The sequence below is a fragment of the Gordonia sp. GONU genome, assembly GCF_024733855.1.
Lineage (GTDB): Bacteria > Actinomycetota > Actinomycetes > Mycobacteriales > Mycobacteriaceae > Gordonia > Gordonia amicalis.
The window spans coordinates 1-109,253 of the sequence record NZ_JANRHB010000008.1 but is presented as its reverse complement, the minus strand read 5'-3'; the positions used below and the strand labels follow the sequence as shown (position 1 = coordinate 109,253).

General features: G+C 66.4%; 134 protein-coding genes, 1 tRNA gene, 1 other RNA gene and 1 pseudogene (1 of these 137 running past the window's edge). 37 read left to right on the top strand and 100 right to left on the bottom strand.

From position 1 onward, the window contains the following. The 3 genes in view from NWF34_RS10350 to NWF34_RS10340 are tightly spaced (at most 60 nt apart) and all read right to left on the bottom strand, a layout consistent with a single transcriptional unit that may run on beyond the window. A protein-coding gene (locus tag NWF34_RS10350; protein WP_258324962.1) for a GTP-binding protein crosses the window boundary here: on the bottom strand, positions 1 to 411 show its 5' portion. 654 nt of this gene lie to the left of the window's left edge; the window shows 411 of its 1,065 coding nt (coding positions 1-411); its start codon is at positions 409 to 411; its stop codon lies beyond the left edge, outside the window. Then, complete coding sequence (locus NWF34_RS10345; protein ID WP_258324961.1) at positions 399 to 1,244, bottom strand: rhodanese-related sulfurtransferase; 846 nt, start codon at positions 1,242 to 1,244, stop codon at positions 399 to 401. The genes NWF34_RS10350 and NWF34_RS10345 overlap by 13 nt, the downstream gene beginning before the upstream one ends. A gap of 60 nt (positions 1,245 to 1,304) precedes the next feature. Continuing rightward, entirely contained in the window at positions 1,305 to 1,490 is a 186-nt protein-coding gene (locus NWF34_RS10340; RefSeq protein ID WP_258324960.1) for a hypothetical protein, read from the bottom strand. An 845-nt stretch (positions 1,491 to 2,335) separates the two neighbouring features. Here NWF34_RS10340 and NWF34_RS10335 point away from each other — a divergent pair. Both NWF34_RS10335 and NWF34_RS10330 read left to right on the top strand, forming a co-directional pair. Further along, a complete protein-coding gene (locus NWF34_RS10335; protein ID WP_006435906.1) occupies positions 2,336 to 2,680 on the top strand; it encodes an Lsr2 family protein in 345 nt (114 codons plus the stop codon). Between the two features lie 93 nt (positions 2,681 to 2,773). After that, the gene (locus NWF34_RS10330; RefSeq protein ID WP_258324959.1) at positions 2,774 to 3,820 is read left to right on the top strand and encodes a PHP domain-containing protein; all 1,047 of its coding nucleotides are present in this window, start codon (positions 2,774 to 2,776) and stop codon (positions 3,818 to 3,820) included. Here NWF34_RS10330 and NWF34_RS10325 read toward each other — a convergent pair. Continuing rightward, positions 3,774 to 5,015, bottom strand: a complete 1,242-nt coding sequence (locus NWF34_RS10325; RefSeq protein ID WP_258324958.1) for a cation:proton antiporter — start codon at positions 5,013 to 5,015, stop codon at positions 3,774 to 3,776. The genes NWF34_RS10330 and NWF34_RS10325 overlap by 47 nt on opposite strands. A 43-nt stretch (positions 5,016 to 5,058) precedes the next feature. Continuing rightward, on the bottom strand, positions 5,059 to 6,294 hold the full coding sequence (locus NWF34_RS10320; protein WP_258324957.1) for a serine hydrolase: 1,236 nt from the start codon (positions 6,292 to 6,294) through the stop codon (positions 5,059 to 5,061). A 149-nt stretch (positions 6,295 to 6,443) separates the two neighbouring features. Between NWF34_RS10320 and ygiD the strand changes: the two genes are divergently transcribed. Continuing rightward, a complete protein-coding gene (ygiD, locus tag NWF34_RS10315; RefSeq protein ID WP_258324956.1) occupies positions 6,444 to 7,304 on the top strand; it encodes a 4,5-DOPA dioxygenase extradiol in 861 nt (286 codons plus the stop codon). An 11-nt stretch (positions 7,305 to 7,315) separates the two neighbouring features. Here ygiD and NWF34_RS10310 read toward each other — a convergent pair whose 3' ends face one another. Further along, complete coding sequence (locus tag NWF34_RS10310) at positions 7,316 to 7,801, bottom strand: SRPBCC domain-containing protein (protein WP_258324955.1); 486 nt, start codon at positions 7,799 to 7,801, stop codon at positions 7,316 to 7,318. 3 nt (positions 7,802 to 7,804) lie between these two features. Beyond that, positions 7,805 to 8,179, bottom strand: a complete 375-nt coding sequence (locus tag NWF34_RS10305; RefSeq protein ID WP_258324954.1) for a helix-turn-helix transcriptional regulator — start codon at positions 8,177 to 8,179, stop codon at positions 7,805 to 7,807. A 67-nt stretch (positions 8,180 to 8,246) separates the two neighbouring features. Here NWF34_RS10305 and NWF34_RS10300 point away from each other — a divergent pair, with 67 nt between their 5' ends. Further along, entirely contained in the window at positions 8,247 to 8,933 is a 687-nt protein-coding gene (locus NWF34_RS10300) for a hypothetical protein (protein ID WP_258324953.1), read from the top strand. Positions 8,934 to 8,943: 10 nt separating this feature from the next. Here NWF34_RS10300 and abc-f read toward each other — a convergent pair whose 3' ends face one another. The 3 genes from abc-f to NWF34_RS10285 form a co-directional block, all read right to left on the bottom strand. Continuing rightward, the gene (abc-f, locus tag NWF34_RS10295; RefSeq protein ID WP_258324952.1) at positions 8,944 to 10,608 is read right to left on the bottom strand and encodes a ribosomal protection-like ABC-F family protein; all 1,665 of its coding nucleotides are present in this window, start codon (positions 10,606 to 10,608) and stop codon (positions 8,944 to 8,946) included. Positions 10,609 to 10,649: 41 nt separating this feature from the next. After that, positions 10,650 to 11,438 carry an aquaporin Z gene (gene aqpZ / locus NWF34_RS10290; RefSeq protein WP_258324951.1) on the bottom strand — a complete coding sequence of 263 codons (789 nt, stop codon included), beginning with the start codon at positions 11,436 to 11,438 and terminating at the stop codon, positions 10,650 to 10,652. Between the two features lie 256 nt (positions 11,439 to 11,694). Continuing rightward, positions 11,695 to 11,832 carry a hypothetical protein gene (locus tag NWF34_RS10285; protein ID WP_258324950.1) on the bottom strand — a complete coding sequence of 46 codons (138 nt, stop codon included), beginning with the start codon at positions 11,830 to 11,832 and terminating at the stop codon, positions 11,695 to 11,697. Positions 11,833 to 11,923: 91 nt separating this feature from the next. Between NWF34_RS10285 and NWF34_RS10280 the strand changes: the two genes are divergently transcribed. From NWF34_RS10280 to NWF34_RS10260, 5 genes are all read left to right on the top strand, one after another. Further along, on the top strand, positions 11,924 to 12,916 hold the full coding sequence (locus tag NWF34_RS10280) for a hypothetical protein (protein WP_258324949.1): 993 nt from the start codon (positions 11,924 to 11,926) through the stop codon (positions 12,914 to 12,916). 109 nt (positions 12,917 to 13,025) lie between these two features. Then, positions 13,026 to 13,499: a flavin reductase family protein gene (locus tag NWF34_RS10275; protein WP_210738077.1), complete on the top strand. Its 474-nt coding sequence runs from the start codon at positions 13,026 to 13,028 to the stop codon at positions 13,497 to 13,499. Beyond that, entirely contained in the window at positions 13,496 to 14,236 is a 741-nt protein-coding gene (locus NWF34_RS10270; RefSeq protein WP_258324948.1) for a pyrimidine reductase family protein, read from the top strand. The genes NWF34_RS10275 and NWF34_RS10270 overlap by 4 nt, the downstream gene beginning before the upstream one ends. A gap of 40 nt (positions 14,237 to 14,276) precedes the next feature. After that, positions 14,277 to 14,510, top strand: coding sequence for a hypothetical protein (locus tag NWF34_RS10265; RefSeq protein ID WP_258324947.1), 234 nt, complete (start codon positions 14,277 to 14,279; stop codon positions 14,508 to 14,510). A 177-nt stretch (positions 14,511 to 14,687) separates the two neighbouring features. Beyond that, complete coding sequence (locus NWF34_RS10260) at positions 14,688 to 15,599, top strand: formylglycine-generating enzyme family protein (protein ID WP_258325008.1); 912 nt, start codon at positions 14,688 to 14,690, stop codon at positions 15,597 to 15,599. Positions 15,600 to 15,609: 10 nt separating this feature from the next. Here the strand turns inward: NWF34_RS10260 and NWF34_RS10255 are convergent, their stop codons facing one another. Together NWF34_RS10255 and NWF34_RS10250 are read right to left on the bottom strand one after the other, a co-directional pair. Then, positions 15,610 to 17,964 (bottom strand): arylsulfatase, encoded by a 2,355-nt coding sequence (locus NWF34_RS10255; RefSeq protein ID WP_258324946.1) that lies wholly within the window; start codon positions 17,962 to 17,964, stop codon positions 15,610 to 15,612. A gap of 275 nt (positions 17,965 to 18,239) precedes the next feature. Next, entirely contained in the window at positions 18,240 to 20,102 is a 1,863-nt protein-coding gene (locus tag NWF34_RS10250; protein ID WP_375295644.1) for a multicopper oxidase family protein, read from the bottom strand. A gap of 163 nt (positions 20,103 to 20,265) precedes the next feature. On the opposite strand from NWF34_RS10250, the gene NWF34_RS10245 reads away from it, so the two are divergent. Next, entirely contained in the window at positions 20,266 to 20,880 is a 615-nt protein-coding gene (locus NWF34_RS10245) for a TetR/AcrR family transcriptional regulator (protein ID WP_258324945.1), read from the top strand. A 120-nt stretch (positions 20,881 to 21,000) separates the two neighbouring features. On the opposite strand, the gene NWF34_RS10240 is transcribed toward NWF34_RS10245, so the two are convergent. Continuing rightward, positions 21,001 to 21,414, bottom strand: a complete 414-nt coding sequence (locus tag NWF34_RS10240) for an NUDIX domain-containing protein (protein WP_258324944.1) — start codon at positions 21,412 to 21,414, stop codon at positions 21,001 to 21,003. Between the two features lie 126 nt (positions 21,415 to 21,540). On the opposite strand from NWF34_RS10240, the gene NWF34_RS10235 reads away from it, so the two are divergent. Together NWF34_RS10235 and NWF34_RS10230 are read left to right on the top strand one after the other, a co-directional pair. Beyond that, complete coding sequence (locus NWF34_RS10235; protein ID WP_375295643.1) at positions 21,541 to 21,684, top strand: N-acetylmuramoyl-L-alanine amidase; 144 nt, start codon at positions 21,541 to 21,543, stop codon at positions 21,682 to 21,684. A gap of 83 nt (positions 21,685 to 21,767) precedes the next feature. Further along, positions 21,768 to 22,556 carry a DUF6159 family protein gene (locus NWF34_RS10230; RefSeq protein WP_258324943.1) on the top strand — a complete coding sequence of 263 codons (789 nt, stop codon included), beginning with the start codon at positions 21,768 to 21,770 and terminating at the stop codon, positions 22,554 to 22,556. 231 nt (positions 22,557 to 22,787) lie between these two features. On the opposite strand, the gene NWF34_RS10225 is transcribed toward NWF34_RS10230, so the two are convergent. Further along, the gene (locus NWF34_RS10225; protein WP_258324942.1) at positions 22,788 to 23,408 is read right to left on the bottom strand and encodes a tyrosine-type recombinase/integrase; all 621 of its coding nucleotides are present in this window, start codon (positions 23,406 to 23,408) and stop codon (positions 22,788 to 22,790) included. A gap of 40 nt (positions 23,409 to 23,448) precedes the next feature. Next, positions 23,449 to 23,712 (bottom strand): annotated as a pseudogene (locus NWF34_RS25435) (site-specific integrase); the annotation flags it as partial. 301 nt (positions 23,713 to 24,013) lie between these two features. Here NWF34_RS25435 and NWF34_RS10220 point away from each other — a divergent pair. The 4 genes from NWF34_RS10220 to NWF34_RS10205 all read left to right on the top strand — a co-directional run bounded on the left by NWF34_RS10220 (position 24,014) and on the right by NWF34_RS10205 (position 25,177). Beyond that, positions 24,014 to 24,187, top strand: coding sequence for a hypothetical protein (locus NWF34_RS10220; RefSeq protein WP_258324941.1), 174 nt, complete (start codon positions 24,014 to 24,016; stop codon positions 24,185 to 24,187). A 96-nt stretch (positions 24,188 to 24,283) separates the two neighbouring features. Further along, on the top strand, positions 24,284 to 24,520 hold the full coding sequence (locus NWF34_RS10215) for a hypothetical protein (protein WP_258324940.1): 237 nt from the start codon (positions 24,284 to 24,286) through the stop codon (positions 24,518 to 24,520). Further along, the gene (locus NWF34_RS10210) at positions 24,517 to 24,771 is read left to right on the top strand and encodes a helix-turn-helix transcriptional regulator (protein WP_258324939.1); all 255 of its coding nucleotides are present in this window, start codon (positions 24,517 to 24,519) and stop codon (positions 24,769 to 24,771) included. Before NWF34_RS10215 ends, NWF34_RS10210 begins: the two co-directional genes overlap by 4 nt. Positions 24,772 to 24,949: 178 nt before the next feature. Further along, positions 24,950 to 25,177, top strand: a complete 228-nt coding sequence (locus tag NWF34_RS10205) for a hypothetical protein (protein ID WP_258324938.1) — start codon at positions 24,950 to 24,952, stop codon at positions 25,175 to 25,177. A 285-nt stretch (positions 25,178 to 25,462) separates the two neighbouring features. Here the strand turns inward: NWF34_RS10205 and NWF34_RS10200 are convergent, their stop codons facing one another. The 12 genes from NWF34_RS10200 to NWF34_RS10145 are packed head-to-tail and all read right to left on the bottom strand — an operon-like array spanning position 25,463 to position 42,243. Beyond that, on the bottom strand, positions 25,463 to 27,739 hold the full coding sequence (locus NWF34_RS10200; protein ID WP_258324937.1) for a fibronectin type III domain-containing protein: 2,277 nt from the start codon (positions 27,737 to 27,739) through the stop codon (positions 25,463 to 25,465). 54 nt (positions 27,740 to 27,793) lie between these two features. Continuing rightward, on the bottom strand, positions 27,794 to 28,282 hold the full coding sequence (locus NWF34_RS10195; RefSeq protein WP_258324936.1) for a hypothetical protein: 489 nt from the start codon (positions 28,280 to 28,282) through the stop codon (positions 27,794 to 27,796). Continuing rightward, a complete protein-coding gene (locus NWF34_RS10190; protein ID WP_258324935.1) occupies positions 28,282 to 29,817 on the bottom strand; it encodes a hypothetical protein in 1,536 nt (511 codons plus the stop codon). The genes NWF34_RS10195 and NWF34_RS10190 overlap by 1 nt, the downstream gene beginning before the upstream one ends. Next, positions 29,817 to 30,608 (bottom strand): cutinase family protein, encoded by a 792-nt coding sequence (locus tag NWF34_RS10185; RefSeq protein ID WP_258324934.1) that lies wholly within the window; start codon positions 30,606 to 30,608, stop codon positions 29,817 to 29,819. Before NWF34_RS10185 ends, NWF34_RS10190 begins: the two co-directional genes overlap by 1 nt. Beyond that, the gene (locus NWF34_RS10180) at positions 30,605 to 30,985 is read right to left on the bottom strand and encodes a hypothetical protein (RefSeq protein WP_258324933.1); all 381 of its coding nucleotides are present in this window, start codon (positions 30,983 to 30,985) and stop codon (positions 30,605 to 30,607) included. Before NWF34_RS10180 ends, NWF34_RS10185 begins: the two co-directional genes overlap by 4 nt. Next, positions 30,982 to 31,449: a hypothetical protein gene (locus tag NWF34_RS10175; protein WP_258324932.1), complete on the bottom strand. Its 468-nt coding sequence runs from the start codon at positions 31,447 to 31,449 to the stop codon at positions 30,982 to 30,984. Before NWF34_RS10175 ends, NWF34_RS10180 begins: the two co-directional genes overlap by 4 nt. Then, complete coding sequence (locus tag NWF34_RS10170) at positions 31,446 to 31,847, bottom strand: hypothetical protein (RefSeq protein ID WP_258324931.1); 402 nt, start codon at positions 31,845 to 31,847, stop codon at positions 31,446 to 31,448. The genes NWF34_RS10175 and NWF34_RS10170 overlap by 4 nt, the downstream gene beginning before the upstream one ends. Before the next feature lies 1 nt (position 31,848). After that, positions 31,849 to 32,760, bottom strand: a complete 912-nt coding sequence (locus tag NWF34_RS10165; protein WP_258324930.1) for a hypothetical protein — start codon at positions 32,758 to 32,760, stop codon at positions 31,849 to 31,851. Continuing rightward, a complete protein-coding gene (locus NWF34_RS10160; protein WP_258324929.1) occupies positions 32,760 to 33,473 on the bottom strand; it encodes a M15 family metallopeptidase in 714 nt (237 codons plus the stop codon). The genes NWF34_RS10165 and NWF34_RS10160 overlap by 1 nt, the downstream gene beginning before the upstream one ends. 14 nt (positions 33,474 to 33,487) lie before the next feature. Continuing rightward, positions 33,488 to 35,068 carry a hypothetical protein gene (locus NWF34_RS10155; RefSeq protein ID WP_258324928.1) on the bottom strand — a complete coding sequence of 527 codons (1,581 nt, stop codon included), beginning with the start codon at positions 35,066 to 35,068 and terminating at the stop codon, positions 33,488 to 33,490. Next, positions 35,065 to 35,901, bottom strand: a complete 837-nt coding sequence (locus NWF34_RS10150; RefSeq protein ID WP_258324927.1) for a hypothetical protein — start codon at positions 35,899 to 35,901, stop codon at positions 35,065 to 35,067. Before NWF34_RS10150 ends, NWF34_RS10155 begins: the two co-directional genes overlap by 4 nt. Then, positions 35,902 to 42,243, bottom strand: coding sequence for a transglycosylase SLT domain-containing protein (locus NWF34_RS10145; RefSeq protein WP_258324926.1), 6,342 nt, complete (start codon positions 42,241 to 42,243; stop codon positions 35,902 to 35,904). It abuts the gene before it with no gap. A 359-nt stretch (positions 42,244 to 42,602) separates the two neighbouring features. Between NWF34_RS10145 and NWF34_RS10140 the strand changes: the two genes are divergently transcribed. Beyond that, positions 42,603 to 43,040, top strand: coding sequence for a hypothetical protein (locus NWF34_RS10140; RefSeq protein WP_258324925.1), 438 nt, complete (start codon positions 42,603 to 42,605; stop codon positions 43,038 to 43,040). A gap of 234 nt (positions 43,041 to 43,274) precedes the next feature. On the opposite strand, the gene NWF34_RS10135 is transcribed toward NWF34_RS10140, so the two are convergent. Further along, complete coding sequence (locus NWF34_RS10135; RefSeq protein WP_258324924.1) at positions 43,275 to 43,928, bottom strand: hypothetical protein; 654 nt, start codon at positions 43,926 to 43,928, stop codon at positions 43,275 to 43,277. 396 nt (positions 43,929 to 44,324) lie between these two features. On the opposite strand from NWF34_RS10135, the gene NWF34_RS10130 reads away from it, so the two are divergent. Continuing rightward, positions 44,325 to 44,516 carry a hypothetical protein gene (locus tag NWF34_RS10130; protein WP_258324923.1) on the top strand — a complete coding sequence of 64 codons (192 nt, stop codon included), beginning with the start codon at positions 44,325 to 44,327 and terminating at the stop codon, positions 44,514 to 44,516. A gap of 72 nt (positions 44,517 to 44,588) precedes the next feature. Here the strand turns inward: NWF34_RS10130 and NWF34_RS10125 are convergent, their stop codons facing one another. The 48 genes from NWF34_RS10125 to NWF34_RS09890 form a co-directional block, all read right to left on the bottom strand. Then, the gene (locus NWF34_RS10125; RefSeq protein ID WP_258324922.1) at positions 44,589 to 44,762 is read right to left on the bottom strand and encodes a hypothetical protein; all 174 of its coding nucleotides are present in this window, start codon (positions 44,760 to 44,762) and stop codon (positions 44,589 to 44,591) included. Between the two features lie 58 nt (positions 44,763 to 44,820). After that, positions 44,821 to 45,333, bottom strand: a complete 513-nt coding sequence (locus NWF34_RS10120) for a phage tail tube protein (RefSeq protein WP_258324921.1) — start codon at positions 45,331 to 45,333, stop codon at positions 44,821 to 44,823. A gap of 1 nt (position 45,334) precedes the next feature. Beyond that, entirely contained in the window at positions 45,335 to 45,775 is a 441-nt protein-coding gene (locus NWF34_RS10115; protein WP_258324920.1) for a minor capsid protein, read from the bottom strand. Next, complete coding sequence (locus NWF34_RS10110; RefSeq protein WP_258324919.1) at positions 45,772 to 46,095, bottom strand: hypothetical protein; 324 nt, start codon at positions 46,093 to 46,095, stop codon at positions 45,772 to 45,774. Before NWF34_RS10110 ends, NWF34_RS10115 begins: the two co-directional genes overlap by 4 nt. A 17-nt stretch (positions 46,096 to 46,112) precedes the next feature. Then, positions 46,113 to 46,433, bottom strand: coding sequence for a hypothetical protein (locus NWF34_RS10105; protein ID WP_258324918.1), 321 nt, complete (start codon positions 46,431 to 46,433; stop codon positions 46,113 to 46,115). A gap of 67 nt (positions 46,434 to 46,500) precedes the next feature. Beyond that, a complete protein-coding gene (locus NWF34_RS10100; RefSeq protein ID WP_258324917.1) occupies positions 46,501 to 46,872 on the bottom strand; it encodes a hypothetical protein in 372 nt (123 codons plus the stop codon). A gap of 3 nt (positions 46,873 to 46,875) precedes the next feature. Further along, a complete protein-coding gene (locus NWF34_RS10095) occupies positions 46,876 to 47,316 on the bottom strand; it encodes a hypothetical protein (RefSeq protein WP_258324916.1) in 441 nt (146 codons plus the stop codon). Then, positions 47,316 to 48,248, bottom strand: coding sequence for a hypothetical protein (locus NWF34_RS10090; RefSeq protein ID WP_258324915.1), 933 nt, complete (start codon positions 48,246 to 48,248; stop codon positions 47,316 to 47,318). Before NWF34_RS10090 ends, NWF34_RS10095 begins: the two co-directional genes overlap by 1 nt. Positions 48,249 to 48,251: 3 nt before the next feature. Continuing rightward, positions 48,252 to 48,662 carry a hypothetical protein gene (locus tag NWF34_RS10085; protein WP_258324914.1) on the bottom strand — a complete coding sequence of 137 codons (411 nt, stop codon included), beginning with the start codon at positions 48,660 to 48,662 and terminating at the stop codon, positions 48,252 to 48,254. Positions 48,663 to 48,664: 2 nt separating this feature from the next. Continuing rightward, entirely contained in the window at positions 48,665 to 49,933 is a 1,269-nt protein-coding gene (locus NWF34_RS10080) for a head maturation protease, ClpP-related (protein WP_258324913.1), read from the bottom strand. Then, on the bottom strand, positions 49,930 to 52,233 hold the full coding sequence (locus NWF34_RS10075) for a hypothetical protein (protein WP_258324912.1): 2,304 nt from the start codon (positions 52,231 to 52,233) through the stop codon (positions 49,930 to 49,932). Before NWF34_RS10075 ends, NWF34_RS10080 begins: the two co-directional genes overlap by 4 nt. A 13-nt stretch (positions 52,234 to 52,246) precedes the next feature. Then, on the bottom strand, positions 52,247 to 53,821 hold the full coding sequence (locus NWF34_RS10070; protein ID WP_258324911.1) for a terminase large subunit: 1,575 nt from the start codon (positions 53,819 to 53,821) through the stop codon (positions 52,247 to 52,249). Next, positions 53,793 to 54,089 carry a hypothetical protein gene (locus tag NWF34_RS10065; RefSeq protein WP_258324910.1) on the bottom strand — a complete coding sequence of 99 codons (297 nt, stop codon included), beginning with the start codon at positions 54,087 to 54,089 and terminating at the stop codon, positions 53,793 to 53,795. The genes NWF34_RS10070 and NWF34_RS10065 overlap by 29 nt, the downstream gene beginning before the upstream one ends. A gap of 139 nt (positions 54,090 to 54,228) precedes the next feature. Continuing rightward, positions 54,229 to 54,585, bottom strand: coding sequence for a hypothetical protein (locus NWF34_RS10060; RefSeq protein ID WP_258324909.1), 357 nt, complete (start codon positions 54,583 to 54,585; stop codon positions 54,229 to 54,231). Next, positions 54,585 to 55,010 (bottom strand): hypothetical protein, encoded by a 426-nt coding sequence (locus NWF34_RS10055; RefSeq protein WP_258324908.1) that lies wholly within the window; start codon positions 55,008 to 55,010, stop codon positions 54,585 to 54,587. Before NWF34_RS10055 ends, NWF34_RS10060 begins: the two co-directional genes overlap by 1 nt. A gap of 1 nt (position 55,011) precedes the next feature. After that, on the bottom strand, positions 55,012 to 55,320 hold the full coding sequence (locus tag NWF34_RS10050; protein ID WP_258324907.1) for a hypothetical protein: 309 nt from the start codon (positions 55,318 to 55,320) through the stop codon (positions 55,012 to 55,014). After that, a complete protein-coding gene (locus NWF34_RS10045; protein ID WP_258324906.1) occupies positions 55,320 to 55,715 on the bottom strand; it encodes a hypothetical protein in 396 nt (131 codons plus the stop codon). Before NWF34_RS10045 ends, NWF34_RS10050 begins: the two co-directional genes overlap by 1 nt. After that, on the bottom strand, positions 55,702 to 56,028 hold the full coding sequence (locus NWF34_RS10040; RefSeq protein ID WP_258324905.1) for a hypothetical protein: 327 nt from the start codon (positions 56,026 to 56,028) through the stop codon (positions 55,702 to 55,704). Before NWF34_RS10040 ends, NWF34_RS10045 begins: the two co-directional genes overlap by 14 nt. A 231-nt stretch (positions 56,029 to 56,259) precedes the next feature. After that, entirely contained in the window at positions 56,260 to 56,997 is a 738-nt protein-coding gene (locus NWF34_RS10035; RefSeq protein ID WP_258324904.1) for a hypothetical protein, read from the bottom strand. Further along, a complete protein-coding gene (locus NWF34_RS10030) occupies positions 56,994 to 57,311 on the bottom strand; it encodes a hypothetical protein (RefSeq protein ID WP_258324903.1) in 318 nt (105 codons plus the stop codon). The genes NWF34_RS10035 and NWF34_RS10030 overlap by 4 nt, the downstream gene beginning before the upstream one ends. Then, positions 57,308 to 57,598: a hypothetical protein gene (locus tag NWF34_RS10025; RefSeq protein WP_258324902.1), complete on the bottom strand. Its 291-nt coding sequence runs from the start codon at positions 57,596 to 57,598 to the stop codon at positions 57,308 to 57,310. The genes NWF34_RS10030 and NWF34_RS10025 overlap by 4 nt, the downstream gene beginning before the upstream one ends. Further along, entirely contained in the window at positions 57,595 to 57,747 is a 153-nt protein-coding gene (locus NWF34_RS10020; protein WP_258324901.1) for a hypothetical protein, read from the bottom strand. Before NWF34_RS10020 ends, NWF34_RS10025 begins: the two co-directional genes overlap by 4 nt. Beyond that, positions 57,741 to 58,256: a hypothetical protein gene (locus NWF34_RS10015; RefSeq protein ID WP_258324900.1), complete on the bottom strand. Its 516-nt coding sequence runs from the start codon at positions 58,254 to 58,256 to the stop codon at positions 57,741 to 57,743. The genes NWF34_RS10020 and NWF34_RS10015 overlap by 7 nt, the downstream gene beginning before the upstream one ends. Next, complete coding sequence (locus NWF34_RS10010) at positions 58,253 to 58,657, bottom strand: hypothetical protein (RefSeq protein WP_258324899.1); 405 nt, start codon at positions 58,655 to 58,657, stop codon at positions 58,253 to 58,255. The genes NWF34_RS10015 and NWF34_RS10010 overlap by 4 nt, the downstream gene beginning before the upstream one ends. After that, positions 58,654 to 59,148 carry a hypothetical protein gene (locus NWF34_RS10005; protein ID WP_258324898.1) on the bottom strand — a complete coding sequence of 165 codons (495 nt, stop codon included), beginning with the start codon at positions 59,146 to 59,148 and terminating at the stop codon, positions 58,654 to 58,656. The genes NWF34_RS10010 and NWF34_RS10005 overlap by 4 nt, the downstream gene beginning before the upstream one ends. Continuing rightward, entirely contained in the window at positions 59,145 to 60,026 is an 882-nt protein-coding gene (locus tag NWF34_RS10000; protein WP_258324897.1) for a hypothetical protein, read from the bottom strand. The genes NWF34_RS10005 and NWF34_RS10000 overlap by 4 nt, the downstream gene beginning before the upstream one ends. A gap of 115 nt (positions 60,027 to 60,141) precedes the next feature. Beyond that, positions 60,142 to 60,564: a hypothetical protein gene (locus NWF34_RS09995; RefSeq protein ID WP_258324896.1), complete on the bottom strand. Its 423-nt coding sequence runs from the start codon at positions 60,562 to 60,564 to the stop codon at positions 60,142 to 60,144. 311 nt (positions 60,565 to 60,875) lie between these two features. Then, positions 60,876 to 61,070, bottom strand: a complete 195-nt coding sequence (locus tag NWF34_RS09990) for a hypothetical protein (protein ID WP_258324895.1) — start codon at positions 61,068 to 61,070, stop codon at positions 60,876 to 60,878. Continuing rightward, complete coding sequence (locus tag NWF34_RS09985) at positions 61,070 to 61,831, bottom strand: hypothetical protein (protein WP_258324894.1); 762 nt, start codon at positions 61,829 to 61,831, stop codon at positions 61,070 to 61,072. Before NWF34_RS09985 ends, NWF34_RS09990 begins: the two co-directional genes overlap by 1 nt. 291 nt (positions 61,832 to 62,122) lie before the next feature. Beyond that, positions 62,123 to 62,377: a hypothetical protein gene (locus NWF34_RS09980; RefSeq protein WP_258324893.1), complete on the bottom strand. Its 255-nt coding sequence runs from the start codon at positions 62,375 to 62,377 to the stop codon at positions 62,123 to 62,125. After that, positions 62,374 to 62,715, bottom strand: a complete 342-nt coding sequence (locus tag NWF34_RS09975; RefSeq protein WP_258324892.1) for a hypothetical protein — start codon at positions 62,713 to 62,715, stop codon at positions 62,374 to 62,376. The genes NWF34_RS09980 and NWF34_RS09975 overlap by 4 nt, the downstream gene beginning before the upstream one ends. Beyond that, positions 62,712 to 63,062, bottom strand: coding sequence for a hypothetical protein (locus NWF34_RS09970; RefSeq protein ID WP_258324891.1), 351 nt, complete (start codon positions 63,060 to 63,062; stop codon positions 62,712 to 62,714). The genes NWF34_RS09975 and NWF34_RS09970 overlap by 4 nt, the downstream gene beginning before the upstream one ends. Next, a complete protein-coding gene (locus NWF34_RS09965; RefSeq protein WP_258324890.1) occupies positions 63,059 to 63,271 on the bottom strand; it encodes a hypothetical protein in 213 nt (70 codons plus the stop codon). Before NWF34_RS09965 ends, NWF34_RS09970 begins: the two co-directional genes overlap by 4 nt. A 465-nt stretch (positions 63,272 to 63,736) precedes the next feature. Continuing rightward, on the bottom strand, positions 63,737 to 64,054 hold the full coding sequence (locus tag NWF34_RS09960) for a YegP family protein (protein WP_258324889.1): 318 nt from the start codon (positions 64,052 to 64,054) through the stop codon (positions 63,737 to 63,739). After that, positions 64,051 to 64,371 (bottom strand): hypothetical protein, encoded by a 321-nt coding sequence (locus NWF34_RS09955; RefSeq protein WP_258324888.1) that lies wholly within the window; start codon positions 64,369 to 64,371, stop codon positions 64,051 to 64,053. Before NWF34_RS09955 ends, NWF34_RS09960 begins: the two co-directional genes overlap by 4 nt. Next, the gene (locus NWF34_RS09950) at positions 64,364 to 65,518 is read right to left on the bottom strand and encodes a hypothetical protein (RefSeq protein WP_258324887.1); all 1,155 of its coding nucleotides are present in this window, start codon (positions 65,516 to 65,518) and stop codon (positions 64,364 to 64,366) included. Before NWF34_RS09950 ends, NWF34_RS09955 begins: the two co-directional genes overlap by 8 nt. Beyond that, positions 65,515 to 66,357, bottom strand: a complete 843-nt coding sequence (locus NWF34_RS09945; RefSeq protein WP_258324886.1) for a PD-(D/E)XK nuclease-like domain-containing protein — start codon at positions 66,355 to 66,357, stop codon at positions 65,515 to 65,517. Before NWF34_RS09945 ends, NWF34_RS09950 begins: the two co-directional genes overlap by 4 nt. Continuing rightward, entirely contained in the window at positions 66,354 to 66,941 is a 588-nt protein-coding gene (locus NWF34_RS09940) for a hypothetical protein (protein ID WP_258324885.1), read from the bottom strand. Before NWF34_RS09940 ends, NWF34_RS09945 begins: the two co-directional genes overlap by 4 nt. After that, positions 66,938 to 67,153, bottom strand: coding sequence for a DNA repair protein RadA (locus tag NWF34_RS09935; RefSeq protein WP_258324884.1), 216 nt, complete (start codon positions 67,151 to 67,153; stop codon positions 66,938 to 66,940). The genes NWF34_RS09940 and NWF34_RS09935 overlap by 4 nt, the downstream gene beginning before the upstream one ends. Next, positions 67,150 to 67,416 (bottom strand): hypothetical protein, encoded by a 267-nt coding sequence (locus NWF34_RS09930; RefSeq protein WP_258324883.1) that lies wholly within the window; start codon positions 67,414 to 67,416, stop codon positions 67,150 to 67,152. Before NWF34_RS09930 ends, NWF34_RS09935 begins: the two co-directional genes overlap by 4 nt. After that, positions 67,413 to 67,877, bottom strand: a complete 465-nt coding sequence (locus NWF34_RS09925; protein ID WP_258324882.1) for a hypothetical protein — start codon at positions 67,875 to 67,877, stop codon at positions 67,413 to 67,415. Before NWF34_RS09925 ends, NWF34_RS09930 begins: the two co-directional genes overlap by 4 nt. Positions 67,878 to 67,962: 85 nt before the next feature. Next, positions 67,963 to 68,568, bottom strand: coding sequence for a hypothetical protein (locus NWF34_RS09920; protein ID WP_258324881.1), 606 nt, complete (start codon positions 68,566 to 68,568; stop codon positions 67,963 to 67,965). Further along, positions 68,565 to 68,783 (bottom strand): hypothetical protein, encoded by a 219-nt coding sequence (locus NWF34_RS09915; protein ID WP_258324879.1) that lies wholly within the window; start codon positions 68,781 to 68,783, stop codon positions 68,565 to 68,567. The genes NWF34_RS09920 and NWF34_RS09915 overlap by 4 nt, the downstream gene beginning before the upstream one ends. Beyond that, a complete protein-coding gene (locus NWF34_RS09910; RefSeq protein ID WP_258324878.1) occupies positions 68,780 to 69,058 on the bottom strand; it encodes a hypothetical protein in 279 nt (92 codons plus the stop codon). Before NWF34_RS09910 ends, NWF34_RS09915 begins: the two co-directional genes overlap by 4 nt. Further along, entirely contained in the window at positions 69,055 to 69,513 is a 459-nt protein-coding gene (locus tag NWF34_RS09905; RefSeq protein ID WP_258324877.1) for a hypothetical protein, read from the bottom strand. The genes NWF34_RS09910 and NWF34_RS09905 overlap by 4 nt, the downstream gene beginning before the upstream one ends. A gap of 119 nt (positions 69,514 to 69,632) precedes the next feature. Beyond that, a complete protein-coding gene (locus tag NWF34_RS09900) occupies positions 69,633 to 70,415 on the bottom strand; it encodes a phage antirepressor KilAC domain-containing protein (RefSeq protein ID WP_258324876.1) in 783 nt (260 codons plus the stop codon). A 60-nt stretch (positions 70,416 to 70,475) separates the two neighbouring features. After that, the gene (locus NWF34_RS09895; RefSeq protein ID WP_258324875.1) at positions 70,476 to 70,796 is read right to left on the bottom strand and encodes a hypothetical protein; all 321 of its coding nucleotides are present in this window, start codon (positions 70,794 to 70,796) and stop codon (positions 70,476 to 70,478) included. 259 nt (positions 70,797 to 71,055) lie between these two features. Then, positions 71,056 to 71,310, bottom strand: coding sequence for a hypothetical protein (locus tag NWF34_RS09890; protein ID WP_258324874.1), 255 nt, complete (start codon positions 71,308 to 71,310; stop codon positions 71,056 to 71,058). 225 nt (positions 71,311 to 71,535) lie between these two features. Between NWF34_RS09890 and NWF34_RS09885 the strand changes: the two genes are divergently transcribed. The 4 genes from NWF34_RS09885 (at position 71,536) to NWF34_RS09870 (ending at position 73,963) form a co-directional block, all read left to right on the top strand. After that, positions 71,536 to 72,453 (top strand): hypothetical protein, encoded by a 918-nt coding sequence (locus NWF34_RS09885; RefSeq protein WP_258324873.1) that lies wholly within the window; start codon positions 71,536 to 71,538, stop codon positions 72,451 to 72,453. A gap of 366 nt (positions 72,454 to 72,819) precedes the next feature. Continuing rightward, complete coding sequence (locus NWF34_RS09880) at positions 72,820 to 73,251, top strand: hypothetical protein (RefSeq protein ID WP_258324872.1); 432 nt, start codon at positions 72,820 to 72,822, stop codon at positions 73,249 to 73,251. 68 nt (positions 73,252 to 73,319) lie between these two features. Continuing rightward, a complete protein-coding gene (locus NWF34_RS09875) occupies positions 73,320 to 73,736 on the top strand; it encodes a hypothetical protein (protein ID WP_258324871.1) in 417 nt (138 codons plus the stop codon). Beyond that, positions 73,733 to 73,963 carry a DUF3263 domain-containing protein gene (locus NWF34_RS09870; RefSeq protein WP_258324870.1) on the top strand — a complete coding sequence of 77 codons (231 nt, stop codon included), beginning with the start codon at positions 73,733 to 73,735 and terminating at the stop codon, positions 73,961 to 73,963. Before NWF34_RS09875 ends, NWF34_RS09870 begins: the two co-directional genes overlap by 4 nt. On the opposite strand, the gene NWF34_RS09865 is transcribed toward NWF34_RS09870, so the two are convergent. The 4 genes from NWF34_RS09865 to NWF34_RS09850 form a co-directional block, all read right to left on the bottom strand. Next, positions 73,941 to 75,068, bottom strand: coding sequence for a site-specific integrase (locus NWF34_RS09865; protein WP_258324869.1), 1,128 nt, complete (start codon positions 75,066 to 75,068; stop codon positions 73,941 to 73,943). The two genes, NWF34_RS09870 and NWF34_RS09865, sit on opposite strands and share 23 nt — an antisense overlap. A gap of 195 nt (positions 75,069 to 75,263) precedes the next feature. Then, on the bottom strand, positions 75,264 to 75,641 hold the full coding sequence (locus tag NWF34_RS09860) for a hypothetical protein (protein WP_258324868.1): 378 nt from the start codon (positions 75,639 to 75,641) through the stop codon (positions 75,264 to 75,266). Between the two features lie 110 nt (positions 75,642 to 75,751). After that, positions 75,752 to 75,824: transfer RNA gene (locus tag NWF34_RS09855), tRNA-Ala, on the bottom strand. 111 nt (positions 75,825 to 75,935) lie between these two features. Beyond that, positions 75,936 to 76,682 carry a DsbA family protein gene (locus tag NWF34_RS09850; RefSeq protein WP_258324867.1) on the bottom strand — a complete coding sequence of 249 codons (747 nt, stop codon included), beginning with the start codon at positions 76,680 to 76,682 and terminating at the stop codon, positions 75,936 to 75,938. Between the two features lie 93 nt (positions 76,683 to 76,775). On the opposite strand from NWF34_RS09850, the gene NWF34_RS09845 reads away from it, so the two are divergent. Then, a complete protein-coding gene (locus NWF34_RS09845) occupies positions 76,776 to 77,501 on the top strand; it encodes a VIT1/CCC1 transporter family protein (protein WP_258324866.1) in 726 nt (241 codons plus the stop codon). Here the strand turns inward: NWF34_RS09845 and pgm are convergent, their stop codons facing one another. Then, entirely contained in the window at positions 77,502 to 79,145 is a 1,644-nt protein-coding gene (gene pgm, locus NWF34_RS09840) for a phosphoglucomutase (alpha-D-glucose-1,6-bisphosphate-dependent) (RefSeq protein ID WP_258324865.1), read from the bottom strand. Positions 79,146 to 79,289: 144 nt separating this feature from the next. Between pgm and NWF34_RS09835 the strand changes: the two genes are divergently transcribed. Next, positions 79,290 to 79,940 carry an alpha/beta fold hydrolase gene (locus NWF34_RS09835; protein ID WP_258324864.1) on the top strand — a complete coding sequence of 217 codons (651 nt, stop codon included), beginning with the start codon at positions 79,290 to 79,292 and terminating at the stop codon, positions 79,938 to 79,940. Positions 79,941 to 80,029: 89 nt separating this feature from the next. Here NWF34_RS09835 and NWF34_RS09830 read toward each other — a convergent pair whose 3' ends face one another. Beyond that, positions 80,030 to 81,814, bottom strand: a complete 1,785-nt coding sequence (locus NWF34_RS09830; RefSeq protein ID WP_258324863.1) for a long-chain-acyl-CoA synthetase — start codon at positions 81,812 to 81,814, stop codon at positions 80,030 to 80,032. A 144-nt stretch (positions 81,815 to 81,958) separates the two neighbouring features. On the opposite strand from NWF34_RS09830, the gene NWF34_RS09825 reads away from it, so the two are divergent. The 5 genes from NWF34_RS09825 (at position 81,959) to NWF34_RS09805 (ending at position 86,271) form a co-directional block, all read left to right on the top strand. Further along, complete coding sequence (locus NWF34_RS09825; protein ID WP_258324862.1) at positions 81,959 to 83,200, top strand: CaiB/BaiF CoA-transferase family protein; 1,242 nt, start codon at positions 81,959 to 81,961, stop codon at positions 83,198 to 83,200. Positions 83,201 to 83,379: 179 nt separating this feature from the next. Further along, positions 83,380 to 84,306, top strand: a complete 927-nt coding sequence (locus NWF34_RS09820) for a metal ABC transporter substrate-binding protein (RefSeq protein ID WP_258324861.1) — start codon at positions 83,380 to 83,382, stop codon at positions 84,304 to 84,306. Further along, entirely contained in the window at positions 84,303 to 85,058 is a 756-nt protein-coding gene (locus NWF34_RS09815; protein WP_258324860.1) for a metal ABC transporter ATP-binding protein, read from the top strand. Before NWF34_RS09820 ends, NWF34_RS09815 begins: the two co-directional genes overlap by 4 nt. Next, positions 85,055 to 85,930: a metal ABC transporter permease gene (locus NWF34_RS09810; protein ID WP_258324859.1), complete on the top strand. Its 876-nt coding sequence runs from the start codon at positions 85,055 to 85,057 to the stop codon at positions 85,928 to 85,930. Before NWF34_RS09815 ends, NWF34_RS09810 begins: the two co-directional genes overlap by 4 nt. Before the next feature lie 185 nt (positions 85,931 to 86,115). Next, positions 86,116 to 86,271, top strand: a complete 156-nt coding sequence (locus NWF34_RS09805; RefSeq protein ID WP_096274988.1) for a DUF6131 family protein — start codon at positions 86,116 to 86,118, stop codon at positions 86,269 to 86,271. Positions 86,272 to 86,476: 205 nt separating this feature from the next. Here NWF34_RS09805 and ssrA read toward each other — a convergent pair. Continuing rightward, positions 86,477 to 86,852: a transfer-messenger RNA gene (gene ssrA / locus NWF34_RS09800) on the bottom strand. Between the two features lie 113 nt (positions 86,853 to 86,965). Further along, a complete protein-coding gene (locus tag NWF34_RS09795) occupies positions 86,966 to 87,517 on the bottom strand; it encodes a TetR/AcrR family transcriptional regulator (RefSeq protein ID WP_258324858.1) in 552 nt (183 codons plus the stop codon). A gap of 138 nt (positions 87,518 to 87,655) precedes the next feature. Between NWF34_RS09795 and NWF34_RS09790 the strand changes: the two genes are divergently transcribed. Beyond that, positions 87,656 to 88,021: a hypothetical protein gene (locus NWF34_RS09790; RefSeq protein ID WP_258324857.1), complete on the top strand. Its 366-nt coding sequence runs from the start codon at positions 87,656 to 87,658 to the stop codon at positions 88,019 to 88,021. 23 nt (positions 88,022 to 88,044) lie between these two features. On the opposite strand, the gene smpB is transcribed toward NWF34_RS09790, so the two are convergent. The 7 genes from smpB to NWF34_RS09755 all read right to left on the bottom strand — a co-directional run bounded on the left by smpB (position 88,045) and on the right by NWF34_RS09755 (position 93,321). Further along, positions 88,045 to 88,518: an SsrA-binding protein SmpB gene (smpB, locus tag NWF34_RS09785; RefSeq protein ID WP_258324856.1), complete on the bottom strand. Its 474-nt coding sequence runs from the start codon at positions 88,516 to 88,518 to the stop codon at positions 88,045 to 88,047. 68 nt (positions 88,519 to 88,586) lie between these two features. After that, complete coding sequence (gene ftsX / locus NWF34_RS09780; protein WP_258324855.1) at positions 88,587 to 89,495, bottom strand: permease-like cell division protein FtsX; 909 nt, start codon at positions 89,493 to 89,495, stop codon at positions 88,587 to 88,589. A gap of 55 nt (positions 89,496 to 89,550) precedes the next feature. Continuing rightward, a complete protein-coding gene (gene ftsE / locus NWF34_RS09775; RefSeq protein WP_006435870.1) occupies positions 89,551 to 90,237 on the bottom strand; it encodes a cell division ATP-binding protein FtsE in 687 nt (228 codons plus the stop codon). 101 nt (positions 90,238 to 90,338) lie between these two features. Beyond that, positions 90,339 to 90,791, bottom strand: coding sequence for a hypothetical protein (locus NWF34_RS09770; protein ID WP_258324854.1), 453 nt, complete (start codon positions 90,789 to 90,791; stop codon positions 90,339 to 90,341). Beyond that, positions 90,791 to 91,753: a mechanosensitive ion channel family protein gene (locus NWF34_RS09765; RefSeq protein WP_258324853.1), complete on the bottom strand. Its 963-nt coding sequence runs from the start codon at positions 91,751 to 91,753 to the stop codon at positions 90,791 to 90,793. Before NWF34_RS09765 ends, NWF34_RS09770 begins: the two co-directional genes overlap by 1 nt. Further along, a complete protein-coding gene (gene prfB / locus NWF34_RS09760) occupies positions 91,750 to 92,865 on the bottom strand; it encodes a peptide chain release factor 2 (protein WP_006435867.1) in 1,116 nt (371 codons plus the stop codon). Before prfB ends, NWF34_RS09765 begins: the two co-directional genes overlap by 4 nt. A 54-nt stretch (positions 92,866 to 92,919) precedes the next feature. Beyond that, the gene (locus tag NWF34_RS09755) at positions 92,920 to 93,321 is read right to left on the bottom strand and encodes a hypothetical protein (protein ID WP_024498200.1); all 402 of its coding nucleotides are present in this window, start codon (positions 93,319 to 93,321) and stop codon (positions 92,920 to 92,922) included. Between the two features lie 19 nt (positions 93,322 to 93,340). Between NWF34_RS09755 and hisN the strand changes: the two genes are divergently transcribed. Further along, positions 93,341 to 94,162, top strand: a complete 822-nt coding sequence (gene hisN / locus NWF34_RS09750; RefSeq protein ID WP_258324852.1) for a histidinol-phosphatase — start codon at positions 93,341 to 93,343, stop codon at positions 94,160 to 94,162. A gap of 10 nt (positions 94,163 to 94,172) precedes the next feature. Here the strand turns inward: hisN and NWF34_RS09745 are convergent, their stop codons facing one another. Both NWF34_RS09745 and NWF34_RS09740 read right to left on the bottom strand, forming a co-directional pair. Further along, entirely contained in the window at positions 94,173 to 94,832 is a 660-nt protein-coding gene (locus NWF34_RS09745) for an MBL fold metallo-hydrolase (protein ID WP_258324851.1), read from the bottom strand. Between the two features lie 18 nt (positions 94,833 to 94,850). After that, positions 94,851 to 95,309 (bottom strand): DUF2752 domain-containing protein, encoded by a 459-nt coding sequence (locus NWF34_RS09740; RefSeq protein WP_258324850.1) that lies wholly within the window; start codon positions 95,307 to 95,309, stop codon positions 94,851 to 94,853. 159 nt (positions 95,310 to 95,468) lie between these two features. Here NWF34_RS09740 and NWF34_RS09735 point away from each other — a divergent pair, with 159 nt between their 5' ends. Both NWF34_RS09735 and NWF34_RS09730 read left to right on the top strand, forming a co-directional pair. Further along, positions 95,469 to 96,836: an acyl-CoA dehydrogenase family protein gene (locus tag NWF34_RS09735; protein ID WP_040004673.1), complete on the top strand. Its 1,368-nt coding sequence runs from the start codon at positions 95,469 to 95,471 to the stop codon at positions 96,834 to 96,836. A gap of 26 nt (positions 96,837 to 96,862) precedes the next feature. Then, positions 96,863 to 98,086, top strand: a complete 1,224-nt coding sequence (locus tag NWF34_RS09730) for an acyl-CoA dehydrogenase family protein (protein ID WP_024498195.1) — start codon at positions 96,863 to 96,865, stop codon at positions 98,084 to 98,086. Positions 98,087 to 98,153: 67 nt separating this feature from the next. Here NWF34_RS09730 and NWF34_RS09725 read toward each other — a convergent pair whose 3' ends face one another. The 5 genes from NWF34_RS09725 to NWF34_RS09705 all read right to left on the bottom strand — a co-directional run bounded on the left by NWF34_RS09725 (position 98,154) and on the right by NWF34_RS09705 (position 101,975). Beyond that, entirely contained in the window at positions 98,154 to 98,522 is a 369-nt protein-coding gene (locus NWF34_RS09725) for a CrcB family protein (protein WP_258324849.1), read from the bottom strand. After that, the gene (gene crcB / locus NWF34_RS09720; protein WP_258324848.1) at positions 98,519 to 98,983 is read right to left on the bottom strand and encodes a fluoride efflux transporter CrcB; all 465 of its coding nucleotides are present in this window, start codon (positions 98,981 to 98,983) and stop codon (positions 98,519 to 98,521) included. The genes NWF34_RS09725 and crcB overlap by 4 nt, the downstream gene beginning before the upstream one ends. 15 nt (positions 98,984 to 98,998) lie before the next feature. Then, entirely contained in the window at positions 98,999 to 99,481 is a 483-nt protein-coding gene (locus NWF34_RS09715) for a DUF6790 family protein (RefSeq protein WP_024498193.1), read from the bottom strand. Positions 99,482 to 99,494: 13 nt separating this feature from the next. Continuing rightward, positions 99,495 to 101,375 carry a propionyl-CoA synthetase gene (locus tag NWF34_RS09710; protein WP_258324847.1) on the bottom strand — a complete coding sequence of 627 codons (1,881 nt, stop codon included), beginning with the start codon at positions 101,373 to 101,375 and terminating at the stop codon, positions 99,495 to 99,497. Between the two features lie 156 nt (positions 101,376 to 101,531). Then, positions 101,532 to 101,975, bottom strand: a complete 444-nt coding sequence (locus NWF34_RS09705; RefSeq protein ID WP_051349584.1) for a MarR family winged helix-turn-helix transcriptional regulator — start codon at positions 101,973 to 101,975, stop codon at positions 101,532 to 101,534. 76 nt (positions 101,976 to 102,051) lie between these two features. Between NWF34_RS09705 and NWF34_RS09700 the strand changes: the two genes are divergently transcribed. Continuing rightward, positions 102,052 to 103,011, top strand: a complete 960-nt coding sequence (locus tag NWF34_RS09700; RefSeq protein ID WP_258324846.1) for an alpha/beta fold hydrolase — start codon at positions 102,052 to 102,054, stop codon at positions 103,009 to 103,011. Between the two features lie 45 nt (positions 103,012 to 103,056). Here the strand turns inward: NWF34_RS09700 and NWF34_RS09695 are convergent, their stop codons facing one another. Next, a complete protein-coding gene (locus NWF34_RS09695; protein ID WP_258324845.1) occupies positions 103,057 to 103,662 on the bottom strand; it encodes a universal stress protein in 606 nt (201 codons plus the stop codon). Positions 103,663 to 103,827: 165 nt separating this feature from the next. Between NWF34_RS09695 and NWF34_RS09690 the strand changes: the two genes are divergently transcribed. Further along, positions 103,828 to 104,997 (top strand): sensor histidine kinase, encoded by a 1,170-nt coding sequence (locus NWF34_RS09690; RefSeq protein WP_258324844.1) that lies wholly within the window; start codon positions 103,828 to 103,830, stop codon positions 104,995 to 104,997. Continuing rightward, on the top strand, positions 104,994 to 105,695 hold the full coding sequence (locus tag NWF34_RS09685; protein WP_024498187.1) for a response regulator transcription factor: 702 nt from the start codon (positions 104,994 to 104,996) through the stop codon (positions 105,693 to 105,695). The genes NWF34_RS09690 and NWF34_RS09685 overlap by 4 nt, the downstream gene beginning before the upstream one ends. A 108-nt stretch (positions 105,696 to 105,803) precedes the next feature. Here the strand turns inward: NWF34_RS09685 and NWF34_RS09680 are convergent, their stop codons facing one another. Next, the gene (locus tag NWF34_RS09680; RefSeq protein WP_258324843.1) at positions 105,804 to 107,039 is read right to left on the bottom strand and encodes a helix-turn-helix domain-containing protein; all 1,236 of its coding nucleotides are present in this window, start codon (positions 107,037 to 107,039) and stop codon (positions 105,804 to 105,806) included. A gap of 162 nt (positions 107,040 to 107,201) precedes the next feature. Between NWF34_RS09680 and NWF34_RS09675 the strand changes: the two genes are divergently transcribed. Further along, positions 107,202 to 109,040 carry an NAD(P)/FAD-dependent oxidoreductase gene (locus NWF34_RS09675; RefSeq protein WP_258324842.1) on the top strand — a complete coding sequence of 613 codons (1,839 nt, stop codon included), beginning with the start codon at positions 107,202 to 107,204 and terminating at the stop codon, positions 109,038 to 109,040. The last annotated feature ends 213 nt before the right edge of the window (positions 109,041 to 109,253 follow it).

Below are 109,253 nucleotides of genomic sequence, written 5' to 3'. Positions count from 1 at the left end.
GACCACGTAGACCAGACCGCCGTAACGAAGCCGCGGATCCGCCACCGCGGTGACCATCCGGATGAGGGATCTCGGTTCGGCTATCCCGCTGGCCTCGATCACGATCGCGTCGATCTTCGCGCTCGGGCGGACCAGGGAGGTCAGCGCGTCGGCGAGACCGTCGGCGTCGACCGTGCAGCACATACATCCGTTGCTCAGGCTCACCGCACCGTCGGCCTGAGCGGACACCAGCAGTGCATCGATGTTGACCGATCCGAAGTCGTTGACCAGGACGCCCAGTCTCGTACCGGTGGCTCCCGCGGTGCGCAGCAGATGGTTGAGCAGGGTCGTCTTGCCGGACCCGAGGAAACCGGCGACCACGATCACCGGCACCGGCGGCCGGGCCGTCCGGGACGTACTCAGGCCAGACATGCCGGGCAGATCACGGCGAGGTCCCGACCCTCGCGGTCGGGATGATTCGCGACGTTGTTCGTCGAGCCCCCGCATTCGACGCACTGTCCGAGCACCTCGGCGCGATCGGAGAACTCCGTGCTCATGCGGTTGTCGAAGACGTAGAGAGATCCTTTCCAGAGCCCTCCGTCGCGGTACCGCTCGCCGTATCGCACGATGCCGCCGTCGAGCTGATAGACCTCGTTGAATCCACGGTTGCGCATGACCGTGCTGAGCACCTCACACCGGACGCCCCCGGTGCAGTAGGTGACCACCGGACGGTCTTTGAGGTGGTCGTAGGCACCGCTCTCGATCAGTGGGATGAAGTCGCGCGTGGTCTGCGCCTTGGTGACCACCGCCCCGTCGAACCGCCCGACCTGCGCCTCGATCTCGTTGCGGCCGTCGAAGAAGACGACCTCGTCACCGCGTTCGTCGACGAGTCGGTGGACCTCTTCGGGTGTCAGCCGGGCACCGCCTCCGACCACCCCGTTCTCGTCGACGACGATCTCGTCGGGAACCCCGAAGGTCACGATCTCCGGGCGCACCTTCACACTCAGGCGGGGAAAATCGTCGCCGGCGCCGTCCGACCATTTGATGTCGGCATCGGCGAACCCAGGGTAGGAACGGGTCGCCCTGACGTAGCGTTTGACGGCGGCGATGTCGCCACCGACGGTGCTGTTGATTCCGTGTCGTGACACGATGATCCTGCCCCGCAGCCCGAGCGACTCGCACACCGACAGCTGCCACAGCCGAATGGCTTCCGGATCGGGCAGCGGGACGAAGACGTAGAACAGAACGATCTTGGGGGTCGACACAATGCAAGGGTACGGAAATCGACCACGGCGGCCCGTACCCGTCCCACGTCCGCGGCCGCCTCACTTCGGCCGTGTGATCTGCGCGTCATTCGCAACCGTGACGATCGCGGCAATCGTGACGATCACGGGTTGCTCGTTGCCCACCGACACCACGCCGTCACGAATTGTCATTCCACCGACCGACGAACTGTCCACCCTCACCGAGGTCGAGTCGTCGTCGACGACGTCCACCACTGGTGAGGACACGGCACAAAATCTTCCCGATTGGACAATCGGCCGAGTGGTCGCATTGGCCCCACGAGTCGACAATTCGCGCTTTCATCAGGGTTCGGTGACCGCGGATTCGCCGTTACAGGACTCGTCCGGCTTCCATTTCTCCACACCCGATCGATCAGTCAATTGCTCGACCGGCACCAACGGACGGTCGTCGCTGGCCTGCCGTATCAACGACGGGGTCGACTCCGGACCTTCGAGGCGGCGCGAGGCTCCGTCCACGGCGTCGGCATCCTGCGACTGGGCGCCCGATTACGCAATCCTCAGTTCGGACGGTCCGCAACATGGTGCGTGCGCCAATCGCTATCCGGTTCTCTATCGCTCTTCAATAGTCGACTTCGGGCACACAATTTCCATTTCGCGATTCTCTTGCCTCATCGAGACGATTGGCATGTTCTGTCTCGAATCGCGTTCGAAATCCGGATTCTCGGTGACCGACGGTGGTTACCGAACCATCTACGCAGCCGATCGCGCACCCGAAGATCTGGTGGCACTCTCCCCTGAAGAAACGGGCGAATCCGCACGGAGTGCGACGACCATCACGCCCACAACTCGGACATCACGGACGACAACTCGGACCGAGACACCCCGAACGCGATCATCGAACAGCAGTATTGCGCCTACTCCCTAAGAATCTGGCGTCCTGGCTTCCCTGAGGCATTTCGATACTTTATGGTCTAAGCGGGGGTTCTCAGCGGCTACTCATAGTTTGGGTCTAAGCTGTGTACCGATGAATAGATCAAACGGGGTGGATAAGGTTTAATAGACCTCCCACGACCGTCTTGGTCGCATGACACAAATCGAGGGGAAAGCGTTTCATGGCGAAGAAGGAAATCGTTCAGGTCATCGACGATCTCGACGGCAAGGTTTTGGATCAGTACGAAACTGTTCGGTGGTCACTCGACGGTAAGAATTACGAGTTCGACACTTCATCGAAGCACGCGCAGCAATTCCGTGATTCGCTCGCGAAGTACCTCGACATCTCGCGTCAGACCGGCCGGGTCACCAAGCGCGCAACGGCCACCACCGCCGCTGCCGGCGGCGGACGCAACAAGGAGACCACCAAGGCGATCCGCGAGTGGGCCATCCGCGAGGGCTACGAGCTCAGCGACCGCGGCCGCATCCCGCAGAGCATCATCGAGGCCTTCGAGGCCGCACACTGACCGGTCACGCGTGAGGAATTCCTCGGCGACCCGATCCACCGCCCGGCTGCATCTTCTGCGCCGGGCGGTACTCGTCTCCGACCCGGTGCACGTGTGAAGCCGCTCGAACCGCTGACCCCTCCGGTCGACCCGGTAGAGGCGCTGACCCGCATCTCCTGGCTTCTCGAACAGCGACGAGAGAGTACGTACCGGGTGGAGGCGTTCCGACGAGCCGCCCAGGCCGCGGCACGACTCTCCGCCGACGACCTGCGTGACCGGGCATCGGGCCGATCCCTCACCACGGTGAAGGGCATCGGGAAGACCACCGCGGACGTCATCGGACAGGCCGTCGACGGCCGGGTCCCGGACTATCTCGCCCGGCTCCAGGACGAGGAACCGCCGTTCCCGCCGGAGGGCGCCGACGATCTGGTCACCGCCGTCGTCGGGGACCTCCACGCGCACACCGAGTGGAGCGACGGCGGCGCCCCCATCGCCGAGATGGCCTCTGCGGCACGGGCCCTGGGCCACGATTGGCTGGCAATCACCGACCACTCGCCGCGCCTGACGGTCGCCAACGGGTTGAGTGCCGAACGACTGGCCTCGCAGATCGAAGCAATCGACGAGTGGAACAGCGTGCACGGCAATGGTTTTCGACTTCTCCGGGGAATCGAGATCGACATCCTCGACGACGGCGCGCTCGATCAGTCGGACGAGATGATCGAGCGCCTCGACACCGTGACCGCCTCCGTCCACTCACACCTGCGGATGGACCACGACGCGATGACGACCCGGCTCGTCAACGCCGTGTCCGACCCTCGCGTCCATGTCCTGGGGCACTGCACCGGCCGCCGGGTGCTCAGCGGACGCGGCCACCGACCGCCGTCGACCTTCGACGCTCGCGCCGTCTTCGAGGCGTGCGCCGCGAACGACACGATCGTGGAGATCAACTCACGACCCGAACGCGTGGATCCGCCCGACGAGCTGATCGAGATCGCCCTCGACGCCGGTTGTCTGTTCGCAATCGATTCCGACGCGCACGCGCCCGGCCAGCTCGAGTTCAAGGTCCTGGGTGCGCGTCGTGCCGTGGAGCACGACATCGACCCGGACCGGATCGTCACGACGTGGTCGTCGGATCGGTTGCTGGAGTGGATCTCCCGATGAGCCTGGCGGCCAGCGGGAACAGCAGGACCGTCGTGGCGCCAGCGGCCACCAGTGTGGAGGCGAGCGCGGCGGAGATCAGTTCCGAAGACACCGCGACCTCGGTGACGGCCACGATGATCGGCAATCCGGTCGCGGCGAACAGCGCCAGCTGACCACGCTCGCGCGGTTGTCTCAGGAAGTGCCCGTCGTCGAGGAAGCGGGCGCTGAACCAGACGGGACCGCCGCGGGCGATCGCGATGGCCAGCACCAGCACGACCCACGTCCCGGGCTTGGACGCGACCGCGGACACGTCGATGTTCATACCCGAGGTGACGAAGAAGATCGGGATCAGGACTCCGAACCCGATGACCTCCAACGACCTACCGACATGCGGGTGTTCGGGTCCGATGAGCCGGCGCAGGATCAATCCGGCCGCGAAGGCGCCCAGCACGACGTCGAGGTCGAACACCGCGGCCACCGTCATGAGTGACACGAGCAGTAGCACCACCACGCGCACCGGCAACTGCACCGTTCCGCCGGCCATCTCACCGATCGCCGTCCCGATGCCGGGGATGCGCGCGAGGATGTGCTGCGGGGCAGCCGCGATCAGCAGAGCAGCCAGCACGAAGAGCACCAGTACGATCACCGCACCGCCGAAACTCCGACTGGTGAGCAGCAGCGACATCGCGAGCACCGGGCCGAGCTCGCCGACCGCCCCGTGCGCCATGACCGCACGTCCCAGGCGGGTACCGTCGAGGCCGGCTTGTTTGAGGATGGGCAGCAGGGTGCCGAGCGCCGTCGAGGTGAGGGTGATCGCGATCGCGATGTGGGCGGTGAAGCCGGCCTCACCCAGACCCAGCGCGAGAACCGTGGCGACCAGGGCCACCGAACCCCAGGCGATGAGGAGACTCACCAACCAGGACAGCTGTGCGACGCGACCAGGCCTGCCGCTCAACAGCTTCGGGTCGAGTTCGTAACCGGCCAGGAGGAACAGCATGCCCAGGCCGAGCTGGCTGAGCATGTCGATGCCCGTGCGGTCGGCCCAGTCCAGCGCGTGCGGGCCGATCACGATCCCGAACACCAGCAGCAGCACGGCGTCGGGAACGTAGCCGCGGGACAGCCTCGACAACAGCGGCGACACCGCCGCGATGAGCACGATCCAGAACAGCGACACGATCACTGAGGTGTCCGTGGACGCGGACTCGGCGAGAATCATGCGAAACATCGTGGCATGCCGCCACGTCCGTCACGCGAGGTAGTCAGTCCCGCGGGATCGGCGGTGCGTGATCGGGCGCCATCAGCGCCCCGATCTGCGAGAAGATCGGGTTGCCACCGTTGTCGTAGGAACCGTCGGGGCCGAACGCCTCCGATTCGTAGGTCACCGCGACGGCGATGGAGATCTTCTCCTCCGGCAGGTATCCGACCACGGCGGCGTAGCCGTTGAACAGCGGATTCTGGACGATCCATTCCCCGGCGAGGACCACCCCCATCCCGTATGTGTAGCGCTCGTTCATCTCCCGGCACGTCGCGCACCCGGACAACGGCCGGGCGATCCCGCGGAGCCGGGTCGAGGTCATCGTCTCGTAGGCCTCCTTCGAGAGCGTCTCGCCGGCGAAGAGCTTGCGCCCGGTGGCCTCGACGTCGTAGATGTTCGACGTCTGGATGGCACCGTGGGTGATGCTCCACGACGGGTTCCAGCCGGTGGTCTCCTCGTAGAAGGGCGTATCCGGCGGAAGATTCAGGATTCCGCGCCGTTCGGAGGAGTATGCGTGCAGGGCCGGCTCGGGAATCGTCGCGGTCAGGTTCGACACGGTGTTCGTCAGACCCAGCGGCTCCGAGATCCTCTCGCGGAGCAGATCTTCGACGGGCTTGCCGGTGATCTTCTGCAGCACCAGACCGAGGATCACGTAGTTGGTGTGGGCGTAGTTCCAGTTGGTGCCGGGCTCGTACAGCAACGGCTTGTCGATTGCGTAGGACAGCATCTCGTCGATCGTCCACGCCTTGAAGGGATTGTTGAGTTCAGTCCTCTCGAAGGCTTCGTTGCCGAGAACGTAATCCTGGTATCCGGAGGTCATGGTCGCCAGCTGACCGAGGGTCACCTCGTCGGCGTGTGGGATCTCCGGAACCCACCTGCCGATGGTGTCGTCGAGGGACACCTTGCCCTCGTCGACGAGTTGCAGGAGGACCGCGGCGACGTAGGCGATCGCGACGGCACCGTTGCGGAAGTTCATGTCGGGGGTGGCCGGGATACCGGTCTGGGATTCACCGAACGCCTTGGTGATCACCTCGTCGCCGTCCTGTGTCACGCGGACGATCACTGCCTTGAGGTGCTTCGAGGCCATCAGGTCTTCGACGATCCGCTCGATCGCCGCGGCCTTCTCCGGGTCTGCGGAGGTTGCCGAGGTGGGCGAATCCGAGGACGAACCGGACGACCCGCACGCCGCGAGGACGACGACCAACAGTAGTGCCACGACCACCGACCAGCGCTTTGCCATACAGTCAGCTTCTGGCATCGGCCGTCGTCGCGAGTCCGAACTCGGCGGACACGGCACACAAATGGCGGTACTTCGTGTTGCGAAGCTGTCCGGCGGCCGGCGGCGTACCGTCGTCGGTGACCCGACCCGCGCGACCCGAGGCGGCCATCATGACCACTGCCCGACCGACGATGCCCACAGCGTTCATCGGACACGGCAACCCGATGAACGCACTCGAACGCAACCGGTACACCGAGGCGTGGCGGGCGTTGGGGCAGGCGGTTCCGAAGCCGCGGGCGATCCTGGTGATCTCCGCACACTGGTACACCAACGCGACAGCAGTGACGGCCATGCCGCGTCCGCGAACCATCCACGACTTCTACGGGTTCCCGCAGGACCTGTTCGACGTGGAGTACCCCGCACCCGGCGACCCGGACGTCGCCGAGATGGTCTCCGACGTGGTCAAACCCACGTGGTGCGGCCTCGACCTGGACAGCTGGGGCATCGACCACGGCACCTGGTCGGTTCTGGTGCACACGTTCCCGGACGCCTCGATCCCGGTTCTGCAGTTGTCCCTCAACGCCTTCAAGGACTTCGAGCACCACTACGAACTCGGCCGAAAGCTGGCGCCGTTACGGGAGCAGGGTGTGCTCATCATCGGCAGCGGCAACATCGTCCACAACCTGCGGGCCGTCGATTTCAGCAAGGCCGACAGCGGATACGACTGGGCCCACCGGTTCGACGATGCTGCACGCGAAGTGCTGCAGGACAACCCCTCTCACGTCCTGAGCCTCGACGGCCATCCCGACTTCGAGAATTCCGTGCCGACACCCGATCACTACCTGCCGCTGCTCTACGTCGCGGGACTGGCGCAGGAGTCGCCACTGGATCTGCTGGTCGACGGACATGCGGCCGGGTCGATCTCGATGGCTGCTTACACACACGGCCTGGACCTGGACGCCGGGCAGTTCAGCGACGCGCCGGCCGCCGAACTGCCCGAAGGGTTCCCGGCGCTGAACTCCAACATCTGACCCGCCTCCGGTCAGACCTTCAGGAAGTCGTCGATCTGATTGATCGCGCTGGAAGCACCTTCGACGACGCCCATGTCGAGCACCTTCTGAAGTGCTTCGGCGGAGTCGTAGGTGCTGATGTATGTGGCGAGTGTCTTGTCATCCTTCTCGGCGAACGTGTATGCGTTGCGGGACTCGGGCATGTCGGTGAGCGGGTTGAGGTCGGCGTCGGCGAACCCGTCGAGGAAGGTGAATCCGCGCGGCTCGTCAACCGTCTCGACTTTCCAATAGCCGCCGAACTTCTCGCCTTCGGGACTGGTCATGTAGTAGGTGACCTTCCCGCCCGGCTTGAGTTCGTGGTCGACGACGGTCGCGGGGTAGGTGGGCGGACCCCAGATCTTCTCCAGTTGGCGCGGATCGGCATAGATCTGCCAGACGCGTTCGACGGGGGCGGCGAATTCGGCGTTGATGGTGATCGTGCGGGCGTCGAGGTCCGGGGTCACATCGATGACAGGCATTGGTCATTCCTCCGATGGTGTTGCAGTTGGTGGTGTTTCGAGCGTGAGCAGATCGTCGATGCGCGCGATACGGCCACGCCACACCTGTTCGAGTTCGGTGAGCATCGACGCCACCGAACGCACCGCGGCGACATCGCCACTGGCCAGTTGTTCGCGCCCCTGACGTCGTTTGGTCAGTAGGCCCGCCTTTTCCAGCACGGCGACGTGCTTCTGTACCGCCGCGAAGCTCATGTCGTATTTCGCGGCGAGTACCGAGACCGAGTGTTCACCGGCGAGCACACGTCGCATGATGTCGCGGCGCGTGCGATCGGACAGCGCGTGGAACAGGGCGTCGGCCCTGTCCTCGTCGTCTGGCGATGTGCCAGTGGTTCCGGCCACACCTCCAACATACAACCGATTGGTTGTATGTCAATGCCCACGCAAGAACTCGCCTTAGGCTGGGTTCGTGGACTCCGATGAAATTCGACGGCAGTGGTCGGCGGCGCCGCTCCACAAGGCGACCGGCGTGCCCTGGGGGATGCCTCGTGTGCCGGACATTCCCCTGCCGCCGTTCACCTCTCCCGACGAGCACCGCCGGTTCTCCCGGATGCTCGCGCTTCACCTGGCGCTGATCGATGACGGGTCGCCGTCCCCGTCGACCATGATCGTCAATGCTCTCATCACCGAACGCGGAAACAGCGGGCCCGATCTTCACCGCCTCGAACTCGATGTGACCATCAGGTCCTTCTTCCCCGCGCCGTGGACGCCGACAGCACTCGCCCGACAGCTGCAGACAGCTGGTTTCGGTACCGCTCCACGAGACCATCACGGTCGATGGGAGTGGCTGAACGATCCCGACTTCATCGCACACCGGACCGACGGCGGCTGGTTGATCGACGATCATGAGCGCGGCAGTCACCACTACACGCGACTCGCCCATCCCGGAGACCTGGTGTTGCTCTGGATGTCCCACTTCACGACGCGGACGCCCTTCCCCTTCGGCTGGGCCGTCGACGACGGCGATCTGACGGCTCTCGGCCGACCGGCAGCGGCGGTCCGCTCCGCGCTCGATCGAGACCGAGCCCTCCCCTATCTGGAGAACTGGCGGGCACGCAAAGCCGCAGGACTACCGGACGAGCGCTTCGGACCGTGACGGGCCGGCGTCACTGCTCGGTGACCTGTCCACCCTCGACGTGCCACTGCCGGTCGACGCGCACATTCGCGAGCATGCGCCGGTCGTGCGTGACCAGAAGCAGTGCGCCGTCGTAGGAGTCGAGGGCCGATTCGAGTTGTTCGATCGCCGGGAGGTCGAGGTGGTTGGTCGGCTCGTCGAGCACCAGGACGTTGACACCGCGGGCCTGCAGCAGCGCCAGCCCGGCGCGGGTGCGCTCGCCCGGCGACAGTTCGCCGACCGCCCGGTCGACATGGTCGGCGCGCAAGCCGAACTTGGCGAGCAGCGTCCGGACGTCGGCCATGGTGTAATCGGGCACGAGTTCGGCGAAGCGGTCGGCGAGTGATGTCGTACCGGTGAATTGCCCTCGCGCCTGGTCGATCTCACCGATCGCCACGTTGGCGCCGAGCTGCGCGGAACCCGAATCGGGTTCGAGGTGGCCGAGGAGCAGTCGGAGTAGCGTCGATTTCCCGGCGCCGTTGGGCCCGGTGATGCCGATGCGCTCACCCGCGTTCACCTGGATCGAGACCGGCCCCATCACGAAATCACCTTGGCGCACAACGGCGTTGTTGAGGGTCGAGACGACAGAGCTCGAGCGGGGTGCCGAGCCGATCGTGAACTCCAGGACCCATTCCTTGCGCGGTTCGGCGACCTCGTCCAGGCGAGCGATCCGACTTTCCATCTGCCGGACCTTCTGCGCCTGTTTCTCGCTGGACTCGGTGGCGGCACGGCGTCGGATCTTGTCGTTGTCAGGTGCCTTGCGCATCGCGTTGCGCACACCTTGGCTCGACCATTCTCGCTGCGTGCGCGCCCGCGCCACCAGATCGGCCTTCTTGGCGGCGAACTCCTCGTACTCCTCGCGTTTGTGCCGACGCGCCACCTCGCGTTCCTCGAGGTAACTCTCGTAACCGCCGCCGTACACCGTGTTCGTGTGCTGGGCGAGATCGAGCTCGAGGACCCGGGTCACAGTGCGCGCCAGAAACTCTCGGTCATGACTGACGAGCACGACGCCGCCGCGGAGACCGGCGACGACATCCTCCAGGCGGGCGATGCCGTCGAGGTCGAGGTCATTGGTCGGTTCGTCGAGCAGCACGATGTCAAAGCGGGAGCACAGCAGCGCCGCGAGGCCGACGCGCGCCGCCTGGCCACCAGACAGCGCGGTCATCGGGGTGGTGTCCGGGTCGATGACATCGGTGGCGAGGCCCAGGTCGGCGAGGACTGCCGGCAGACGTTCGTCGAGGTCTGCGGCACCGGTGGTGAGCCAGTGGTCGAGGGCCGCCGCATAGACATCGGCGGGATCGTCGGCAGCGGCCGGAGCGGAGTCGTCCGCGAGAGCCGCGGCGGCGGCGTCCATCGCCCGCGTGGCAGCCGTGCATCCGGTACGACGCCCGACGTACTCACGAACGGTCTCCCCGGGGATCCACTCGTGCTCCTGTGGCAACCAGCCGACGAACGCGTCGGCCGGTGCACGGGTCACCGTTCCCGCCAAGGGTGCGAGGTCACCGGCGAGGACGCGCAGCAGCGTCGTCTTGCCTGCTCCGTTCGCTCCGACCACCCCGACCACATCGCCGGGCGCGATGGTGAGGTCGAGATGATCGAACAGGACGCGGTGGGCGTATCCGCCCGCGACGTCCTTGGCGACGAGAGTTGCGGTCATCGGTCAATGGTCGCACCACCGGTGGCCCCGGCCGTGAGCGGTCAGCTCCGGGTCGGCTCGGCGGCCGGTCCGTCGTCGGACGCCCGGCCCAGAGCGAATTTCCCGTTGCCGAACATCAGCGGATACAGGATGCCGCCGATGAGGCCGCCCAGCAGCGGTGCGACCCAGAACAACCACAGCTGACCGGGTGCCCCGTTGCCGTTGAAGAACGCGACCGCCGTCGAACGCGCCGGATTCACCGACGTGTTGCTGATCGGGATCGAGACCAGGTGGATCACCGTCAGCGTCAGACCGATGGCCAGCGGACCGAATCCGGCGGGCGCCCGGCCGTCGGTGGCACCGAGCACCACGAGCAGGAAGAACGCGGTGAGGACCGCCTCGGCGATCAGCACCGCGACGAGACTGTAGTTGTTCGGTGAATGGTCGCCGTAACCGTTGGCCGCCATGTTGCCGGTCGCCTCGAACCCCGGCTTGCCGTTGGCGATGGCATAGAGCAGGGTGCCGGCGAGGAGCCCGCCGACGACCTGCACGATCCAGTAGCCCGGTAGATCCTTGACCGGGAGGCGACCGCCGATGACCGCACCGAGCGTGATCGCCGGGTTGAAGTGCGCGCCCGACACGTGCCCGACCGCGTAGGCCATCGTGACGACCGTCAGACCGAACGCCAACGCGACGCCGAGCAACCCGATGCCCAACTGGATCAGGGTGTCTCTGTCATCGCCGGCGCTCGCGACGTATTTGGCCGCGAAGATCGCGCTGCCACAACCGCCGAAGACCAACCAGAAGGTGCCGAACAACTCGGCCAGCAACCGGCGTGGAGTACTTGCCATGAGACCGTTCTCCTCTGCCCGGCTCGTCGATCACGGGCACGGCAGCGCCGAGCCGGAACCCCACCACCGCATACCGAGTGGAACGCAGCCACCCACGCGGTGTCTGCCGGTTCACGGATCCCATGCCCAGAAGTGACCCTCGTGTCCTACGGTTCGGGGACGAGCCGGCGACCAGCGGAAGGTGGGGGTCGTTCGCCATCGAACCGTCGTGGATCGCCACGTCGTCACGACCGCCGATGAGCACCCCTCGACATCCTCATTCGACCGCATGAAATACGGCGTTCGTCACGCCGTGGAAACCGCCCTGAATCCGCCCCGGTTCCCCACCCTCGAAACCATCGATGACCTGCGAAGACAATTCGGTCATCCCGCACGATCCGGTTTTCTCGGACACCACCGTGAGCCTTGAGTGTGCGCGGTACTCTCCCCGAGTCGACGACCGCACAGAGTCATGGGTCGCGTTCCGCCGAGAAAAGGAGCCAATCGTGGGCAGTCCCTACGACCCGAATGAGCCCACCCGGCTCGGCCCGCAGGGTGGACAACCCGCGCCCGGTCAGCAGCCGTACGGTCAGCAACCCCATGGGCAGCAGCCCTACCCGCAGCAGCAACCCCATGGCCAGCAGCCGTACCCGCAGCAGCAGCCCTATGGCCAACAGCCGTACGGGCAACAGCCCTATGGGCAGCAACAACCGTTCGGGCAGCAGCCCTATGGTCAACAACCGTACGGTCAGCAGCCTCCTCCTCCCCCGTCGTCGTCCGGCGGCGGCAAGAAGTGGTGGTTCGTCGGCGGCGGCGGACTCCTGCTCGTGCTCATCGTCGTCGTGGCGGTCGTCCTGGCGTTCACACTGGGCGGCGACAACAGTTCCGACGAGCCGAAGGTGCCGACCGCGTCGGCCGTCGCCATGCTGCTCCCGGAGGCCGAATTCCCCGACATCACGGGCGAATTCACACTGGACACCGACCAGTCCGACGAGGACGACGGCACGAGCGTCGACAACGAGAAGTGCGCGCGACTGGTGGAGAGCCCCGACACCACCGCCGAGTATGCCGAACGCCAGCTCAGCGAAACCGCCGACTCGGGAGAGGTCTTCTTCGGTCTCGACGAGTACAGCGTCGACGTGACCAAGCCCGCCGACGGAAGCTACCAGGACTTCGACGAGATCCTCTCCGCCTGCCAATCCTTCACTCTGAATCTGGAGGAGGACGGCGAGACCGTGCCGGTCGCGATCAAGCTCGAGAAGCAGAACCTGCCGATCAGTGGCGACTACAAGGCATTCCGGATGACCGGCAAGTTCACCATCTCCGACATCGAGGTCCACATGGTGGGCACCCTGGCGGTGGGCGAAGAGCGCGGCGTGTCGTTCTCGGTGGCCCACAACACCTTCAGCGACAGCGCGCCGTCGGTCAGCTCGGAGGTCACCAGCAGCCTCGCCGAGATGTTCACCGCGCAGCGTCAGCAGATCAAGGACGCCGCGTAACCCGACGCTCCGAGGCGGTTGAGACTCACACCGATCGGGTACGACAGCAAGGCACTGTGTACCGCGAGAGAAAGAGGTGAGTGTGGCCGGCACGGACGCATTCGACAAGATGGTCGAGGTCATCGACTACCCGGTGTTCGTGATCACGACCGTCGCCGAAGGTCGACGGTCAGGATGTCTCGTGGGGTTCGCGACCCAGACGAGCATCGACCCCCGGCGCTTCCTGATCGGGATCTCCCAGGCCAATCACACGCACGGCGTCGCAACGGCCGCCGAGTATCTCGCGGTTCACCTGATACCGAGCGATCACAAGGAACTCGCCGAACTGTTCGGAGGACAGACGGGCGACGAGGTCGACAAGTTCGAGCGATGCCGATGGTCGGCAGGACCGCACGGTCTGCCGATCCTCGAAGACTCGGAGATGTGGTTCGCCGCACGGATTCTCGATCGCATCGACGTCGGCGACCACACCGCGCACATCGTCGAGCCGATCGACGGCGCGGTGTTGGTCGACGACCCTTCGCGCGATTCCTGGGTCAGCTTCGCCGACACCCGCCACATCGAGCCCGGGCACGACGCATGAGCGACACGACCAACGAGGAGCACGGTCCCGGCTTCGACGCGCCGGCCTTTGCCGAACGCCTCTACGCCGACTTTCCCGAAGGGCTCCGCACCAACATGGTGATGAGCATCGACGGCTCGGTGAGTTTCCGCGGTCGGGTCGGCCCGTTGTCCTCACCGGCTGACCGTGCCCTTTTCCACGCGCTCCGCGCCCTGTCGGATGTCGTGCTCGTCGGTGCGGCCACCGCGCGCGTCGAAAAGTACGGTCCCGCGACCCTCTCCCCCGAGCTGGCCGAATTGCGTTCGCGCACTAGCGGGTCGGGGAGCTCGGACATCCCGCGTCTGGCGATCGTCTCGCTGTCCTGCGCACTGCCCGAACGGTCTCTCGACGTACCGCCGGAGCATCGACCGATAGTCATCACCTCCGCGCAGGCGGACACCTCCGCGGTGCGGGACCGAGCGGAGATCATCGCCGTGGGAGACGACGGCATCGACCTGCCCGCCGCGATCAGCGAACTTCGTGCACGAGGACTGCGACGGATCAACTGCGAGGGCGGGCCGAGCCTGCTCGACAAACTGTCCGAAGCCGACCTCGTCGACGAGTTCTGCGTGACCATGGCGCCCCAGGTGACCGCCGAGGGCAACCCGGTGACCGACCCGGCCGCGGCAGTGCTCAGTCCGCTCGACGCCCCTCGTCGATTCCGGCTCAAACATGCCGTCCCGCATGGTGACGACGTGTTCCTGCGCTACGTGCGGTGACACGCGGGGAGCGTAGGTCGGCTCCGCTACGCTCTCGACCATGAGCAAGAAGAAGAGCTGGAAAGAGTTGTCCCCCACCGCGAAGGCCGCGATCGTGACGGTCGCCGCGGTCGATGCCGGTACGCGAGTGTGGGCACTACGAGACCTCGCCGGACGGCAGGCCGACGAGATCAACGGCCCCAAGCGTGCCTGGGTCATCGGACTGTCGCTCGGCTCGACCGCCGGAATCGCGCCGGCGATCTACCTGCTCTGGGGCCGCAAGCGCCGCGGGTGAGCCCGCGGCGGGCCGCTTTCGGAAACCATCTGGGTCGGACACCCACTGGACGCCCCGGCATGCAATTGCGATAGGGCAAGACCTGCACGGTATCCCGAGACCGCACTCGAAACGCGCCGGTTCCGGGATACTCGAGGTGTGCAATCTGCAGCGTCGACCGGCCGCGCACCGAAGAACATGAGCTGGGTTCCGGGCGGGATGTTCTGGATGGGGTCGGAGGAGTTCTACCCGGAGGAGCGTCCGGTCCACCAGGTGGGTGTCGGCGGGTTCTGGATGGACACCCATCCGGTGACGGTCGCCGAGTTCCGGCGTTTCGTGAAGGACACCGGTCACGTCACGACCGCCGAGGTCGCGCCCGATCCGGCCGAGTATCCCGATGCCGACCCGGCGCTGCTGGTACCCGGGTCGCTGGTGTTCACCCCGCCCGCTCGGCGCGTACCGCTCGACGACTATCGCCGGTGGTGGTCGTGGGTGCCGGGTGCGGATTGGCGCCATCCAGAGGGCCCAGGAAGTACGGTCGGCGGCCGCGAACGCCATCCGGTGACCCACGTGTCCCACTATGACGCGCTCGCCTACGCCCGGTGGGCGGGCAAGGAGCTGCCGACCGAGTCCGAGTGGGAGTTCGCGGCCCGCGGCGGCCTCGATCGGGCCCGGTTCGCGTGGGGCGACGACTACACCCCGAAGGGGCGATACCTGGCCAACACCTGGCAGGGCGAGTTCCCGTGGCAGAACCTCGCGGAGGACGGGTACGTCGGCACGTCCCCGGTGGGCAGCTTCCGGCCGAACGGTTACGGCCTGGTGGATGTGACCGGCAACGTCTGGGAATGGACGACAGACCGCTTCGCCGCCCGCCACGATCCGAACAGACGTGGGAGCTCCCCGGCCACGGCATGCTGCATGCCCGCCGATCCGCGCACGCTCGCGTCCGGGCCCGGCGCCGAGGCCCATCCCCGGCGAGTCATCAAGGGCGGCTCGCACCTCTGCGCCCCGAACTACTGCTTGCGCTACCGGCCCGCAGCCAGGCAGGGCGAGAGCGCGGAGACCTCCACCTGCCACATCGGGTTCCGCTGCATCGTCCGCCACCGCTGAGCAGCGCCGGTCAATCGATCGAGAACCAGGCGCGCACCTGCGCCTCGTGGTCGACATAGCGTTCGCCGGAGACGTCGACGACGACCCTGTCGATCGTGCCCCCGGTGAACGGGAACGGGGACACGTAGTCCGGTGTGACCGATGAGGCGCTGTCTCGCCCGACGCAGATGCCGTCACCGACGGCACAGAACGGCCCCGGCTGGGTGACGATCTCACCGGTCGCCACCTGCTGATCGTCGACATAGAGGGTCAGGGTGCCGGCGAACCCCGGCGTCGCCGGATCGGTGTTCTTCCCGGAGAGCGCGAATTCAGCGGTGCACACGTGGTTTCCGGGAGCGATGTCCCGGTCGGCGACCACGGTCTGCAGGTGCGAGCCGACCCAGTTGAAGGCGTAGCGCAGACGACGATCTTTGACGTAGAGACTGTGACCGCCGGCCAGGCCGCCGTGGGCGTAGAGGACTCCCCCGGCATCGGCCGAATCTAGGTGGACTCCCGCGGCGATCGTGTAGGACCGTCCGACGATGACGACACCGGCCGCCTCGGGGACGTCCGCACAGTCCGGGTAGTAGACGTAGCGGTCCCGCGTCTTTCCCGGGCGGGGGCGTTCGGCGACCGCCTGTTCGAGAATGCTGCGGTCGTCCAGCGGTAGCCCGTGGTAGCGGCCGGCGTAGTAGAACCACAGGCCCTTCAAGGCTTCCAGCCGCTCGGGTTCGGCGGCGGCGAGATCGTGCAGTTGGGTCCGGTCCTCCGCCAGGTGGTACAGCTCCCACACATCTTTGTCGAAGTGACCCCACCCGGACAGCGGCGGATGCACGGAACAGACAAGCCACCCATCGTGATAGAGCGAGCGTTGCCCCAGCATCGTGTAGAACTGCACGTCCTTGCCCGGCGCGGTGGGATCGGTGAGCGAGGCCGCGAAGCTCTCGCCTTCCAGCGGACTCTGGGTGTATCCCTTCAGTACCTCGGGCGGGGTCATGCCGAGCAACTCGTAGATCGTCGGGACGACATCGACCGCATGAACGTACTGCGGGCGCGGTTCGGCCGAGGCGTCGATCCGCGCCGGCCACGAGAGCACGCACATGTCGGCGACGCCACCCTCGTAGCCGGCCCAACGTTTCCAGTACGGAAACGGGGTGTCGAAGGCCCACGCCCAGCCCGTGTTGTAGTGGTTGTACGACGCGGGTGTGCCGAGCTCGTCGAGGTGCGGCAGGGTGTCCTCGGCGGTGTCGGGGATCCCGTTGAAGAACCGCCATTCGTTGAACGATCCGTTCGGCCCCCCTTCACCGCTGGCACCGTTGTCGGAGATCATGACGATGAGGGTGTTGTCGAGCTCGCCGGTCGCTTCGAGCAGGTCGATCACCCGGCCGAGCTGGTCGTCGGTGTAGGAGATGTAGCCGGCGAACACCTCGGCCATCCGGATGAACAGGCGTTGCTCGTCGACGGTGAGCGAATCCCAAGGTCGGACCGTGTCTAGCAGGGGCCACGGCTGTCCGTCGGGCCCGGTGGTGGCCGGTTCCCCGTGCGGATTGATCGGGGAGAGCTCGGTGTCCTCGGGTAGCAACCCGAGATCCTTCTGCCGCTGCAGGATCTCGGCACGGATTGCCTCGTAGCCCTGATCGAACCTGCCCTTGTACCGGTCGGCCCATTCGGTGAAGACATGGTGCGGGGCGTGCCCGGCCTGTGGGGCCAGGTACATGAAGAACGGTTTGTCCGGGTCGACGACCCTGGCGTCACGGATGAATTCGATTGCCTTGTCCGCCAGGTCTTTCGACAGATGGTAGCCGTTCTCCGGGGTTGCGGGGGCGTCGATCGGATGGTTGTCGTAGACCAGGTCGGGATACCAGCTGCTCGACTCGCCGCCGAGGAAGCCGTAGAAGCGCTCGAACCCGCGGCCCAGCGGCCACCGGCTCTTGACCGCGGCCATGTTCATCTCGTCGGCCGGCGTGAGATGCCACTTGCCGACGCAGTAGGTGTTCCATCCCCGCTCGGCCAGCACCTCGGAGATGAATCCGTTCTCGAACGGGATGTGGGTGCTGATGCCCGGGAACCCGGAGCTCAGTTCGGCGATGGTCGCCATGCCATTGGTCGTCGCGTTGCGCCCGGTCAGCAGTGAGGCCCGGGTCGGGGAACACAGGGCGGTGGTGTGGAAGTTCGAGTACTTCACACCCCGGTCGGCGATGCGTCGCATGGTGGGTGTCTCGATCGGGCCCCCGAAGATGTCCATGCTGCCGTACCCGACGTCGTCCCAGGCGATGATCAGGACGTTCGGGGCGTTTTCGGGTGCCTGTGCGGGCAGATACGGTGCCCAGTCCGGAACGGCATCGCGAATGTCGACGGCGATCTTTTCGCGGCGATTTCCTGCCATGACGACGCTCCCGGTGTCGAGCAAATCTGGCCGACCCCCGGAATCCCGAGCGTAACAACTGGCCTGATCGCCGAACATGCAAACGGCTTGATCGGCCGAAGTCCATCGCACGAGATCCCGGATCCACGCCGTCCTGGTGCTTCACGGCGGCAACCCGTTTCTCGCCCGCACCGGCCTGTGCGGCATCCAGGCGCCGAGGTCACCCTGCCGGAGGCCTCGGCTGAGGAGACGACCGAACAGCCGAACGAGTCGGGAAGAACTCCACCCGACCTATGTCACGGCACCACCCGGTAGCGCAGCATCATGTCGTGATCCTCGTGGCCGAGGATGTGGCAATGCCAGACGTAACCCTGTAGATCCTTGGTGACCATGCCGTGAACCGGTGTGGCTCCGGCGTGGTGGTGCCCCGGCGACATCGACGGTGCCACCTCGTGACCACCCGACGGCCGGGTCCACGACTTCGTCGGGTCGGAGGAGAAGACCGCGTCCGGATCGAAGCCGAGTTCGTCGGCGGTCGGGAACCGGACGACGATCGAGGTCACGTGCCCGCCGGTCGCATGCACGGTGTCCTTCCAGCCCGCCTCCCAGGCCGCCGGGCCGCGCATCGGTCCCGCGTAGAAATCGCTCGGATCGGGTGCCCAACGGGTGCCGATCGGCGGCTGCGGATTCGCCGCCTGATACTCGACGGTGCGTAGGGGCCGTCGTCCGAGGATGCGGAACATGACCAGATGCAGGTGGACCGGATGCGGGTCCGGGGTGATGTTGATGATGTCCCAGCGTTCGGTGGTGCCCGCCCGCGGCTTCTCTATCTGGGGGTCGGAGTAGCGCAGATTGTTCAACGACATGATGGCCGGCGGAACACGCAGTTCGTAGGGCTGGGAGACGCTGACCTGTCGGACGCGCTGCGGTTTGGCGATCGGCGGGATCAGGGCTGGCCGTCCCCTACCGCCTCGCAGCGTCGTGGGGACGCCTCGTCGGTCGCCGCGCGCGGCGCCGGCGATGAACCGGCAGAACCGTGTCATGGCCACCTCGCCGAGCATCAGAGCCTGGAACGGCGGCACCAGGTCGTTGCACAGATCCACGGTCTCTCCTGGTGCGAGCGAACCGAAGTCGACCAATAGATCGAACCGCTCGCCGGGCGCCGCCTGGAACGAACGGGTCGCGACCGGAGCGTTGAGCAGGCCGCCCTCGTTGCCGATGACCCAGAACCGCATGCGGTTGGAGAAGAAGAGGTTCCACACCGAGAACGACGCCGCGTTGATCAGCCGGAAACGGTACAACCCACGAGCCACCGTCATCTTCGGCCACACCTTGCCGTTGACCAGCCCGCGGTCGCCGACCGCGCCTCCCTCCCACATCCCCTGCGGGACCACCGGCGTCGAGCGCAGTGACTGATGCCCGTCGGGACGGAAGATCTTCTCCTGCAGGATGAGTGGGATCTCGTACTCACCCGCGGGGAGCCCGAGTGGGTTCTGGGGCGTACCGGTGTCGTGATCGTCGCGCAGGAAGTACATCCCGGCGAGCCCGGCGTAGACGTTGGCGCGCGTGATCGCCATCGCATGGTCGTGGTACCAGAGATGCCCGGCCTCTTGACGATTGGGGAATTCGAACAAGGCCGTGCCGTGATGCGGCAGCATCAGCCGTTCCGGGTTGCCGTCGAATTCCGGTGGGGTGGCACCGCCGTGGAGATGCATCGAGGTGACCGGCTCGTCGCGGTACCGCTCGGCGACGCCATGCAGGGAGATGTCCAGATCCGCGGCGAAGATGTGCTTGCCGAGTTCGCTGCGATAGTGCACGGTGGTCTGCTCGCCGACGTGCGCCTCGATGGTCGGCCCCAGGTACGACTCGTCGTTGTACGCCATCGTCGGCACCTTCGGCTGATCCCGGTGGAACCGACTGCTCGTGGTGCGCGCGACGATGTCGATCGGTTGTGTGGGCGACGAGGTGATGATGCTCGGCACCGGGAGGTCGTCGACGTACGGGGCCATCTCCGGCGAGTGGAAGATGGTCGGCAGCTTGATGTCAGGCACGGGCGCGGCGCTCGACGAGCCTGCGCCGAGGCGGCCCGCCATCGCGGCCGACGCGGTGGCGGCAGTTGTCCTCCAGAGAAACTGCCGACGATTGATGCTGTGCCCCACGCGATCCCCTAACCCGAACGGACTCGAAACGAGAGAACAATACCATCGGTATGGTTCTCTCGACCCGACCAAGGCAACCCACGAATGCAACATCGCCGCTGGTCGCCGTGGTGTACTCGGTTGCGAACATCGTCCGCGCCGACCAGAGAGGATCGCCCCACCGATGACCGAGTCCCGTCGGAGCGCACGCCTCCGCGCCACCGACTGGGTAGACGCCGCATTCTCGCTGGTCACCTCCGAAGCCGGCGGTGTGCACGGGGTCACGATCGCGCGGTTGTGCACGACGTTGGGCGTCACCAAGGGCAGCTTCTACTGGCACTTCAGAGACCTCGACGCCTTGTGGGAAGCGATGGCGGCGCGCTGGCAGGAGATGAACCGTCGACGCGTCGCCGACCTGGACGAGCTCTCCGAGGTGCCGCCCGAGGGCCGCCTGATCGCTTTGTCGACGATGCTCGTCAGCAGGGATCATCTGACGGTGGAACGTGCCATCCGGAATTGGGCGCGCAGCAACGACACCGTCGCCGAAACGGTGCGCAACATCGACACGGAGATCTTCGAGGCAGTCGAGGCCATCTTGCGAGAATTCGAGATGAGCCCGGGCCAAGCCCGCCTACTGTCCGGTGTCTTGGTCTACGCCGGTATCGGCTACATCCACGGGCACGAAGGCCTACCGATCATCTCCCCGGAGGACATCCAGCGCGCGATACCCGGATTGTTGTCCTTGACCGTGGCCGAACCGCCGGCCGATCCGGACGCGCCCGGTCCAGGCGTTCACTGACGCGTGCGATTAATCCTGTCGTGGGCTGCAGTTGCAGGATCGCGACCCCGAATCAGACGCGCTGGACAGAGATAGCCCTTCTGACCCGGAGGCGGCGACTCTGCGTTCGCGACCGATCGCTCAGATCAGTTCGGGCAGTACACATTCGGTCAGCGGTGCGAGATCCGGCGGCAAAACCGAACCGTCGAGCGGCTGCCAGCGCAATTCGGCGATCTCGGCTGCCGGGCTCAACGTGTCCGCATCCCGATCCAGCGGCGTCGAGCAGACGAAGACCGCCGCCTCGACGTCGAATCCGTCCTCGTTGGCGGCGACGGCCCGATAGTCGCCGCGCGGCTGCAGCTGGGCGGGGTCGAGCTCGAGCTGTAGTTCCTCCCGGCACTCCCGGATCGCCGTCTGCAGCGCACTCTCACCGGGTTCGGGCTTGCCCCCGGGAAACATGAATCGGGCGGTGCCGCGCTTGCGCACGGTCAGGACTGCGCCGGTGGTGTCCCGCAGGACCACCGCACTCACCCGGATGACAGCCGAATCGACCACAGGGGCACCTTATGTCGCGCACCCGCAGGCAGCGGGCCCCGGGTGGGTACGACGTCGGCGTACCTCGAACCACTCGCGCAGCTCGTCCTCGAACGCGACGGCACGTAACGGGTGATCGCCGCCGGGGTGGCCTGGCATGCCGGGGCCGGTTCCCATCCGGGCTGGCCGACCGACAACGCGAACTGGCATGTCATCGGGATCGAGGCGGTGAACGACGGCGGCGGCCAGGCCTGGACCGGAACCCGGATCACCCGACTCGCCCGCCCGTGAGCTGACATGCCGGATTTGTCCGAAATGGTTGTTACTGTGCACGGGGCCATTCTCTCCGGCCATCGGCTACCGAAAGGAACGGCGTGGCATCCTCCTGGGAGATCCTGAAGGCATCGGCGCGGATCTTGCGCTCCCGCAAGGAATTGGCGGTGTTCCCGGTGCTGTCCGGTTGCACCCTGGGCATCCTCGCCATCGCGTTGGGCGCGTTGGTCGTCAGCATTCCGGGACTGCGGGACTCCACCGCAGCGCTGGTCATCGTGGTGGCGGCCTCCTACTTCGTCGGGGCGTACGTACTCACCTTCTGGCAGGCAGCGCTCATCTCACAGGCAGACGTCACGCTCGACGGCGGCGACCCGAGCGTCGGCGGCGGTATCGCTCGGGCGACGAAGGCCGGAGTGCGCCTGGCCCCGTGGGCAGTGGTCGTCGCGACCGTGTCGTTCCTGCTGAACGTCGCCGAACGTCGTCTGCCGCAAATCAGCATCGTGTTCGACATGGCATGGAACGTGACCTCTTTCCAGGTCTTGCCGATGATGGTTCTCGAGGGCGAGTCCGTGCCCGGTGCCGTGCGGCGCGCCAAAGAAGCGTTCCGGGAGGTCTGGGGCCGCAACGTCGTCGGTGTCGCGAGCATCGGGCTGATCTCGCTTGTGCCGGCCGTGCCCGGAGCTGTCCTGATCTGGTTGGCCCTCACCAAGCTCGACGGCGCGATGATCGTCGTCGTGGCGCTCATCGGAGTTCTGTTCATCGCCGCGGGCGCCGTCATCGCATCCGCACTCAAGGGCATCTACCAGACCGTGCTGCACCACTACCTGGTCGACCGTCGGATGCCTGAGGCGTTCGGCGGGATCGACGGAAACCAGTTGGTTCGTACCTAGCGAGCTGCCACTCCGCCCGGCAGGGCAGCAACGATGTCCGAAATGAAAACACCCTTTCCGACGGATCGGAAAGGGTGTTTTCTTGTGGAGCTAAGGGGACTCGAACCCCTTGCCTGACCTGGCGTTTTACCCTCTGACCTGCACGGGAGCGCATCGGATACACACGGGGACGCATCCCGCGACCAGGGCTTTTACGCCAGTGTGTGTATTCAATACACACACCGTCGAGGGTCATGCAGCCGATCCGAAGTACCCGGCGACGACGTAGGCCGCGTGATCGTCGAGGGCCTGACGGCCTTTGTCGTACACGTCGAGGGTGGTGCTGATCTGGGCGTGCCGCGCCGACAGCTGCACGGTGCGCGGCTGGGCGCCAGCGTCGAGCGCCCCGACGACGAAGGTATGCCGCAGCACGTGCGGAGACACCGCCACCGCGGTGATGCCGGCCTTCTTCGCGCACCGCTTCACCACACGGTCGGCGGAGCGTCTGGTCATGCGCGTGCCGTCGCGGCGCAGGAGCAGCGGCCCCGAGGTGCGGTCGCCGATCGCGGCGTCGACGGCGCGCTGCACCGCGGGCGGCATCGGCACCAGGGCAGGTTTGCCGCCCTTCCCGATGAACCGGACGCAGCGGTGGGCCTTGGCGATCTCGTGACAGTCGGCGACGTCGAGGCTGCACGCCTCGGAGACGCGCAGCCCGCACATGCCCATCAGCACGACCAGCGCGTGATCGGCCGCACTCGACGCGGCCGCGGCAGCGGTGAGGCGCTGCATCTCGTCTCGGGTGAGCGCGATCCGATCGTTGTTGTCGGAGCCCGCTTTCGGCCGTCGCACCAGGCGGCACGGATTCTTCGCCACGAGATCGTCGTCGAGGGCGAGTTCGAAGAACCCGCGTCAGGGTGCCAACGCGGTGGTTGATAGTCGACGCGCTGTTGCCGCGCTCGTCACGCAGCCAGCGCATCCACATCTCGACCAGCGGCCGGGAGGCGTCGGTGATCGGGTGCTTGCCGTGGAGCTCGCACCAGCGAAGCCAGGCGGCGAGGTCCTGGCGGTAGGCGGCGCGGGTGTTCGGAGATTCCCAGCGGGCGAGGAACGCCTCGACGAACAGATCGACGTCGGCGGGAGAAAGAACGCAGGGTTGGGTAGCGTGAGACACGGTCATCCTTCAGATAGCAGCTGAACGGGTGGCAAGGCCTCGGACGGTGTTGGTAGCACCTCCGGGGCCGACCTTCTTTCTACCCGCGAGAAGCCAGGTTATGCCACCGGGATTGGCGGGCCGACGGTCCAGAACCCCGTCTCTGTCACACCCGAGTGCCTACTCTCAATACATGCCTCCGAATCACTGCGCTTGCGGCGCACCCATAGTTCACACCGGTTCCCGCTACGAGTGCCAGGGCCGTTCGTTCTGCGAGATCCGGTCGACGGGACGCGAAACGGTCTGGCTCAACACCAGTCTCGAGGACATGCCGTTCGCCGCCATCCAGAAGGGCGACTTCGTGCAACTCGAAGAGGGGTGGCGCGAGGTGGTGGATCGACAGGATCGAGAGTTGGTGTTCGGCCGCGGCAGAACCCGCAAGTTCTACAGCGAGGTGGAAGGTCTGGGGTTGGGCTACATGGTGAGGCGTCCCGTTCGCTAGTACGGACGACAAAGCAGCCCCACCCTCATGCAGAGGATGGGGCTGTTGTCGGAGCTGGGATGCGCGGGCGCGCACGAACGGCGATACCCTCAGCCGATGGAGGACGAATACACCCGCCGCCAGCGCGAGCTGTCGCGGCACCGCAGCGAGGAGACCAGAGCTTGGCTGCGCCTGGGTATCGACCTTGTCGTGCTGGCGCTGGCCGTGACACTGGGCTGTGCGGTGGTGATCGAACTGGCCGGCGGCCAACATGATGCGGGCACCTACGTGCGCGCCGGGATCGCGCTCAGCCTCGCAGCGGTCGTGGTGTATCGACGGATTGCGCATCCATGACTGACGAACCTCGTTCGCTACAGATCGCCCAGCGATTGCGTGGATTCCTTTACGACGAGGGCGTCCCAGCCATCCGCCTCGCCCAAGCTCTGGGCCTGAGCCAGTCGAAGATCGCACGCCGCATGACAGGAACAGTGGCACTGAGCATCGACGAACTCGATGTCATCGCCGACGTCCTCGGCATACGGTTCGAGTGGCTCGTCACTGGCAATGGCAATGGTCCCCGCTTCCGGCCGACCACCCAGGACTGAACGTGGAAGCACGGTGGTCGCTGTCTGCGAACCATTCTCGCCAGTCCGGGTGACGCGCGTCCCCCTCGACGAGGCGCCGGCAGTGCGGGCAATCCGGGTCATAGGGCGGGCGGTAGATGCGGATGCGTGGAGTCACGGGGTTTGGACGCAGCCCCGGTGCCGGTGGTTCCATGACCGGATGACCGATCGGGATGTGCTGCGCGCCGCGGCCGAGGCTGTGCGCGCGGTGATGCGACGCCAGCAGGCGGAGATGTCGCAGGCCGCCGACGGTGGGTGGGCGCCACCGGACCCCGACCTCCTCGAGCTGGCTGTTGAGTGCGACGAGGTGATCTACAGCCAGCGGGCCGAGGCGCCGGCTCTCACCGACCGGCTGGCCGCGGTGCTCGGCGACGCGTGGGAGCCGTGAACAACGCGGAAGCGCCCCACCTCGCAAGAGGTGGGGCGCTTTTCACCGTCCTGCGCATCGACGGCAGAGGGTCCGTTCGTGTGCCTGCTCCCACGTCCGTCGGTGGACCTGGCCTCTACGTGGGCGGCCCCGCCGATCCAACAGTCCTTGCCGGCGGGCGGGAGTTCTAGGCCGAAGCCGGTGCTGTCTCCCCGCACTCCCCATCATAGGTGCTGGGGTGTGACAAATCCCTGAAACCGTTTCGTGCGGATGTCACCCCCGCCCATATCGGGAGTTATGAGCGGGTCAGGCGTTGGTCAGCTTGAAGTTGTCCAGCCGGGCCGTGGTGTCTGCCAACCCGACCGCCACCTTGCCGCTGGTGGTGATCGACGTGTCGGTCACAGACGCCACCTGCACGCCGTTCACCAGGACGGTCAACGTCGAACCAACGGCACGGAACTTCACCACTGCACCCACCGTGAACGTGCCGGCAGAGATCGCGCCGATCTGGGAATTGGTGCCGCCGACAGACTTGTTGATGGTTCCACCGCCCGTCGAGGGGGTGATGATCAACCGGTAGTAGTTGTTGCCGTCGGCGCGGCGCAGCATGATCTGCTCGTTGGATGTGCCCAGCACCGACAGGGTCACCTCGATCGCCTGATCGGCTGCGGTGTGGTCGAGATAGCAGTAGGCGGTGCCGGTGGTCGTCTTGCCGAGCTGGTTGCCGATGATCGCCATCCCGGACTCTGCTGTCCACGGCAGCACTGCGCCACCGTTGGCGGCATCGGTGGACCCCACCGCACCGTCGGCACGATTGAACGAGTCCGAGGCGACGGTCGTGATTGCGATCGGAGTGACCGAGTTCGACGCCTCCGACTGTGGCGACCAGTTGCCTGCCGCGTCCCCGGCTGACACCTTGAACGTCACCGCCGCCCCGTTCGCTGAGGGTGCGTTGATCGGCGACCCCGACCCGGTGGCAACCGGGGTGGCATAACTGTCCGCCGAGGAGTACACGCGGTAGGAGACGACGCCCACATTGTCCGTGGCCCCGGAGAACGTGACCGTTGCCTGGCCGTCACCGGCGGTCGCCGAGACCGAGGTGGGCGCGGTCGGGGCGGTGACATCAGTCGGGGTCGTCACGGTCGCCGACACCACGTTCGACGGATCGGACGGGCCGACCGTATTGATGGCGGTCACCCGGTACTCCCATATCCCGGCCGCGAACCCCGTCACCGGAATCGAGGTGGCAGTGGAGATGCCGTCGAAGTAGGTGAACCAGCGGGTGGTGCCCTGCTGGCGGAACTGCACCACGTAGTCAGTGATCGCCGATCCGCCGTTGCTGCCGGGGGTGACAGTCAGGGTGGACTGTCCGGCTCCGCCGGTCGCCGAGATCGTCGGGGCCGCCGGCGGTGTGTTCGAGGCGTAGGTCGCCCATCCCTTCTTCACTAGCTGCTTGGCGATGAGTTTGCCGACCACCGCGTATCCGGTTTCGTTGGGGTGGGTGTCGGAGGTGGACTTGAGGATGCCGTAGGGCGTGGTGTCGTGGTTGATGCGCGCCTGGTCATCGGCGTTGGGGACCAAACCGCCGACCTGCATGCCGATGTCAATGAAGTCGCGGCGCAGGTCGTAGAAGTTGTTGGGCCAGCGGGCCGCCCGGTCGGTGTTGATGCCGATCATCTTGTTGCGGCGGATCAACTGGTTGCCGGTGGTGTCGTCGCGGTCCTCGGGATAGGTGAACTCCCCGACGATCAACGCCCGCTTGACCACCGGTGTCAGTGATCCGAGGATCGCGTCGATGTCCCGGATCACGTTCCGCATCGTCGCGTCCACCGAGTACAGGTTGTTCTGCGCGCACATGATCACCGTCGTCTCATCGACGTAGGTGGTGGCGCTGACGAGGAACGGGGTTCCCGGTGCGACCGGGGTGGCGGTACCGGAACTGCTGCGGGCGAACGTCCACACCGGATCGCCAGAGGATTGCAGGGTCTCGGTGAGGGTGCCGGCGACTCCCGCGAGGGTGCCGGCGTAGGTGTAGGCCGATGATCCGTTGGTGCGGTAGTCGCCGGTCGGCTGGATCGCGGTCACCGACACCGCCGTGGTGTCGGCGGGGATCTGGTTGCCCGCCAGGGTGAGCAGCGGGACGATGCCACCGGTGCGGATGGCGACCTCAGTGGAGGTTTGTCCACCGATGCCGAGGTTGCGCACGGTCACTCCGAGTGCGGAAGCGAGGGCGGCTTCGAGGAGTCCGTTGTCGGAGTAGATCCACGAGTGTCCCTTGCAGGTGATCGTGGCGGACGGGACGACCGGACGCGTGCCATCCCATCGCAGGGGGGTTCCGTCTGCGCCGATGACGCTCGGCCCGGGTGCTGGCTGCGCCTTCTCGGCGGTGGACAGCGCAGTGGCGGCGGTCGACTGTGCTGTCGCCGCTGTCGTCTGTGCCGTGCTCGCGGCAGTCTGCGCCGCCGATGCCGTTGATGCGGCGTTGGAGACGGCGGGAAGGGCGGCGATCTCGGTGCGGACCGCGGACGGGAGTCGCTGACCGGCGCTGGCCGTGTCGTCGATCGAGATCAGTTTCTTGGCCATGGGTCAGGCTCCAATCGTGAAGAGGCCGGTGCTGCCGTCCTCGGTGAGTCCGGTCTAGCCGGCGTTGATGGTGAACAGTCCGGTGCCGTCGTCGGTCAGCGAGACACCGCCACCACCGCCGCCGGGCTCGTATTCGTCTTTGCGCACATATGTGGCGTCGAGGACCTCTTTGCTGGGGACCTCGAGTTCGTCGAGCGCGATCTCGGCGGCGGTCTTCGCCGCCTGCACGAGGGTGGAGACCGGGGTGCCGGGCGGGATGGAGATGGCGGCTTTGATCCGGTCGGTGACATCGCCGCCGGCTTCGGGGATGTCGATGGTGACCGATTCGTTCAGGTAGGCGCCGAGGCCGGTGATGCGCCACTGGGTGGCGGCGATGTTGGTGATGGTGGTGGGGGTGCCGACCGTCGAGGTGATGGTTTTCGGTGGCCCGGAGATGACGAGTTTGCCGGACTCGCCGTGCGGCGACACCGGCTGCCACCACAGGTCGATTTCCGCGTCGGGCGTCCCGAACCCGTCGTCGAGGGTGTAAGTGATAGTGGGCATCAGGCGGTCTCCTCGGGTGCGATGGTGATGTCGGCGGCAGTCCAGTTGTCGCCCGTACCGGACGGGTAGATGAGGCCGTTGCGGCGGGACAGCATGGCGACCCAGCGGCGGCCGAGACCGGCCCCGACCACACCAGTGGTGTCATCCCAGGTGAGGATCGGCTCATTTTCTTCGTCGTTGGGGTCACCGAAGTACGCCTGATACAGGTAGTGGGTGTCATCGTCGGATCGGATGCGCCGCAGCGTGTACCGACCCGATCCGGGAGCTTCAACGACGGGTGTGCGGGCGGTTCGCGAGTTGTAGGCGCCGGTTTCGATGACGACGCCGGAGTACTTGGTAGTCAGCCACACCCCGGAGCCGAGGCCGGACGTGCAGCCGATGCCGACGCCGATGATCTCCTGGTCGAGGTCGGCGTCGAATCCGGCTTCGACCAGATCGGTTGCCAGTGGTTGGTGGTACATGATGGCGCCGGGGGCGGTGGCGATCGAGCTGCCTGTGTATTTGACCTTGTTGCTGCTGATGCCCATGCTGCCGTAGGCGATCCAGCGCGGGCCGAGACTCGACCGGTTGAAGTCGTCGAAGAAGAAGCGGGGGACGTTGGTCTGTCCGACGTCGATGCCGATGGACACGAACGGGCACGGCCCGACATACATGGAATCCCGTGTGGTGGTGGGGATCGTGGCAGGTGCAGGGATGGTGGACGGGTTGCGGCCTGACCCGGAGGAGTACGGCCGGAAACCCGGCAATGGTGTGGGGTTGGGGAAGTTGACGCCTGCGATCGCTACAGACCCTGATCCGGTCATGCGGAATTGCACCTCGAAGGTGTCCCCGACGTCGGCGATGATGGACGCGCTCTCCATGAGGTGTTGCATCCAGCCGATCGTCAAGGGCACGTCACCGGCAAGGTTCGGTGACGAGTAGACGAGGGTGGATGAGCCGTCAGCCTCGAGTTTGTACACGTCGAGGTTGAAGGTGGTGACGGTTCCGGTTTTGGATGCCAGCCACGTCAACACTTTTCGTTCGGCCGCCGACTTGAAAATGACGGTCGCCCACGGTGCATAGTTCGCGGTTGCTTTCACGGTTGGCGGGGTGGTGCTCGGAGTGATCGTGCCGAAGACGTCGTCGCCGCGCTGATTGCCGAACTGGTCCGGGTCGTCGATCCACAAGTCGTGGGTGATCGTGAACGTCGGCAGGTGCAGGAACGCGAACGGGAACGACGGCGTGCCGGTGCGGTCCGGGCCGGTCTCCCACACACCCATCCCCGACTGAAGTGCAATCACCTGCTGCACATAGTTGACCTGCGTGCCTACGCTGACGACGGACTCGATCGCGTCGACGGCCTTCTCGTTGGTGTCGAGCAGCCACTCGCCGAGCGCATCCGCGATGGGCTGGCCGACGACCGGAATGATGCCGATGATGCCGATCAGGATGCGAATCGGCACGTCGGCCATCGCATCCCAGAATCGGTCCTTCATCTCCTCGAAGGTTTCTTCGTCGGCGATCCCGGGCTTCGGGCCGGGATAGTGCCAGGGCATCAGGTCACCCTTCGCAGTACTTCAGCCGCGGCGCGCTCCAGCATGGTCGCACCTCCGCCGATCGGCCGCCGGTTGTACACGGTGTGCGTCGACGGCATTCCGAGGCCGAGGTAGCCGCGGGCGTCACGTCCGGCGCGGTCGTAGCGACCCCAGTTGCGCGGGTCCCACCAGCCGCCGAGCTGCGAGTCGATCTCACGCCGCGTCGCCGGGTCACCGAGCTTGACCAGCACGTCACGCGCCCACACTGTGCGGTCGGCGAGCTGCATGCGCGGGGTCAGCGTCGCGATGACCCGCAGCGGCGAGCGCGGCGCGCAGCAGCAAATCACATCGGCCGGATGGTTGACCGCGAGCACCCGCGAGTCGACGTACTGCCGGCCACGCGCGGGGGCGGCGATCCCGTAATCGGCGAGACCGTTCGACCCGGGATTCGACGGGTTCGCCACCACCACCGCCAGCTTCACCTGCGGGAACTCGGCCATGACCCCCGACGATGCGAGGTCATCGACGACGTCTGCGCCCGCCGAATAGCCGACCAGCACCACCACCGCGCCCGGGTCGTCGTTCGCGATGATCGCGAGCTCGACCCGCACCTGCGCCCGCCCGATCCGTTTCGTGGTCTCGTAGTCGGGGGCGGTCGGGTTGCGCTGCCCGTTGATGAACCCGTAGGCGGCGGGATAGGGCACCTCGACGTGCCACCACCCCTCCCCCAGCCGGTCGACGAACTGCGACAGCATGTTCCGGCCCATCGGTTCACCGATACCGCGGACCGTCACCACATACCGTGCGCTCACAGCACTCGCCGCACATGTTCACGCGCCGTGCGGATCTCGCTGACCGCGTCCACATGACCGGCCTGCTCGAGCAACGGTATCGCCGTCTCCACCGCGTGGGTCAGGTCATCCACCGCACCCTTCAGCTCCCGCAACTCCACCCGCAAGCTCTGGTTCTCCTGCCGGATGTCGGCGGTCATCTTCGCGGCGATGCCGGTGAGGATTTCGGCGGCGCCGGCGTCGGTCTGCTCCGCTTCGGCGATCGACTTGGCGGCCGTCGCTCGTTCGGACCCGCGTTTGGATACCGCAGTGATCACCGCGATGACGACGCCGCTGACGACCGCCCCGACCCCACCACTGGTGAGTACCGACGCGACCGATCCCATTGTACCGCTCATGATTTCGTGACCTTCCGAAGTCGATTGGCGTCGACCAGTCGCAGCACGTCACGCAGCGCGATGAGTCCGACGAGCATGGTGAAGCCGATGAACGGCCACAGCGCGTACATGCCTTTCCCGATCCACGACGCCTGCAGCACGGCGGCGACGTAGGAAGTCAGTGCGAAGGTGAGACCGACGTTGGCGCCGATCCCAAGCCCGGGGCCCAGGTCGCCGATCCATCCGCTGCTGCGCCGCGCCAGGTAGGCGACGAGCGTCAGGACGGGACACGCCACCGACAGCCAGATCCAGGCGCTCTGCGCGACACCCCCCATCTCCTCCTCCACGACGTTGGGTGCGGAGGTGATGAGCATGTAGAGGCCGCCGATGAAGATGCACGGGTAGAGCACGATCTGGCAGAGGGTGCCGCCGTGGACGATGAGGTGGCGCAGCCGTGGCCACGCCACCTCGAGCCAGCGCGTCACTCGATCGGCTCGTCTCGCACCGACAGGACTTCGCCCTCGACCACGTTGATCTTTGGTGTCAGGTTCGGGCGGCCGAAGACGAGTCCGAGGGTCAATGAGGCTGCGGCGTAGATCATTCCCTGCTGCTCGGTGTCGAGGTCGGCGCCCGCGACCACGACAAGGGGCAGCGCGGCCTGCACGACCGCGAGGATGCCGGGCACGATGTTCTCGCGCACCGAAGCGAGCACGACGAGCGCGAGGACTGCACCGACGAACGTCTGGATCAGTGCCTGCGTCGTCGGTGACACCGGGGTGAGGAAGCCGGACACGAGCGCCACGACCGACATGATCGCCGCACTGATCGCGGCGGGTTCGCGCCCAACGATCAGGCGTGCGGGGGTGTGGGTGGGGACAGACATGTCACTGCTCCTTGGTGTCGGTGGGGTTCTTCACGACGCCGAGTGGGTCGTAGAAGCCGGGGATGCCGAGCGATGCGCCGATCGCGGCGAGTGCGTCGACGACGGTGCGGTCGCCGAGTTGCGGCCAGCCGGGGAACGACTTTTCGAGGTCGACGACCTTCTTGCCGTCCACGGTCTTGTAGACGAGGTCACGCGCGCCGACGAGCTGCTGGCGGATGTCCTTCGTATCCGACCCGATCGGGCCGTTGAAGGCCTTCGTGAATTCGTTGATCTTCTCGACGTCTGTGGCCATGGTGGTGCCTCCAATTCCGAAGAGGGTCTTGAGTTGTGGGATGGACAGGTCGGTGTAGTTGGCGTCGCACGCACCGAATGGGGCGCACGGCACGCGGTCGGAGTACTGGTGCGCGAACCGGTTCGGGTATGCGTAGGACTGTCCGGGCTGCACGTCGTAGTGCGGCACGATCAGTGGGACGGTCCCGCGGTTCTGCCACAGGGCGGGGTCGGCGCGCGGGTTGTAGTAGCCGATCACCCGGGATCCGCCCAACCACTGACGAACCCGGCGGATCTCGTCGTTGATCTCGGTGCTGTGGTCGCGGTTCGGGATGGCTCCCTGTGAGGACCCGGCACCCGATTCGACGTCGACCATGCAAACGATGCGCGGGTCGATCCGCCCGCCGCGGGTGACCACCTGGCGCCACAGGTCGCAGTTCGCGGCGCCGGGGCGGAAGTAGTAGTACGGGATGACGATGTCGAGGTCGCCGCGGTCGAGTGCGGCGAGTGCCCAGGTGAGGTTCGCGTCGGCGTTGCGGTCGCGCTGGTCACCGCTGTTGGTGCGGAAGGAGAACACCCGGTGCGGGTACTCTTCGTTCACCAACCGCTGGAACTGCGAGACGTCGGCCCAGAAGGTGCCCATCAGCGGTTCACCGCCCGATCGAGTAGCGCGGCCAGTCCATCGGTGAACGTGCGGTTTCCGAGTTGGCCCCAGCCGTCGAACTCGCCGGCGTCCCGGGAACCGGCACCGCACAGCTGTTCTCGCGAGTCCTTCGTGTCCGAACCGATCGGTCCCATGTACGCCTGGGTGAATGCGTTGACCTTCGCCGCGTCGAGCGCGGTCTTACCGACTGAGCCCTTCAGGCGGCCGTCGACGATGCGTCGCTGCACGAAGTCGACCAGACGCTGCGACGCGCCATCGCCAGAGGCGGTGCCGTGGTTGAGCTGGAAGTGCATCTCGTCCTTGCGGGACCAGTCCGCACCCCAGAAGATGATGCCCTCGAACTCGGCGAGCCCGCGGCGGATCGCGGCCACCCGGTCGGGGAACACCCGCGCCATGCGGTCGCCGCCCCACGGGTACTGCGGGGCGTTGATGTCGAGCGCGGTGCCCGACAGGTGATTCGACGTCGCGACGTCGTTCGTGTTCGACCACCCCCACGTCGGCGACACGATTTCGCCCGGGACGTTGGCGTCGTACCAGTGCGCCCACGCCGACAGTGCCTCGAAGGCGAAGCCCTTCCGGACCGGTGCGGTGTCCATGAACGCGAGCCCCTGGATCAGGATGCATTCGTCGCGGTTGACCATGCGCCAACCGTTTTCGGAGTACTTGTAGCCGTAGGCCTCTCGGAAACTCATTGCAGTCCTCTCGACTAGGTGCTGTTGGCGGCGCCGCGTGACCATTGGCCGGCGCCCTGGACCCCCGCGATGAGCCGCGTCCACGGGCCCTTGGCGCGTTTGTCGGAGCCGACGGTGAGGGATTCACGCATCCGCTCCCCCGGCTTGGAGGTGACCGACACCCCGGACACGTACTTCTCGACGGTGTTGCCGCGGTCCCAGAACGTGACGATGTCGCCGTGCCGGTAGCGGCGCGCGGTGCCGTCGTCAGCGCCGAAACTGATCCCGAGTCCGTCGGGACGCCCGGAGCGTCCGGTGATTTCGAGCTGCTTGTTCCCGCCGTGCTCGTGCAGGGTGGTCTTGCCGATCGCATACGAGTCGATCGACCAGGCGGCGGTGTTGTCGGCGAAGATCTCCGGCAGCGCGTCGTCGTCACCGAGTTCGTCCTCGAGGTCGTGGTCGACGAACACCTGGTAGGCGAAGAAGATGTCGTCGAACAGGTCGCCGACGGTGACCGCGAGACCACCGATACCGCCGAGACCGGGGATGGTGGCGATCACGCCGATGATCGCGGCGATCGCGAGGTTGGCCCCGATCTCGATCAGGTCGTTGACCATGGACGGGCTTTTGCCGCCGACGATCGCCCGGACCGCGTCCGGCGCGTTGACGGTCAGCTCGTACGACTCGATCTGGCCTTCACCGTCGGTGCGGAACTGCACTTCCCGGCGGTCCCGCTTCTCGTGGGTATCGAAGATGTAGCACGCCTTGTTCGCCGCGAAGGAGAACAGTCCGTTGTTGACCGGCTTCATCAGCTGACCGAGGTCGAGGAAGTGGTCGGAGGTGTGATCGATGATCGACTGCAGTGCACCCAGGCTCGACGTGTTGAACACCTGCGGGGAGGTGCCGCGACCGTCCCACAGGTCGACCGACACCCCCAGCTCGAGGCGCTCCACCGACTGCTTGAACAGCTCATCCATCTGGGTGAAGCGCGCCATCAGGCCGACGATGTTCTCGGTGGCGTCGTAGATGGTGTCGAGGACGTCCTCGAACGAGTTGAAGTCGTTGAGGTTGTTCTGCGACCACGCCGACGGCCATTTCAGCGGCAGTGCACAGTAGAACGGCTTGTTCAGTCGGGTGAAGTTCTTCGCCAGATAGTATTTGAACACCGGATCGGGCGGCCCAAACATGATGTCCTGCTTGCCCGTTAACCCGATTTGGATTTCCGGCGGGAACAGCGGATTCACCCACGCGTAGGAGCGTTGCAGCCAGATCTTGTTGCACACACCGGTGTAGAGGAACTTCTCGCGGCCGGGTTTGCCGATCTGCTTGCGCTGCATGACCCGGCCGGTGAACGGCATGCCGCGCAGCCCGGCCCGGAACTGGTAGATGTGCCGGTCGATGTCGGCCTGGCGGATCTCGTCGTTCAGGGGGTGGTCGGGGCGAAGTTCGAAGGCGAACTTGCCCGGTTCGAGGTCCCATGTCCAGTTGATGCCGGCCTCGTTGTAGGAGCCGATCGGCCGCCAGTCGATGACCGGGTTGTTGCGGACACCGATGTCGAGGTAGTCGAAATCGCCCGGCCCAGAGGTGTTGGGGCGGGCGTATCCGGGGGCGGTCATAGCGCGGCGTGGAACAGTTGCGGGACGACGACGCGCAGGCTGGTGGCGCTGGTGATGCCGGTGCCGGTGATCGTCACGGGAATCTGGAGGTTCTCGGCCGGCGCTTTGACGCGCCACCGCTGTCCGACCTTCCAGGTGCGGTCACCGCTCGCCGAGTGCTTCACACTCCACCGGTCGGGGTCGGTGTCGATCTCGAGGGTCTGTCCTGCCGTCAGGTTGCACGAGGCGGGCAGGGTGACGGTTTCGCCGGCCATACCGATCGTGATGTTGCTGATCGGGCCGGTGACCCGGTACCACGGCCACGACGACTCGTCGCCTTCGTTGCCGACGGCGATCGACCCGAACTGTGATGAGGGGAAGGTCTTGTCGAAAGGCTTCTTCCGCCACCACGATTCGTCCGACATGAGCTTCACCGCGTCCGCGCAGCGTCCGACGTGGAACATGGTCGAATACAGCGGGGTTTCGGGTTTCGCCGCCAACCGCACCTCGACGAACCGGCCGGTGGCCAGAGCCTCGAGACGCATCAGTTTGCCGTCGCGCGCCCAACCACGGCCGAGGCCTTTGCGCCAGCGGCGCAACAGATCGAGGGCGTCGTTGCCGGGAAGTACTGGGCCCACCCACACCTCGAGCTCGATGACCGACTCCTTGTCGTCCCGGCCGACGACCGAGACACCGGCCTGTCCCACCCCGGTCGTCGTGTCGAGCTCGAACTCGGCGCCGTCGATTCCCTTCACCGTCTTGAGCCGCACCGGACAGGTGGGTGACGACAGATTCCACGGCACCCCGTACAGGTCGGTGAGGCGTAGCCGCGGTTCGTACGGCATGACGGGCATCTACACACCCATCGCCATGCCGACGAGCCCGGCCGCACTGGGTGACTGGTCGTTCTCCACCTTCACGTGAATGTCCTGCCCCTCCTTGACCGCACGGATCAGCTCGTTGAGCTGCTGGGAAATCTGGCTGGCGAAGTCGCTGATGATGCTGTTGGCGAATCCGCCGGTGGGATCGTTGGCGCCGGTATCGAACTGGGGCATCGCGTTGCCGAGGTCGACTTGCCCGGTCAGCAGCATCTGCGCGTACGGTGCGGCCATCCCGGCCACCGACGACGCCCCGCCGACCCCGAGGGCGAGCCAGTCGTACAGGCTGGTCGGCTTCATGTAGTCGCTGTCATCGGCCGAATAGCCACCGAACCCGGCGGTGCCGCCGGACGCGTACCGGCCGACCTTGTCAGCGTTGATCGCCTTGAGCAGACGGCGATACTTGATCGCCATGGCCCGCCGGGTGACTTCCTCACCGGGGGTGAGCAGCGCGGGGACGGTGTCGCTTATCCCGGTCCCCGGGACAGTGCCACCGACCCACATCTTCGTGATGCCGGGCTGCTTGATGGGCTTGGCCTGGTCCTCAGCGAGCTTCTGCTCGGCGACCGCCAGATCCTCCCGCGCCTTGGTGACATCGTTCTCGGCGCGCGTGACGGCCTGCCGGGCGCTCTCGATCTGGGACGGCTTCGGGTTCTTGCTCCCCTGAACCTCCTGGAGCTTCATCTGCGCGATCCGCAGCTTGCCCTCGGCCTCCTCGAGGACCCGTTTGCGTTCGGCGACGGCGTTCTCCGAGCCGAGCACCGACGACAACGATGTTCCGCTACCGGCACCTGACCCGGACCCGTTCAGCTCGTTCTGCGCCTGCTCGAGCTCGCGGGCCCGCTGAATGATGCGTTCCTGGTACTCCTTCTCCCCGCGCCACCAGAACGGCTGGAAGGGGTTACGCAGCTTCAGCTCGAACGCAGTCGGCGGACCCGTCGGGACGCCGGTCGCCCCGGGTATCCCGGGTGTCGCTGTTGCGCCGGACGACACGGTTTCGGCGAGCTTCTGCTCGGCGAGGCGCTGCTTCTCAGTCGCCGCGATGACGTCGTTCTTCGCCTTCGCCACCGCCTGCTCGGCGGCCTCGCGCTGTGAGGCCTTCGCCTTCGGATTTCCCTGGATCTCCGCGAGTTTCAGCTCGGCGAGGCGCTGTTTGTTGACCGCCTCAGTGTGCTTGCGCTTGGCGTTGGCCACGAGGTTCTCGGCGACGCTCCGTTCCGCCGGAGACACGGCCGGCTCAACAGCGGTCGGATCGGTGATCGCCAGCGCCGGGTCGACCATCGGGTCCGCGTTGGGATCAGCGGGCACAGCAGGCACCGCCGTCGACGAATAGCTGGTGCCGGCAGGCCAGTTCGTGACATAGACGCGCACGTCGCCGCCCTCGTTAATCTTCTTCAGCAGCGGACGGTTCTTCTCCGCAGGCCCCTTGCGAATGACCTCCTCGCCAGGGGTCGTGAGGATCGGCACCGTGTCACGGTTGCCGCTGCCGGGGATGGTGCCGCCATTGGCGTAACCGTGCCCCTTGCCCCACATCGCACCCAGGTCGTCGCCGTAGCGGGCGCGGTAGTAGCGCAGCGCGGCGTTCATGTTCGCCCACGGATCAGAGCGATTGTCCGACAGCGACGGATCACGGTACGTGGCGAAAGTGCCGGGCGTGACCTGCAACAGACCCACGGCCTCGTTGCCGCCGGAGTTGACATCCTGCACGCCCTGCACGACGCCCGGGTTACCGCCGGACTCCGACCCGATCTGCGCCAACATCAGATCCTGGTTGCGCTTGTTCGGCTCGAATCCGTTGCGGCGCAGCGCCGCGATGACCATCGGCCGCCAGCGCTCCACGTCGGCACCGCCACCGATCGCCGGACCCATGTACTTCGTCGCGAGATCACGGAGGCGGGCGGTCATCGCGTCGTTCATCTTCGCGAACACACCCTGCGGGACCTGACCCATCCGGCCGCCAAACGTCGCTGCACCCAGGTTCTTCTCGACCTGCGCCCGTAGCGGGTTCAGCGTCTCCGCGATCATCTGGGCCATCGACTTCTGCACCGCGGGTCCGCCCGATCCGCCGGCCATCGACACCAGCCGGCCCGCGAACGACCGCATCGCAGCCATCGCCCAATGGACGTGGTCCGTGTGGTCGGCGTTGGTGCCAGCACCGTAGTCCAGCGGGGACCCGGACTTCAGGTTCTGCCAGCCCTGCAGCGGCCAGTGGATGAGTTCCTCGACCGGCTGGGAGCGGTTGAGTTGATAGATCCAGCGCGCAATCTCCGGCATCGGCCCAGCGAGGTCCAGGGCGCGCTGCCCCATGTGGTTGTCGAAGCCGGAACCGACGTCGGCATACCGCGTGCCGGACGTAAGGACGACGCCCGGGAACGCGGTGCGCACCGCATCCCACATGGTGCGCTGGATCTCCGACGTGATCTCCGCGCCACCCTGGATGGTGCCGCCGGAGGCGAACGCCATGTCGCCGCCGAGGTACTGGTCGGTGCCCTTCACGCGGCGCAGCTGGCCGGAGCGGGCCAACGCGTTCATCCGGTTCACCGCGTTCGGCCCGCCGACGGCGCGTGTCCACTCTGGACGCATGATCGCCTCGCCACCGGAGAGGGCCAGGCGGCCGCCGGTTGGGGATGCGAACTGGTGCACGTCGCGGCCCGGGGTGTAGCCGGGGAGCACGCCACCGGTGGCGAACCCGATCGGGTACGGGTTCATCTTCGATGTGCCGATCAGGTCGGCAACCGAGTTCCACATGCCGACGAGGCCGTTGTTGAAGACGGTTCCGATGGTGAATCGCACTGGGGCGGCGGTGGCCTCACGTACTGAGTTCCATTGCGCTGCGATCGCGGACGCGCCGGTGCCGAATGAGGCTGCGGTGTTGCCGACCGCGCCGCGCATCGCGGCGAGTACCGGGTCGACTGTGCCCTGGTGCACGCCTTGCACGGTCGATCCCACCGACGCGATCGCCGGGTTGATCTGCCCGGTCGCCGCGGTCTGCATTCCCATGGCGGTCGCGGCGATGTTGCTGCGCATACCGGCCAGCGCGGGCACGACCAGCCCGGCGACCGTCGACTGCGATACCTGCCCGACTCCGCGCACCGCGGGCCCGATGACGTTGCCGGCGGCGGTCGTGACCGCGGCCCCGGTCGCCGTCCACGCCGCCTGCACTGCAGCGGTCTGCTCCGCGGTCGCCAGGCCGTACTCGGTGACTCCGGCGGTCGCCTCGGTCATCGCCGGATCGAGTTGTGTGTCCTTGACCTGGGAGACCGTCGCGGCGACCTGGCCGAGCGCATCCGGCAGACCCATCCCGGGTACCGCGACGGTAGCCGTCCCCGGATCGGACATGGCGGCTGCGGTGTCCCCTCCCGCGGGACCGCTACCAACGGGTCCGCCGGTTGCGAGGCGCTGCGCGTTGACCGCGTGCATGAACGACAGCCCGTACCGTCTGACGGCGGCGGCCTGCATCATGAACTCGCCGTTCGACCCCCACAGCGGCACCGAATCCGATGTGGCGGTACCGGGGCCGACGATCGGTCCGCCGGTCGCCTTCGGTTTCGGCTTGAGCGACTTGAAGTACTCAGGTTTGAGCGGTATTCCGCCGTTGCTCGGATCGATACCCCGGACCTCACGGCCCTGCGGGTCAACGTAGGTCACGGTCATCGCGACCTGGTGACCGCGGATCGCGTCGATGTTCCGCTGCACCACCGCGGCTGTGCCGTTGTCGGTGACGATGATCGTCTTGCCGTTGTTGGTTCGAACGGCCAGCCCGAGCCTGTGCAGGGTGTCGAGCACCTCGGGAGCCAGCGGAGCGTCGACCACGATGTTCTTGTGGTTGTCGACACGGATCTGCGCACCGATACTCCGCAGGAGGTCGAACGCCTGCTGGCCACCCGGAGCGGTCACCGACACCGGCTTCTCACGAGGCAGGCTGTTCAGCTGCACCAGCAGGGTGCCGACGCCGGCGTTCGCCTCGTCGAGACCCTCCACGTTCAGACGAGTCGCGACGACATTCGGGATGAGACCGTAGGCATCTGCGAGGCGGTTGGCGGCGTCGATGCTCATGCCGTGGGCGGTGAGTGAATCGATCAGCGCTTGGCGCTGCTCGACGAGCTTCTTGCGGGCGATCTCGGCCGCCTCCGGAACCGATTTACCCTGCGCGCGGGCGGCTTCGAACGCTGCCGCCGCAACCTGATTGAACGCTTCCGCCTGCTTCTGGACCGCGTCCTGGAGGGCGGAGCCCTTCTCTGTGGTGAAGTCGATCTTGCCGTTCGCCAGCACCGCCGCGGTACCGGCCTCACCCAGCGCCTTCGCCAGGTCGCGGATACCGTCAGACCACGACTGCTGCGCCTCTTCCTCAGTCTGCCCATCAGAGTTCAACTGACTCAGAGCTTTTGCGAGTTTGTCAACCTTCGACGCGGCGCCATCGGTGGACTCTTCGAACTCGGTCATCGCCTCTGTCATGGCACCGACCGCAGTGTTGTTCTTGTCGAACGACACACGCATGTCACCATTCGCCTGGGCGAGGCGCTGCGCCTTGGTCTTCGCGTCGTCGGCCTGCTTGGCCAGCCGCTCGAGTTCGAGTCGCGCGTCGTAGGCCGACACCCGGGTGTCCTGATCGGAATTCTCGCGATCGTTTTGAATCGCGATCAGCTGATTGCGTACCCGCTCATACGCGTCGCCCTGCTTCAGGATCGAGTCGACCGTGTCCTTGTTGCTGAACCCGAGATCCGTCATCGTCTGCGCGAGAGTCTTATTCGACACCGCGAGCTTCTTCGTATCGTCGTCAGCCTGCTTGAGCACGTCGGTGCGCAGAGCGGACGTGATCTTGCCACCCGCACGACCGATCTGGTCTGCCCACGACTCCGTCTGAGCGGCCGCCTCCTGCGACTTCTGCTTGTCCTCCTGCTTCTTCTTGATGAACGCACCGAGCGCGATCGTGGCACCCATGATCGCCAGCCCCCACGGTCCGCCGAGTGCGCCGATCAGGCCGCGCGCACCGGCGGCCATCCCTGCCGTCGCAGCTGAGAAGGCGCCTGCCGTCCGCGGCATTGTCGATGCGCCGGACGACGCGCGAAGGAACGCCGCCTGCATCGACATCAGGGTCGGCGACGTGTTGCGAACCGTCTGACTCATCGCAATGGTCGAGGCCTGCAAACGACCCATCGACTGGCCTGTAATCGCTGCTGCCCGCTGGACGTTCGCGACCCGCTGGCTGTATCCCTGCCAGACGCCACCGACACCCGCGACACGTTGCTGCAGACTCTGCATCTGGCCGCCCAGGAGTCGTTGCGCGATACGCATGGCGACGACGGCCATAATGGCCGACTGGATGGGTCCGGGCAGATCCCCGAACGCTGCGCCAACCATGGATGCGACACTGCCGATCGCTCCGAGCGCCGAGCCTGCACCCTGAAAAGCCGCCATCCCGGGCCCCTCCAAGAGGGTGATGAACCCGTTAGCGATCGGCATGAGCTTGTCGCCGATACCCGCAGCAGCATTCGTCGCCGATGCACGCAGGATTCGCAGACGATTCGCCATTGAATCGCTGGTATTTCCGAAATCGCCCTGCATGATCGAGGTCTGCTCGAGGATGGCGTTGTACACCGCCTGCACGCGAATGGCCGGCGTCAACGCGTCGGAGGTGCTGGCGACCAGGCCGTCTTTCATGGCCTGGTTCTTGATGGTCGCCTCGTTGAGCAGCACACCGTAGGCCTCGATCGGATCAGACTCGCCGCGGAACGCCGCGCCGAGCGCTTCGACCGCCTGCTCGGGGCTGGTGTTGCGGAAACTCGCCATGTCCGAAGCCAGGGTCGTCATCTTGATAGAGAAGTTCGCGAGGCTGTCTCCAGAGAGGTTGGCCTGCTTGCCGTACAGCGCCATGGTCGACGCGCCCTCACGTGCCTCGACGTTGCTCTGACCAATCGCTCGTGCCGCGGTGGACGCCCAGTCCTTCACTTTCTGCGCGGACGACCCGAACGACACGTCGACGGCGTTGGTCGACTCTGCTAGGTCCGAAGCGGCGAACACGGCGCGCTTCATCCCCTCGACCACGGCAGCCAATCCGACACCGACTCCGGCCATCTCGAGTGCGCCACGAGCCCGTCCGGCTGCCGCGACCACCGAGTTCGACGACCGCTCAACCGCCCGGTTCGACCGCTCGACGTTCTGATTTGCCTGCGCGATCTGGTTCTGTGAAGACGCGTACCGCTGTGCAGCGGTGATCGCCCCGGCGCGAGCTGAGTGCACCCGCGCTTCCAGCGACATCAGCCGCTGGGTCGGAGTATTACCTGCCCGTCGTGCGTCAGCGAGCTGCTGTTCGGCCATTCGGAGGCGTGTAGATGCCGCTTGCGCACGACTGTAAGCAGCGGCACTCGCGCTCGACATCTGCTGCGTGGCACGACCGGTGTTCTCCGCCTGCCGCCCCACCTGCTGCAGGTTCGACCTGGTCCGATCGAGCGACTGCTCGACACCCGAATCCTGCACCCGAAGCTGGGCAATCAGGTCCGCGACAATTATCGCCAAGAGAACTCTCACCGCCCCTTCTGAAACGACGAGACCCCGGAAGGCAGTGCTGCATTCCGGAGTCCCTCTCGATGCCTTTGATGTTTGAATCCAGCGGTGTGGCTCCCGTGCCCCACCTCAACGACCACGATCACCGCTCCGTAACCGGTTACGATCAGCCGATGAAGCACACCTTCGCTGCTGTCACGCTCAGCTTGTTAGCCGTCGTTCTCATCGGATGCGGTAGTGCCAGCTCACCTTCCGGAGGGTCAGGCACCTCGGTCATCTCCACTGATGAGAGCAGCTACTCGATCGACTCCTGGCGCAACTGGGGACGTGCGGGTGTGGAGTGGCTCAGCGAGTGCGACGAATACGCCTGGGGCTGCGTCAATGACCAGGCCGGTGATCTCTTGACGGCAGCCTCAACACTGCCAACGGACGACACCGGAGCTGGCGCGTTACTGCCGGTGTACGCCTACCAGAACACATACCGGGAGTACGTCGCCGAAGGATGTGAGAGCGGCAGCACAACGTCTCTGAACTGCTCGGTGAAGCTCCAACAACTCAGCGTCGGGCGGAAGAACATCACGAACGCGGCTCTTGAACTATCCGGGTCTTGACGTTCATCCACACACTCAGCCGAGGGCCGCGGAGCAGTAGATCAGTGATCTTGTCTTCGAACCATTTCCAGGTTCGTTCGCGGAGGATTCCGCTTTCGACGTCGATGCCGTAGACCTCGTGGAGGTCGTGGGTCACGCTGACCCACTGTTCGAGGATCTCCGGCCAAGTGACTCGCGCTTCGGCCGGCGCCGCAGTGGTCGTTGCGGACTGGGCGTACCAGTCGCGCATCCCGGTTACTGGGTCGTAGTCCCCGCCGCCCGGGTCGTCTTCGCCGTACGCTTTCGGGCGCGGGTCGAAGAGCCCGTAGCGGCCTTCGACGAGGTGGCCTTCTTGGCTGCCGCCTTCTTCGGCGCAGTCTTCTTCGCCGCCCGCTTGGCCGCCCGATTCGGGAATTCCACCGGCTGCTCCGCTGCCCCCGGATTCGGGGGCAGCGGGTTTCCCGATGCGGCGTCCGCGAGTCCGGTCTCCCAGTGCACTTCAGCGACCGTGCGTCCCATGCCGGCGTTGAGCATCGCGGTACGGCCTGCGTGCATGATCTCGTCCCAGGACAGCCCGTCGTCGGCCATCTCCTGATACACCCCGCCCTGGTATGACCCGCGGTCGACTTCTGCGGTCATCACTTTGCCGGTTTCGTCGTCGATCATGAGCACACCAGTGTTGGGGTCGGTGAGGTTGACGGTCTCGACCTTCGACACCCATTCGGCTCCGAGGAGCGTCATGATCTCCTTCAGCTCGCCCTCGTCGGTGAGGCTCACCGTCGGGTCGCTGAACAGCAACCGCAGACGTAGCCCGTCCGCGGCGTTCACCGCCGGGATGGTGTACGTCTTGCCGCGGATCGGCAGTTGCAGTCCTGGTTTGAAGAACTCGGACAGGTCTTGGAATCCCACAGGTGGCCCTCCTCGTGGTGTGGGTGTGATGGTTTGGTGGGCGGTGCCCTCTACTTGCCTTCTAGCGCGCTCACTCGCTCATCCAGGACGCCGACGTGATCGACGAGCGATGCGATGACGTCACGGGCGCGCACAAGCCGCCCCTGTGTGAACTCCCGGAGCTTGGCGAGCGTGAGAACGTGCCGCTGGTTCAGGATGGCCGGCGGATCGTTCCTCCACGTTCACGTGAATGTCCTGCCCCTCCTTGACCGCACGAATCAGCTCGTTCAACTGCTGGGAAATCTGACTCGCGAAGTCGGAGACATCTGTCCGTCCGTCCGGGCCAGTGGAAGCGACCCGGACGGACGGCTGCTCTCCTACGCTCGGAGTGCTACCAACCGACGAAGGAGAAGAATCATGGCTCAGCCGACGTTCAAGGACTTCCAGACGCTCGTCGAACGCGTGCGTGTACTGGAAAATCGCCTCGATGACGTCACCGAGAAGTTGCGTGCGCACGAGGAGTCCACGTCCGCCGCGCGCAGCCTGAATGAGCGTGTGGAGCGCATCGAACGAGAGATGTTCGGCCCGTTCGGCGCCAGCTTGAGTTGATTGAGCGGTTTCGGTCATGGCCCCTCGATAAGTGGTGTGGCTGGCCCCGGCCCCCTGGGGTCAGCCTCGGGGTTACTGCGCTTCGAGCGCGGCGATACGGTCGGCCAGGTCGGATACGACCTCTTGCAGATCGGCGATCTCGTCGTGAGCGCCGTCGACGCCGTGCTCGATGCGGTTGAGCTCTGTAGCGGTGATCGGGGTGCCCCCGCCCGCTCCGGTGGCCCATGTCTTCGGCGTGTACGCCATCAGCTACCTCCTGGGTAGAGCGCCGAGCCGGGGAAGAGGTCCGGCCCCGGCACGGCGATCAAGGGGTTTCGGTGGTCCACTTGGCGATTGCCTGCGGCTGTCCCTTGCCGGTGAGGTCGCCCGACCACTTCTGCAGGGCCGGCGGCTTGTCATCGCCCTTGGACACCTTGACCGTCGAGTAGAACTCGTAGGCCTCCGGGATGCCGTCGGTGCGCTGGTAGCGCAGGTGGGCGACACCTGCCTTGCCGTAGGTCTCGGAGTGGTCGAGCAGCGCCTGCACGCCGGGGTCGACGACGAAGGTCGGGTCCTCTTCGCCCTTGACCAGACCGGACACGCGCACGGTGAACGCGTTGCCGATCGGGAATTCCGAGGCCCAGCCGCCGGTCGACACGTCGGTGTCGTCCTCGGTGGTCTGCTCGAACTTCGGGCCCCACTGCTGGATGCCCTTGATCTCGGTCCACTCGGGCGTTCCGGTGGTGGAGGTGTCGATCTCGACGCGGACCTGGCCCGACGTTGCCACCGACAGATCGGCGGTGTTGGTCGCCTTCAGGGGCGGGGTGGGTGCAGTCATTTCAGTCTCCTGGGTTGAGGCGGATGTGATAGTTGGCCGCCTTGGTCCAGTTCCCGTCCTCGTCGGGATCGGCTGGTGCGGCATGTGAGAACGTCACCGAAAGTGGTGACACTCCCCCCGGCCAGGAGCCGGGAGTCATTGTGTGCAGCAGGCGGAATGCTCGGCGCTCGCTGCGGAGGACCGGACGTGGGTCGGGTCCGGATTCACGGAACAGCAGCTGCACGAGGTGCAGCGGGTTGTGTTCGACGGTGAACACGTCCGGATCGGTCAGGTAGTGGTTGATCGCGACGGCCGAGGTGATGTTCTGTGGCAGCTTGCCCAAGGTCACGACCGGGAGATGGAAGTCGGTCGGGTACGGCCCTGATGGGCGGTAGATTCCGAACCCGACTTCGTCGAGGCGCTGGGCCAGCGACGACACCAGGTCGGCGGGATCGACACTCACAGCCGGTTTCTCATCGCGTCGGCGATGGCCTGTTCGATCGATGAGGCATTGGCCAGCGCGGCGGTCTCGAGGAACTTGGCCTGGCCGCCGCTGGGATGGTTGAAGTCGAGGCGCTCGTGCTGCTTCATCGCGTGCGGCGCGGTGTAGGCGACGGCAGCCTCCTTGCCCTCGGCCTGCGCTGTGCCGGACGCCAGCAGCTCTCCGTCATCGACTGGGACCAGCCGATTCGACGCCTCGAGTAACTCGTCGGCGCCCGCCTGCATCGCGGCCGTCCACGCGTCGGCAATCTGATCGAGAACCTGATCGGTGTTGTCCTCCAACGCCATCGGTCACCTCCTCAGTTGAGGTCGATCGAGTAGTAGTCAGGCGAGTTGACGAATCCGCCGATGTGGCGGGCTTCGGCGACGACGGTGCGCCACGGACCGCCGTCAATGGACACCACCGAGCCGGTCGGGATGGTGGGCGTGTCGATCGACATGCTGATCTTGGTCGCGGACACGACCTCGTTGCCTTTGTCGTCGATGACGATGCGGTTCTCGTGCTTGATCCGTCCGAGCACGGTGACGGGCTCGGACACAACAGGTCCGGCGGCGCCGTCACCGAGGTGGCGTTTGACGGAGAACTCGCGTGTGAAGAAGCGTTCGATGGTCATGGTCACGCGGCCCTCGGGAAGCCGTGCCCCCGTGAGGGGGGCCCGCACACGGGGGCACGACGATCTTGGGTGGTCACCCGAAGCGCCACGACGGTCCGACGGAGGCGATGCCGAACATCGCGCGCATCTCGGCGGTGAACACCAGCACAGTGCTGTACTCGCCGTCCCGGTAGGAACGAGATTCCACCGCGTCGTCGATCTGCACCGAATGCGCCGACAGGCCGCCGCGGTGGACGGCGGACTCGAGCGCATCGATCACCATGTCGATCGACACCTGCTTGGCCACACGACGTTTCCAGTGGCCCTCCTCCAGTCCGGACACGTCGCTGACGTGGCGGTCGATGAGGATGCCGGCCATGTCCAGGAGTGCAGTGGCGCGCATCGTCTCTTGCGGCGACAGTGCGCGCCACTGTCCCTGGATATCGGTGGGCGTGGCGTAGGACATGACCTACTGCAGCGCCTCGATCAGATCGGCCTTCGACATCGCCTCTGCGTCGGCGCGCGGGAAACCTTCCTTGCCGCCGGATGCCTCGTGAAGCGCGACCGCATAGTCCTCCCACTCCTTCACCGGAGCAACCTTCCGGGGCTTCCCGGTGGGCGGGGTGACCTCGGGTGGCACAGCACTGTTGAGATCGCCTTCCGAGGTCAGCTGCTCGTCCGCCCGGTCCGCTACGGCTTGAGCGGCGGCAGCTTCCTGTGCCTCTCGATCGGCCTCCGCGGCAGCCTCGGCCACGGCGATCGCCTCCGGAGTGGTGATGGCTTTCGCTCGCAGTAGTCGCTCCACCTCTGACTCCGGTGGGGTGACGACATCACCGCGGCGATGCCGCACGCCGTGGACATCCCGCCACGACGTGGCCGTGAGGATGTACTCGACGCCGTCGGGGCCCATCAGGCGATCCCGGTGATCCAGCAGGCCGATTCGGGCTCGTCCACACCGATCATGCGAATCTGCGTGGTGTCCGAACGCCACGTCTCCGTGGGACCGCCGTTGGGGCCACCACCCTCCGGGTAGAGGCCGGTGCCCTCAAGGGGACGCGGATCGGCGTAGAAGCCGAGGACACCGCGCTGGCACACCAGAGCCTTGTCGAGCGGCCACAGCGGCGAGTGCAGCACGTTCAGGCCGAGGACCCGTCCGGGCAGCACACCGTTGTAGGCGATCGACTGATCGGCCACGTTGCCGACGTACACCTTGTTGAAGTCCTCGTTGTCCATGAAGTCGTACAGGACTGAGGTGTTCAAGGCGATGGTGTCGGGCACGTACCCCTTCGGGAGGCTCGGGTCGCCGTCGTGGACGGCGCCGGCGATGGTCTTCATCGCCTCCTTGATGTCGGTGCGGATCTTGCTGCCGGTGCCATCCCACGCCGCGGTGGCCGCCACGTCGGGCACCGAGGCGTCGTCGAGCGCCGACCGGAATGCCGCGTCGTTGAGTCGGATGACCGTGTTGGCCGTCGCGGTGACCTGCTTACGCACCTTGTCGATCTGGTTGAAGTCCCGCATTTCGCGCGAGATCCGCACGGCCGAGCCGTACTTCAGGCCACGCGCAACCTCGGGCAGACCCTCGCCCAGGTCGAAGACGGGGATCTCGCCGAACTCGGCGACCGTCTCCGGGTCTCCGTCGAGGAACAGCGGGGTGGAACGCTGGAACTGCACCAGCAGCGATCCCGGGTTGCCCGCGTTGCGGAACAGGGTCTCGCCGATGATGTTGTCGCGCACCAGATCGATGACACGCTGCGGGATGGCGCGCGGGTTGCCCATCACCTGCTGGACGGTGATGGTCTTGCCGTCGTCGATCGACACGACGGGGGTGTTGTTCGTTGCCATGGGTCAGCCTCCCAGTCGGACGAGGACGATGTTGTCCGCGCCGCCGATTGTTTCGATGACACGACCGACGATCTGGGTGATCTTCGCCTCGGCCGGGGCCTTCTTCACCGCGCCAGCGGTATGCGCGACCACCAGATCTCCCGGAGCCGCGCTGTTGTTGGACTTGACCGGAACGACCGCCGGCGCCGACGCGACGGTCACCTGATCGGTGCCGACGTACAGCACACCCGGTGCCGGGTCGACCTTCGGCGCGGCGTCGGTGAGCGCGACACCCAGGACCTTCTCGGAGTCCGCGGTGGCCGGCACTGCACTGCGCGGACCGGTGCCCGGGTGCACCACCTGACCGCCAACGATCGCGGCCTCAGCGGTGTGGGTGATCCGCCCCTTCTCGAACTTCACGGTGATTCCGGCCATGATCAGCCCTCCAGTCCCTTGTAGGCGTCGCTCTCGCGAACGTTCTTGATGCTGTCGGGATCCGGCTCGGTCGAGTGACCGAGCTCCGACAGCGGTACGGCCGTCTCGTCGGGCAGCTCGGCGAGCAGCTTGCTGGTGCCCTCAGCGTCCGCCTTCATCAGCGCGAGAAAGTGATCACGGCGGGCGGCGGTGATCTTGCCCTTGCCGATGGCCGAGTCGACGACCGAAGCGTGCTCGCCGGCCACCTGCCGGTCGCGGGCCTCCTTGCCTGCGGCGGCCTGCGCCGTCACCTCGTCCCACTTGGCCGAATCAACCAGCCGCAGACCGTGCTTGGCCGCAGCCTGGTTCAGCTCGCCGACAGACGGCTCACCGGCGCCCGCGCCGTTGCCGTCCCCGCCTTCGGCCCGCTCTTCGAGCGCCTGGTCAAGCGCCTGCAGTGTGGTCTCGTCGTCCGCATCGGCGTCGATGCCGAGGCGCTCCGCGAGGCCTTCCTTCAAAGTGGCCACGGGGGCCTCCTTCCTTGACAGCCCCGCCGATGCCGCGGGGATGAACGGGGCCGGCGCCTGACGGCGGCCGGCGTGAGCGAAGCTCCGAAGGTCGAATCGGGCCGCGGCCTTCTTCGACTCGTCCTTGGTGTCGTCGCTCTTCACGCGATCGGCGAGCCCTGCCTCAACGGCTTCGTCCGCCGTGTACCAGGTCTCGGCCTTCATCGCCTTGCGCCAGTCCTTGGCGTCGCCGCCGGTCTTCTCGGCGTAGATCGATGCGATGTTGTCGCTCGCGCGGCCGAGCCATTCGGCGTACTCGGCCATGTCGGTGGCGCTGCCGATGCAGAAGCCACGCGCGTCGTGGATCATCAGCTCGGAGTTGCGGCACATCACGACCTCGTCGCCGGCCATCGCGATGAAGCTGGCTGCACTGGCGGCGAGGCTGTCGACCTGCACCGTCACCGTCGCGTCGTGATTGCGCAGCGCATTGGTGATGGCCAGCGCGTCGTACACGTCGCCGCCGGGCGAGTTGATCCGCACCAGGATGTTGTCGGTGTCGACGTTCGCGAGATCCTCGACGAAGTCGCGGGCGCTGACGCCGCCGAACCACGGGTCGGGATCGATGACGTCGTAGATCAGGATCTCGGTGGTCGAGTCGTCGGCCTTGTTCGACGGGGCCTTGATCTCATACCAACTGCGCCGCTCGGCCTTCGGGTGCAGCGCCGCCTGCCGATCGGTGTCGAGCTTGCGCGCGGCGGGCTGGTTGAGCAGTTCGGACAGATTCACGAGGCAACTCCCGGGGTCGGCACAGCGGGTTCGGTGGGTGTATCGGCGGACTTGGCCGGCAGCCCGAGGCGCTGACGAACCGCTTGCTCGACAAACACATCCGGCGACAGCAGCCCCGCGTCGACGAGCAGCTTCAGTCCGGCCTCGGTCAGGTCGCGGCGGGAACCGATCTCGTCGAACACCAGACGCGGTGACGGCTCGTCGACGCCGAAGTTGATGTCCACGAGGTCCTCAACGATGTGGGCGGTCGCGGTGTCGCGGACCCACTCGGCGGTCGTCTGCACCGACTGGGTGAAGGTGTGTTCCTGCACCGACGCCAGCGCATACGATCCGCCGCCACCCTCGAGGTTGAGGAAGTGCGCGAGCCCAGCGATCGCGATCATGTTGTCGTGGTAAGCGATCGCCGCACCGATATCGATCAGGTTGCCATTCGGCGTGACCAGCTTCAGGTCACCCTGGTACGGGAGCCCCACGCCCGAGTTGTCGCCGCCCCGGTACTGCTGCGCCATCTCGGCCAGCGCGTCGACGTCCTCCTGGGTCGCCCCCGGTGCGGCGGTCGCGACGGGCACACCCATCCCGGTGCGCTTGATCGCGACCGCCTGGTAGCGGATCAGCTCATCCTTGATCAGCCAGTGCTTGTACGACGGCCGCAGCAGCGAATTGCCCCACCACACGCCCGGGTCCTGGTCTCGCGAGTACACCACCAGCCGACCGATCGGGATCCTCAGCGGGTTGATCCCGTACAGCACACGACCGTTCGACGCTGGCGCGTACTGCTCGATCGACATCAGCCCGCCGTCGAGCGCGACGTTCCAGTTCGAGATCGTGCGCTGCGGCCGCGGCGCAAGCTTGCGCAAGAAGGTTCGGCCGGCGTCGTCCGGCGGCCAGTACACCTGCTCGAACACTGAGTTGCCAGTGAAGTAGACCGTGCCGCGGCGTCGCGCCAACCAAGTGCGGTTCGGCACCTGTGGGCACCAGACGCCCTCGACGGTTTCGAGCGTGTCTGCAGTGTTCTTGCCTCGTGTCGCCCGCTGCGCGTTGGCTACTGGACGAACCTCGATTTGCTTCCCGGTTCGCGTGCAGGCATTGCCGCCTGACGGCGGCGTCGACCGAGTCCAAGGGATACCAAGCAGTGAGCACGCCATCTCGAAGGCGTCCAGCATCTCTGGCTTCTTCTGGGCGATGTATCCGGCGCCGCCGCGTCCGCGGTGGCCATCGGCGTCGAGTGAGACTTCGATGAAGAGTCGCAGCTGCGCAGATGTCAGTTGGGAGATGAACTCGCCAGAAACGACCTTGCCAGGGGCTATGCGGCGAATGTCTTCTGCCAGCGACTTTGTGATGTACCAGGAAGCAGTCGGCTTCTTGACGACCCCACTCATGCGAACGGTTTCGCGCCAGCCTCCGCGACCGTGCTTCAGCGACTCCTGGCCTGGCCCATAGAGGGTGGTCAGGGTCTCGCGGATGCGTTGGCACTTCCAGCTATTGACCGCTTCGGACTGCCACAGGCAGATGCCGCCGCCCGGATGCTCCTGACCCTCAGTCCAGTACCAGGCGACCAGCTCAACGAAGGCGTCCGACCACTTCGGTTCAGTCGGAAGGTTGGCGGTTGGTGCAGCACGGATGATGCGATCGTTCGTGTTCAGCTCAGCCGACGTGCGGAATCGCAGCTTCTTGCTGTCGTAGTCGCGCGTGATCCACTTGTGGTTCAGCGTCGAGACGGACGAGTGTGACCGCCCTTCGAGGTGCCGCACGGTGTGCTGGCCTTCCCAGTGATGCACGGTCTCACAGGGCTGCCATTCACCACGACCGGTCTCTGGGTCGAGGGTCATCACCTGATCGCCTTCGCACAGGTCGCGGCCGTTGAGCCAGCCTCGCTGCGTCAGGATCTCCGTCTCGTAGTCGACGCAGTGCCCGTATGGCAGTGCGGTGAGAGCCTGCTGGAGGTGCTGCACCCACGAGAACTTGCCCTTCGTGCGCGTGGGCTGCGGCAGATTGTCGCCTCCCTCGATTGGCAGATTGAAGTTCTTCGCCACGAACTCCACGACCTCATCGCGCGCGCCGTTTGCGGCGATACGCCACGGAGTCCGCCGGATAGGCAGCGTGATCGCCGCATACAGCGACGACACACGCGAATCCTCACGCAGCATCCGGCCGAACGTCTGCACACTCTCCGGCCACTGCAGGTCGGGGACCCGCTCATCCTGCACCCATTGCGGCCAACCCGGGCCACCCGACGAATCCGCGACGTAGCCTTTCTCGGAGAACGCGGCCTTCGGCGGCTTCACTTCAACTTCGGCCATGGTCACCTCCTCCTCAGAAAGCTGCTGTCAGAGCATCGAATTCGCGCCGGTTTCCCCTTCCGTGCCCGGCGGTCTGCTTCTGGAACACCGGGGACGGCGGCGGGCCGACCTCGATCCCGTACGCCTGCAATCCCCAGAACGCGAGCGTCGCTGCTTGTAGCGGCGACAGCACGGCGTCGGAGCGGTAGTCCCAGCCCCACGCCCCTCCGGAGAACTCCTTCTTCTCCGCACCCATCAGCGCGTCGGTCAGCCGCGGGTCATCGGCGTGCGACAGTTCGTGATTCACCGCCGCGGTGTAGAACCCCGAACAGGCTTCGGTCATCTGCGACGACGACGTCAACTCCGGTTCGATACCGGCGTTCGCCAGTTCAGGCACCAACGACTTCGCCGGTGACGTGCCGTTGATCACCAGCACGCACGGGTCCCACCGGTTGATCAGCTCGAGGATCTTCTGCACCACAGCCCGGGAAGGGGCTTCGTGATAGCCGATCTCCAACCGGATACGGTCGTCGTCGGTCCAGGTGGCCGCCGCGATCGTCACCCACTTCTGGTCGGCGGTCATGTCGACGCCGAGCGCGATCGACCCCTTCACCGGCGGATTGGCTTGTCCCATGTCACCCCACAGGTCGGGGTCGATGACCGGTTCCTTCACTGTCACCTCGGTGGGCCAGTCACCCCGCCCGAGGTACTCGACGTCGAAGCTCTTGCGTCCGGCCCCGGTGGTCATCGCCTTGAACTCGGCGGCCAGCTTCTTGACGGTCTGGATCACACCGAACGACGGGTTCGCCCACCGCCAGGTCGACGGCTCGGCGCGGTCGAGTTCCTCCGGCGCCATCCACTCCGCGCCGAACAGACCCTCCTCGCCAGCCAGCAGACGTTCCCGCACCGCCGCCAGCACCTGCCCGTTCGGGTGCTGCTCCTGGTTGACCGCACTCGAGGTGTAGATCGTCTGCGGATCGTCCGCGGCCATCTTCGTCGGCGACAACGCCGCCATATCGGCCTCGGTAAGGTCGTACGCCTCGTCGTAGATGACCAGATCGACCTTGTCCAGACCGCGGCCGGCGTTCGCCGACCGGGTCGTGAACACCACCTTCGCCCCGGTCGTAAGCTCGATCGTGCCGCGCCCCTGGCTGCAGGTGTGCGACTCGACCAGCTTGTTCAGCCACGGCGTCGTCTTCACGATCGCCCACGCGCGTTTCCACAGCGACTTCGCGGTCTCCCACTGATGCGCCGAGAACACGATGTTCTCCCCGAGCTTGAACAGCCCGTACAGCACCCGGATCACCAGGATCAGCGACTTGCCGTTCTGCCGAGGAACGATCAGGCAGCACTCGGGGTGCGTCCACGTCCCATCAGGCGACTTCGCCATGATCTGATCCAGCGACCACGACTGCCACGGCATCGACCGGATCCGCCCGGCCCGGAACGCCAGCAGGCACGCCTTGCCGCCGAGCGCGGTATCGCCGGGCGTGAAGCACAACGACCGCGGAGTCTGCCGCCCCTCGAGGTTCGGCCACTCCTTCGCGACGATCTCCGCGAACGCCGCATCGACGTCGAACTCAGAGATCGTCGAGAGGGTTGCCGTCACCAGGGTCGTCCTGCTCGCTCTTCAGCCGGCGGACCTCGGCGAGGATCTGCCGCAACGCACCCGCCGTCTGCCGGGCCTCCGCCGACGCCGAATCGATCTTCAACTCGTAGTCATCGGTCAGAGTGCGATGCGTCAGCCGCGCCCACGTATCGATATCGCCCCGCAACAGCTCGTCAAACTTCGAAAGCCGATCTGCGAGCCTGCACGCCTCAATAACCAGCACCAACAGCGAAAATGGGTCCGATTCCGCCGCCAAATCGGCCCACAACGCCGATCCCGCGTCCCCGAACGCCGATCCGTACAAAAAAAACCCTGCCTCCCCTTGGCAGTCAGGCCCCCCGGGGGGTCCAGATACTTCAGGGGGGTGGGGGGTGGGCCCGTCGGGTGTGGTGGGGCTGGTCATGTGGTCACCCCCAGGTGAGGCTGTTGGCGGGGTGTCCGCCGCGGTGCTTGAGGAGTGCGGGGCGTTGGTCGTCGCGGCTGCCGTCGCCTCGTTCTTTGTTGCATTTGCCGTGGAGGAGTCGGTCGGCGAGTGTTCCGCCGTGGGCGCGGGCGAGGGTGTGGTCGGCGGCGAGTTTGCCGTTGTCGGGGTCGGTGCTGTGGGGGTTGTAGTCGGGGTTGCGTTTGGGGTCGCGGTACATGGGTTCGCCGCACCACCAGCAGGGTGTGCGGTCGGTGTGTTTGTTGAGGAGTCGTACGCGTTGCTTTTGGTGGTTCCAGCCGAGTCCGCGTTGGGTGGTGTTGCGTTGCTTGGCTGTTGGCATCAGGCCTGGCGTGCGATGTATACGCGTGGGTTGGGGCTGGCGTTGGTGCTGACGATCGCTGTAGGGATGTGCTGTTCGTACTCGTGTGCGTCGTCGAGGATGACGGTGTCGCAGTCGAGTCCGCGATGACTGTTGGTCGTGACGGCGCGAACCTCGATCAGTCCACCGTTGACGAGTTCGATGCGCAGGTTGCCGGCGCTTCGACGGATGCGAGTGATCCAATCGTTGTCGATCTCGTTGGCGATCCGGTCGAAGGTGCTGCGGGCTACGGCCCAGAGGTAGGTGCCGAACAGTACGCGGCGGCCGGCGATCGCATCAGCGATGGCGACACGGATCAGCGTCTCGGTCTTGCCGGACTGGCGGTCACCGGTGAGCTCGACGATGTTGCGTGCGGGTGCCAGCGTGGTCATCGGTCCTGCCTTCACGTCAGAGGGTGTAGCCGCGTTGGGCGACTTCGCGTGCGGCCGGGGTGTCGGGTCGGGGGTGCCAGTCGGGGCCCATGATGCGGGTGAAGCAGGCTTGGGCTTCGTCGATCTCGAGGGCGAGTTGTCCTCGGGCGTTGGCTTTCTCGAGGTCGCGGATGACGGTGATGCGTGGGAGTAGTTCGCGTTCGAACCGTCGTGCTTGGTCGGGGTTGAGGGTGTGTCCGGCTTGGATCTCTTGGGCGACTGCGGTGATGCGGGCGACGAGCATCCGCCATTTGTGGGCGTAGTGGCTGTCGGGGATGGTCTGCATCAGGTGGCGCGCTTGGGCCAGCGGACACGGATGGTGGTCGTTATACGGGAGACGCTGTCGTTGCTGCCTGTCAGGACTTCGCCGTCAGCGCCGGTGCGGAGGTAGGTGACCTCGATGCTGTGAGGGCGGATCACCGTCTCGGTGAGCCTGTTCGGCTTGATGCCGAGCGATTCGAGTGCGCGCTGAACGTCTTCGGACTGGATCTCGTCGGGCAGTTCAGGCAGGTGCATCGGAGGTCCCTGTTCGTTGATCTCGGCGAGCAGCCCTCGTGCTGCCGTCAAGCGGCTGGTGTCGGGAAGCGTGTAGGTGCACATCTCGAGGGGGCGGGGCAGGATGCCGTCACCAGGGGTGCCGGGTCCGACGCAGCCACCCGAGGCGTACTTAGGCCGGGGCACGTCGCTCTCTCCAGTTCTCGAGGTCGCCGTAGCGGGGTCGCATGTAGAAGCGGTTGCGGTCGTCGGATAGTGACTCGACGATCAGGTCGAATGCTTCTGTCGCGGTGTGGCCTTGCTCCGCGTGGAGACCGATCAGCTGGTGGATGGTCTCGTCGGGCGGGACCAGGTCGGGGCCGGGGTCGGTGTTGGCCACGCTGGGTTGGTCGAAGCCGAGGCTGTCGTCGTCGTTGGTCCACAGGGTGCCGGGCAGCCCGGATGGGGTGGCGATGGACACCCAGCGTCCGCGGCCGGCGCGGTTGAGGTTGTAGGTCATCGCGGCTGCGCCTCCGGATCGGAGAGAAGTTGGCCACCGGTAGCGGGCCCGCACTGCGCAATGCGTTGCGGCCGTTTGGCTCGGCCTTGTGGCCCGCTCTCCCCTGCTCTGCCACGAGCTGGTTGGGGCGCCCGCCGGCGGTACCGGGCAAGAATGACGAATGCTGCGTGTGGGCTATTCGGCACACTGCACGCAGCATCCCTATCAGGATGCCGTTGCAGGTCAGGACAGTCAAGCTGTTCGTACGGTGTGGCGCGCCGCGGCGAGTGCGAGAGCTTCGTCGAGGCGGTACTTTCCGGCGTGCGCGGCGAGGCGCCCGCGGGCGATCCAGCCGTCGATGGTGGATCGCGGGACGGGTTGTTTGAGGTAGATGACGAGGGCTGTGCGGAGTTCCTGTTTGGTGTAGAGCCGGTCCCGCATGACGGCTTCCATGGTGGCTCGCAGGGCGGGGATATCGATTGTGGCGCCGCAGGTTTGGCAGTCCTTCGTGTCGGCGTCCTTGCGGCAGTACACTCCTGCGCATTCGATGCCGTCGGTGGTGGATTGGCAGGGGCCGGCGAACTCGAGGTCCTGGGGTCTGTCGATGGCGCGTTTGGCTTGCTTCCACGCGTCGGTGAGTTCGTCGACGGCGGTAGGGGCTTCTTCGGTCTTGGCGAGGTCCATGAGGTGGCGGTCGAGCCAGCCGGCGTACTGGGCTGAGCGTTGTTCGCCCGGCCAGCGGCAGGCGCTGTGGGTGCAGGTGTGTTCGACCCAAGCACGCAGCGTGCCATGCAGGACGGTGGCGACTTCGGCGGCGTTCTCGTTGAACACGACCGGGGTTTCGGTGCGTTTCCCGTCCTGTTTGTCGCCGAATGCGACTTGGCGGCTGATGGTGTCGTCGAGGTCGTGGCACACCCAGTCGCGGAGTTCTCGGAGACGTAGGCCCATGAGGGTGATTTCGTGGCGGGCGAGGAACAGGTCGTCGGTCACTGGCGGGTCTCCTGCGGGTGGGCAGCGTTGGTGCCAGGAACGGATTGGGCCAGGTCAGCATCGTTGTACTCGTGCTGGGCCTCGTCGGCGAGTATGTCGGTGATGGTTTGCAGCCCTTCGTCGATGGCCTGCATGTCCAGTCCGATGGCTTCCCCGATCTGTTGCCACGTCTCGGTGATGGCCTTATCGGCGATCGCGTACATGTCGACGCCGGGGATGCGTTTCTGCCAGTAGGCAACAACCTCAGCAAAGGTGGCGCCTTCGGGTAGGGGTCGATGCAGTGTGGTGACACGGTTCACGATGTGCTCGGTCATGCTGCGCTCCTGGTGACTCGTTGGCGGTGGGCCGCGAGGCGTTGTTCGGCGATGGGGTCGGTGGCGGAGGTGAACCAGCCGCACGCGCACCACCGCGTGGTGACCGCCCGGGCAGGTGGGCCGGTGAGGTCGCGGCGGACGAAGCGGTGTTCGTTGAGCGCGGTGAGGCATTCGGGGGTGCAGATGGGCCGGAATGTCGGGTGGGCGGCGCGGGCCGCGCCGACGTCGAACGTGGCGCCGCACACGGTGCAGTCGGCGGTGGTCTGGCCGGCAGGGTTGGCGGTCATCGCTTCCACCCCTGAGCTCGGAGCTGACGAGCCACGTCCAGCCAGAGTTCCTTGTCGCCGTCGTCGAGGCCGAGCCAGTCGTCGATGTCCCAGACCAACCGGCACAGGTCGCGGGCGAGGCGCGATGTGAGTTCGTCGTCGGTCACCATTCCCCCTCGCAGTTGTGCTGGTCGCGTAGGACCGCCCATGCTGCAGTCACCCGGATGCGGGCCTCTCGGATCGCAGCGCGGAGCCGGTATCGCCAGGTCTGTTCGTAGGCTTCGCGTTCGGCGCGCTTGCGTGCTCGCTCCTGGTCCTCGGCGGCGCGTTTCTCGAGGAACGCGTCGACGGCCTCGGGCGGGTACCCGCACTCGTCGATGAGGTGGTCACGGACGGGGAGCTCGGGTTCTCGCTCCTCGGCGGGTACGAAGTACTCGCGGTAGCGAGACACGTAGCGGTCATGATCGAACGCGATTGCGACCCGGTCGATGTCGGCGATGTCGTAGCCCTTGTCGATGAGGTACTGACGGTTCGGGATGCTGGCATGCTCGACGGCTTGGCTGAGGGTGATGAACCCTCCGCTGCGATAGCCGCCGCGCCATGCGAGGTCGTGCCAGATCTGGAAGTCGGTGAGGTTATACCCGGTCGTGTCGAGTTCGATGGGCTTCTGGCGGATCATGCTGGTGCCTCCGTGAGGGTGAGTTCGACCCACATGCGGACGGTGCCGCGGGCCGTGGTGGGCGGGTGGATGATCGGCATCTGGTCGGTGACGTAGTCGGGGGTGTCGTCGGGGACGAGGCCGTAGCCGGGGTTGCGTGAGGTGCCGGCGGTGAGTGCGTCGACGAGCGCCTTCTGTGTGGGGAGGACGTTGATCGGGTCGCGGCGTCGTCGGGTGGCGGGCACCCAGTGCAGCTGGACGGTGACGTGCGCGACGCCCTTCGGCAGTCGGTGACGCACGGCGAGCCAGTGGACGTCGCGGCGGATGGCAGCGACCTCGCGGGCGTGAGCGCGGTGGTGGAGGCGGTCGTTCATCGTCAACGGCGGCGACTGCCAGGGCAGGTCGATCCGGATCGTGGTCATGGCCGGCCCGTCCTCGTGCCGTCGGTGATCCGTGTGGTGCACGGGATCTTGCGGGTCATCTTCGTGGCGAGGTTGACGCATGCCTCGTCGGGTTGGGCCTGGCATGTGCGGCACGGCACTGTGATTGCGTCGTGCTGCTCGTAGGCCGACCAGATGGGGGTTCCGTCGGCCCCGGCGATGGGGAGGCCGCCGAGCTGGCTGTCCGGGGCGGCGATGGCGACCTGCTCCCCTTTCTCGCGTTCGGCGCGTTCGCGGCGGATCTTTCGTGCCGCGGCGATGACGTCTCCGACGCGGATCGTCTGGGCGCCGGGCGCGCTGTAGTGGGCGGTGACGGCGGCGATGGCGTCGACTTGGTCGATGCCGTGTGGGTCCATTGCCTCGGCCCACGCGGTGATGCGGGGTCGGTCGGCGGTGACGCGGTCGTCGAAGATTTCGGCTCGGGCGAGGGCGGTGCCGGCGGCCCGGATCGCGGTCTCGGACGGGGTGGTCATGCGGTCTCCTGGAATTCGGCGATGAGGGCCTCGGTGGCGGCGAGGGTGTCGACGGCGCGCAGCGTGGCCTTGGTCGGTTTGGGCTGGGGTTCGGTGGCTCTGGCGGCCTTGGTGACGAATGCCGGGATCTGGGAGGCGTAGAGGCGGTCGGAGGCGTGCCACGCTTTGACGCCTTCGGCGATCTGGTGGGGTGAGATGCCGTCGGCGATGAGCTGGTCGACTTCCTGAGCGACCTCGATGCGCGTCTGCGCCGGGATGCCACCGCCTGCCCAGCGGTTGAACTCGGCGGCGAACCGGTCGGCTTCGGCGCTACGGGACGTCGCGTTGAGATCTGCGATGCGTCTCGAGGCTCGCGTCCCGCGGCGCGCTATTTCGCGGCCGCCGTGGTGAGTTACCTCAGGAACTGCGGGAGGGATGCCCTGTTCCCCTGTTCCCCTGTTCCCCTGTTCCCCTGTTCCAGGCGCGACATTTCGCGAATCCTCGCGAGGGCTCGCGAGGCACTCACGAATTTGGGAGTCCTTGTAGTTCATCGTGCCGTCTGGCCTGGGGAAACGTCCGGGTTGCGGTTTGTCCACGCGCTGAATGGATTCCCAGAACGCGACATAGAGCAGTGCGGTGCCTTCGTGGTCGTACCGCCACACCAGACCGGCCTGGTGGAGTTCGGAAATCGCTTCGGACACCCTCGCGAGGGTTCGCGAGGGCTCGCGAATGAGGTCGCGCTGGAACAAATCCCCGATGATGAGCTCGATATCGTCCTTGCCGACACCGTTGTCGTCGACGAACGATTCGAGTCCCTTCAGGACCAGCCGGGCGTCCCACGACACCGACGCGATCCGGTGGGATCGCCAGAACTCCGGCTTGGTCGAACGGATACGCACTACTGATCCACCTCCTTCTGACGTTGAGCGAGCTTGCATCTCGCGCAGACGCGGATGGTCCACTGCTGGACGCGTGAGCCGCAGCGTTCGCAGTGTGGGAACACGCCCTTCGGCATCACGACTCACCCACTTCTGGAGAGCGGTGGTATCCGTCAGGTCGTGGCAGGTATGCGGCAGTCCAGAACTCGTCTCGGCGATGCCGGCGGTCGGCGCCCCGACAGTCGGGTTGGGTGCAGTAGGTGACGGGCATGCCGTTTTCGTCGAGTCCGGATCGGAATGTTCCCGGGCAGGTCAACTGGTAGTCGCCGTCTTCTTCGTGCACGGCGACGTCATAGTCGCATGCGCTGTGCCGGCACTTCTTCCGGAGATGGAAGGTGACGGTGCCGAAGCCATGGAGGTTGCGTGAGAACGAGATCGACTGCTGTCGTGACGTGACGGGTTCCCTGCACGCCGGGCACACGCCGGGGGTGTTGAACCGCTCGAACGTGTCGCTGCTGTGTTTGGCGATGGTGTCGATGACGACGTGCTGGCAGGGCATCAGGTCTCGGCAGGTGCCGCAGATCGGGTGGTGCTCGTCAATCCTCGGCCAACCTACGTCTTTCCAGAATCCGACAGATCGCCGGTCGGTTCCCGTGGTTGGTTCCGCATCAACCGCGGTGTGTTCGACGATCCACACCGTGCGGCCTTCGCGCGCGTCTTCGCGGACGCTCACGATGCGACGTGGGATTCCGGGGTGAGTCTGCGTTGCATCCCGAATCAGCAGGTCGCCGACTTCCGGTGCGCGGTAAGTCCATTCGACTCCCATCGCCTGTAGTCGCCCATAGCGCCACAGTGGCCTCTGTCGCAGGATCACGAGTCACCGCCTGGTTGCGTCCAGGGATCGTCGGCGGCGCGCGTCTCGTCGGTGTCGACGGTGATGATGCGGCTGCGCATGTGCCGGCGCGACGTCTCGGCGCGGATGCGTTGCTGCTCTTCGATCGCCTCGCCCTGGGTGGCGAACGGCCCGACGACACGGTTGCTGAGTTCGACGTAGTACTCGGCCATCAGCTCGCCACCTGTTCCCGTTCGACGAGGCCGAGGTCGGAGCGGTCGCGTTGGACGGTGCGGGCGGTGCAGCGTAGGCGTGCGGCGATGTCTTCGGCTGAGTAGCCCAGTGCGGTGAGTTCGGCGACTTTCTGTTTGCGCCATTCGATGCGTTCGGGGTCGCGGACGATGCTGCGGACGTGGGATCGTTCGGCCTGGTAGTTGGGGTCGTCGATCCGGTCTTCGTCCCAGTCGAGGGGCAGCGGCCAGCCGTTCTTTCTGCCGCGGTTGCGTGCTCGGGTGCATGGGCCTGGGGTGAGTTGCAGTTCGCGGAAGAGGGCGGTGACGCGGCGCTCGGTGAGGGGGTCGACGTAGTTGCGTTCTCCGCGGATCAGTTCGGTGAGGTTGTCGGCGGCCAGGCCGAAACGCCTGTTGATCTCGGCTTGGCTGTAGCCGTGGGCGATGAGTGCCTGCAGGCGTCGGCGGGTGCCGAGCGCGGGAACGTCCCCGTTGCGTAGGGGCTGGGCGGGAACCGGGACGGCGAGGATTTTGTCGGCGATGCGTTTCGCGATTGTTTTCGACGGCGGTTCGCGATGCCCGTTGCGGGTCTTTCCGTGGATGAGTGATTGCAGGACGGAGCGGGTGACGCCGGCAGTTTCGGAGATCTTGCGGGTTCCCACCCCTGCGGCGCGGAGGCGTTCGACGTGCTGGCGTGTGGGTTCGGCGTCGACGAGGGAGGATTCCCAACGGCCGTAGGCTTTTTGGCGGGTGATGTGGTCCATGTAGTGGGTGTGGCAGAGGCCGCGGCTCCGTGGCCTGTTCTCGCAGCCCGGGCGGGTGCATCGTCTGAGGGTCATTGGTCGGCTCCTGTGCCGGTGATGGTGTTGTGTTCGGGTCGGAGGTTGTGCCAGAAGGTGACGGCGAACCCCAGGACGAAGGCGACGACGGTCGCGGCCGCGAGTCTCATTCGTCGTCACCGCCGGCGAACGGGTAGTCGAAGGGCATGACGTGTCGCCCGATGAGGCGGATGCCGACGCGGATGGGTGTGGCGGCGATCCAGAAGGCGCGGCGGATCACAGGTCACCGCCCCGGAGGAGGTGGAGCAGCCAGGCGCGGCGGCCGTCGAAGGTGCCCCAGTTGCCAGGGTGACCGACAAACGCCTGCACGTTCTGGACGATCGCCTCCAACTCCGCGATGCGTCCCTCGGCGGCCTGTAGTCGTTCGATGGGCACGAGCGTCTGCGATCTGCCGTAACCGTCGGTGAATCGGGTGGCTTGTGCGGGGAGGTCGCCGGTGGCGCTGATGATGGGGACGGGGTTGCCGGTCATCGCGCACCACCGTCGAGGATGTGGGCGAGAGCGACCCCTATCTGCCCCCTCGTAGTCAGCGGAAACCCCTGAACCAGCATCTCGTCGGCCAGTTCCCGCACCTGCTGGAGGGTGGCGAGAGCGGCGTCGCGTTCAGCGAGCACGATGAGCTGTAGGCGAGTCGGGGCTGTGTGCCATGCACATCCGTCGCCACGGCCGTCGACCAGGCCGCCGCACCGACACCGATGGTCGCCAGTGTGCTGCGGCGGCCGGTCACACGACCCGTAACCGCAGTACACGCCGACGGGGATCGAGGCGGGCACCTGCTCGCGGGCGTCGGCCCGCACATCGTCACTCATGGGTTGTTCCTTTCGGCGACCTGGGCGGCAGCGAGGATGGCGGCACCAAGTTCGGCGGCGTTGTCGGCCCCCATGGGTTCTGTGCTGCCCGCGAAGAGCGACACACCGCCGTCCTCGGCGACGATCGAGTCCTTCCGGACCCACCACTCGGAGCCGTCGTCATCCGCGTCGTCTGCTTCGGGTAGTGCGATGACGGTCAGTCCGCTGTCACGGATAGCGGCCACAACATGAGCGGCGTGGGAGCCCTTCTCATCGACGTTGATGCCGCAATGGCAGTTCCAGTAGCCGCCCGGTGCCATCTCGATCCGGTGGTCGGCGATGATCTGTTCGAGGTTGGGGATGGTCATGACTGCACCTCAGATATGAGGAGCCGCGCCGCATCCAGAACGCCTGCGTCGCCGTACAGTTCGAGTGCGATCCGGCGGGTAGCAACGACCATGCCGGTGGGCGAAAACACGAGCGTGATGTGGCGTGTGCTCTTGCCGTTGCCGAAGTTCTCGATGCCACCTTCCCAGTGGTAGAGCGGCGGCGGTGCGGGCAGATCGGTGATGGTCATAGCTCGTCCTCGGGATAGATGTCTCTGGCGTCGTCACAGGGCCACTTCACATGGCATGTCTCACAGAATGCCTCGGGCCGATCGCCCTTCCGCCGGGGCAACTTGAATCCGTAGCCAGCTCGGTGGCGTGCCCGCAGTGGTGCGAGGGCTTCCCGGGCGGCAGCGATGGCGAATCGCATGTCCAGGCGCGTCATGTTGTGCGTGCCGTTGACTCGTTGTGCGGCGGCGGTGGCAGGATCGGCGGTCACCGGACACCACCAGCCTCATGGGAGACGAGGGCTGGGACCGGGTACGCAAGGCTGAATACCGACCGGGCACCGCAGGATGCGCACACATACACCCAGGCATCCCCGGTGTCCTCGACGAAGCTGTCACCATCGCCGTTGAGGTCGTGGTCGCATGTGCGGCAGGTGAGCCAGAGCGTCCGGTCTGCGTTCCTTCTGCGGCGGAAAGGGTTCCAGCTCATCAGTACACCGCCCCGATGCGTTCGATGTTGCCGTGGCGGTCGTGGATGACCAGACGCCACGGCACGACGAGGATGCGGAGTGCATCAGCCGTCAGCTCACGCTCCGAGATGATGCGCGACGCGTACTGGGCGTCGATGGCGTTGAGTGCCCCGGCCCGCCGCTTGTAGCCTTCACCGCTGGCGAGGATCGTGTTGTTGCGGGACTTACACCGCCAACGCCACTCAGGCGTCTCGGAGTCGTACGGCCAACCAAGACCTCGCACGTCGTACACCTCGATGGTGCCGCGATACTCGGCGGGCTTCTCATAGACGATCATGATTCGGCCGCCAGGAGTTTCGCGTCGGCCAGCACCTGCGCGTATCGAATCCAGTGATGCCGGACGTGTTCGTACGCTTCAGGCTTGTCGGCGGTCGCGTCGAACAGTGCGCGCGCGGCCTGCTCGACCACGTCCTCGGTGGCGGCCTGCGAGGCCTCGAGGCGTGCTGCCCGCTCACGCAGCGACGTAGCGGTCTCCATGTGCAGCTCGGGACGGGTCACCCCGGCGTCCATGCCGATGCCCTCGATCACCCCGGCGGCACGACGGACCTGCTCCGGATCGGTGTGGTCGACCAGCTGGTCCTCGGCGTCACGCATCGCCGTCGGCTTCGCTGAGCGCGGAGACAGTGTCGACGAGCACGGCATCCCCGCGGCCGTCGGCCTCGCCCTGGGCGACGAGTGCCTCGAGCTGGCCGATCACGTGCAGGCATTCGTCGGCGGTCAGCGGGGTGTCGTCCTCGACGGTCCGTTCGATCAGCTTCTCGGTGACCGTCTTCCGCTTCGCCTTCGCCGCGGCCGAGTTGCCGGTGATCCCGGCCCGCGCGAACAGTGCGGTGAACCGCTTCAAGTCGTCCTTCGACGGGGCGGCGGTCTCGGATTCGGTCGACTCCCCCACCGCTGCGGCTGCCTCGGCGGCCGGCGCTTCTGCCTCGGCGGCCGGCGCTTCTGGCTCGGGTGCGGGCTTCGGCGCGGTGATCGAGGGAGACGACGTGCCCATTCGGGCCCGCAACGCGGCCACCGCATCGACGGCGGGCGCCGCCGAGGCTTCGTTCCGAACTCGTCGCGGACGCTCGTCATCGTCCGAGACCGCTGTGTCCGGGTCGTCGGCCGAGAACCCCATCAACACGTCGGGGGCGAGGTCCCGGCACACCTCCATCAGCGCCTTCGCCTTGAGCATGGCCTGGGGGTCGGTCAGGTACTTCTCGTTCCCGACCAGCTTGCCCCACTGGTTCTTCCGGTAGTCGCCGGTCTTCTCGTCGATCGTGGGGACGTACCCGGCTTTCTCGGCTCGTTCGATCGTCCAGGTCGACTCCGCGGTCCGCCCGTCCGGCGCGGCACCGACGACCGTCACCGCTTCGTCCGACTGGCTCTTGATCGCGATCTTGTAGCCGCGACCCGTCAACAGCGCGGCCGCCGTGCGGGCGTAGATCGCCGGTCTCCCGCCGACCGAGAAGATGTTCTGCAGCGCCTGCGGCGCGTCGATACCCAACGCGTTCCCGTAGATGATCGCCGCGGCCGCGTTCCCGATCACCTCGTCGTCGGAGCGGTCCTTGTTGACCTTCGCCCCGACGCGGTAGATGTCGGGAACTGCTGTGGTGTAGCACATTCCGCGTGCGAACTGGGCGGCGAGTTTCATGTCCTCGACCTGCTGGGCGAGGCGGACCGACGCCGCGGAACGCGTGACGGGTGTGGCGGGGAGAACGTCGAGCCCGGCGTCGTCGGTGTGTGCGAGGTCGGTGGTCATGCTGTAGCTCCTTCGATGAGGGTGGTTGCTCGGTTGATCGCGCGGTCTGCTTTGTGTCGAGACCACTCGGGAAGTTGTGCGACACGCAGCCTTTCGGGGAGGCCTGGCCACGTGTCGGTTCTCTGGCAGTGGGCGAACAGGTTGATCGCGGCGCGGGTGAGGTCACGTCCGGTGCCAAGGTCCTTGGCCGACAGCTCACACACGTCGATCAGGTAGGGCGGGTCCTTTTCGACGGCGACGAAAACGAACAGGTCGACGTCGATATCGGCGCACTCCGCGGTGTGCAGGTAGTGGGCCGCGGACTGGTGGTAGCTGTACGACTCGATCGACTTATCGAAGTGGCCGGCGTCGGCGGTGGTCTTGAGGTCGACGAACGTGGTGCCACGAAACCAGTCGGGGCGGCACCGTATGCGCGCACCGGTCGTAGGGTCGTGCGCCCAGATCGATTGCTCCGCGACACCTTCAGAGAAGAGATATCCGGCCAGCGGATGCGAGTGAACGGCCCCGGCCAGATCCTGCGCCTGCCGGAACACGTGCTTGAGGATCGGCACCTTACCGGTGTCGTACGCAGCTTTGCGCGCCTCCTGGGCGGCCTTCGTCTTCCAGTCCTTGGCGTCAATGACCGAGAGTGACGCACCCTCGCCGAGGATGAGCAGGTGCGCCACATGCCCGTAGTCGTAGGCCTTCGATTCCTTGCGGAGCGCGTACCGCAGCTTCGCCGGCCCACCCGGTTCGAGGATCGTCTTAGCGCCCGTCGACGAGAGCGAATCGCGGTCGGAGTGGTACAGCTCGTCGCTGAGTCCGGCATAGATCCCGTCCTCGGCGGGAACGGCGGTCATCTGGCACCTCGATTCGTGAGGGCGTCCCACCAGTCGCGGGACCACTGGGCGTCGCCGAGCGCGGTGTGCCGGTGGTACATCGGTTCGCCGTCGGGGTCGACCATCGGCATCACCTGCGCGGCGAGGTCGTTGGACCGCCAGGGCACGTCGACCGGCAGACCTGGCGACCCGGCCTCCTGCTTGCGGGCGAGGAGGTATCCGATCGTGAGAGCTTCGAGGTCGATGAGGTGGTAGTGCCACGACGGCGCGAGACCGTGCCAGTTGTTGAGCAGCCGCTCCAGCATGCCGGCGTCGAACGCCGGGTTGACGCCGACGATGTGCGCGCCGTACAGGGCGGCGTGGATGATGCTCGCCGCGCCGGACCGCGTGTACACGTGCATGCCGCTGGCACTGCCGAAACGGGCGTCGTGATCGGCGCGGAACTTCTCAGGCAGGTCGTCAACCAGACCCCAGCCGTGGTCGATGTGGAGGTGCACCGTCGACTCGGTGCCGTCGGCGCGGCGGATGATCGCGGCGAACTCCCAGATCTCGTCTTCGACGGTGAGGCCGGTTGTTTCGGTGTCGACGAACGCGAACGTCGTCATGGGCATTCTCCTTGGTGTGCGAGATTGCAGTGGGGGCAGACGGATTCGCCCTTACGGGCTTCGATGTCCTCGGCGCGAAGTCCGACGACACCGCGTGCGCAGTCCTGATGCATGAGGACGGTTTTGTCGTATGCGATGAGGTCGCCCTGCCCCCACCAGTGCCCGCAGTCCGGGCACTTACCGGGCCACTTCGCCGGGAACGCCCCGCTCACGACGCCCTCCTCGCCGCGGCCTCGTGCCAGTCGTTGACGGCGGTGATGGTCTCTGGGTCCTGGGCGAGCTGGTTGACCGGGTGGGACGGCGCGAGGTTGTTGCCGATGACACCGGCGAGGGCGGTAGCCGCGGCGAGCGCGAGAGTCGCGTGCACCTGGGCGCGCGCCGCGATCTCCGAGTGCTGGTTCGTCGTGAGGTCGCGGTCACGCTCGATGAACGCGAGCATGTCCTCGGCTTCGCGGTAGTGCTCCGCCCCGGTCATGCGTCACCGTTGAATCTGACGTACGCCTTCTTGTTCCGGAGCCGCACCTCGAACGCGGGCGTGAATCCGCCATGCGACCGTTTCGGCATCGACACCAGGGTCGCCGGGCGGACCTTGTCCTGTTCGGGTGTCGGCGTGTAGCACACCCACTGGCCCGGCCATTTGCGGCAGTACTCGATCAACGCCGCCCGCGCCGGCGGGATCGGACGCCGCGTCCTACCCTTTCCGGTCTGTGCTTTCGGGAGTTCGTCGACGGGAGCGAACGGCAGTTCCGACACGGGCCTCGGCGCCGACTCCACCACGGCTGCGGGCGTGGGCCGGGGTGCGGGCTTCGCAGCTACCGGCGGCAGGTCGGGTACGGTCGGCGTCGGAATCCCGGCGCGTCTCGCGGCCCGCTCCTCGCGGAGCGCTTCCAGCCGGTCCGCCCGTTCGTCGTCACGGTCGAACTGAGTGACTGTCACTGACTTTCCCTTCGTGGGTTGATGATTCGGAGACACGGGATGCACACCTCGCCGCGGCACGGATCGCCACAGCACGCGCATTGGCTCACGGTGCTGCCTCGACAAGTGCGGTCAGCGCACGGACCCGGGGCACGCGGTCGTCGTAGATGCTGGGATGCTCGTTGGCGCGACGGATGTAGTCGGCCAGCTCGGCGGCGAACTCTGCGCGCTCCTCTGCGGTGAGCACGCCCCACGTATCGGGCAGCGCCGGTTCCTCGTCGCCATAGATCGCGTCGGTGGCAAGGTCACCGCCAGGGCTGCCTACGAGGGCGATGTGGGCCCTGCGGTCGTAGAACGCTGCCTTGTAGAAGACGTTGGCGCGCTTGACACCTCGCTCATCGAAGATGTGCGACCACATTGCGTGATCAGAGGCACGCTTGGACCATCCGGCCGGTAGTTCGGCGTGGCAGAACAGGTCGTCGTAGTCTTCACCGCGTTGAATTCCAACGGATTCGAGCGCCTCCCAGCCGTCGATGCCGGCCATGTCGCTGGCGGAGCGATAGTGCGGCAGCGCCTTGATCGGCAGCATCTCGGAGGCGACCAGCTGTCGCTGGCCAGTCGCCTCCATGCCCTCGATGTATCCGCTGGTGCCCTCAGACAGGCTGCCCATCAGGTGGATCAGCGGGTCACGGTCCCGGGTGTTCTCGATCATCGGATCTCACCCCGATCAACCGCCAGGAACGTGAAGTCGTCGGCGAGTTCGTCGTCGTCGATCTGCTCGAGGTCGCGGTCGGTCAACCAGCGGGCGATGCGCGGGAGGTAGCTGGCGGCGATCGCGGCGATCAGCATCCACAGGACCGCGGACGCCAGGAACGACGTCGGGGTCGGGGTGGTGCGGATGAACAGGGTGTCGAGGAGCGTGGTCATGCGGTGGCCTTTCGGGTGCGGGAGCGGGGCGACACTCCGGACGCGGGCGGTTTCTGCGGTGTGCGGGCCTGGCGGGACTCGATGTCGAGGGCTTCCTGGATTTGTGCGCGGGTCATGGCCCATCGGTGGCCGACCTTGCATCCGGGCCAGCGTCGTTGCCGCAGATACCGTTTCACCTGTTCCTCGGACACCAGCTGGGTTCCGTCGGACGCGGTGAGTGTCGCCACCACCTCGGGTATCGACAGGGGTCGAAGGTCGTCGAGAACATCGGTCACACTGCACCTCCCATCCCCGGAAGTGTCTGTGCGCGCGCCAACTTCAGACAGGTGGCGCACTCCAGCTTTCCCTCGGTCCGATGCCAGCGACGCGACCATCCCCAGACCGATTGACTGCGCCGATCGCAGACACTGGCGACCTTCCGGTCGCCCGGTTCGGCCCACTCCGAGTTCTGCGCCTTCGCCTCGTCCTCATCCAGGGGAGTCAGGGGCACAAGGTGCAGCGACGAGGCCCCCCGACTGAAGGTTTCCGCTGCCCACGCATATCCGGGCGGTGTCGGCACGGGCTCGACTCCCCACTTCGGAGAATGCGTGCACTCACCGAAATCCTTGGGGATTGGCTTCGCCATCATCCGCATGGTGTAGCCGAGCTCTTTGTCACGCTTCACCATGCGGGCGTTGCCCGAAAACTCGGTCCATGCCTGTTTCTCGGTGATGGTGTCCTCGGTCATCATCGAGACACCGCACATGCAGCCACATGGGGCGAACCTCGCCCAGTACACCTTTCGGGCGGGGAGAACTTCACCGCCGACGGTGAAGGACATTCCTTCGAGGAAGAACTCGCTGTCGGTGCTCATGCGTCGACCGCCTCACGGACAGGCGCCGACAGGGTCGACTGGGTCAGCTTCTTCCGCAGGAACTCGACGCCGGCGGGCCGGACGAATGTGGTTGCGGTCGGAACGGTCTGGCCGGTCTTGCGGTTCGTGTAGGTCTGCGGCACCACCTTGAAGTGGTGCTCGTACCGCTGGTAGGGCAGGTTGTTTCCCTGCAGCACACCCAGGCGGCGGAGCTCGCGCATCATCACGTTGCGACCCCAGCCGAGCACCTTCGCGGTGGCGTTCATCGAGTAGGTGCCGTCGGACTCCATCAGCTCGTCGAACGCCTCAACCTTCGGCGCATCGGCCGCGACCTTCGCCTCGAGCTGGTGGATCTTCCGGCCCTGGATCTGCAGCGCGTGGAGGACGATCTCGTCCTCGGTCATCGGCAGCGCCGGGGCCGAGGTCTCGGCTTCGCGGGTCTTGATCGCGAAGTACGCCTGCGCCGCGGCGACCTCCGGCATGTTCGGGTCACCGTTCATCGCGACCAGGTAGCAAGCGAAACGGGAGAGGTGGAAGTTGGCTCGCGGCCGACCACCTGTCCCTTCTTCGGTGATCTCCGAAAAGCCCCCGGGGTGACCCGAGTTCGACGCAGACGACTCCGCGCGTCGGATGATCTTCGCGAAGTCCTCCCAGCGCGAGTAACCCATGAGCGGTTGAAGGTCGCGGGCGGACCAGTACCCGGTTCCGTCAGCCCGGGTTCTTCTGATCGCATCGAACGGCGACCTAGCGCCATCGTGCGGGGTGATATCGTGAGACACGAACTTCTCCTTTGTCAGATGTTCTGGGCCACCCGGTGTTCGCGCACCGAGGTGGCCGTTTCATTCCTGAGGTTTGGTGGCCGGGGCGGCTTCCCCCGCCCCGGCCTGCGCGACCTCCACGGGGCGGGGGACCCCCTGGTCGCGCGCTCCGCACCCGCAGCTGCGGGCATCGGAGTGGTCTACGAAGTCCGCGGTGAGAGCGCGAACGACGGAACGATCCGGTGCCGGCCGCACCTCGATGTCGCACAGCGGGATCGGGAGACGGGACTTCGCACCGTCCGGCAGCTCGACCACAGCGTCCGCGCATCGGTTGCTGTAGGACTCGACACCGAGCACCGGGTACGCCTCACGCTCCGTCGGACGCCACACCGCCGCGGTCATGACTGGCCCCGCGGTTCGTCTGCGCGCACTCGCCGCGAGCACGCAGTGCAGTCCTCTGGCCCGATATGCAACGCGCCGGGCCTGAATGGCTGGAGCGGTCCGAGGTACGACAGGTGCGCTCGCAAGATTGCCCACTTGCCGCAGAGTGCGCGGATCATCGTCTGCCCGGGCTCTGTCTCGCGGTAGAAGTGGAACTTCCGCTGGTTGCCGTGCATCGGCGCCCAACCCTCAACGATCTTTGGCTCGGTCTCTGTCTCGCTCACGCCGCGCTTCGCTTTCCGCTGCTCGAAGCGACAAGCACCCGAGCCGTGAAAAGCGACCCAGGAGGGGCGTTCAGCGCCTCCTCAATGCGGCGCGCGGTCTCGGGCTTGACGGTGTCGCGGGCTGCGCGACCACGGGAGCGGAGGAAGGCGATGGACGAGACAGAACAGCCGGCCTTCTCGGCCAGCGACTCGTTGGTCTCGCCCCGGAACTTCATGTAGTCCCGGAACGCCTGCTTGCTGATGAGCCGCACCCAGAGCCTCCCTGTGTCGACTGGTCGAATGTGCGTGATCACTGTAACTCTCCCTTGCTGCTTGGTCAATCACCAAGCAGCATGTAACCACGTTTAGTTACACCGCACAAGACTTGTAACTGCGAGAATCGTGCAGGTACCGAAATCACATCGAGGGAATTTGTAACCGCCACGGTTACACTCCGACTATTCGAACAAGCGGCAAGCATGGGAGCGTCTGGAACCGTGAGCACGTTGAGTGAGCTGCTGAACAGCGGCACAGTGACCGCCCGCCAGGCGGCCGCGAAGGCGTCCAAGAAGGGCATCAAGCTGCCCTACGGGACCATCGCGGCCTACTGGTCCGGCAGCCACGGCCGCCCCTCGGCAGCCACACTCTCGAAACTCGCACAGGTGGTGCCGTTCTCCGAGAAGCAGCTTCAGGAGGCGGCGTGGAACACGACAGCTCCGCTTGGTCCGTACACGCCCCCCGAAGAGGCCGCACTCCTCGATCACCGGCAGCGCCGCGCCCTGGACGAGCTCATCCGGAGCATCGCCATCCCGCGAATCGGAGCCGACAATGACATGGAAACTGATGAGGAACCGCGAACACCGCGCAAAGCGACGACGCGCAAGAAGACCGGCGAGGTGTCTACTGTCCAGCGCGACACTGATCGGTCCGCCGGTCGCCGGCTGGACATAGTCCGACCTGACGAATCAGCACGCGAACCGAAGATTCGGGCGCGCGCGATCAGGATCGAGATAGACGGGAGTGTGCACGCCGAGCCCGAAGACATCCCCGTGAGCGCGAGCACCCTCGAAGAAGCGCTGCAAGAACTACTCGACCGCTATACGGATCAGGGGTTCGTGGTCGACACCGACGACGGGGTCGCGGACACGGGTGCCGACGTGTTTGTGCACGGTGAGCGATTCGACATGGTCATCGAGCTCAAGGACTCGGACAGTCAGTTCAGGCCGTCGGCCGATCTCGTAGAGGTTGCAATGCGGTACGTCATGAACGCCCGGAATCGCGACGTGCAGGCCGCTTCAGACGCCGGCGCTCGTCAGTCCAACTATGAACTGGCGAACCGTCGCGGTGGCGGTACGTCCGAAGGTCGTCGGCGCCGCGAGGAGCAAGACCGCGACGCCGAGCGAGGTGAGGAGTGAGGGGACCGTACCGGGTTAACAAGGGATTCCTCGACGATTTCGACGCAACAATTCCATTGGGAGAGTTCCGAGGAATCGAATTCGAGATCCGCTCAGTTATCTGGTGCTACCGCGGTACAGTTCGACAGTTTGAAGTTGGGCTCTGGGCAGTTGTGGACGACGTCCGTTTCGAAGTCGCCTCGGTCGATTGTTGCGACTCATCGATCCACGTACACCGACTGCGCAGGTCGTCACCCAGAGACAGACAGCGGGATCGAAGACTCATCGTCGAGCTGCACGAAGGTGACCACGGTATCGTTGACAACGAGTACCAGGTCCAGATGGACTGGATGGATTCACACTGGGAAGCCTTAGCAAGGAGTTGGGATGACCTCTGAACGCTCCCTTGCGACCCGTCTATACGCCCGGATGTCGCGCGATCCGAGGTTCCAGAAGATGATGAAGGACGAAGGCATGTCCAGTGTCGTCGTCTGCGTGGCCTCAGACCTCGTGGACGACGTCGAGCGAACTCTACGGCGAAACTACCCGGATCGTCGTGTCGCCCTAGCAACGTACTTTCCGGACCGTCATGTCTTCGAGGTCACCTGGATGGAGTGGCACGACGAGCCAATCTCCGAGGATGAGACTCGACCAATTTTCACTCGACCTGACGATCAGACGATTGGTGAACAGGTAGTCCACATGAGGGCTGTGGAACGTCGCCGATATCAGGACTACCTCCGGTCGGGCGGTGCTTCACAGTCCAGATATCGCACCTATTCGACGAGGGAACTCGAGCGCGAGCTCGCATCGGCGTAGCTTAATTGCACCAATGTCATTCGGGCTCAACGCAAATCCTGTCGGTACGCGCCCCTAATGTCCGGTTCATGTATCACCCGTGGAGAGAGGCGCGCCGGCGGCCGCATCTGGTGATCGAGCACGTTCACCTGCCTGACGACCATCGTGGCTGTATCTCCGGCTCGACCGTCAGGCTCAACGCCAGCGATCTGCAGGCTGAGAGGCGCTGCACCCTCACCCACGAGCTCGTCCACGACGAGCGCCGCATCTTCCCTACCGACCACGTGCTGCGGGCGCGCGAGGAGCTGCGGGTCGAGCGCATCGCGGCGCGCCGGCTGATCGCGCTCGAGCGACTCGTCGACGCACTCGTGTGGACGCGACGCACTGAGGAGGTCGCCGAAGAGCTGTGGGTGGACGTCCCGATGCTCGTCGCGCTGGTGCAGTCCCTCACCGACGGGGAGCGCGCCTGGATCGACACCCAGCTGCGGGAGCGGGGTGTCGCGTGACCGACGACGAGAAGCTCATGCTCGACCTCGCAGGAGCGCGATGGAATTACGCCGGGTCACTCGAGCAGCGCGTCCGCGACGAGTTCGGTATCAGTCTCACCCGGTTCTGGCAGCGGGTCTCGCAGCTGTGCGACACCGAGGACGCGTTGGCCTACGCACCGGCCACCGTGAACCGGCTGCGGCGCATGCGCGAGACCCGGCAGGTCAGTCGAGCATCGCGCCGATAGCGGCGGCAGCGGCCTTTCCCGAGGTGCGGTCCAGGTGCCCGTAGGTGTGCACCGTGGTGGTGATGGACTCGTGGCCCATGTGCTGCTGGATCACCGGGAGCGGGATGCCGGCGGCGATCATCCACGACGCGCAGGTGTGCCGCAGATCGTGGATGCGGGGCCGCTTCGACAGTCGCGGGTCGGCGTCAGGGGCGGTCACCGTGCGCAGCGCGGGCAGCCACGCCTTGTTCTTGTACAGCTGGTTGGAGATCGGCCCGCCGTCGCGGGTGGGGAACAGCAGCTGGTCGGGATCCCGGTCGAGGTCGAGTTCGGCGAGGATCGCCGAGGCGATGTTGATGGTGCGGGTGCCTTTGCGGGTCTTGGTGTGCGCGAGCCGGCGCGCACCGTTCGATCCGGTGTACTTCCACGCCTTGTTGATGCGGGCGGTTTCCTCGACGGCGTTGATGTCGCCGACGGTGAGTGCGGTCGCCTCCCCGAAACGGGTGCCAGTCGCCACCAGCCACCGGGTGAGTGGTTGCCAGCGTTCGGTCATCGCCCCGCACAGGAGCGTGAATTCGTCACGTGTCAGGAACACCATCTCGTCGTTGTCGGTCCTGGGGAGTCGGGTGTGGTCGCACGGGTTGGCGGCGATCTTCCCGGCCCGGACCGCGTGGTTGAGCGCGCCGGCGAGGAAGCCGTGTTTGTTCGCGACGGTCTTGCCGGAGGCGCCGGTCGCGGCGAGGTCGTTGACCCAGCGGGCGATGGTGGTGTCGGTGACGGTCGCCAGCGGCATGGCGCCGATGGTGGGTGCGATGTCGTTGCGCACGTAGGAGCGGTAGCGCTGGCGGGTGGCTTCCTCGACACCGGTCAGGGTTTCGATGTGGGCTTCGCACCACTGGGTGAGGGTTTGCTTCACGATGCCCGCGTCGACGAGCCCGAGGATGCGCATGGCTGCGTCGGTGCCGAGGCGTTCGACGTTGATGCGGAAGGATTCGGCGGACTCGGCGTCGACGAAGGTGAGGGATCGGGCGCGGGCGGGTTGGTCGGCGGTGGCGGGTTGTCTCCACCGCACGTAGTAGGAGACTTCGCCGCTCTTCTTCGCGACACGCTTCTCGACGGACGCCATCAGTCGAGGTGCTCCAGATCGTCGGGGCTCCGCCAGCACACACTGCCGACCATCCAGGGCCACTGCGGCGCGTGAGTGACACACACCTTGGGCCAGGGGCGCCCACGGTCGTCGGGATTGATGCTCGTGAAGTAGCCAACGACACGGCCCGCGATATCGCCCTCGCAGGTTCGCACCCGGTCGCCGACCTTGAACTCAGGCATCACCACTCTGTCCCGTCGACGGCGCCCACAGCACCCGTGCGGGCAGTCGGGGCGTCTCATACCTGGGCGGCATCAGCGATCCCGAGAGACACTGCCAGCCGGAGGTACGGCGCTCCCACACGCCGCCGTAGTCGCACTGCGCGACCGGCGACGGCCCGAACATCTCCCGCACGAGAGAGAGGAACGGTAGGGCGGCGAGCTGCTCAGGCGTTTCAATGACGGTCGGGACGTGCTGCCCCTCCAGTTCGCGGATGCGGGCGATCATTCGTTCGACGTCGTCTGCAGAGAGATCGAACCGGTCGCCACGGATGCGCTGCTCGATCAAATCCAGATCGAAAGAATCAGACGGGTGCACGTCACGGGGAGGCATGAACCCAGTCTAGCTGGGCTTTCATGCCTCCCTGTGTATTTGCGATGTGTATTCGGTTCGTGTCCGGTGTGGTCGTGGTATCTGACCTGCGGTTACTTCCCGATATTCGGTGGAGCTAAGGGGACTCGAACCCCTGACCCCCACACTGCCAGTGTGGTGCGCTACCAGCTGCGCCATAGCCCCGTATTTTGTTGTTCCGCCCTGTTCAAGGGCACTAGGAAAGTTACACCACTGCCACGACGGCGACCAAATCCGCAGGAACCGGGCCCGATGAAGGGCCCGGTCCCTCCCGGATCAGGACTTGCCGGCCAGGATTCCGTCCAGCCAGCCGGTGCCGTCGAGCAGGTTCTCGACGGGCTTGCCCTCGTGCAGAACGCTCGGGGTGCCCACCTGGCCGGCGGCCTTCTTCAGTTCGTCGGTCGACTTCGTGGCGTTCGCCTCCGCCTGCGCGACCTTCTCGTTGTTCGTGATGCACGTCGCGGTGGCGGGGGTCGCACCCTGCGCCGTCGCGAGGCGGGCGAGTTCCGGACTGGTGATGTTGCCGGTGCCGTCCTCGGCCGGCTGGGCGTCGAACAGCGCGCTGTGGAACCGGAGGAACAGGTCGGTGTTCTGCTCCTGCGCCACACACGTGAGGGCACCCGCGGCCCGCGAGCTGTAGTCGCCCGTCGCCGATCTGGAGTTCAGGAAGTTGAGCGTGTGATACCGCACGCGCAGCTTGCCCTCGGTGACCGCGGCGGTGATCGCCGGCCCCGACTGCTGCTCGAAGAGCTTGCAGACCGGACACAGCGGATCCTCGAACAGATCGATCAGCGGCGCGTTCTCCGGTCCGACGATCATCGTCGAGCTTGACGCGAGCGCGGACTGGTCCGCAGTGCCCTTGTCGCGGCCACTCCACCAGATGCCGCCGATGACCAGACCCGCGATCACCAGGACCGCGATACCGCCGAGGACGTAGGTCATCGTGCTCGACGGCGCGCTCGGCTGATACTTCGATTTGGTGGCGCGGGGCACGGAGGCTCCCGACTTACGCTTTTCGCTCACGTAACGACAATATCCGCGCCGCACTGATAAGTCGCTGAGTGGATGCCCCCAGGTCGGCGAGCGGCCCGGAACGTGCGTCGTTACGCTCGGCGGGTGACGAACAGAGAGCTCGACGAGGACGCGAACCCGATCAGCCATGAGCACGCGGACGTTTCCGGTGGCCGTGTGCGAGCCGCAACCTTCGGGGCGATGGACGGACTGGTCACCAACATCAGCCTCGTCGCCGGTGTCGGTGGCGCCGGTGCGAGCTCACACACCATCGTGTTGTCGGGTGTCGCGGGCCTGATCGCGGGCGCGTTCTCGATGGCTCTCGGCGAATTCACCTCGGTCTCGACGCAGAACGAGCAGCTCGACGCCGAGGTCGCCGTCGAGCGCAACGAGATCGAGAAGAACCCGCACGGCGAGCTCGACGAACTCATCGACATGCTCACCGACATGGGGATGACCGAGTCGACCGCGACCACCGCGGCGAACGAGATCCACGCAGACCCCGAAGGCGCCGTCAACGTTCACATCACCCACGAATTGGGCGTCGCCCCCTCGGACAAGCCGTCCCCGTGGGTGGCCGCCATCTCGTCGTTCATCATGTTCGCGATCGGCGGCATCGTGCCGCTCATCCCCTACCTGCTCGGCTTCTCGTCGCTGATCCTCGGCCTGTCGGTGGGTGCCGTCGGACTCCTCATCGCCGGTGGCGTCGCCGCCTACGTGACCCGCCATCCGATCGTGCGCGGCGCGGTGCGTCAGCTCTGCTTCGGGGTCATCGCCGCCGGCGCCACCTACCTGGTGGGCCTGGCGATCGGCGTCCCCGCGGGCGGCTGATCAGCTCCCGAGTGCGGCGTCGACGACCTGCTGCGCCTCCTTCTGCACCTGCGCGAGATGCTCGGGACCCTTGAAGGACTCGGCGTAGATCTTGTAGACGTCCTCGGTTCCCGACGGCCGTGCCGCGAACCACGCGTTCTCGGTGGTGACCTTCAGGCCGCCGATCGCCGCCCCGTTGCCGGGCGCGGACGTCATGATCGCGGAGATCGGTTCACCGGCGAGTTCGGTGGCCTTCACCTGCTCCGGCGACAGCTTCGACAGCACCGCCTTCTGCTCGCGCGAGGCGGGCGCGTCGATGCGGGCGTAGGCGGTCTCCCCGTACTCCTCCGCGAGCTCGGCGTAGCGCTGCGACGGCGTCTTGCCGGTGACGGCCAGGATCTCCGAGGCGAGCAGCGCCATGATGATGCCGTCCTTGTCGGTCGACCACGGACTGCCGTCGAACATGAGGAACGACGCCCCGGCGCTCTCCTCGCCGCCGAAGGCGACGCGGCCGGACAGCAGCCCGTCGACGAACCACTTGAAGCCGACCGGCACCTCCAGGAGCGGCCGTCCTATTCCGGCGACCACCCGGTCGATCAGCGACGAGGACACCAGCGTCTTGCCGACCGCGGCCTGCGCCGACCACTGCGGGCGATGCGTGAACAGGTAGTCGATGGCCACCGCGAGGTAGTGGTTCGGATTCATCAGGCCGGCGTCGGGGGTGACGATTCCGTGGCGGTCGGAGTCGGCGTCGTTGCCGGTGGCGATGTCGAAAGAGTCGCGCGCGGAGATGAGCGATGCCATCGCGTTCGCCGACGAGCAATCCATCCGGATCTTGCCGTCGGTGTCGAGCGTCATGAACGAGAACGTCGGGTCGACGGTGGGGTTGACGACGGTGAGGTGTTCCAGGTTGTAGCGCAGACCGAGGTGGGCCCAGTACCCGACCGACGCCCCGCCGAGCGGGTCGGCGCCGATGTGGATGTCGGCGTCACGGATGGCCTTCATGTCGACGACGTCGCCGATGCCCTCGATGTAGCCGAGCAGGAACGAGTAGTCCGTCACGTGCTCGCTCGCGCGGGCACGCTCGAACGGGATGCGCCTGACCCCGTCGAGGCGCGACGCGAGCAGTTCGTTCGCGCGTGCCGCGATGACCGACGTGATCGTGGTGTCGGCCGGTCCGCCGGTCGGCGGGTTGTACTTGAATCCGCCGTCGCGGGGCGGGTTGTGCGACGGGGTCACCACGATCCCGTCGGAGAGCACTCCGGGGTTCTCCTTGTTGAACGTCAGGATGGCGCGGCTGACCGCTGGAGTAGGGGTGAACGAGTCGTCTTCGGCGGTGTACACGGACACCTCGTTGGCGGCGAGAACCTCGAGCGCGGTCCGCCACGCCGGAATCGACAAAGCGTGGGTATCGAAACCGATGAACAGCGGACCCGTGATTCCGGCGCCTCGCCGGTATTCGACGATCGCCTGGGTTGTCGCGAGAATGTGCGCCTCGTTGAATGCGGTGTCGAAACTCGAACCGCGATGACCCGACGTCCCGAACACGACCTGCTGCAACGGGTCCGAGGGATCGGGGACGTTGTCGTAATAGGCACGCTCGAGTGCGTCCACGTCGATGAGGTCTTCGGGCAGGGCCAATGTTCCAGCTCGGGAATGTGCCATATTGCGATTCTGCCACCCTGCGCCGAATTCGACTCTCCGACGACACCGATCAGCACGGCTGACGAGAGGCGATCCGTATTCCACCCCGAATCGAATCGCTAGGGTGGAACGATCGCCGACGCGCCGTTGGAGGCCTGCCAGACCATGTTGAACCCCGGCCCACCCGCCATGTTCTCCCCGAGACTGTTCTCGCCGGGACGCGACTCGACGGGCCTCGTCGTCCTGGTGCTGCCCGGCGGCACCGACGACAGCCGCAAGCCGTTCACCCCGTGGCAGGCGTCGGCGCTGCGGATGTATCCGTTCACGTGGTCGCTGCGGCTCCGCTACGGACGGGCGGTGCGCGTGCATCAGGTGCGGTACCGCGTCTACGGCTGGAACGGCGAGGAGAACAGTCCGATGCTGCCGGCGCGCGCCGCTCTCGACGAGATGTGCCGTCGCCACCCGGGCGCCCCCGTGGTGGCGATCGGACATTCGATGGGCGGCCGGGTCGCCGCACAACTGGCGACCGATCGCCGGGTGATCGGCGTCCTGGCGCTCGCCCCGTGGTGGCAGTTCGCCGACTGGCGGCACATCCAGCCCGGGGCCCGCGTGGTGGCGGTCCACGGCGACGCCGACGAACGCACATTCGCCAAGCGGACCCGAAAGGGTATCGACGAGCTGTCGGCTCAGGGCGTCGACGCCGAGTTCATCAACGTCCCCGACGGCGGTCACGCCATGCTCGACCACATCGGTCTGTGGCAGCGCACCGCCCTCGACTTCGTCGGCGAACGGCTCTCCGCGCTGCGTCAGGCCTGACAACCCACGAACCCACCATTGATCACCAAACCCAGCACCCCCATGGGTGGAGGATCTGGCGATCAATGGTGGGTTTACGAGGCGCTCGATCAGGCCGGGCGCCGCGACCCCGACAGTTCCTCGACGAACTCCGGATAGAACTCGACGTAGGTGTCGCCGGAGAGCACGTACATCGGATCGTCGCCAGTCTCGCCGTAGGCCTGCTTGCGCAGTTCGGTGCGCATGTTCTTGAAGGTCGACGTGTGTTCGAGTTGGGGGACGATCCGCACGAACAGCGGCACCGCGTAGCTCGGCAGTCCATCGCGGACGTGCGCGGCGAACCCCGCGGCGTCGAATTCCTGACGGTCGCGGAGACTCACGGCGGCCATCCCGGCCTTGCCGTCTACGCCGGGCACCGGCACGCCGAACACGACGGCCTCTTCGACGGAGTCGTGCGCGTCGAGGACGGCCTCGACCTCGGTGGTGGCGACGTTCTCGCCCTTCCAGCGGAAGGTGTCACCGATCCGGTCGACGAACCCGATGTGGTGGAAACCCTGGTCGCGGACCACGTCGCCGCTGTTGTACCACTGGTCACCCTTCTTCAGGGCGTCGCGGACGATCTTCTTCTCGGTGGCCTTGGGATCGGTGTAACCGTCAAACGGGACACGCGAGTTGATCTGCGCGAGAAGCAGTCCCGTACCGCCCTTGCCGACCTTGCGGACCCGTCCGTCGCCGCTGCGCAACGGCTCGCCGGTCTCTTCGTCGTATTCGACGACGATGTACGGCAGAGGCGAGAATCCGGCGGTCTTCGACAACCCGAAGACATTCACGAAGCCGATGTTTGCCTCGCTGGCGGCATACAGCTCGACGATGCGGTCGATGCCGAAACGCTCGGTGAAGTCGTCCCAGATGTCAGGACGCAGTCCGTTGCCGACGGCGAGCCGCACGCGGTGTGCACGGTCGGTCGGCTTCGGCGGCTGCGCAAGGAGATACCGGCACAGCTCACCGATGTAGCTGAACGCGGTGGCGTCGTTCTCGATGAGTTCGTCGAAGAACCGTGACGCAGAGAACTGCTTGCCGATCGCGAGGCAGGCGCCCGACGCGAGCACCGACGACAGCGAGATCGTGAGCGCGTTGTTGTGGTAGAAGGGCAGCGCCGTGTACATCACGTCGTCACCGCGGAGTCGGATGCCGAGGCCGCCGATACCGTTCATGGCCACCAGCCAGCGGTAGTGGGTCATCTTGCTGGCCTTGGGATATCCGGTGGTTCCGGAGGTGAAGATGTAGATTGCGGTCGACCCGAGCTCGACGGTCTCCGTCGCCGCCGGGTTGACCGGCGAGCACGGCGCGGTCAGTGACGACAGCTTCTCGAAGGTGAATTCCTTTGATGGACGCGCACTCTCCGGCATCGAGTCGAGAGCCTCGACCAGATCCTCCTGGTAGAGAACGACCTTGGCGCCGATCAGACCCAGGCTGTGCTCGAGCACCGCGCCGCGCTGGTGGAAGTTGATCATGCCGCAGATCGCGCCGATCTTGACGATGCCGAGCATGGCGATCACGACGTCGGGGTGGTTCTTCGACAGCACCGCCACCACGTCGCCCTTGCCGACACCTTCCCGGGTCAGGAAGTCGGCGAGCCTGTTGGCGCGGGCGTTGGCCTCGCGGTAGGTGATCGACGAGCCCTCGAAGCGCAGGAAGTCGCGGTCCGGGTACTTGTCGACGGACTGCTGGAAGCGTTTGCCGATCGACATCTTGGTCGTCGGCGGCTTCGGCAGCATCTCCGGCAGCACACGCAGAACGGTCCCGATGTCCTTGCGCAGTGACGCGACCCCCGCCGCCATGTCGGCGAGACGGATGTCGGGCAAGAGCCCGGTCCCCGATGCGTGTTCAACCATTCAAAGCCTCCCCGAGTATGTGTTCGACGACACACACCATAGCGGGAGATCGGCGACGATGAAACGTCGGTAGCGATTCGTTCCAACCGGAAATCGGTCACCTGGTGATGGCGTCGCCGGTTGTGACCCGCCACACTGTCTTCCATGACCGACAACACCGTTGCCGCGCCGGACCGGCCCGCAGCGCCGACCGGACCGCTCGAGGGCGTCACCGTACTCGAGCTGGGCACCCTGATCGCGGGCCCGCATGCCGCCCGACTCCTGGGCGACATGGGCGCCGACGTCATCAAGATCGAGCCGCCGGGCAAGCCCGACCCGATCCGCACCTGGGGCCAGGCCGAGGTCGACGGCCATCGCTTCTACTGGACGGTCCACGGCCGCAACAAGAAGGCGATCACCCTCGACCTGCGCTCCGATCGTGGACGCGAGATCTTCCTCCGCCTCGCCGACCACGCCGACATCGTCGTCGAGAACTTCCGGCCCGGTACCCTCGAGCGCCTGGGCATCGGTCCCGAGGTGCTGTCCGAGCGCAACCCGGGCATTATCGTCGTACGTGTGTCCGGCTACGGCCAGACCGGACCGGATTCGACGCGTGCCGGTTACGCATCCGTCGCCGAAGCGGCGAGCGGCCTACGGTATCTCAACGGTTACCCCGGGCAATTGCCTCCGCGACTGGCACTTTCGCTCGGCGACACCCTCGCCGGGATGTTCGCCGCGCAGGGCGCGTTGGCGGCACTCTACCGCCGTTCGGTGACCGGCAAGGGCCAGGTCGTCGACACGTCGCTCATCGAATCCTGTGTGGCCGTTCAGGAGTCGGCGATCGCGGACTACGACGCCGGTGGCGTGGTGCGCGGACCGTCGGGAACGCGCCTCGACGGCATCGCGCCGTCGAACCTCTACCCCACCAGCGAGGGCACACATGTGATCATCGCGGCCAACCAGGACTCGGTGTTCGCACGCCTCTGTCAGGCGATGGGCCGGCCCGAACTCGCGACCGACGAGCGGTTCGCCGACCACGCCGCCCGCGGTCGCAACCAGGACGAGCTCGACGAACTGATCGGCGAATGGTCGTCGCAGTATTCGCCCGACAAACTCACCGAGGTCCTGAGCGCCGCGGGAGTCGTTGTGGGACCGGTCAACACGGTCGCCGAGGTGGTCGCCGACCCACACCTGCGGGCACGCGGGATGATCGCCGAACACTACGACGAACGGGCGCAGCGCACGGTCCTCGGACCCGGCGTCGTGCCGCAGTTCAGTGACACCCCCGGCGGCATCCGCAACGCCGGACCCCCGGCCCCGGGATGCGACAACGAGACCGTCTACGGCGAGCTGCTGGGGTTGTCGACCGGGGAGCTCGAGGAGTTGCGTGAGGCCGGCGTCATCTGACGCCAGCTGAAATCCACCCCCGAAATCCGCCCCTGGTAGCCTCCCACCGTGGACCCACCGGCGACGATATGTCGCCCACTGCGCTGAGCAGGGCGCCTTTCGGGGGCGGATCTCGGGGATGACGGGATATGCGGGCCACCCAGGTAGAAAGTTCGGGGGCCCGAAACTATAGTGTCGGCATGCCCAAGCTGCATGCCGACCGCCGGCTCCTGCCATTCGGTGCGTTCATCGCTGCGGTCGGCATCCTCATCGCGGGCTGCACGCTGTCGAGTCGGCTGCCCGACGAAAAGGTCGTGCTCACCACGTTCACCGTGCTCGCCGACATCGCGTCGAACGTGGCCGGCGACCGTCTCCGCGTCGAGTCGATCACCAAACCGGGCGCGGAGATCCACGGCTACGAACCGACGCCCGGCGACGTCCGACGCACGGCGACGGCTTCCCTCGTCGTCGACAACGGACTCAACCTCGAGGCCTGGTTCGGGCAGTTCGTCGACGGACTCGACGTCGAGCACGTCGTGGCCAGCGACGGCATCGCACCGATCGACATCGCCTCGGATGCCTATGCGGGCAAACCGAATCCGCATGCATGGATGAGTCCGGTCAACGTCGGCATCTACGTCGACAACCTGGTCGACGCCTTCACCGACCTCGACCCCGAGGGCGCCGAGATCTTCGCGGCGAACGGCGCGTCGTACAAGAAACAGCTACAGCAGGTGCAGAGCGAACTGGTCTCGGCACTCGACGACCTGCCGCCCAACGAACGCGCACTGGTCACCTGCGAAGGCGCCTTCTCCTACCTCGCACGTGACGCCGGGCTCACCGAGCGCTACATCTGGCCGGTCAACGCCGAGCAGCAGGCCACCCCGCAGCAGGTCGCCGCGACCATCGACTTCGTGCGCAAGAACCGGGTGCCGGCCGTCTTCTGCGAGTCGACCGTCTCCGACGCAGCGATGCAGCAGGTCGTCGGCGCCACCGACGCCCGCTTCGGGGGCACCCTGTACGTCGACTCCCTCTCGGAGGCCGACGGCCCGGTGCCCACCTACCTCGACCTGATCCGCCACGACGCCCGGACCATCGTGTCGGGACTGACGGGAGACAACCGATGATCACCTCGCAGGCAATCGAGGTCGACGACGTCACCGTGCGCTACGGGCGAATCCTCGCGCTCGATCACGCCTCGGTGCGGGTGCCGACCGGCCGCGTCTGCGCCCTAATCGGCATGAACGGATCAGGAAAGTCGACGCTGTTCAAGACCATCGTCGGGTCGGTCACCCCGACCACCGGCTCGGTCACCCTCGCGGGCAAGAGCCCGACCGCTGCCCGCAAGTCCGGCCTCGTCGGGTACGTACCGCAGTCCGAGGACATCGACTGGTCGTTCCCGCTGTCGGTACGCGATGTGGTGATGACCGGCCGCTACGGCCATCTCGGCTTCACCCGACGCCCCAAACGCGCCGACCACGACGCCGTCGACGCAGCACTCGCCCGCGTCGAACTCACCGACTACGCCGACCGCCAGATCGGCCAGCTCTCCGGCGGCCAACGCAAGCGCGCCTTCGTCGCCCGCGGCATCGCCCAGGAGGCGTCGATCCTCCTGCTCGATGAGCCGTTCGCCGGCGTCGACAAGCGCACCGAGGCCACGATCACCGCACTCCTGCGTGAACTCGCCGACTCCGGCGTGACGATACTGGTCTCCACTCACGACCTGCAGGTCCTGCCGACGCTCGCGGACGAGGCGATCCTGCTGATGCGCAGGGTCGTCGCCCAGGGCGCTCCGGACGAGGTCATCACCACCGACAATCTCGTGCGCGCCTTCGGACTCGACCCGCTCGAACGCGACCGCCAAGGAGAGGCATCGTGAGCATCGTCGACTACCTCCTCGACCCGTTCGCCTACGCGTTCATGACGCGTGCGCTGTGGGCGACGCTGATCTCGTCGGTGGTGTGCGCCCTGTTGTCCTGCTGGCTGGTGCTCATCGGCTGGTCGCTGATGGGTGACGCGGTCTCCCACGCGGTGCTGCCCGGTGTGGTCCTCGCCTACATCGTCGGAATCCCGTTCGCCATCGGCGCGGCCGTCTTCGGATTCCTCGCGGTGACGATGATCGGCGCGGTCCGCGACGGCGGGCGGGTGAAGGAGGACGCCGCAATCGGCATCGTCTTCACGACGCTGTTCGCGCTCGGCCTGGTCCTGATCTCGGTGACGCCGAGCCAGACCGATCTGAACCACATCATCTTCGGCAATCTGCTCGGCGTCTCGACGTCCGACCTCATCCAGATCGCCATCCTCGGTGCCCTCGTCGCGGTCATCCTTCTGCTCAAGCGCCGCGACTTCACTCTCTACGCCTTCGATCCCACGCACGCCTTCGCCATCGGTCTGAGTCCGAGACTCCTCGGCGCCGCACTCCTCGCCCTACTCGCCCTGACCGCCGTGACCGCCCTGCAGGTCGTCGGCATCGTGCTGGTGGTGGCGATGCTGATCATCCCCGGCGCCACCGCGCAGCTGCTCACCAACCGATTCAGCCGGATGCTCATCATCGCTCCGGCCGCCTCTGCACTGTGCGGCGTCATCGGCCTGTACGTGTCGTACTACCAGGACACCTCGCCCGGCGGCATGGTCGTTCTGGTGCAAGGCATCCTGTTCCTGCTCGTCTTCCTGTTCAGCCCGACCCACGGCGTCATCAGCAAGCGGCGCCGGCATCGAGAGAACACGCTCGCCGACGCGACGGCGGCTTGAGCCGCCGGCCGAGACCGGCCGGCTGTCGAAATCCGCCATATCAATCGGGTGTTGCCCACGTGCCTGCAGGCATGGATCCGACGTCGGGCATCATTTTGCGCACCACCGGATGTGACGGGAGTAACGTGAGAATCGCTTGCAGCAGCGTCGAGCATCCTGCAGTACCGAACTCCGGAGTGTGCGCGGTGATCATCCTCGGAATCATCCTTCTAGTTCTCGGATTCATCTTCGGCATCCCGATCCTGTGGACCCTGGGCATCATCATCGCCGTGATCGGCGTGATCCTGGCGATCCTCGGTGCCACCGGGCGCGCGGTGGGCGGTCGAGCGCACTACTACTGAGGTAGGCACTCGGAGAACCAGCACCAGCCTTTCGCCGAACTCGACGTTAGAGGTCAGCACAGATTCCCGAACTGACCCCACGCTTTTCGAGGTTCGTGGGAAGAGCTGCGGAAGTGACCAGCAAATCCCTACGGTGCCGTTGCGAGTGACGTGTCCAACCGCTGTACGCAAAAGCGCCCCACCTGCGAACAGGTGGGGCGCTTCGCCGTGGAGCTGCCGGGAATTGAACCCGGGTCCTCCGTCGTGTTGGTAGGGCTTCTCCGTGTGCAGTCCGCTATGTCTCTACTTGGATCTCCCGGTCACGCGAACAAGCCGAGATGACGATCCCAGTCGCTGTTTGATGTTCCGTCCTCGCCCGCGACCGGCGAGGACGGTGAGCTCCCTGAGATGATGCCGGCATCCGGATTCGGGAGCACAATCCGGGCCGACAGACTAGCCGTCGCTACTTAGGCAGCGAGGGCGTAGTCGCGCTGATTGGAATCGGCGCTTAATTGGTTGCTGCGACGCTTATACGGTGGTCTCCAGCCTGCACCGACACGCTTCCCCTACCTCGACGCACGTAGTCGAAACCGATCAGCCCCGAGGAGGAACCCGCCGACCGAAGTCAGCGAGTACTTCAGTCTAACAAGTCGGACAGCGGAGTCTATTCCCGGGATTTCGACGGAGCTCGATCAACAGGGAAAACGGAGCTCGATCAACAGGACGACGGGGCGAGCACGAGCGGGGCGTACATCTCGACGACACGGTTCTCCCAGTCGTCGCCCACACTCCCCGACCTGGCCTTTTCGGCCACGAGCGTCCCGACGATCCCGTCGAGCAGGGTGTCCGGGTCCACGGTCGACGCCACGAGACCACGGCCCTTGCCGTCGTCGATGACCGCGGCGAGATCGGCGCGGTGCTTGGACAGCACGGTTCGGAAGATCTCGGTGAACGCGGGATCGGCATCGGTGATCAGCGCCGCCATGCCGCCGAATCCGATGCCGTCGGACACCATGGACGCCGCCTGCCGGACCACCCACCTGAGTCGCTGCTCACCGGACAGATCCTCGTCGGGGGCCGGCAGCGTTCCCACGGCGACGAGCGCGGCGGTCAGCATCTCGTCCCGGTTGCGGTGACGCCGATAGATGGTGGTGCGGGCGACGCCGGAATGAGCTGCGACCGCCTCGATCGTCACCCCGGCCGGACCTTTCGCGCGCAGCAACTCCAGCGCAGCCGTGATGATCTTCGAGCCGCTGTCAGCAGGCACCCGCGGAACCCTTCGTCGTCGAATCCGGTGCTTCAGGAATATCACGCGCCCATCGAGCGCTACATAAAGCGTAGCGCTACAGTCGGTGTATCGATACATGGGATGTAGCGATCAATGTCAAACAAGGAGGTTGGTGGCGTGCACAATGCATCCAGCTCTAAGTCGTACGCATTCGCCGGGTACCTGGTGATGCTTCTCGGATTCCTTTTCCTGGGACTCTTCGTGGTGTCCCTGGCCGGCGGCATCGGTACGCCGTCATGGCCGTTCGGCGTGGCGGTGGCAGTGCTGTTCGCCCTGTCCATCGCAGCTTTCCGGCTGCAGATCGCGCTCAGCAAGCAGCACTCCGACGACATGATCATTTGGTCGGATCCGATGACTCCCCCACTGCGACGTGCCGACGTCGAACAGTACGAGCGGACCTACCGTCGCGCACGGTTGGCAGCCGTCGAGGCCCCCGCGACCGCACCCGCGGACGAGGGCACTCGTCTCTACTGGGCCGCCTGAGGGCTATCTCACCGAAGGTGAGGTCACATCCCCTTCACCCGACGGCCGACCTCACGCTCGACCTCACGCTGCGCGGTCCGCTTGGCGATGTCGTGACGCTTGTCGTGGGCCTGCTTACCGCGGGCCAGCGCCAGCTCGACCTTCACGCGACCATCGCTGAAGTACATCGAGAGCGGCACGAGCGTGAGGTTGCCGTCGCGGATCTTGCCGATCAGGTTGTCGATCTCACGACGATGCATCAGCAGTTTGCGCTTACGCCGAACCGCGTGATTGGTCCACGAGCCCTGGCCGTACTCGGCGATGTGCAGGGCGTGCAGCCAGACCTCGCCGTCGTCGATGGTGGCGAAGGCGTCGACGAGCGACGCCTTTCCGGCGCGCAGGCTCTTCACCTCGGTTCCGACCAGGACGATGCCGGCCTCGTAGACGTCGAGGATGGTGTAGTTGTGCCGCGCCTTGCGGTTCGTCGCAATCACGTTGCGTCCCTTTTCCTTGGGCATCGCGCACTCACCTCCTCGTCGAACCGGTAGTCGTACTGGCCGCGCCACACCGGCAGCAGCGGGTCCGCTCACTCACGGACGTACACACGAAGGGTGACATATGCCGTCGCACCCGCCAACACAATTCCGCCGAGGATCAGCCAGGGCGCCACGAACAGCACGTCGGTCAGCTCGATGCGGGCGAAGAAGCTGACGCCGTACAACTCCTTCAGCGCCGTGTCGAAGAAGAACTTCTTCGCGAGCAGCAGACCGCCGATCGCCAGCAGCGAACCGGCCAGGGCGGACACCACCGCCTCCAGCAGGAACGGCAACTGCGTGTACCACCGCGTCGCGCCCACCAGGCGCATGATCGACACCTCGGTCCGTCTGGTGAAGGCAGCGATCTGAACGGTGTTGATGATCAACAGGATCGCCGCGATGGCGAGCACCGACGCGATCGCGAAGGTCGCGTTCCGCACGCCGTCGAGCACGCTGAAGATACGTTGCACCAGTTTGCGATCGTCCTTGAAAGCATCCACGCCCATGTCTTTTCGGCCCGCGTACTTGGTGAGCACGGCGTCGAACTGTGCCGGGTCGGAGACGCGGACCCGCAACGACGCCGGCAGCGTGCCCTCGACGATGTTCTCGGCGAGGTCGGGGTTGTTGGCGAAGATCTCCTTGGCACGCTTGTAGGCCTCGTCCTTGTCCAGATACGTCACCGAGGTGACCCCTGGCTCGTTCTCGAGTCCCTGGCGCAGCTGCGCACACGGGTTCGCATCACACTGCGGATCGCGTTCGGTGACCTCAGGATTGAGGTAGAACTCCATCTCCACTCGGTCGAGGAAGATCTTCTGGCTCTTGTCGGCCATCTGGATCACCAACAGACCGCCGCCGAACATGCCCAGCGTGATCGCCGTCGTGATGATCATCGCGATGGTCATGGTCGCGTTGCGGCGGAGTCCGTGGAGAACCTCGCTGATGATGAAATTCGCTCGCATGCTTGCTCAGACGTCCTTGGGGGTCGTTGTTGTGTGTCGGGAGTGGGCCGAGCCGTCAGCCGATTCCGTACACACCCTGCGGGTCGTTGCGCACGAGCTGCCCGTTGTCGAATTCGAGGACCCGGCGCCGCATCGCGTCGACGATGTGCCGGTCGTGAGTGGCCATGACCACCGTGGTGCCCCGACGATTGACGCGGTCGAGGACGTCGACGATCTCCTCGCTGGTCTCGGGATCGAGGTTTCCGGTGGGTTCGTCGGCCAGCAGAACGAGCGGGCGGTTGACGATGGCACGGGCGATCGCCACTCGCTGCATCTCGCCGCCGGACAGCTCGTTGGGCATGCGGTCGTGTTTGCCCTCGAGGCCGACGTACTCGAGCACCTCGGGCACCACGCGCTGGACCGTCGACCGCGGGCGACCGATCACCTCGAGCGCGAAGGCGACGTTCTCGGCGACGGTCTTCTTCTGCAGCAGACGGAAGTCCTGGAACACGCAGCCGATCGACTGTCGCAGCTTGGGCACGTCCCGGGCCCGGAGCTTGTTGACGTGGAACTCACCGAGATACACGTCGCCGCTCGTCGGCCGATCCTCCTTGAGCAGCAGTCGGAAGAACGTCGACTTGCCCGATCCGGACGGTCCGATGAGGAACGCGAACTCCCCCTTGTCGACCTCGAAGCTCAAATCCTTCAGAGCCGGCCGAGAGGATGCCTTGTACTGCATCGTGACGTTCTCCAGCTTGATCACGATGAGCCAGTGTAACGACGACGCCTGAGAGTCCGTTCAGGCGCGACACACCACACCGTGAATGTTCCTGACCTGCCCCTTCGGCAGCGGTTGCGTCGACCTCAGCGTGTCGGGACCGGCGTGGTCGGCGTCGGGGCGCCGAACTGCGGTATCTCCACCCCGGGCAGACCCGGGATCGTCGGGCGGGTGGTGGACGGCGTCGACGTGGAGCGTGTACCGCCCTCGGTCCCGCCGTCGATGCCCGGCTCGCTGGTCGACGACCCCGACGGGCTGCCGGACGTGGTTTCGCTGAACGTCGACGGCACCGGTTCCTCATAGACCGGTGTGTCGACGACCTGCGACGTCTTCGGTGCAGGCCGAGGAGGTTCCGGCGCGACCACGCCGTAGCGCTGCGAGGTGTAGCCGTAGAGGACACAACAGACGATGAACACGGCGAACAGGATCGTGGTGCTGATCCGTACCGACGTCCTACCGATGTGCTGATTCCACCGGAACCGGAAGCGACGTCCGTCCTGCGGATCCGACGGCGACGAGCCCTGTGGGGATTCGGCCATCACTCGTCCCCGCCCCGGTCACGCGCGACCTGGTCGGCCAACGTTGCCGGCGGCCCACTCGACGCCTGGACGTCACGTGGGGGCACGTTGATCCCCTCCCGTGCCAGCGCCCGGATGATGTGGACGCGCAATGCCCGACCCACCTCGAACTGTTTGCCGGGGAGGGTTCGCGTCACCATGCGGACGGTGATCGAATCGAGTTCCAGGCTGATGACACCCAGCGACGACGGCGCGTCCAAAAGGAGGTCATGCCACCTCGGCAGCTCGTAGAACTCGCTCCCGACCCGGTCGAGGGTGTCGTTGACGAGACCGATGTCGGCCTCCGAGGGCACCGGCACATCGACCACGGCACGTGCCCAGTCCTTGGAGAGGTTGGTGGCCTTGATGATCTGACCGTTGGGGACGGTGATCACCTCACCCTCGGTGGTGCGGAGCTTGGTCACCCGCAGGGTCACGTCCTCGACGGTTCCCTCGGCCGGGGCGTTGCCGGTGACGGTCAGGTTCACCACGTCGCCGTAGCCGTACTGCTTCTCGGCGACGACGAAGAAGCCGGCCAGGATGTCCTGCACGATGCGCTGCGCGCCGAAACCGAGGGCTGCACCGATGACCGCGGTCGGTCCGGTGAGCCCGCTGAGCGGGATCCCGAACACGCCCAGGATGTGGATGACGACGACGATCGCAATGCCGACGATCAGCGTCCACGCCACCACATCGACCAGCGCCCGACGGTGTTTGGCGTCCTCCGTCTGGACGATGAGGTCGCTGGTGGAGAAGCGCGACTCGACCCGCGTGGCATATTTGCCGGCGAACCACCGGATGACGCGGGCCAGCAGGACCGCACCCAGGATCCAGATCACGATCTCGAGTCCGTTGGTGGCCAGCCAGACATAGACCCGGCCGATGAGGATCTCGGTCGGGGACGGCCCGGCGGCCAGCAGCGCGGCTCCCGGCTGCACGGTCACGCTTCGGCGGACGCCATACGCCAGCGAATGCCGGCTTCGATGAACTTGTCGAGCTCTCCGTCGAGCACGGCCGTCGGGTTGTTGTCCTCCACGCCGGTCCGCAGGTCCTTGACCATCTGGTACGGGTGCAGCACGTAGGAACGCATCTGGTTGCCCCAGCTCGAACCGCCGTCGCCCTTCAGTGCGTCGAGTTCGGCGCGCTCCTCCAGTCGCTTGCGTTCGAGGAGCTTGGCCTGCAGCACCCGCATCGCCGACGCCTTGTTCTGCAGCTGACTCTTCTCGTTCTGACAGGTCACGACGATGCCGGTCGGGATGTGTGTCAGACGCACGGCGGAGTCGGTGGTGTTGACCGACTGACCGCCGGGGCCGGACGAGCGGTAGACGTCGACCTTCACGTCGTTCTCGTCGACGTCGATGTGGTCGGTGGTCTCGACCACCGGCAGCACCTCCACCTCGGCGAACGAGGTCTGGCGGCGGCTCTGGTTGTCGAACGGGCTGATCCGCACGAGGCGGTGGGTGCCCTGCTCGACCGAGAGGGTGCCGTACATGTAGGGCGCCTTGACCGCGAAGGTCGCGGACTTGAGGCCCGCCTCTTCGGCGTAGGAGGTGTCGTAGACCTCGACGCCGTACCCCTTCTGCTCGGCCCAGCGGATGTACATGCGCATCAGCATCTGTGCCCAGTCGGCGGCGTCCACACCACCCGCGCCCGAGCGGATGTTGACCAGTGCCTCGCGGGAGTCGTACTCACCCGCGAGCATCGTCTTGACCTCCATGGCCTCGATGTCGGCGCGCAGGCTCGCCCGCTCGGCATCGGCGTCGGCCAGGGCGGCGGTCTTGTCGTCACCCTCTTCGGCGTCGGCGAGCTCGTAGTGCACGGGCAGGTCGTCGAGGCGCTGACGCAGTTCGGAGACCTTGCGCAGCTCGGACTGGGCGTGCGAGAGCTCGCTGGTGACCTTCTGCGCATGGTCCTGGTCGTTCCACAGGTCGGGATCGGAGGCCTGCATCTCCAGCTCGTCGATGCGACGACGGAGCTCCTCGAGGTCGAGCACCTTTTCCACGGTGGTCAAGGTGGTGTCGAGGGATTCGAGGTCTGCGGTCACGTCGGGATGCACGGTTATCCAGAGTACCGACCGCGGGCCGGGTCAGACAGTGTCAGGCCCCGCAGTTCAGATGCCGCCGGGTCCCGCGGGCGGCTGCGGATCGGGCAGGACACCGAACTGCCAGGACGTCACGGCCTTCTGCGGCTTGTAGATCACCGGCAGGTCGTCGCCCACCTGCGGCCACGGATCGTCGGGACCGAGCACGAGGGTTCCGTAGACCTCGGTCGGGTTGGTCTCCGGTCCGACGATGGTCCCGGTGATGGTGTAGAAGCGCTGGCCGTTCTTGTCCGTCGCGCTCTGCGGGTCGACCTGGTCGTCGGAGACGCCGACGACCGTCAGCGTGCCCTGCACATACTGCGAGGCCTTACCTGGGGACATCGCCCGCGGATTCCGGCCTCGCTGCCACTGGACGACCAGCACCACCACCAGCGCGGCCAGCAACAGGGTGAACGTCACGGTGAGCAGCATGACGGCTACCCTACCGGGCATGTCCGCCGACTCCGGTCCGAAAATCCCCAGAACCGCACAGAGCTACGACGATGACCTCGAACTCGCGCTGTCGCTCGCCGATTCCGCCGATGCGCTGACCACGGACCGGTTCGGGGCGGTCGACCTCCGCGTCGACGACAAACCGGACCTGACACCCGTCACCGACGCCGACCTCGCCTGCGAGACGCTGCTCCGCGAACGGCTGGCCGCCCGCCGGCCCGCCGACACGGTCCTCGGTGAGGAGTTCGGCGGTGACGCGACCCTCACCGGTCGCCAATGGGTCATCGACCCCATCGACGGCACCAAGAACTTCGTCCGCGGGGTCCCGGTCTGGGCCACGCTGATCGCCCTGCTCGTCGATGGCGTGCCCACCGTCGGCGTGGTGTCGGCACCCGCCCTGCGTCGACGCTGGTGGGCCGCCGGCGGACTCGGCGCCCACACGTGCTTCGACGGCGAGGACGCCCGTCAGCTCTCGGTGTCGGGGGTCGGCGACCTCTCCGCGTCGAGCCTGGCGTTCTCGAGCCTCTCCGGCTGGGCCGACCGCGGCATCCGCGACCGTTTCGTCGACCTCACCGATCAGGTCTGGCGGGTCCGCGGCTACGGCGACTTCTTCAACTACTGCCTGGTGGCCGAGGGCGCGGTCGACGTCGCCGCCGAGCCGGAGGTCTCCCTCTGGGACCTCGCTCCCCTCGACATCCTCGTCCGGGAGGCCGGCGGGCGGTTCACCGCACTCGACGGGACCCCGGGTCCCGCCGGCGGCAGTGCCGTCGCCAGCAACGGTCTGCTCCACGACAAGGTGCTGGCCGCGCTCGGTCCGTAGCGCGCAGTCCCTAGAGCTCCGTACCGGTCTCCTTGTCGAGGACCTTGAACTCGGTCGCGTCGTTCTTCATGTCCGACAGTCGCCCGTAGTGGATGCCGGTCCCGGCGTCGGAGAGGATCGCCTGGTGGATCGGCACCGCGACCCGCGGGGCCATCGCGCGGAGGTAGTCGACGGATTCGCTGAGCTTCATCCACGGCGCGGCCGACGGCAGCGCGAGGACGTCGACGCGCTCGAAGGGGATGTAGAAAGAGTCACCCGGGTGCATGAACTGTCCCGGGTCCTCGGGGGTGCCGAGAATATAGGCGACGTTGTCGATGACCGGGATCTCCGGGTGGATGACCGCGTGCCGACCGCCGGTGAATCGTGCGGTGAGCGAACCGATCTCGATCTGATCACCACTGCGCGCCGCGGTCCAGGCCCCCGCGACGTCGTCACCATTGAGCTGCGCGGTGGTCTGCGGGTCGGCGTAGAGCACGGCGTCGGGGTTGCCTGCGACGAGGTCGGGCAGCTTCGCGACATCGCAGTGATCGGGGTGCTGATGGGTGATGAGGATGGCGTCGAGACCGGTGATGCCCTCGAAACCGTGCGAGAAGTTGCCCGGGTCGAAGAGCACCTTGGTCCCGTCGATCTCGACGAGCAGACAGGAGTGGCCGAAGTGGGTGATCTGCATGCATCCACTCTGCCTTCTTCAGACCACGATCGGGAAGATCCCCCAACCCGCGGCGGCGTCGACGATGCGCGCCAACCCGTAGGTCAGCCACACGCCCAGCAGGACTGCTCCCGCGCGGCCCGACACGACGTCGCGCCAGCTCGCGAGCGGAGACTTCCGCCGCCGCACCAGAGTTGCGGTTGCGAGGGCGACGGTCACCATGGTGAGGACGAGCAGGATCGGCCCGAAGACGTTGAAGCGAAACGCCGCTCCGACGTCGCCGTGCATGAACGCCACCCAGCTACGGGTGAGACCGCAACCCGGACACGGCAGGCCCGTCATCATCGCGAACGGACAGATCCCCGGACCGGCGGCGATCCCGGCCGGGGTGAACACGCAGGCGGCTCCGACCGCGGCGGCGCCGGCCAGTCCGACGACCGCCGCCCCCAGCGCGCCGGTGGACGATATGCGCAGGTCGGAGCGGGCTTCCAGGGTCACCCGGCCAGCCTAGCGCGCGACGCCCCCGACGGCGTCGGACAAGTAGGTGACAAACTTCTTACTGAAGAGTAAGGTCTGGACTTACCACCGAGTAAGATCGGTCCGCAAATACCTGTGCAGAGCCCCTCACCGGGGCGACTGGAAGAACGGCTGGTGATCATGACAACTCACACCGAACCGCGCGACACCTCCGCAGTCGGCCGCAACCCGCATCCCCGCAACTTCATCGGCACCGCGATGCGTGTGCTCACGACGGTGACCGGCTCGGAGTTCGCGGAGAAGTACAAGATCCGCGAACCCATCAACCGGGTCGCCTACCAGGCCACCAAGACCGGTTTCCAGACCCTCGGCGCGGCCAACCGCGCGTTCAAGGCCGCCCAGGGCGGCTCGGGCGACGCCAAGCGGCTGACCACCGCACCCAAGAACTACTTCAACCTCACCCCCGACGACGAGCAGCAGATGATCGCGGAGACGGTGAAGGAGTTCGCCACCGAGATCCTGCGCCCCGCCGCCTACGACGCCGATGCCGCGGCCACGGCGCCCGAGGACATCGTCAAGCGCTCGGCCGAGCTGGGCATCACGATGATCAATGTGCCCGAGACCTTCGACGGTGCGGCCTCCGAGCGTGGCGTGGTCACCAACGCACTCGTCGCCGAGGCGATGGCCTACGGCGACATGGGCCTGGCCCTCCCGCTTCTGGCGCCGAGTGGTGTGGCAACCACCCTCACCAACTTCGGCACCGACTCCCAGCAGCGCACCTACCTGCCCGACTTCGCCGGCGAGAACGTGCCGCAGTCGGCCGTCGTCATCGCCGAGCCCAAGCCGCTGTTCGACGCATTCGCGTTGAGCACCAAGGCAACCCGCGTACCCAGCGGATACCGCCTCAACGGCGTGAAGTCCTTCGTGCCCGCCGCCGGGTCGTCGGAGCTGTTCGTCGTCGGAGCCCAGCTCGACGGCAAACCCGCGCTGTTCCTGGTCGAGTCCGACTCCAAGGGCCTGATCGTCGAAGCCGATCCCGGCATGGGTGTCCGCGCCGCCGGCATGGGACGCCTGCTCCTGCAGGACGTCGCCGTTCCCGAGACGGCGCTGCTCGCCGGCGACGGCGACGCCGCCTTCGCCGCGTACCGCGACGTGGTGCGCCTGTCACGCCTCGGCTGGTCCGCACTGGCCGCCGGTACCGCCCGCGCGGTCCTCGACTACGTGATCCCCTACGTCAACGAGCGTGAGGCCTTCGGCGAGCCGATCTCCAACCGGCAGGCGGTCGCGTTCATGGTCGCCAACATCGCCACCGAGGTCGACTCGATCCGCCTCGTGACGCTGCGCGGCGCCGCACGTGCCGAGCAGGGCCTGAGCTTCGCCCGCGAAGCCGCCCTCGCCCGCAAGCTCACCATCGACAAGGGCCTGCAGATCGGCCTCGACGGCGTCCAGCTGCTCGGCGGACACGGCTTCACCAAGGAGCACCCGGTCGAGCGCTGGTACCGCGACCTCCGCGGCGCCGGCATCGGCGAAGGCATCGTCGTCCTCTAGACCGACTGTGATCCAAGGAAACTGACATGAGCATCAATCTCGAACTCCCGAAGAAGCTGCACGTCACCATCGACCAGGCACATCAGGCGGCGGCGGAGATCTTCCGGCCCATCTCGCGCAAATACGATCTGCGCGAACACGATTACCCGGTCGAACTCGACACTCTGGCCAGCCTCTACGACGGTCTCTCCGAGACCGGGCAGGCCGGCGCGGGTGCCGACGGCGGTCGAAGCCAGCAGAAGAAGGCCAAGCCACGCGAAGAGGGCGCGGTGGTCAACGGCGGCAACATGCAGTCGGCGCTCAACGTGATCGAAACATGCTGGGGCGACCTCGGTCTCATGCTGTCCATCCCCTACCAGGGTCTGGGGAACTCGGCGATCGCCGCGGTGGCCACCGACGAACAGCTGGAGCGGTTCGGCAAGGTATGGGCCGCGATGGCCATCACCGAGCCCAGCTTCGGCTCCGACTCGGCGGCCGTGAGCACCACCGCCACCCTCGACGGCGACGAGTACGTCATCAACGGCGAGAAGATCTTCGTGACCGCCGGCTCGCGCGCCACCCACATCGTCGTGTGGGCGACCGTCGACAAGAGCCTGGGCCGCGCCGCCATCAAGAGCTTCGTGGTCCCGCGCGAGCACCCCGGGGTGGAAGTCGTTCGGCTGGAACACAAGCTGGGCATCCGCGTCTCCGACACCGCGGTGATCCGGTTCGAGAACTGCCGGATCCCCAAGGAGAACCTGCTCGGCTCCCCCGAGGTGGACACCAAGAAGGGGTTCGGCGGGGTCATGCAGACCTTCGACAACACCCGTCCCCTCGTCGCGGGCATGGCGGTCGGTGTCGCGCGTGCCGCGCTCGAGGAACTGCGCCGCATTCTGGACGAGGCCGGCATCGAGGTCGACTACGACCGTCCCGCCGCCGACCAGCACGCCGCGGCCGCCGAGTTCCTGCGCATGGAGGCCGACTTCGAGGCGGCCTACCTGCACACGATGCGCGCCACCTGGATGGCCGACAACAAGCAACCGAACTCGACCGAGGCGTCGATGTCGAAGGCCAAGGCCGGACGCACCGTCACCGACATCACCAACAAGGTGGTCGAGCTGACCGGCACGCTCGGGTACTCGGAGCGCCTGCTGGTGGAGAAGTGGGCCCGCGACTCGAAGATCCTCGACATCTTCGAGGGCACCCAGCAGATCCAGAACCTCATCATCGCCCGCCGCGTGCTGAACAAGAGCAGCGCCGAGCTCAAGTGAGTCTCTGACCGTGCGCTTTCCGTCCCCGCCGCCTCGACGAAGGTGGCGGGGACGAATGCGTTCGACCTCAGGCCGCCCCGACTAGTGCCAGACCGACGGCACATGCGGCGACCGATACGGTCAGCGTGATTCCGGCGTACCCGGCCGCGACCAGCCTCTGCCGGTTCTCCGCCAGGCGGACGACCTCGAAGCTCGCGGTGCTGAAAGTGGTGTAACCGCCGCAGAATCCGGTGCCGACGACGGCCTGCAGTTCATGCGGAGCCCCCTGGAAGATCACCAGACCGGCGAGCACACCGAGCAGCGCCGAACCGGTCACGTTGACGACGAAGGTTCCCCACGGGGTGATGCTGGGCCACTTCCATTTGACCGCACCGTCGACGACGAAGCGCACCACCGCTCCGAGCCCTCCCGCCACCACCACGGCGAGGGCGATCATCGGCGCCTCCGTCGTGCCGCGAACCCCGAGGCGGCGGCGATCCCGCCGGCTGCCGCGCCGAGACCGAGCACGACGCTGAGCGCCGCGTACGCGATGGCGGTCACCACCGCCGACGCGCGGGTCAGTTCCGAGATCTCCAGCGCGAACGTGCTGTAGGTGGTCAGCGCCCCGCAGATGCCGGTGCCACCGAACAACCTCACCCGCTGTCGCCAGCCCTCGTCATGGCCAAGCCGCGCAAGCAGTTCCAGGAGCGCACCGAGGACGAAGGCGCCGATGATGTTGACCGCGAACGTCGCCCACGGCCAGTGCCCCTCGGCGGCGGGGAATGTCTCCTCTGCCCAGTACCGCACGCCCGTACCGATCAGCCCTCCCGCGAACACCCACGCCAGGGCGTGCACGCGCAGATGCAGCGGCCGTTCGTCGGGATCGACGGGGAGTTCGTCGTGCTTGTCCACATGCACGCGACCAAGTCTCCGCTACGTGACGACCGTGTACAACACGATCAGATAGACCGGCACCAGCACGTCGAAGAAGAAGATCGGTCCGGCGTTGCCCGCCTTGAAGTTCCGGTGCGTCACCATCTCCCGCACGTGTCCGACGGCGGCACCCAGGTAGAACACGGAGAACGCGATGATCGTGGCCAGGGTGAACTCGTCACCGAAACCGGAGGCGATGACGCCCAGCACACCGGTCGCCAGACTGGCGAGACCGACCTCCCACTGCCACGGCGTCTTCGACGGCCAGCCGATCGACTCCGCGATCGGCTCGCCGAAGAACATGTGACCGCAACCGGTCATCCAGCCCTGTACGCCGATCATCCACAGCACCGAGTTCTCGAGCAGATCCCGGCCGAGGTCGCCTCCCGGTGCCAGCACGTCGATCACCGTCATGACGATCGTGCCGACCAGCCCGACGAACGGGACGAGGGTTATCGCGGTGCGGAGGATGCGGTCGCGCACGTCGTGACGCCCGTCAGCCCTTGAGCTGCTCGGCGAGCGCGGTCAGGACGTCCGGGTCCTCGATGGTCGACGGGACCGTGTACTCCTCGTGGTCGGCGATCTGGCGCATCGTCTTGCGCAGGATCTTGCCCGACCGCGTCTTGGGCAGCGCCGGCACCACCGTCACATCGCGGAAGGTCGCGACGGCGCCGATCTCGTTGCGCACCTTGGCGACCAGCTCGCTCCGCAGCGTGTCCGCCTCGATCTCGACACCCGACTTCAGCACCACGTAACCGCTCGGGCGCTGCCCTTTGAGATCGTCGTGGATCCCGATGACCGCGCATTCGGCGACCGCCGGATGCGACGCCACGACCGCCTCGATACTTCCGGTCGAAAGCCGGTGCCCGGCAACGTTGATCACGTCATCCGAGCGTCCCAGGACGAACACGTACCCGTCGGAGTCGAGATATCCGCTGTCGCCGGTCAGGTAGTACCCCTCGAAGGCGGCGAGGTAGGACTTGCGGTAGCGCTCCTCGTCGCGCCACAAACCGGTCAGCGTCCCCGGCGGCAGCGGGAGGGTGATGACGATGTTGCCCTCCTCGTTCGCGCCCACCTGCTTGCCCTCGGCGTCGACGACGCCCACCTGATAGCCGGGAACGGGGACCGTCGGCGACCCCGCCTTGATCGGCATCGGTTCCAGGCCACGAAGATTCGCCGCAATGGCCCAGCCGGTCTCGGTCTGCCACCAATGGTCGACGACCGGCACCCCGAGAACCTCCGAGGCCCAGGTGAAGGTGTCCGGGTCGAGCCGCTCGCCCGCCGCGAACAACGTGTGGAGCGTCGACACGTCGTACTTCGCCAGCTCCGCGGCATTCGGGTCGGCTTTGCGGACGGCGCGGATTGCGGTCGGCGCGGTGAAGAGTGCCTTGACGCCGTGGTCGGCGATGACGCGCCAGAAGGCACCGGCGTCCGGCGTACCGACCGGCTTGCCCTCGTACATCACGGTCGTCGCACCGACCAGCAGCGGCGCGTACACGATGTAGGAGTGGCCGACGACCCAGCCGACGTCGGACGCCGTCCACCACACGTCACCGGCGGAGATGCCGTAGATGTTCTTCATCGACCAGGTCAGCGCGACGGCGTGGCCGCCGTTGTCGCGGACCACGCCCTTGGGCTTTCCGGTGGTGCCGGAGGTGTAGAGGATGTAGAGCGGATCGGTCGCGGCGACGGGCACCGGATCGACGGCCCGGGCGTCGCCCATCGCGGAATCCCAGTCCAGCCAACCGTCGTGATCGGCTGCGGAGCCGTTGATCTCGGGACGGTCCTTGACGATGACGGTCTGCGGAGCACTGGCCGACAGTTCGATCGCCCTCGCCACCATCGGCAGGTACTCGACCGCGCGCCCCGGCTCCAGACCACCGGAGGCGGTGACGACAGCGACCGGCTCGGCGTCGTCGATGCGGGTGGCGAGTTCGGGCGCGGCGAACCCACCGAAGACCACCGAGTGGACGGCACCGATCCGTGCGCAGGCCAGCATCGCGATCGCGGCCTCCGGGATCATCGGCATGTAGATGACGACGCGGTCGCCGGCGGCGATGCCCCGGGCGGCGAGGACACCCGCGAAGCGCGAGACCTCGTCGAGCAGTTCGGCATAGGTGTAACGGCGGACCTCGCCGACCATCGCCGAATCCCAGATGAGTGCGGGGCGGTCGCCGTTTCCGGCCTGCACGTGCCGGTCGAGGGCGTTGTACGACGTGTTCAGCTCGCCGTCGGGAAACCATCGGTAGAACGGTGCGGCCGAGTCGTCGAGGGCGCGAGTGGGCCGCACGGTCCAGTCGACGGCCCGGGCGGCCTCGAGCCAAAAGCCTTCACGATCGTCGACCGCCTGGGTGAATGCTTCGGTGTACCGGCCCATGGCCATCCTTTCGCCGTTCTCGCGCGCAGGGCGGGACACCTCATGTGCCCCGCCGCCCCTAGAGGGTATCGGTGTGATGGCCGGCACCGAATCGGATCTCACAACCTGCGCCGATCGGTCACCTGCAGGCGACGAACGGTCACGCACCACGCTCGGTCAGGCGTTGCGCAGCTCCCCCACCGCCGCGGTGACGTGGTCGAGGAAGGCGCGGACGGTGTTGAGCTCGGCCGCCGAGAAGTCGTCGACCACGGTCCGGACCCGGTCGATGAGCGGACCGAAGAAGCCCCAACCCATCTCCTGGGCGGCGTCGGTGACGTACAGCGTGACCCGTCGACGATCCGCGTCGTCGCGCGCCCGGGAGACCAGGCCCCGACCTTCCAGCCGATCGATCAACGCGGTCGTCGATGCGCTGTTGAGTCCCAGGTGCCCGGCAAGCCAGCCGGGGGTTGCGATTTCCCCTGCCCGCGAACGGTCGAGGAGGGCGATGAGCGCACGCACGTCAGTGGCATGCAGGACGTTCCGCGACGCGAACTCCGACCCGAGCAACTCGAGTTCGACGGTCAGCGCCCGCAGACGATGGACCAGGTCGTCATGTTCCACGCCGACCACTTTACGACATCAACTCGATGATCTACTCTCTCGATCATCGAGACATTAGACAGATCGGAGCCGCCCCGTGGCACGACCGTCACTGCAGGAGTTCGCCGATTCGCCTGACGGCACGAGGTTCTTCACCGCCTACGACGCCCTCATCGCACGCGGAGGAGGTCGGCCCCTCGAGGTCGAGAGCGGCCACGGGGTGACTCGGGTCAACAGTTACGGCACCTCGCCGGGCACGCCCATCGTCCTGCTCCCGGGCGGTGGCGCGACATCCGGGTCGTATGTGAATGTGGTCGGCCGCCTCGCAGAGTCGCGTCGGGTACTCACCGTCGACATCATCGGCGACGCCGGTCGCTCTCGCCCCGGGCCCGGCCGACCGCGCACAACCGACGATCTGTCGACCTGGCTGGACGCGACGTTCGACGCCCTCGATGTCGAATCCGTTGACCTCGTGGGCCATTCGTACGACGCGATGATCGCGCTGGCCTACGCGACCGGCGTCCACCGAGAGAGGGTGCGGCGACTCGTCCTCCTCGACCCGACCTCATGTTTCGCCGGCCTGCGACTGCGCTATCTCGCCCACGCAGTGCCGACGCTCATCGCACCGACTCCGCGGCGGCAACGCCGGTTCCTGTCGTGGGAGACCCGCGACGCCACCCTCGACCGCACGTGGATCGAGATGTACTGCGCCGGAGCGCAGTACCCCACCGGCCCGACGATCGTTCCGAAATGCCCGTCCCGAGAGGAATTCTCGAAGCTGCAGGGCGGCAAGATCGTCACCGCGATCTTCGCGCCCGACAGCCGGGCACACCACTCTCCCCGTGTCGCGGCGCGACTTCGGGAGCACTTACCCGATGCGCGGATCATCCTGTTGCACAGCGGAACCCACCACACACTGCCACTGGAGCCCGCGGACGAGCTCACCGCCTCAGTGCTCGACGCGGTCGAGCAGCGTGCGGAGAAGCGTGTCGAAGTAGACAGGTACAGGACCTTGCGGTCTCCACCACCAGGATCGGATGCCCGACGATCTCCCTGAGACGTGCCTCGTCGGTGATGCGCATGCGCACCTCCTCCCAAGCCTTCAGCGGGAGGCAAGGCCGCGTTGCGGAGCGGTCCATCCCGGTGTCCAGCGGATGGTGCGGAGCGATGCCTCACGCGTCGCGAACCGGCGGTGGTGATGCAGCCTCCCGTCGGTGACGACGAGATCCACCTCGGAATCGAGTCGGCGGGCAAGACTCTTCGCCGTCCACCCGGGCCGCCGACCGGACGTGCCCAGCACCACCGCCCCGGCGCCGAGGCGATCGGCAGCGTGCTGCAGCACCGTCACCGGGTCGCCGAAGTCGGTGACGATCTCCACCGACCGCGCACCGAGCCAGATCGCGAGTTCGCGTGCGGTCCGCAGCTGCTCGGCGACCGTGGCCTGCCCGGTCAGCAGATAGGACTCGCCCTTGAGCGCATCGTGGAGTCCGGTCGGGGCCTCGTCTCGTCGGCTGCGTCGTGTCGCGCAGACGAGAATCACGTCGGACGTCCCGCCGGTCGCGCGCACGGCGGTCTTGATGGCCCGGCGCGACGCCTCGCTTCCGGAGACGCCGACGACCACCGGGCGTCCCGCGGACAGTCCGTGTAGTTCCGGAACAGCGGGTGACGCGACCCATCGCGGGCCGTTGCGTCCGGGGAGCAGCTTCATCGTCTCGTCCTCTCGCCAGTGGTGGAAACGTGCTGCTCACAACGCTATGGAGACGAAGACCCCGAAACGCCATGCCGTGGGATGAACTGACCTCCACCCATGGGTGGAGGCCAGAATCCATCGGTGGGCGGAGGTGGGAGCGGGCTGCGGACCTATTCTGGAACGGTGACGAGCTTCACAGCAGACCTCGGAGCCGAACTGCGGCGTCGGGTCGAACGCGCCGGCGGGGACTATCCGCCGCTGTATCCCGCGGTCATCCTGTCGGCGAGTGTCGTCGTCACGGTGGTCTCGGTGGCGCAGCGATACCCGTTCGATCGGCCCGGCTGGGTGATCGCCGGGCTCGTGCTCGCCTGCGTCACTCTCGTCCTCGATCTGAGTGTGCCTCCGTCGTCCTTCGTGTGCTTCACCGTGCTCGCGAGCACGCTGTGCTTCCTGATGGATCCGGTGCCCAACGACGCCGCGCCCCTGCAGCTGATCCTGTCGGCGGCCATCGGTGCCGCGATGTACTCGCTGCGCACCGGAATACGCGTGGTGGCGTTGTGCATCGCGTTGGTCGTGGGGTTCGGGATCTTCGGTGGCCTCGAGTCCCCGGCGCTGTACGCGCTCGGTGTCGCGTGCGGGTGGCTGATCGGCTACATGGTCCTGATCCAGAAACGCCTGTCCGACAACCGTGCCCGCGTCCTGCGCGAGCGTGCCGACCGCGCCGCCAGCGACGAGCGCCGCCGCATCGCCCGGGAAATCCACGATGTCATCGCACACTCGTTGTCGATCACCATGCTCAACGTCACCGGCGCGCGGCGCGCATTGGAACAAGATCGCGACGTCGATGAGGCAATCGACGCCCTCACCGACGCCGAACGCCAGGGCCGGCAGGCCATGTCCGAGATCCGGACGATCGTGCACGTACTCGGCGCCGACGAGTCGCAACCGCCCACGGCAGCGCCCGGTGGCCGCGATCTCACCGCGCTGATCGACGACTACCGGAAGGCGGGCGTCCACGTCTCCTATCGGGTGGCCGGCGACCTCGCCTCGCTCCCCGATCCGGTCTCGGCCGCCCTGTACCGGATCACGCAGGAGTGCCTCGCCAACGTCGTCAAACACTCGACCGCCAACCGGGCCGCGGTGAACGTCACCGTGGACGATTCGGTCGAGATCATCATCGAGAATCCACACCTCGGCGGACGGGCGAGGGATCGGGGCGGCGCCGGCATCGACGGCATGACACAACGCGCCGCCTTGCTCGGCGGCACACTCGAGACCCGGCACGACGATGGGACCTGGATGGTCCACGCCACACTGCCGGCACGGGTCATGACCGACGGGCTGAGCGTATGACGACCGGCAACAGGTCGGGCGCGGGTCCCACCGACACGGTCGCCGAATCGATCCGCGTCCTGCTCGTCGACGACCAGGAACTGATCCGCACCGGACTGCGGCGCATCCTCCGACTCCGCGACGGTTTCGACATCGTCGGCGAATGTGCAGACGGCTCAGAGGTTCTCGCGGCGGTGGCCGAACACCGGCCGGACATCGTGGTGATGGATCTCCGCATGCGCAACATCGACGGCATCACGGCCACGACGATGCTGCGGACACTTCGGAAACCGCCCCCGGTGCTGGTGCTGACCACCTTCGACGACGACGATCTGCTGTCCGGCGCACTGCGTGCGGGGGCCGCGGGTTTCATCCTGAAGGACTCGCCTGCCGAGGCGCTGATCTGGGCGGTGCGGGCTGTGGTCCGCGACGGCGCCTTCCTCGATCCCGCGGTCACCGAACGCGTACTCAACGGCTTCCGGCGTGCCGGCCGCGAACGGACCTCGACCGCGCCGGACCTGACCGACCGCGAGACCGACGTCCTGCGCCTGATCGCCCGCGGTCTGACGAATGGCGAAATCGGTTCGGCACTCGGCATTTCGCAGGTGACGGTGAAGAGCCACGTGAACCACATCTTCACCAAGCTCGACCTGCGGGATCGCGCGGCAGCGATCGTCTTCGCCTACGACCGAGGGCTGGTCCTGGCCGAGTTCGACTGATCGAGACCAACGAATCCGCCCCGGTGATCCGCCCTCCTGGACGCAGCCGACGACGACATGCGCGCGGCGCGACGCCAGCGGTCGGTTTCCGGGGTGGTTCTCGGCCACTCAGCCGTCCAGCCGCACCTCGACCCCGTCGGCGAAGCGATACGGCCCCGCCACCAGGAGACCCCCGAACCGCTTGCGCAGCCGCGACATCTCGGCGCGCACGGTCACCGTCCGGTCGTCGACGCCGAAGAGGTGCATCGACATCTGCGCCGCGGTGACCCCGCTGCGATGCCGTGCGAGGTAGGTGAGGATGTCCCCATGACGCGGCGAACACCGGTGGGTCCATCCGCCGCTGGCGCCCTCGACCGAGACCGCGACGCACTCACCGCCGAAAGCGGTCGTGACCGTGCGCATCGAGACCCGCGTCGTCGACGCATCCACCGCGTCGGCGACCCGAACCAGCCAGCCGCCCGGCAGCGCCTCCACATCGCACTCGCCGAGCGCACCGAAGAAGGACCGGCCGGGTCCCACGCCACGCGGCAACAGCAGCCGGGCTCGCGGGGACACCGCGTCGACAGCCGCCACCCAGCCGTCGACGTCCACCGCCAGTGCCGGACCCGGTGAGCGGGCCAGGATCGGTGCAGCGACCGCGCGTAGGCAGTCCAGACGTCGATGATGCCGTTCCCGCAGCTGGGACTCGGCAAGCCGCGCGACGGCGTGCACGAGCGCCAGCGTGGTGGGATGGATCGTCGCCGCCGGCCCACTCACGTCGACGACGCCGAGCACGTCACCGGTGCGCGGGTCCTTGATCGGCGCGCCGGAGCACGTCCAGGAGTGATGGCTGCGCACGAAGTGCTCGGCGGAGAACACCTGGATGGACCGGCCGGACATCAGGGCGGTGCCGATCGCATTGGTGCCCACCGAGCTCTCGGCCCAGTCGGCGCCCTCGATGAAGCCCAACTGATCGGCGCGGCTGAGCACCCTCGACGACCCGCTGCGCCACAGCACGTGACCCCGCGCGTCCGCGATCACCAGAATGTTGTCGCCGTCGGCGATGAGCGAGTCGAGACCGCGGGCGAGTTCGTCGACGACCTCGACCAGCCCCGACTGGCGGCGTCGCTCCTCGAGTTCTTCCACGTCCAGTCGTCTTTCGATGGCAGCGTCCGCGTCCGGGTCGAGGCCCGCCTTACGGAGCCGCTGCCACGAGTCATCGATCACGGCCCGCGGACGTGCGGGCATCCGCCCTCCCGACATCGCCGCGTCGTGGACGGCGCTGAGGACGTGGGCGAACTCCCGCGGATCGTCGCCGGCCTGAACCGCTGGCTCCAGATCGGAGACGTGGTCGGAAGTCATCATCACGAAGATTGTGCGTCACATCACAGAACCGATGCAAGAAAGGGTCGGGTCGCAACGGGCTGCAACCCTTGCCGAGGCGGATCGGCGTGGCGTCTGCTGTCCTCAGCAAGACTGTGGTCCGCGTCACTTTCGGTGGACCACCCGAACTGTTGAGGAGACACCATGACCCAGACGCTCGAGCCGGTGGTCGGCACCGGCCGGACCCCGCAGCAGCGGATCGACGCGTGGCTGGAGGAGTTCGAAGCCGCGCTGGCCTCGCTCGACGTCGGTCGGGCGACAGCTGCGTTCCTCACCGACAGCTACTGGCGCGATCTGACGGCGTTCACCTGGAACATCAAGACCGTCGAGGGCCATGAGCAGATCACCGACATGCTCCTGGCTCGTCTGGCCGACACCCGTCCCGCGGGCTTCACGACGACCGAGGAGGCCGCCGATGACGGCGACGGTGTGGCGTCGGCCTTCATCTCCTTCGAGACCGCCGTCGGACGCTGCGAGGGTCACGTACGTATCCGCCCGGACGCCGACGGCATCGATCGCGCCTGGACGCTCCTCACCACCATGCAGGAGCTGAAGGGGTACGAGGAGAGTCGAGGCCCCACCCGCGTGCTCGGTGCCGTACATGGTTCCGATCCCGACACCCGGTCATGGGCCGAGAAGAAGGCCGACGAAGAGCGCGAGCTGGGCCGCACGGCACAGCCCTACGTCCTCGTCATCGGCGGCGGACAGGGCGGGATCGCGCTGGGCGCACGCCTCCGGCAACTCGGGGTGCCGTCGGTCGTCGTGGACCGTCACGACCGGCCCGGTGACCAGTGGCGCAAGCGGTACAAGTCCCTCTGCCTGCACGACCCGGTCTGGTACGACCACCTCCCGTACCTCCCCTTCCCGGAGAACTGGCCGGTGTTCGCACCCAAGGACAAGATCGGCGACTGGCTGGAGTTCTACACCAAGGTCATGGAGGTGCCGTACTGGAGCAAGACGACCTGCCTGTCGGCCACCTACGACGAGGACCGGAAACGCTGGACGGTCGAACTCGACCGCGACGGCGAACGCCTGACTCTTCATCCGACGCAGCTCGTTCTCGCGACCGGTATGTCCGGTAAGCCCTCGATCCCGACCGTTCCGGGTCAGGACATCTTCGCCGGCGAACAGCATCACTCCAGCCGGCATCCGGGACCCGACGCCTACGCGGGCAAGAAGGTGGTCGTGATCGGGTCGAACAACTCCGCCCACGACATCTGCAAGGCGCTCGTCGACACCGGTGTCGACACCACGATGGTGCAACGATCGTCGACGCACATCGTGAAGTCGGATTCGCTACGGTCGATCGCTCTCGGCGGCCTCTACAGCGAGGAGGCGGTCGCCTCCGGGATGACCACCAAGAAAGCCGACCTCACCTTCGCCTCGCTGCCCTACCGGATCATGCACGAATTCCAGGTGCCGGTGTACAACCAGATCCGCGAGCAGGACAAGGAGTTCTACGACCGTCTCGAGGCGGCCGGCTTCCAGCTCGACTTCGGGGACGACGACTCGGGTCTCTTCATGAAGTACCTACGACGCGGGTCGGGTTACTACATCGATGTCGGGGCCAGCGAACTCATCGCCAACGGCACCATCAAGCTGGTCCAGGGTCAGCTCGATCATCTCACCGAGACCTCGGTGGTCCTGTCCGACGGCACCGCACTCGAGGCCGATGTCGTGGTTTACGCCACCGGATTCGGATCGATGAACGGCTGGGCCGCCGACCTCATGGGACAAGAGGTCGCCGACCGCGTCGGCAAGGTCTGGGGACTGGGATCGGAGACCACCAAGGACCCCGGACCGTGGGAGGGCGAGCAGCGCAACATGTGGAAGCCGACGCAGCAGCCGGGCCTCTGGTTCCACGGCGGCAATCTGCACCAGTCCCGCCACTACTCGCTATACCTGGCCCTTCAGCTGAAGGCTCGGTACGAGGGTCTCGACACTCCGGTGTACGGCCTGGCCGAGGTGCACCATCTCAGCTGAGGACGCATGAACGAGAAATGCCCCGCGACAACGAGGTCGCGGGGCATTCTCATGGCTTGGACGCCGCATCCGTCCTGAACCGACGCGGGCGCTGAAATGCACTGTGGCCCTTCACGATTGGTGTCGTGAAGGGCCACAGTGGAAGTTGTGTTCGGCGGTGTCCTACTCTCCCACACTGATTAAGGTGCAGTACCATTGGCGCTGGAGGGCTTA

Bases quoted from the DNA above. Each gene is read 5' to 3' on its own strand.
- NWF34_RS10180 (WP_258324933.1), bottom strand. From the start codon at position 30,985: ATGAGCGGTACAATGGGATCGGTCGCGTCGGTACTCACCAGTGGTGGG.
- NWF34_RS09730 (WP_024498195.1), top strand. From the start codon at position 96,863: ATGAGCATCAATCTCGAACTCCCGAAGAAGCTGCACGTCACCATCGAC.
- NWF34_RS10030 (WP_258324903.1), bottom strand. From the start codon at position 57,311: ATGACCGAGCACATCGTGAACCGTGTCACCACACTGCATCGACCCCTA.
- NWF34_RS09950 (WP_258324887.1), bottom strand. From the start codon at position 65,518: ATGACCACCGACCTCGCACACACCGACGACGCCGGGCTCGACGTTCTC.
- NWF34_RS10050 (WP_258324907.1), bottom strand. From the start codon at position 55,320: ATGCAGACCATCCCCGACAGCCACTACGCCCACAAATGGCGGATGCTC.
- NWF34_RS10075 (WP_258324912.1), bottom strand. From the start codon at position 52,233: ATGGCCGAAGTTGAAGTGAAGCCGCCGAAGGCCGCGTTCTCCGAGAAA.
- NWF34_RS10015 (WP_258324900.1), bottom strand. From the start codon at position 58,256: ATGATCCGCCAGAAGCCCATCGAACTCGACACGACCGGGTATAACCTC.
- NWF34_RS10170 (WP_258324931.1), bottom strand. From the start codon at position 31,847: ATGTCTGTCCCCACCCACACCCCCGCACGCCTGATCGTTGGGCGCGAA.
- NWF34_RS09865 (WP_258324869.1), bottom strand. From the start codon at position 75,068: ATGGCGTCCGTCGAGAAGCGTGTCGCGAAGAAGAGCGGCGAAGTCTCC.
- NWF34_RS09815 (WP_258324860.1), top strand. From the start codon at position 84,303: ATGATCACCTCGCAGGCAATCGAGGTCGACGACGTCACCGTGCGCTAC.
- NWF34_RS10200 (WP_258324937.1), bottom strand. From the start codon at position 27,739: ATGGCCAAGAAACTGATCTCGATCGACGACACGGCCAGCGCCGGTCAG.
- aqpZ (WP_258324951.1), bottom strand. From the start codon at position 11,438: ATGGCAAGTACTCCACGCCGGTTGCTGGCCGAGTTGTTCGGCACCTTC.
- NWF34_RS09960 (WP_258324889.1), bottom strand. From the start codon at position 64,054: ATGATCGTCTATGAGAAGCCCGCCGAGTATCGCGGCACCATCGAGGTG.
- NWF34_RS10165 (WP_258324930.1), bottom strand. From the start codon at position 32,760: ATGGGCACCTTCTGGGCCGACGTCTCGCAGTTCCAGCGGTTGGTGAAC.
- NWF34_RS10275 (WP_210738077.1), top strand. From the start codon at position 13,026: ATGGTCGAGGTCATCGACTACCCGGTGTTCGTGATCACGACCGTCGCC.
- NWF34_RS10160 (WP_258324929.1), bottom strand. From the start codon at position 33,473: ATGAGTTTCCGAGAGGCCTACGGCTACAAGTACTCCGAAAACGGTTGG.
- NWF34_RS09735 (WP_040004673.1), top strand. From the start codon at position 95,469: ATGACAACTCACACCGAACCGCGCGACACCTCCGCAGTCGGCCGCAAC.
- NWF34_RS10215 (WP_258324940.1), top strand. From the start codon at position 24,284: ATGGAGGACGAATACACCCGCCGCCAGCGCGAGCTGTCGCGGCACCGC.
- NWF34_RS09955 (WP_258324888.1), bottom strand. From the start codon at position 64,371: ATGCGTGACGCCGAGGACCAGCTGGTCGACCACACCGATCCGGAGCAG.
- smpB (WP_258324856.1), bottom strand. From the start codon at position 88,518: ATGCCCAAGGAAAAGGGACGCAACGTGATTGCGACGAACCGCAAGGCG.
- pgm (WP_258324865.1), bottom strand. From the start codon at position 79,145: ATGGCACATTCCCGAGCTGGAACATTGGCCCTGCCCGAAGACCTCATC.
- ygiD (WP_258324956.1), top strand. From the start codon at position 6,444: ATGACCACTGCCCGACCGACGATGCCCACAGCGTTCATCGGACACGGC.
- NWF34_RS10270 (WP_258324948.1), top strand. From the start codon at position 13,496: ATGAGCGACACGACCAACGAGGAGCACGGTCCCGGCTTCGACGCGCCG.
- NWF34_RS10120 (WP_258324921.1), bottom strand. From the start codon at position 45,333: ATGACTGCACCCACCCCGCCCCTGAAGGCGACCAACACCGCCGATCTG.
- NWF34_RS09990 (WP_258324895.1), bottom strand. From the start codon at position 61,070: ATGGCCGAGTACTACGTCGAACTCAGCAACCGTGTCGTCGGGCCGTTC.
- NWF34_RS10325 (WP_258324958.1), bottom strand. From the start codon at position 5,015: ATGATTCTCGCCGAGTCCGCGTCCACGGACACCTCAGTGATCGTGTCG.
- NWF34_RS09685 (WP_024498187.1), top strand. From the start codon at position 104,994: ATGACGACCGGCAACAGGTCGGGCGCGGGTCCCACCGACACGGTCGCC.
- NWF34_RS09710 (WP_258324847.1), bottom strand. From the start codon at position 101,375: ATGGGCCGGTACACCGAAGCATTCACCCAGGCGGTCGACGATCGTGAA.
- NWF34_RS10155 (WP_258324928.1), bottom strand. From the start codon at position 35,068: ATGACCGCCCCCGGATACGCCCGCCCCAACACCTCTGGGCCGGGCGAT.
- NWF34_RS10025 (WP_258324902.1), bottom strand. From the start codon at position 57,598: ATGACCGCCAACCCTGCCGGCCAGACCACCGCCGACTGCACCGTGTGC.
- NWF34_RS09680 (WP_258324843.1), bottom strand. From the start codon at position 107,039: ATGATGACTTCCGACCACGTCTCCGATCTGGAGCCAGCGGTTCAGGCC.
- NWF34_RS10150 (WP_258324927.1), bottom strand. From the start codon at position 35,901: ATGCCCGTCATGCCGTACGAACCGCGGCTACGCCTCACCGACCTGTAC.
- NWF34_RS09725 (WP_258324849.1), bottom strand. From the start codon at position 98,522: ATGATCGCCCTCGCCGTGGTGGTGGCGGGAGGGCTCGGAGCGGTGGTG.
- NWF34_RS09875 (WP_258324871.1), top strand. From the start codon at position 73,320: ATGTATCACCCGTGGAGAGAGGCGCGCCGGCGGCCGCATCTGGTGATC.
- NWF34_RS10100 (WP_258324917.1), bottom strand. From the start codon at position 46,872: ATGTCCTACGCCACGCCCACCGATATCCAGGGACAGTGGCGCGCACTG.
- NWF34_RS09905 (WP_258324877.1), bottom strand. From the start codon at position 69,513: ATGATGACCGAGGACACCATCACCGAGAAACAGGCATGGACCGAGTTT.
- NWF34_RS10260 (WP_258325008.1), top strand. From the start codon at position 14,688: ATGAGCTGGGTTCCGGGCGGGATGTTCTGGATGGGGTCGGAGGAGTTC.
- NWF34_RS09915 (WP_258324879.1), bottom strand. From the start codon at position 68,783: ATGACCACGCTCCTCGACACCCTGTTCATCCGCACCACCCCGACCCCG.
- NWF34_RS09770 (WP_258324854.1), bottom strand. From the start codon at position 90,791: ATGGCCGAATCCCCACAGGGCTCGTCGCCGTCGGATCCGCAGGACGGA.
- NWF34_RS09745 (WP_258324851.1), bottom strand. From the start codon at position 94,832: ATGCAGATCACCCACTTCGGCCACTCCTGTCTGCTCGTCGAGATCGAC.
- NWF34_RS10145 (WP_258324926.1), bottom strand. From the start codon at position 42,243: ATGGCCGAACAGCAGCTCGCTGACGCACGACGGGCAGGTAATACTCCG.
- NWF34_RS10005 (WP_258324898.1), bottom strand. From the start codon at position 59,148: ATGACCACCCCGTCCGAGACCGCGATCCGGGCCGCCGGCACCGCCCTC.
- NWF34_RS09920 (WP_258324881.1), bottom strand. From the start codon at position 68,568: ATGATCGAGAACACCCGGGACCGTGACCCGCTGATCCACCTGATGGGC.
- NWF34_RS09985 (WP_258324894.1), bottom strand. From the start codon at position 61,831: ATGGACCACATCACCCGCCAAAAAGCCTACGGCCGTTGGGAATCCTCC.
- NWF34_RS10010 (WP_258324899.1), bottom strand. From the start codon at position 58,657: ATGACCACGATCCGGATCGACCTGCCCTGGCAGTCGCCGCCGTTGACG.
- NWF34_RS10255 (WP_258324946.1), bottom strand. From the start codon at position 17,964: ATGGCAGGAAATCGCCGCGAAAAGATCGCCGTCGACATTCGCGATGCC.
- NWF34_RS09975 (WP_258324892.1), bottom strand. From the start codon at position 62,715: ATGAGTGACGATGTGCGGGCCGACGCCCGCGAGCAGGTGCCCGCCTCG.
- NWF34_RS10060 (WP_258324909.1), bottom strand. From the start codon at position 54,585: ATGCCAACAGCCAAGCAACGCAACACCACCCAACGCGGACTCGGCTGG.
- NWF34_RS09695 (WP_258324845.1), bottom strand. From the start codon at position 103,662: ATGAAGCTGCTCCCCGGACGCAACGGCCCGCGATGGGTCGCGTCACCC.
- NWF34_RS09970 (WP_258324891.1), bottom strand. From the start codon at position 63,062: ATGACCATCCCCAACCTCGAACAGATCATCGCCGACCACCGGATCGAG.
- NWF34_RS10190 (WP_258324935.1), bottom strand. From the start codon at position 29,817: ATGCCCTGGCACTATCCCGGCCCGAAGCCCGGGATCGCCGACGAAGAA.
- NWF34_RS10090 (WP_258324915.1), bottom strand. From the start codon at position 48,248: ATGGCAACGAACAACACCCCCGTCGTGTCGATCGACGACGGCAAGACC.
- NWF34_RS10205 (WP_258324938.1), top strand. From the start codon at position 24,950: ATGACCGATCGGGATGTGCTGCGCGCCGCGGCCGAGGCTGTGCGCGCG.
- abc-f (WP_258324952.1), bottom strand. From the start codon at position 10,608: ATGACCGCAACTCTCGTCGCCAAGGACGTCGCGGGCGGATACGCCCAC.
- NWF34_RS09945 (WP_258324886.1), bottom strand. From the start codon at position 66,357: ATGACCGCCGTTCCCGCCGAGGACGGGATCTATGCCGGACTCAGCGAC.
- NWF34_RS09860 (WP_258324868.1), bottom strand. From the start codon at position 75,641: ATGCCTCCCCGTGACGTGCACCCGTCTGATTCTTTCGATCTGGATTTG.
- ftsX (WP_258324855.1), bottom strand. From the start codon at position 89,495: ATGCGAGCGAATTTCATCATCAGCGAGGTTCTCCACGGACTCCGCCGC.
- NWF34_RS10095 (WP_258324916.1), bottom strand. From the start codon at position 47,316: ATGGGCCCCGACGGCGTCGAGTACATCCTCACGGCCACGTCGTGGCGG.
- NWF34_RS10245 (WP_258324945.1), top strand. From the start codon at position 20,266: ATGACCGAGTCCCGTCGGAGCGCACGCCTCCGCGCCACCGACTGGGTA.
- hisN (WP_258324852.1), top strand. From the start codon at position 93,341: ATGTCCGCCGACTCCGGTCCGAAAATCCCCAGAACCGCACAGAGCTAC.
- NWF34_RS09895 (WP_258324875.1), bottom strand. From the start codon at position 70,796: ATGACCGCGGCGGTGTGGCGTCCGACGGAGCGTGAGGCGTACCCGGTG.
- NWF34_RS09830 (WP_258324863.1), bottom strand. From the start codon at position 81,814: ATGGTTGAACACGCATCGGGGACCGGGCTCTTGCCCGACATCCGTCTC.
- NWF34_RS10265 (WP_258324947.1), top strand. From the start codon at position 14,277: ATGAGCAAGAAGAAGAGCTGGAAAGAGTTGTCCCCCACCGCGAAGGCC.
- NWF34_RS10040 (WP_258324905.1), bottom strand. From the start codon at position 56,028: ATGACCTACAACCTCAACCGCGCCGGCCGCGGACGCTGGGTGTCCATC.
- NWF34_RS10125 (WP_258324922.1), bottom strand. From the start codon at position 44,762: ATGGCGTACACGCCGAAGACATGGGCCACCGGAGCGGGCGGGGGCACC.
- NWF34_RS09930 (WP_258324883.1), bottom strand. From the start codon at position 67,416: ATGACCGGGGCGGAGCACTACCGCGAAGCCGAGGACATGCTCGCGTTC.
- NWF34_RS09880 (WP_258324872.1), top strand. From the start codon at position 72,820: ATGACCTCTGAACGCTCCCTTGCGACCCGTCTATACGCCCGGATGTCG.
- NWF34_RS10320 (WP_258324957.1), bottom strand. From the start codon at position 6,294: ATGGCAAAGCGCTGGTCGGTGGTCGTGGCACTACTGTTGGTCGTCGTC.
- NWF34_RS09820 (WP_258324861.1), top strand. From the start codon at position 83,380: ATGCCCAAGCTGCATGCCGACCGCCGGCTCCTGCCATTCGGTGCGTTC.
- NWF34_RS09835 (WP_258324864.1), top strand. From the start codon at position 79,290: ATGTTGAACCCCGGCCCACCCGCCATGTTCTCCCCGAGACTGTTCTCG.
- NWF34_RS09980 (WP_258324893.1), bottom strand. From the start codon at position 62,377: ATGACCGGCAACCCCGTCCCCATCATCAGCGCCACCGGCGACCTCCCC.
- NWF34_RS10210 (WP_258324939.1), top strand. From the start codon at position 24,517: ATGACTGACGAACCTCGTTCGCTACAGATCGCCCAGCGATTGCGTGGA.
- NWF34_RS10020 (WP_258324901.1), bottom strand. From the start codon at position 57,747: ATGGTGACCGACGACGAACTCACATCGCGCCTCGCCCGCGACCTGTGC.
- NWF34_RS09675 (WP_258324842.1), top strand. From the start codon at position 107,202: ATGACCCAGACGCTCGAGCCGGTGGTCGGCACCGGCCGGACCCCGCAG.
- NWF34_RS10130 (WP_258324923.1), top strand. From the start codon at position 44,325: ATGGCTCAGCCGACGTTCAAGGACTTCCAGACGCTCGTCGAACGCGTG.
- NWF34_RS09995 (WP_258324896.1), bottom strand. From the start codon at position 60,564: ATGCCCTGCCAGCACGTCGTCATCGACACCATCGCCAAACACAGCAGC.
- NWF34_RS09825 (WP_258324862.1), top strand. From the start codon at position 81,959: ATGACCGACAACACCGTTGCCGCGCCGGACCGGCCCGCAGCGCCGACC.
- NWF34_RS10310 (WP_258324955.1), bottom strand. From the start codon at position 7,801: ATGCCTGTCATCGATGTGACCCCGGACCTCGACGCCCGCACGATCACC.
- NWF34_RS10140 (WP_258324925.1), top strand. From the start codon at position 42,603: ATGAAGCACACCTTCGCTGCTGTCACGCTCAGCTTGTTAGCCGTCGTT.
- NWF34_RS10195 (WP_258324936.1), bottom strand. From the start codon at position 28,282: ATGCCCACTATCACTTACACCCTCGACGACGGGTTCGGGACGCCCGAC.
- NWF34_RS10085 (WP_258324914.1), bottom strand. From the start codon at position 48,662: ATGGCCGGAATCACCGTGAAGTTCGAGAAGGGGCGGATCACCCACACC.
- NWF34_RS10220 (WP_258324941.1), top strand. From the start codon at position 24,014: ATGCCGTTCGCCGCCATCCAGAAGGGCGACTTCGTGCAACTCGAAGAG.
- NWF34_RS09755 (WP_024498200.1), bottom strand. From the start codon at position 93,321: ATGCTGCTCACCGTGACGTTCACCCTGTTGCTGGCCGCGCTGGTGGTG.
- NWF34_RS09940 (WP_258324885.1), bottom strand. From the start codon at position 66,941: ATGACGACGTTCGCGTTCGTCGACACCGAAACAACCGGCCTCACCGTC.
- NWF34_RS10335 (WP_006435906.1), top strand. From the start codon at position 2,336: ATGGCGAAGAAGGAAATCGTTCAGGTCATCGACGATCTCGACGGCAAG.
- NWF34_RS09965 (WP_258324890.1), bottom strand. From the start codon at position 63,271: ATGACCATCACCGATCTGCCCGCACCGCCGCCGCTCTACCACTGGGAA.